Origin of the sequence: Massilia aurea (genome assembly GCF_014200505.1) — a bacterium.
GTDB lineage: Bacteria > Pseudomonadota > Gammaproteobacteria > Burkholderiales > Burkholderiaceae_D > Telluria > Telluria aurea_B.
The window spans coordinates 401,227-516,569 of sequence record NZ_JACHBX010000003.1; the positions used below are offsets into that span (position 1 = coordinate 401,227).

At 63.5% G+C, this 115,343-nt stretch carries 107 protein-coding genes and 1 pseudogene (2 of these 108 only partly in view); 75 read left to right on the forward strand and 33 right to left on the reverse strand.

The features are described 5' to 3' along the window. The 5 genes from HD842_RS15605 to HD842_RS15625 form a co-directional block, all read left to right on the forward strand. Positions 1-828, forward strand: partial view of a serine hydrolase gene (locus HD842_RS15605; protein ID WP_183555644.1) — the 3' portion only. The gene continues 750 nt to the left of window position 1, outside the view; only the last 828 of its 1,578 coding nucleotides appear in the window; its start codon lies off the left edge, out of view; the stop codon is at positions 826-828. After that, entirely contained in the window at positions 825-2,021 is a 1,197-nt protein-coding gene (locus HD842_RS15610; protein WP_183555645.1) for a dipeptidase, read from the forward strand. The genes HD842_RS15605 and HD842_RS15610 overlap by 4 nt, the downstream gene beginning before the upstream one ends. Before the next feature lie 271 nt (positions 2,022-2,292). Beyond that, a complete protein-coding gene (locus HD842_RS24300) occupies positions 2,293-3,969 on the forward strand; it encodes a methyl-accepting chemotaxis protein (RefSeq protein WP_183555646.1) in 1,677 nt (558 codons plus the stop codon). Positions 3,970-4,229: 260 nt separating this feature from the next. Next, positions 4,230-5,885 carry a methyl-accepting chemotaxis protein gene (locus HD842_RS15620; protein WP_183555647.1) on the forward strand — a complete coding sequence of 552 codons (1,656 nt, stop codon included), beginning with the start codon at positions 4,230-4,232 and terminating at the stop codon, positions 5,883-5,885. A gap of 286 nt (positions 5,886-6,171) precedes the next feature. Further along, positions 6,172-7,836, forward strand: a complete 1,665-nt coding sequence (locus HD842_RS15625) for a methyl-accepting chemotaxis protein (protein ID WP_183555648.1) — start codon at positions 6,172-6,174, stop codon at positions 7,834-7,836. Positions 7,837-7,881: 45 nt separating this feature from the next. On the opposite strand, the gene HD842_RS15630 is transcribed toward HD842_RS15625, so the two are convergent. Then, positions 7,882-8,823 (reverse strand): LysR family transcriptional regulator, encoded by a 942-nt coding sequence (locus HD842_RS15630; protein WP_183555649.1) that lies wholly within the window; start codon positions 8,821-8,823, stop codon positions 7,882-7,884. A 129-nt stretch (positions 8,824-8,952) separates the two neighbouring features. Between HD842_RS15630 and HD842_RS15635 the strand changes: the two genes are divergently transcribed. Genes HD842_RS15635 through HD842_RS15650 form a run of 4 tightly spaced genes read left to right on the forward strand, consistent with a single transcriptional unit; the run spans position 8,953 to position 13,090 of the window. Next, entirely contained in the window at positions 8,953-10,278 is a 1,326-nt protein-coding gene (locus tag HD842_RS15635) for a CitMHS family transporter (RefSeq protein WP_183555650.1), read from the forward strand. A gap of 32 nt (positions 10,279-10,310) precedes the next feature. Continuing rightward, entirely contained in the window at positions 10,311-11,648 is a 1,338-nt protein-coding gene (locus tag HD842_RS15640) for an acyclic terpene utilization AtuA family protein (protein ID WP_183555651.1), read from the forward strand. A gap of 1 nt (position 11,649) precedes the next feature. Then, a complete protein-coding gene (locus HD842_RS15645; RefSeq protein ID WP_183555652.1) occupies positions 11,650-11,949 on the forward strand; it encodes an AtuA-related protein in 300 nt (99 codons plus the stop codon). A 52-nt stretch (positions 11,950-12,001) separates the two neighbouring features. Then, positions 12,002-13,090 carry a porin gene (locus HD842_RS15650; protein ID WP_183555653.1) on the forward strand — a complete coding sequence of 363 codons (1,089 nt, stop codon included), beginning with the start codon at positions 12,002-12,004 and terminating at the stop codon, positions 13,088-13,090. A gap of 83 nt (positions 13,091-13,173) precedes the next feature. Here HD842_RS15650 and HD842_RS15655 read toward each other — a convergent pair whose 3' ends face one another. The 4 genes from HD842_RS15655 to edd form a co-directional block, all read right to left on the reverse strand. Beyond that, complete coding sequence (locus HD842_RS15655; protein WP_229424784.1) at positions 13,174-13,848, reverse strand: penicillin-insensitive murein endopeptidase; 675 nt, start codon at positions 13,846-13,848, stop codon at positions 13,174-13,176. Continuing rightward, positions 13,848-14,342 carry a Rhs element Vgr protein gene (locus HD842_RS15660; protein WP_183555655.1) on the reverse strand — a complete coding sequence of 165 codons (495 nt, stop codon included), beginning with the start codon at positions 14,340-14,342 and terminating at the stop codon, positions 13,848-13,850. Before HD842_RS15660 ends, HD842_RS15655 begins: the two co-directional genes overlap by 1 nt. 62 nt (positions 14,343-14,404) lie before the next feature. Further along, entirely contained in the window at positions 14,405-15,028 is a 624-nt protein-coding gene (eda, locus tag HD842_RS15665) for a bifunctional 4-hydroxy-2-oxoglutarate aldolase/2-dehydro-3-deoxy-phosphogluconate aldolase (RefSeq protein WP_183555656.1), read from the reverse strand. Further along, entirely contained in the window at positions 15,025-16,944 is a 1,920-nt protein-coding gene (gene edd, locus HD842_RS15670) for a phosphogluconate dehydratase (protein ID WP_183555657.1), read from the reverse strand. Before edd ends, eda begins: the two co-directional genes overlap by 4 nt. 230 nt (positions 16,945-17,174) lie before the next feature. On the opposite strand from edd, the gene pgi reads away from it, so the two are divergent. Next, positions 17,175-18,818, forward strand: coding sequence for a glucose-6-phosphate isomerase (gene pgi, locus HD842_RS15675; RefSeq protein ID WP_183555658.1), 1,644 nt, complete (start codon positions 17,175-17,177; stop codon positions 18,816-18,818). Between the two features lie 144 nt (positions 18,819-18,962). Next, positions 18,963-19,859, forward strand: coding sequence for an SMP-30/gluconolactonase/LRE family protein (locus HD842_RS15680; protein ID WP_229424785.1), 897 nt, complete (start codon positions 18,963-18,965; stop codon positions 19,857-19,859). A 36-nt stretch (positions 19,860-19,895) separates the two neighbouring features. Here HD842_RS15680 and HD842_RS15685 read toward each other — a convergent pair whose 3' ends face one another. After that, a complete protein-coding gene (locus HD842_RS15685; protein ID WP_183555659.1) occupies positions 19,896-22,304 on the reverse strand; it encodes a TonB-dependent receptor plug domain-containing protein in 2,409 nt (802 codons plus the stop codon). Positions 22,305-22,458: 154 nt separating this feature from the next. Then, positions 22,459-23,889, reverse strand: a complete 1,431-nt coding sequence (locus HD842_RS15690; protein WP_183555660.1) for a methyl-accepting chemotaxis protein — start codon at positions 23,887-23,889, stop codon at positions 22,459-22,461. A gap of 260 nt (positions 23,890-24,149) precedes the next feature. Between HD842_RS15690 and zwf the strand changes: the two genes are divergently transcribed. From zwf to tal, 5 genes are all read left to right on the forward strand, one after another. Then, positions 24,150-25,619, forward strand: a complete 1,470-nt coding sequence (zwf, locus tag HD842_RS15695) for a glucose-6-phosphate dehydrogenase (RefSeq protein WP_183555661.1) — start codon at positions 24,150-24,152, stop codon at positions 25,617-25,619. A 9-nt stretch (positions 25,620-25,628) separates the two neighbouring features. Continuing rightward, positions 25,629-26,483 (forward strand): SIS domain-containing protein, encoded by an 855-nt coding sequence (locus HD842_RS15700; RefSeq protein ID WP_183555662.1) that lies wholly within the window; start codon positions 25,629-25,631, stop codon positions 26,481-26,483. Between the two features lie 84 nt (positions 26,484-26,567). Further along, positions 26,568-28,283, forward strand: coding sequence for a S41 family peptidase (locus tag HD842_RS15705; protein WP_183555663.1), 1,716 nt, complete (start codon positions 26,568-26,570; stop codon positions 28,281-28,283). 76 nt (positions 28,284-28,359) lie between these two features. After that, the gene (locus HD842_RS15710; protein ID WP_183555664.1) at positions 28,360-28,857 is read left to right on the forward strand and encodes a GAF domain-containing protein; all 498 of its coding nucleotides are present in this window, start codon (positions 28,360-28,362) and stop codon (positions 28,855-28,857) included. 19 nt (positions 28,858-28,876) lie between these two features. Further along, positions 28,877-29,806, forward strand: coding sequence for a transaldolase (tal, locus tag HD842_RS15715; protein WP_183555665.1), 930 nt, complete (start codon positions 28,877-28,879; stop codon positions 29,804-29,806). A 191-nt stretch (positions 29,807-29,997) separates the two neighbouring features. On the opposite strand, the gene HD842_RS15720 is transcribed toward tal, so the two are convergent. Together HD842_RS15720 and HD842_RS24540 are read right to left on the reverse strand one after the other, a co-directional pair. After that, entirely contained in the window at positions 29,998-30,489 is a 492-nt protein-coding gene (locus HD842_RS15720) for a TetR family transcriptional regulator C-terminal domain-containing protein (RefSeq protein WP_441899706.1), read from the reverse strand. Then, positions 30,490-30,615, reverse strand: a pseudogene (locus tag HD842_RS24540) (TetR family transcriptional regulator); the annotation flags it as partial. Positions 30,616-30,778: 163 nt separating this feature from the next. Between HD842_RS24540 and HD842_RS15725 the strand changes: the two are divergent. The 3 genes from HD842_RS15725 to HD842_RS15735 are packed head-to-tail and all read left to right on the forward strand — an operon-like array spanning position 30,779 to position 36,759. Next, the gene (locus HD842_RS15725; protein WP_183555667.1) at positions 30,779-32,101 is read left to right on the forward strand and encodes an efflux RND transporter periplasmic adaptor subunit; all 1,323 of its coding nucleotides are present in this window, start codon (positions 30,779-30,781) and stop codon (positions 32,099-32,101) included. A gap of 24 nt (positions 32,102-32,125) precedes the next feature. Beyond that, entirely contained in the window at positions 32,126-35,314 is a 3,189-nt protein-coding gene (locus HD842_RS15730) for an efflux RND transporter permease subunit (RefSeq protein ID WP_183555668.1), read from the forward strand. Further along, entirely contained in the window at positions 35,311-36,759 is a 1,449-nt protein-coding gene (locus tag HD842_RS15735) for an efflux transporter outer membrane subunit (protein ID WP_183555669.1), read from the forward strand. Before HD842_RS15730 ends, HD842_RS15735 begins: the two co-directional genes overlap by 4 nt. A gap of 96 nt (positions 36,760-36,855) precedes the next feature. On the opposite strand, the gene HD842_RS15740 is transcribed toward HD842_RS15735, so the two are convergent. From HD842_RS15740 to HD842_RS15750, 3 genes are all read right to left on the reverse strand, one after another. Further along, the gene (locus tag HD842_RS15740; protein ID WP_183555670.1) at positions 36,856-37,116 is read right to left on the reverse strand and encodes a PAAR domain-containing protein; all 261 of its coding nucleotides are present in this window, start codon (positions 37,114-37,116) and stop codon (positions 36,856-36,858) included. A 150-nt stretch (positions 37,117-37,266) separates the two neighbouring features. Continuing rightward, the gene (locus HD842_RS15745; protein ID WP_183555671.1) at positions 37,267-38,508 is read right to left on the reverse strand and encodes a T6SS immunity protein Tli4 family protein; all 1,242 of its coding nucleotides are present in this window, start codon (positions 38,506-38,508) and stop codon (positions 37,267-37,269) included. A gap of 666 nt (positions 38,509-39,174) precedes the next feature. Further along, positions 39,175-39,525 carry a contractile injection system protein, VgrG/Pvc8 family gene (locus HD842_RS15750; RefSeq protein WP_183555672.1) on the reverse strand — a complete coding sequence of 117 codons (351 nt, stop codon included), beginning with the start codon at positions 39,523-39,525 and terminating at the stop codon, positions 39,175-39,177. 282 nt (positions 39,526-39,807) lie between these two features. On the opposite strand from HD842_RS15750, the gene HD842_RS15755 reads away from it, so the two are divergent. Then, a complete protein-coding gene (locus HD842_RS15755; protein ID WP_183555673.1) occupies positions 39,808-40,599 on the forward strand; it encodes a hypothetical protein in 792 nt (263 codons plus the stop codon). A gap of 13 nt (positions 40,600-40,612) precedes the next feature. On the opposite strand, the gene hemW is transcribed toward HD842_RS15755, so the two are convergent. The 5 genes from hemW to HD842_RS15780 form a co-directional block, all read right to left on the reverse strand. After that, positions 40,613-41,863 carry a radical SAM family heme chaperone HemW gene (gene hemW / locus HD842_RS15760; protein WP_183555674.1) on the reverse strand — a complete coding sequence of 417 codons (1,251 nt, stop codon included), beginning with the start codon at positions 41,861-41,863 and terminating at the stop codon, positions 40,613-40,615. A 1-nt stretch (position 41,864) separates the two neighbouring features. Continuing rightward, the gene (rdgB, locus tag HD842_RS15765; protein ID WP_183555942.1) at positions 41,865-42,455 is read right to left on the reverse strand and encodes an RdgB/HAM1 family non-canonical purine NTP pyrophosphatase; all 591 of its coding nucleotides are present in this window, start codon (positions 42,453-42,455) and stop codon (positions 41,865-41,867) included. Positions 42,456-42,534: 79 nt separating this feature from the next. Further along, positions 42,535-43,266 (reverse strand): ribonuclease PH, encoded by a 732-nt coding sequence (gene rph, locus HD842_RS15770; protein WP_183555675.1) that lies wholly within the window; start codon positions 43,264-43,266, stop codon positions 42,535-42,537. 11 nt (positions 43,267-43,277) lie between these two features. Further along, positions 43,278-44,207, reverse strand: coding sequence for a PP2C family protein-serine/threonine phosphatase (locus HD842_RS15775; RefSeq protein WP_183555676.1), 930 nt, complete (start codon positions 44,205-44,207; stop codon positions 43,278-43,280). Between the two features lie 8 nt (positions 44,208-44,215). Further along, complete coding sequence (locus HD842_RS15780; protein ID WP_183555677.1) at positions 44,216-45,229, reverse strand: serine/threonine-protein kinase; 1,014 nt, start codon at positions 45,227-45,229, stop codon at positions 44,216-44,218. 94 nt (positions 45,230-45,323) lie between these two features. Between HD842_RS15780 and HD842_RS15785 the strand changes: the two genes are divergently transcribed. From HD842_RS15785 to HD842_RS15800, 4 genes are all read left to right on the forward strand, one after another. Next, complete coding sequence (locus HD842_RS15785; RefSeq protein WP_183555678.1) at positions 45,324-46,211, forward strand: YicC/YloC family endoribonuclease; 888 nt, start codon at positions 45,324-45,326, stop codon at positions 46,209-46,211. Positions 46,212-46,380: 169 nt separating this feature from the next. Next, on the forward strand, positions 46,381-47,028 hold the full coding sequence (gene gmk, locus HD842_RS15790) for a guanylate kinase (protein ID WP_183555679.1): 648 nt from the start codon (positions 46,381-46,383) through the stop codon (positions 47,026-47,028). A gap of 78 nt (positions 47,029-47,106) precedes the next feature. Next, a complete protein-coding gene (gene rpoZ, locus HD842_RS15795) occupies positions 47,107-47,310 on the forward strand; it encodes a DNA-directed RNA polymerase subunit omega (RefSeq protein ID WP_019922806.1) in 204 nt (67 codons plus the stop codon). A gap of 78 nt (positions 47,311-47,388) precedes the next feature. Further along, complete coding sequence (locus tag HD842_RS15800; protein WP_183555680.1) at positions 47,389-49,641, forward strand: RelA/SpoT family protein; 2,253 nt, start codon at positions 47,389-47,391, stop codon at positions 49,639-49,641. 135 nt (positions 49,642-49,776) lie between these two features. Here HD842_RS15800 and HD842_RS15805 read toward each other — a convergent pair whose 3' ends face one another. Both HD842_RS15805 and greB read right to left on the reverse strand, forming a co-directional pair. Then, positions 49,777-50,388, reverse strand: a complete 612-nt coding sequence (locus tag HD842_RS15805) for a biliverdin-producing heme oxygenase (protein ID WP_229424786.1) — start codon at positions 50,386-50,388, stop codon at positions 49,777-49,779. 28 nt (positions 50,389-50,416) lie between these two features. Continuing rightward, positions 50,417-50,983 carry a transcription elongation factor GreB gene (gene greB, locus HD842_RS15810; RefSeq protein ID WP_183555681.1) on the reverse strand — a complete coding sequence of 189 codons (567 nt, stop codon included), beginning with the start codon at positions 50,981-50,983 and terminating at the stop codon, positions 50,417-50,419. Positions 50,984-51,030: 47 nt separating this feature from the next. On the opposite strand from greB, the gene HD842_RS15815 reads away from it, so the two are divergent. The 12 genes from HD842_RS15815 to HD842_RS15870 all read left to right on the forward strand — a co-directional run bounded on the left by HD842_RS15815 (position 51,031) and on the right by HD842_RS15870 (position 63,599). Continuing rightward, positions 51,031-51,723 (forward strand): sensor histidine kinase, encoded by a 693-nt coding sequence (locus HD842_RS15815; RefSeq protein ID WP_229424787.1) that lies wholly within the window; start codon positions 51,031-51,033, stop codon positions 51,721-51,723. Then, the gene (locus tag HD842_RS15820; protein ID WP_183555683.1) at positions 51,716-52,363 is read left to right on the forward strand and encodes a response regulator; all 648 of its coding nucleotides are present in this window, start codon (positions 51,716-51,718) and stop codon (positions 52,361-52,363) included. The genes HD842_RS15815 and HD842_RS15820 overlap by 8 nt, the downstream gene beginning before the upstream one ends. Positions 52,364-52,464: 101 nt before the next feature. Next, a complete protein-coding gene (locus tag HD842_RS15825; protein ID WP_183555684.1) occupies positions 52,465-54,063 on the forward strand; it encodes a GGDEF domain-containing protein in 1,599 nt (532 codons plus the stop codon). Between the two features lie 192 nt (positions 54,064-54,255). Continuing rightward, the gene (locus HD842_RS15830; protein WP_183555685.1) at positions 54,256-55,713 is read left to right on the forward strand and encodes a flagellin N-terminal helical domain-containing protein; all 1,458 of its coding nucleotides are present in this window, start codon (positions 54,256-54,258) and stop codon (positions 55,711-55,713) included. A gap of 85 nt (positions 55,714-55,798) precedes the next feature. Further along, a complete protein-coding gene (locus HD842_RS15835; RefSeq protein WP_183555686.1) occupies positions 55,799-56,143 on the forward strand; it encodes a flagellar protein FlaG in 345 nt (114 codons plus the stop codon). 189 nt (positions 56,144-56,332) lie between these two features. Next, positions 56,333-58,957, forward strand: coding sequence for a flagellar filament capping protein FliD (gene fliD / locus HD842_RS15840; protein ID WP_370660844.1), 2,625 nt, complete (start codon positions 56,333-56,335; stop codon positions 58,955-58,957). A gap of 26 nt (positions 58,958-58,983) precedes the next feature. Continuing rightward, entirely contained in the window at positions 58,984-59,436 is a 453-nt protein-coding gene (fliS, locus tag HD842_RS15845; RefSeq protein WP_183555687.1) for a flagellar export chaperone FliS, read from the forward strand. Positions 59,437-59,444: 8 nt separating this feature from the next. Then, positions 59,445-59,780, forward strand: coding sequence for a flagellar protein FliT (locus HD842_RS15850; RefSeq protein WP_370660845.1), 336 nt, complete (start codon positions 59,445-59,447; stop codon positions 59,778-59,780). Positions 59,781-59,802: 22 nt separating this feature from the next. Then, on the forward strand, positions 59,803-60,954 hold the full coding sequence (fliK, locus tag HD842_RS15855; RefSeq protein WP_183555688.1) for a flagellar hook-length control protein FliK: 1,152 nt from the start codon (positions 59,803-59,805) through the stop codon (positions 60,952-60,954). Next, positions 60,947-61,291: an EscU/YscU/HrcU family type III secretion system export apparatus switch protein gene (locus HD842_RS15860; protein ID WP_183555689.1), complete on the forward strand. Its 345-nt coding sequence runs from the start codon at positions 60,947-60,949 to the stop codon at positions 61,289-61,291. Before fliK ends, HD842_RS15860 begins: the two co-directional genes overlap by 8 nt. Before the next feature lie 9 nt (positions 61,292-61,300). Then, complete coding sequence (locus HD842_RS15865) at positions 61,301-62,053, forward strand: flagellar brake protein (protein WP_183555690.1); 753 nt, start codon at positions 61,301-61,303, stop codon at positions 62,051-62,053. A 52-nt stretch (positions 62,054-62,105) separates the two neighbouring features. Continuing rightward, entirely contained in the window at positions 62,106-63,599 is a 1,494-nt protein-coding gene (locus HD842_RS15870; protein WP_183555691.1) for an HD domain-containing phosphohydrolase, read from the forward strand. 83 nt (positions 63,600-63,682) lie between these two features. Here the strand turns inward: HD842_RS15870 and HD842_RS15875 are convergent, their stop codons facing one another. Both HD842_RS15875 and HD842_RS15880 read right to left on the reverse strand, forming a co-directional pair. Continuing rightward, positions 63,683-64,261: a PEP-CTERM sorting domain-containing protein gene (locus tag HD842_RS15875; RefSeq protein WP_221290644.1), complete on the reverse strand. Its 579-nt coding sequence runs from the start codon at positions 64,259-64,261 to the stop codon at positions 63,683-63,685. Positions 64,262-64,296: 35 nt separating this feature from the next. After that, entirely contained in the window at positions 64,297-66,540 is a 2,244-nt protein-coding gene (locus HD842_RS15880; protein ID WP_183555693.1) for a phosphocholine-specific phospholipase C, read from the reverse strand. Positions 66,541-66,839: 299 nt separating this feature from the next. On the opposite strand from HD842_RS15880, the gene HD842_RS15885 reads away from it, so the two are divergent. The 15 genes from HD842_RS15885 to HD842_RS15955 all read left to right on the forward strand — a co-directional run bounded on the left by HD842_RS15885 (position 66,840) and on the right by HD842_RS15955 (position 80,882). Beyond that, the gene (locus tag HD842_RS15885; RefSeq protein ID WP_183555694.1) at positions 66,840-68,669 is read left to right on the forward strand and encodes a PAS domain-containing sensor histidine kinase; all 1,830 of its coding nucleotides are present in this window, start codon (positions 66,840-66,842) and stop codon (positions 68,667-68,669) included. Further along, positions 68,666-69,043 (forward strand): response regulator, encoded by a 378-nt coding sequence (locus HD842_RS15890; protein ID WP_183555695.1) that lies wholly within the window; start codon positions 68,666-68,668, stop codon positions 69,041-69,043. Before HD842_RS15885 ends, HD842_RS15890 begins: the two co-directional genes overlap by 4 nt. Positions 69,044-69,070: 27 nt before the next feature. After that, a complete protein-coding gene (locus tag HD842_RS15895) occupies positions 69,071-70,624 on the forward strand; it encodes an HD domain-containing phosphohydrolase (RefSeq protein WP_183555696.1) in 1,554 nt (517 codons plus the stop codon). Beyond that, a complete protein-coding gene (locus tag HD842_RS15900; protein ID WP_183555697.1) occupies positions 70,621-72,657 on the forward strand; it encodes an ATPase, T2SS/T4P/T4SS family in 2,037 nt (678 codons plus the stop codon). The genes HD842_RS15895 and HD842_RS15900 overlap by 4 nt, the downstream gene beginning before the upstream one ends. Positions 72,658-72,662: 5 nt before the next feature. Beyond that, positions 72,663-73,787 carry a type II secretion system F family protein gene (locus HD842_RS15905; protein ID WP_183555698.1) on the forward strand — a complete coding sequence of 375 codons (1,125 nt, stop codon included), beginning with the start codon at positions 72,663-72,665 and terminating at the stop codon, positions 73,785-73,787. Positions 73,788-73,883: 96 nt separating this feature from the next. After that, positions 73,884-74,486: a type II secretion system protein gene (locus HD842_RS15910; RefSeq protein ID WP_221290646.1), complete on the forward strand. Its 603-nt coding sequence runs from the start codon at positions 73,884-73,886 to the stop codon at positions 74,484-74,486. A 16-nt stretch (positions 74,487-74,502) separates the two neighbouring features. Next, positions 74,503-75,057 carry a prepilin-type N-terminal cleavage/methylation domain-containing protein gene (locus tag HD842_RS15915; protein ID WP_183555699.1) on the forward strand — a complete coding sequence of 185 codons (555 nt, stop codon included), beginning with the start codon at positions 74,503-74,505 and terminating at the stop codon, positions 75,055-75,057. 14 nt (positions 75,058-75,071) lie between these two features. Further along, on the forward strand, positions 75,072-75,518 hold the full coding sequence (locus HD842_RS15920; RefSeq protein ID WP_183555700.1) for a type II secretion system protein: 447 nt from the start codon (positions 75,072-75,074) through the stop codon (positions 75,516-75,518). Continuing rightward, positions 75,515-76,006 carry a PilW family protein gene (locus HD842_RS15925; protein WP_183555701.1) on the forward strand — a complete coding sequence of 164 codons (492 nt, stop codon included), beginning with the start codon at positions 75,515-75,517 and terminating at the stop codon, positions 76,004-76,006. The genes HD842_RS15920 and HD842_RS15925 overlap by 4 nt, the downstream gene beginning before the upstream one ends. Continuing rightward, a complete protein-coding gene (locus HD842_RS15930; protein ID WP_183555702.1) occupies positions 76,003-76,881 on the forward strand; it encodes a DNRLRE domain-containing protein in 879 nt (292 codons plus the stop codon). Before HD842_RS15925 ends, HD842_RS15930 begins: the two co-directional genes overlap by 4 nt. A 19-nt stretch (positions 76,882-76,900) precedes the next feature. Continuing rightward, positions 76,901-78,025: a pilus assembly protein PilM gene (pilM, locus tag HD842_RS15935; RefSeq protein WP_183555703.1), complete on the forward strand. Its 1,125-nt coding sequence runs from the start codon at positions 76,901-76,903 to the stop codon at positions 78,023-78,025. Further along, entirely contained in the window at positions 78,018-78,677 is a 660-nt protein-coding gene (locus HD842_RS15940; RefSeq protein WP_183555704.1) for a PilN domain-containing protein, read from the forward strand. Before pilM ends, HD842_RS15940 begins: the two co-directional genes overlap by 8 nt. Then, positions 78,674-79,207 (forward strand): GspMb/PilO family protein, encoded by a 534-nt coding sequence (locus tag HD842_RS15945; RefSeq protein WP_183555705.1) that lies wholly within the window; start codon positions 78,674-78,676, stop codon positions 79,205-79,207. The genes HD842_RS15940 and HD842_RS15945 overlap by 4 nt, the downstream gene beginning before the upstream one ends. After that, positions 79,204-79,542 (forward strand): hypothetical protein, encoded by a 339-nt coding sequence (locus HD842_RS15950; protein ID WP_183555706.1) that lies wholly within the window; start codon positions 79,204-79,206, stop codon positions 79,540-79,542. Before HD842_RS15945 ends, HD842_RS15950 begins: the two co-directional genes overlap by 4 nt. Then, complete coding sequence (locus HD842_RS15955; protein WP_183555707.1) at positions 79,539-80,882, forward strand: type II secretion system protein GspD; 1,344 nt, start codon at positions 79,539-79,541, stop codon at positions 80,880-80,882. The genes HD842_RS15950 and HD842_RS15955 overlap by 4 nt, the downstream gene beginning before the upstream one ends. Positions 80,883-80,886: 4 nt before the next feature. Here the strand turns inward: HD842_RS15955 and fliE are convergent, their stop codons facing one another. Further along, the gene (fliE, locus tag HD842_RS15960; RefSeq protein ID WP_183555708.1) at positions 80,887-81,261 is read right to left on the reverse strand and encodes a flagellar hook-basal body complex protein FliE; all 375 of its coding nucleotides are present in this window, start codon (positions 81,259-81,261) and stop codon (positions 80,887-80,889) included. A 189-nt stretch (positions 81,262-81,450) separates the two neighbouring features. On the opposite strand from fliE, the gene fliF reads away from it, so the two are divergent. The 20 genes from fliF to HD842_RS16060 all read left to right on the forward strand — a co-directional run bounded on the left by fliF (position 81,451) and on the right by HD842_RS16060 (position 101,096). Further along, positions 81,451-83,151, forward strand: coding sequence for a flagellar basal-body MS-ring/collar protein FliF (fliF, locus tag HD842_RS15965; RefSeq protein ID WP_183555709.1), 1,701 nt, complete (start codon positions 81,451-81,453; stop codon positions 83,149-83,151). Next, on the forward strand, positions 83,144-84,148 hold the full coding sequence (fliG, locus tag HD842_RS15970) for a flagellar motor switch protein FliG (protein ID WP_183555710.1): 1,005 nt from the start codon (positions 83,144-83,146) through the stop codon (positions 84,146-84,148). Before fliF ends, fliG begins: the two co-directional genes overlap by 8 nt. Further along, positions 84,148-84,921 carry a flagellar assembly protein FliH gene (gene fliH / locus HD842_RS15975; protein ID WP_183555711.1) on the forward strand — a complete coding sequence of 258 codons (774 nt, stop codon included), beginning with the start codon at positions 84,148-84,150 and terminating at the stop codon, positions 84,919-84,921. Before fliG ends, fliH begins: the two co-directional genes overlap by 1 nt. A 1-nt stretch (position 84,922) precedes the next feature. After that, a complete protein-coding gene (gene fliI, locus HD842_RS15980) occupies positions 84,923-86,347 on the forward strand; it encodes a flagellar protein export ATPase FliI (protein ID WP_183555712.1) in 1,425 nt (474 codons plus the stop codon). 40 nt (positions 86,348-86,387) lie between these two features. Then, positions 86,388-86,831 carry a flagellar export protein FliJ gene (fliJ, locus tag HD842_RS15985; protein WP_183555713.1) on the forward strand — a complete coding sequence of 148 codons (444 nt, stop codon included), beginning with the start codon at positions 86,388-86,390 and terminating at the stop codon, positions 86,829-86,831. A 25-nt stretch (positions 86,832-86,856) separates the two neighbouring features. Beyond that, entirely contained in the window at positions 86,857-88,158 is a 1,302-nt protein-coding gene (locus HD842_RS15990) for a flagellar hook-length control protein FliK (RefSeq protein WP_183555714.1), read from the forward strand. 199 nt (positions 88,159-88,357) lie between these two features. Next, entirely contained in the window at positions 88,358-88,879 is a 522-nt protein-coding gene (gene fliL / locus HD842_RS15995) for a flagellar basal body-associated protein FliL (RefSeq protein WP_183555715.1), read from the forward strand. Between the two features lie 12 nt (positions 88,880-88,891). Next, positions 88,892-89,875, forward strand: a complete 984-nt coding sequence (gene fliM, locus HD842_RS16000) for a flagellar motor switch protein FliM (protein WP_183555716.1) — start codon at positions 88,892-88,894, stop codon at positions 89,873-89,875. Between the two features lie 47 nt (positions 89,876-89,922). Further along, complete coding sequence (gene fliN, locus HD842_RS16005) at positions 89,923-90,366, forward strand: flagellar motor switch protein FliN (protein WP_183555717.1); 444 nt, start codon at positions 89,923-89,925, stop codon at positions 90,364-90,366. Then, the gene (fliO, locus tag HD842_RS16010) at positions 90,363-91,061 is read left to right on the forward strand and encodes a flagellar biosynthetic protein FliO (protein ID WP_183555718.1); all 699 of its coding nucleotides are present in this window, start codon (positions 90,363-90,365) and stop codon (positions 91,059-91,061) included. The genes fliN and fliO overlap by 4 nt, the downstream gene beginning before the upstream one ends. Continuing rightward, positions 91,051-91,791: a flagellar type III secretion system pore protein FliP gene (gene fliP, locus HD842_RS16015; RefSeq protein WP_183555719.1), complete on the forward strand. Its 741-nt coding sequence runs from the start codon at positions 91,051-91,053 to the stop codon at positions 91,789-91,791. Before fliO ends, fliP begins: the two co-directional genes overlap by 11 nt. Before the next feature lie 13 nt (positions 91,792-91,804). Next, positions 91,805-92,074, forward strand: a complete 270-nt coding sequence (gene fliQ / locus HD842_RS16020; RefSeq protein WP_183555720.1) for a flagellar biosynthesis protein FliQ — start codon at positions 91,805-91,807, stop codon at positions 92,072-92,074. A 30-nt stretch (positions 92,075-92,104) separates the two neighbouring features. After that, complete coding sequence (gene fliR / locus HD842_RS16025) at positions 92,105-92,947, forward strand: flagellar biosynthetic protein FliR (RefSeq protein WP_183555721.1); 843 nt, start codon at positions 92,105-92,107, stop codon at positions 92,945-92,947. Between the two features lie 133 nt (positions 92,948-93,080). After that, the gene (locus tag HD842_RS16030; RefSeq protein ID WP_183555722.1) at positions 93,081-94,112 is read left to right on the forward strand and encodes a DUF6708 domain-containing protein; all 1,032 of its coding nucleotides are present in this window, start codon (positions 93,081-93,083) and stop codon (positions 94,110-94,112) included. Positions 94,113-94,180: 68 nt separating this feature from the next. After that, positions 94,181-95,164 carry a DUF6708 domain-containing protein gene (locus tag HD842_RS16035; RefSeq protein WP_183555723.1) on the forward strand — a complete coding sequence of 328 codons (984 nt, stop codon included), beginning with the start codon at positions 94,181-94,183 and terminating at the stop codon, positions 95,162-95,164. A gap of 28 nt (positions 95,165-95,192) precedes the next feature. Next, complete coding sequence (locus HD842_RS16040; RefSeq protein WP_183555724.1) at positions 95,193-96,215, forward strand: DUF6708 domain-containing protein; 1,023 nt, start codon at positions 95,193-95,195, stop codon at positions 96,213-96,215. A 39-nt stretch (positions 96,216-96,254) separates the two neighbouring features. Further along, on the forward strand, positions 96,255-96,515 hold the full coding sequence (locus HD842_RS16045; RefSeq protein WP_183555725.1) for a hypothetical protein: 261 nt from the start codon (positions 96,255-96,257) through the stop codon (positions 96,513-96,515). 123 nt (positions 96,516-96,638) lie between these two features. After that, entirely contained in the window at positions 96,639-97,613 is a 975-nt protein-coding gene (locus HD842_RS16050) for a DUF6708 domain-containing protein (protein ID WP_183555726.1), read from the forward strand. Between the two features lie 479 nt (positions 97,614-98,092). Next, complete coding sequence (locus HD842_RS16055) at positions 98,093-98,929, forward strand: alpha/beta hydrolase (RefSeq protein WP_229424788.1); 837 nt, start codon at positions 98,093-98,095, stop codon at positions 98,927-98,929. Between the two features lie 139 nt (positions 98,930-99,068). After that, positions 99,069-101,096: an AsmA family protein gene (locus tag HD842_RS16060; protein WP_183555728.1), complete on the forward strand. Its 2,028-nt coding sequence runs from the start codon at positions 99,069-99,071 to the stop codon at positions 101,094-101,096. On the opposite strand, the gene flgL is transcribed toward HD842_RS16060, so the two are convergent. From flgL to flgB, 11 genes are all read right to left on the reverse strand, one after another. Beyond that, entirely contained in the window at positions 101,083-102,306 is a 1,224-nt protein-coding gene (gene flgL / locus HD842_RS16065; RefSeq protein WP_183555729.1) for a flagellar hook-associated protein FlgL, read from the reverse strand. The two genes, HD842_RS16060 and flgL, sit on opposite strands and share 14 nt — an antisense overlap. Positions 102,307-102,323: 17 nt before the next feature. Beyond that, positions 102,324-104,288: a flagellar hook-associated protein FlgK gene (gene flgK / locus HD842_RS16070; protein WP_183555730.1), complete on the reverse strand. Its 1,965-nt coding sequence runs from the start codon at positions 104,286-104,288 to the stop codon at positions 102,324-102,326. A 215-nt stretch (positions 104,289-104,503) separates the two neighbouring features. Continuing rightward, entirely contained in the window at positions 104,504-105,469 is a 966-nt protein-coding gene (gene flgJ / locus HD842_RS16075) for a flagellar assembly peptidoglycan hydrolase FlgJ (protein ID WP_183555731.1), read from the reverse strand. Positions 105,470-105,484: 15 nt separating this feature from the next. After that, positions 105,485-106,597 carry a flagellar basal body P-ring protein FlgI gene (locus HD842_RS16080; RefSeq protein WP_183555732.1) on the reverse strand — a complete coding sequence of 371 codons (1,113 nt, stop codon included), beginning with the start codon at positions 106,595-106,597 and terminating at the stop codon, positions 105,485-105,487. Between the two features lie 12 nt (positions 106,598-106,609). Beyond that, positions 106,610-107,257: a flagellar basal body L-ring protein FlgH gene (locus tag HD842_RS16085; protein WP_183555733.1), complete on the reverse strand. Its 648-nt coding sequence runs from the start codon at positions 107,255-107,257 to the stop codon at positions 106,610-106,612. 15 nt (positions 107,258-107,272) lie between these two features. Then, positions 107,273-108,055: a flagellar basal-body rod protein FlgG gene (flgG, locus tag HD842_RS16090; RefSeq protein WP_183555734.1), complete on the reverse strand. Its 783-nt coding sequence runs from the start codon at positions 108,053-108,055 to the stop codon at positions 107,273-107,275. Between the two features lie 64 nt (positions 108,056-108,119). Continuing rightward, positions 108,120-108,860 (reverse strand): flagellar basal-body rod protein FlgF, encoded by a 741-nt coding sequence (gene flgF, locus HD842_RS16095; RefSeq protein WP_183555735.1) that lies wholly within the window; start codon positions 108,858-108,860, stop codon positions 108,120-108,122. A gap of 160 nt (positions 108,861-109,020) precedes the next feature. Next, complete coding sequence (locus HD842_RS16100; protein ID WP_183555736.1) at positions 109,021-110,574, reverse strand: flagellar hook protein FlgE; 1,554 nt, start codon at positions 110,572-110,574, stop codon at positions 109,021-109,023. A 41-nt stretch (positions 110,575-110,615) separates the two neighbouring features. Beyond that, the gene (locus HD842_RS16105) at positions 110,616-111,332 is read right to left on the reverse strand and encodes a flagellar hook assembly protein FlgD (RefSeq protein ID WP_183555737.1); all 717 of its coding nucleotides are present in this window, start codon (positions 111,330-111,332) and stop codon (positions 110,616-110,618) included. A gap of 20 nt (positions 111,333-111,352) precedes the next feature. Continuing rightward, positions 111,353-111,754, reverse strand: a complete 402-nt coding sequence (gene flgC, locus HD842_RS16110) for a flagellar basal body rod protein FlgC (RefSeq protein ID WP_183555738.1) — start codon at positions 111,752-111,754, stop codon at positions 111,353-111,355. 11 nt (positions 111,755-111,765) lie between these two features. Beyond that, on the reverse strand, positions 111,766-112,182 hold the full coding sequence (gene flgB, locus HD842_RS16115; protein WP_183555739.1) for a flagellar basal body rod protein FlgB: 417 nt from the start codon (positions 112,180-112,182) through the stop codon (positions 111,766-111,768). Between the two features lie 167 nt (positions 112,183-112,349). Between flgB and flgA the strand changes: the two genes are divergently transcribed. The 4 genes from flgA to HD842_RS16135 form a co-directional block, all read left to right on the forward strand. Next, a complete protein-coding gene (gene flgA / locus HD842_RS16120) occupies positions 112,350-113,048 on the forward strand; it encodes a flagellar basal body P-ring formation chaperone FlgA (RefSeq protein ID WP_183555740.1) in 699 nt (232 codons plus the stop codon). A 116-nt stretch (positions 113,049-113,164) separates the two neighbouring features. After that, on the forward strand, positions 113,165-113,479 hold the full coding sequence (gene flgM, locus HD842_RS16125) for a flagellar biosynthesis anti-sigma factor FlgM (protein ID WP_183555741.1): 315 nt from the start codon (positions 113,165-113,167) through the stop codon (positions 113,477-113,479). A 3-nt stretch (positions 113,480-113,482) separates the two neighbouring features. Next, the gene (locus HD842_RS16130; RefSeq protein WP_183555742.1) at positions 113,483-113,953 is read left to right on the forward strand and encodes a flagella synthesis protein FlgN; all 471 of its coding nucleotides are present in this window, start codon (positions 113,483-113,485) and stop codon (positions 113,951-113,953) included. A 173-nt stretch (positions 113,954-114,126) separates the two neighbouring features. Then, positions 114,127-115,343: the 5' portion of a GGDEF domain-containing protein gene (locus HD842_RS16135; protein WP_183555743.1), read on the forward strand. Its footprint extends 19 nt past the window's final position; only the first 1,217 of its 1,236 coding nucleotides appear in the window; the start codon lies at positions 114,127-114,129; its stop codon lies off the right edge, out of view.

The window sequence follows — 115,343 nt, forward strand, 5'->3', positions numbered from 1 at the left end:
GGCCGCAACGCAGCGCCCGCCGGCGGCGTGGCCAGCAGCGCCAACGACCTGGCGGCGTGGCTGCACACGCAGCTGGCCGGCGGCGTCGCGCCGGGTGGCAAGCGTGTCTTCAGCAAGGCCACGCACGCGCAGATGTGGGCACCATCGATGACCGTGCCAATCGACGAGATGCCGCCGGAACTGAAACTCATTGAATCGACGTTCGCCAACTATGGCCTGGGCTGGGACCTGGTGGACTACCGCGGCGCGCGCATGGTCTGGCATGGCGGCGCGGTGCTGGGCTTTGGCACGGCCGTCGTGATGCTGCCCGAGCAGAAGGTGGGCTTTGCGATTGCGATCAACAGCGAAGACGGTGAGCTGGTGCGGGGCCTGATGTACGAGCTGGCCGACCATTACCTGGCCAAGCCGAAGGCCGACTGGCCGGCCGCGTTCGAAGCCTACAAGGCAAAGAAGATCGCGGAAGGCGTCGCGCTGTTCAAAAGCAGCGCTGCCAAACCGGTGCGTTCAACGCCACTGGTGGCGCCAGCGGCGTTGGCGGGAACGTATGCCGACCCGTGGTATGGCAAGATCACCATCGCGGCAGCGAAGAATGGTTTGCGGGTCGACTTCGGCTCGACGCCGCGCATGGCGGGCCCGCTCGTGCACTGGCAATACGATACCTGGATCGCGCGCTTCGACGACGAGACCATTGAGCCTGCGTACCTGAGCTTTGCATTCGACCAGGACGGCAAGGTCGAACGCATCAGCCTCAAGCCCGTCTCGCCCATTGCCGATTTCAGCTGGGATTACGCGGACCTGAATTTCACCCCGATCAAGGCGCCCGAATGAACAAGAACATGACGTCCGTGGCACTGGCCTGCGCACTGCTGGCCGGCTGCGCCACGCCGGCGCCGGCGCCGACGCCGAACCCCGTGGATCCGACACACCGCAAGCTGCTGACGCTCGACGCACACCTCGACACGCCCGTGCATTTCGGCCGCGCCGGCTGGGACTTCGGCGTCCGTCACGATCCGACCACCGAGATCGCGCAACTCGACCTGCCCCGCATGGCCGACGGCAGCCTCGATGGCGGGTTCTTCGTGATCTACACCGAGCAGGGACCGCTGACGGCGGACGGCTTTGCCGCCGCGCGCCGTCACGCGCTGGCACGCTCCGCGCTGATCGATACCACGCTCGCGCGCCATGCGGACCGCATCGGCGTGGCCACCAGCGCGCACGACGCGCGCCGCCTCGATGCGGCCGGCAAGCTGGTGGCATTCAAGAGCATCGAGAACAGCTATCCGCTCGGCGAGAGCGTGACTGCGCTGGCGCAATTCCAGGGCCAGGGCGTGCGCCTGGTGGGCGTGGTGCATAGTCTGAACAACCAGTTTGCCGACTCGTCGACCGACATGCCGCGCTGGAACGGCCTGAGTCCACTGGGGCGCGACTGGGTGGCCGAGATGAACCGGCTCGGGATGATGATCGACGCGAGCCATGCGTCCGACGCTGTCGTCGATCAGTTACTGGACCTGTCGCGCGCTCCGCTGCTGCTGTCGCACACGAGTTCGCGCACGAGCTTCGACCATCCGCGCAACCTGGACGATGCGCGCATCCGCCGCATCGCCGCGGCCGGCGGCGCGGTCTGCGCGTCGACCATCTACCTGGGCGACATGCGCATGAGTCCGCGACGGGGCGAACTGTTCGACCAGATCGACCACATCGGCGCCATGACCCCGGCGCAGCAGACGGCGCTGGGCAAGGAGTGGCTGGCGCTCGAAGCGGCCACGCCGATGTGGAGCACGAGCTTCGACCAATACATGGCCTCGCTGAAGCACCTGATCGACGTTGCCGGCATCGATCACGTGTGCATGGGTGCGGACTTCGACGGGGGCGGCGGTTTCCCGGGGCTGGCCGATGTGTCGCTACTACCGCGCATCACAGCGCGGCTCAAGGGGGGCGGCATGTCGGACGAAGATCTCGGCAAGCTGTGGAGCGGCAATCTGCTGCGTGTACTGGACGCGGCGGCCAAGGCGGCGCAGTGAACAGATCGCCCTGCCATAGCCCCGCGTTATGGCCGGCCCATCCGTCGGCATTGGTGCGCCGACAAGTCAGATATGCAATCGCTATCAGGTGATGCCAAGCACGTATCAAATTGTTTCGCACAAGCAACAATTATCGTTATTGCCGGATTTTTTTATGTCCAATCAGTGTGGCTGCGTTTACGCTTGCCGCTGTGCACCTGCGTTCCCGGCACGATGCACGCCCCGGCTTCACCAGGTTGCCGGGTCATCACTTGCTACCTGAACGGATACTATGAAAATCAACGATCTTAAAATAGGCGTCCGCCTTGGCGGCGCTTTCGCCGCCGTGCTCGCCCTGATGGTCCTGATGCTGGGCGTCGCCTTCTGGCAGCTCGAACGGATCGCCGACGCCAAGCAGACCATGGCGCAAACGTCCCACCGCGCCAAGCTTGCCAAGGAATGGAGCCAGGGCACCGTCACCAACAGCGTCAGCACTGTTGCCAAGTATAAAAGTGTCGATCCGGTCGACGAGAAGTACCACGACGCGCAGATGAAAGTCATCAGCGACAGGGCCGGCAAGCTGCAGAAAGAGCTCGAATCGCTGGTCCAGAGCGCACAGGGCAAGGCGCTGCTGGCAGAAATCGCGACCGAACGCGCCAAGTATTCGGTGATGCGCAACGAGGGCTTCAAGATGAAGAGCGCGCTTGGCGCCGACAGCGCCGAGGTCAAGGCGTTCTTCGAAACCAAGGTCATCCCTGAAATGCGCATTTACGTCGCGACCATTGAAAAACTCGCGACCTACCAGGAACAATTGTTCACCAATGCCGACACCAGCATCGACGCCATCGTCGTGTCGGCAACGCGGATCCTCATCGGCCTGGGCATCGCGGCGCTGGCGATCGGTGCGGCCTGCGGCTGGCTGCTCACGCGCAGCATCACGCGTCCGCTGGCGCATGCAGTGGGCCTGGCGCGCCAGGTGGCCTCGGGCGACCTGACGGCGGATATCCGCGCCGAATCGCGCGACGAAGTGGGCGACCTGGTGCTGGCGCTCAAGACCATGAACGACAACCTGCTCAAGACCGTGACTGAAGTGCGCGCCGGCACCGAGACCATCGTCACCGCATCGCAGCAGATCGCCTCGGGCAATCTCGACCTGTCGTCGCGCACCGAGCAGCAAGCCAGCTCGCTTGAAGAGACGGCGTCGTCGATGGAAGAACTGACCAGCACCGTGCGCCAGAACGCCGACAATGCACGCCAGGCCAATGTGCTGGCCAAGAACGCCTCGCAGATCGCGGCGCATGGCGGTGAAGTCGTGTCGCAGGTGGTGGCCACGATGGCCTCGATCAACGCATCGTCGAAGAAGATCGGCGACATCATCGCCGTCATCGATGGTATCGCGTTCCAGACCAATATCCTGGCCCTGAATGCAGCGGTCGAAGCGGCGCGCGCCGGTGAGCAGGGCCGCGGCTTTGCCGTGGTGGCGAGCGAAGTGCGCAACCTCGCGCAGCGCTCGGCCGCGGCGGCCAAGGAAATCCGCGGCCTGATCAGCGACTCGGTCACGAAGGTCGAGGCCGGTGGTCGTCTGGTGGACGAAGCCGGCGTGACGATGCAGGAAATCGTCCAGGGCATCGGGCGCGTGACCGACATCATGGCGGACATCACGTCAGCCAGCGCCGAGCAGTCGACAGGTATCGAGCAGGTCAACGAAGCGATCACGCAGATGGATGGCGTGACGCAGCAGAATGCGGCGCTGGTGGAAGAAGCGGCAGCGGCGGCCGCATCCCTGCAGGAACAGGCGACGACGCTGGCGCAATTGGTCAGCGTGTTCAATGTCGGTCATGGTGCGCCGGCTGGCGCGCGCCACGCTGCGCCGCCGGCAGTGGCCGGGCGTTCACTGGCTGTACGCCGCGCCGCGCCATCGCGCGCGGATGTGGAGCGGATCGAGGACGAAGAAGACGCCATCGCCTGATGCTGTCTGCCACAACGGGCCGCCCTGGCCCGTTGTGGTACCTGAAATAAGCAACTTTACAACGTTATTATGCGCGTTACCTGCCCAAGGTAATGTTCACATATTATTTCGTTTACTCCCAGCAACACATCCAACGAATTTTTCATTCCAGCTGTCAATACGACTCGATCCGGGATTATTCTGCAACAGGGGTTGCATGTAAGTACGCTTGTCTTCAGGCCCCCACGATCGTCACCCCTATTGTCAGGAATGGAATAGAAATGAACATCAAGGACCTCAAGATTGGCACCCGCTTGGGTGCGACGCTCGCCATTATCGTGGGCCTCATGGCCCTCATGGCAGGCAACGCACTATGGCAACTCTTCCAGATTTCAAATGCGAAGACAGAGATGTCCGAGGCCTCTGAAAAATTCATGCTGGCCACGGAATGGCGCCAGGGTGTGGCGGTCAACCGCGTCAGCACCATCGCCCGCTTCAAGAGCACCTCACCCGATGACGAGACCTACCACGAGAAGGAAATGAAGGCGGTCAGCGCCAATGTGAGCAAGGTACAGGACGAGCTGGAATCGCTGATAAAAAGTGACGAAGGCAAGGCCCTGATTGCCGCCGTGGCAACCCGCCGCACCGCCTACATCGACGCGCGCAACGCGGCTTACAAGCTCAAGCGGGAACTGGGACCCGAGAATCCACAGGTCCAGGCGCATTTTGAAAAAAAAGTGATGCCGGAGATGCTCGCCTACACCGAGAGCGTCAATAAAGTCGCGGACTTCCAGCAGATGCTGTTCAAGAATGCCAATGATCATATCGAGGTTCTCGACAAGGCTGCACGGCGCTCGCTGATCGTATTGGCGGCGGTCGCGCTGGTCGTCAGTATCGTGCTCGGGATGATGCTGGCGCGCAGCATTACAACGCCACTCAAACGTGCCGTGAGCCTGGCGCGTCAGGTTGCCGCCGGCGACCTGACCACAGAAATCCGCACCGAGTCCCGTGATGAGGTCGGTGACCTGCTGGACGCCCTCAAGACAATGAGTGCGAGCCTGCACAAGACCGTGACCGAAGTGCGCGCTGGTACGGAAACCATCGTCACCGCATCGCGCCAGATCGCGTCGGGCAATATGGACCTGTCGTCGCGCACCGAGCAGCAGGCCAGCTCGCTGGAAGAAACGGCGTCGTCGATGGAAGAAATCACCAGCACCGTGCGCCAGAACGCCGACAATGCGCGTCAGGCCAATGTGCTGGCCAAGAACGCGTCGCAGATCGCGCTGCATGGCGGCGACGTGGTGTCGCAGGTGGTGTCCACGATGGCGTCGATCAACGCGTCGTCGAAGAAGATCGGCGACATCATCGCCGTCATCGACGGCATTGCATTCCAGACGAATATCCTGGCGCTGAATGCCGCAGTGGAAGCGGCGCGCGCCGGTGAACAGGGTCGCGGCTTTGCGGTCGTGGCCAGCGAGGTGCGCAACCTTGCGCAGCGCTCGGCCGCTGCGGCGAAGGAAATCCGGGGCCTGATCAGCGACTCGGTCGCGAAGGTCGATGCCGGTGGCCGCCTGGTCGGAGAAGCAGGCACGACGATGCAGGAAATCGTGCAGGGCATCGGGCGCGTGACCGATATCATGGCCGAGATTGCGTCGGCCAGTGCCGAGCAAACGACCGGCATCGAGCAGGTCAACGAAGCCATCACGCAGATGGACGGCGTGACGCAGCAGAATGCGGGGCTGGTCGAGGAAGCGGCAGCTGCTGCGGCGGCGCTGCAGGAGCAGGCGACATCGCTGGCAGAGCTGGTCAGCGTGTTCAATCTGGGACACGGCGATGCGCGCCGCGTTGGCGCCAGCCGCTCACTGGCGCTGCGTGCGCCGGCGCCGGTACGCGCTGGTGCCAGGATGATCAAGGAACATGAAGGCGCCATCGCCTGATGGTGTCTGCCGCGGCAAGCCGCCCTGGCTTGCTGCGGCGATTGTGCGTGGCATTCCCGTGCCTGGCGGTGATCGAGCTATGTATTTTTCGACAACGGCAGCGCCTGCATTGCACCCGAAAGCATAATACTCACACATTGTTTCGTTTACTTACAGCAACAATTCTATCCATTTTTTCCTCCTTCCGGTTCTACGACAAGCACTGAGCCTATCCTGTGACACGGTTACCGCGTATTTACAAAGCGTAGCCAGGATCGTGTCTCCTATTGTCAGGAATGGAATAAAAATGAAAATCAACGATCTCAAGATTTCAACGCGTCTGGGTATTACATTAGCCATCATTGTGAGCCTCATGATCACGATGGCAGGAAATGCAAGCTGGCAACTCGCCCGTATTAAGGATGCCAAAGTCGCCATGGCGGAAGCCTCGCACAAATACATGCTGGCGAAGGACTGGAGCCAGGGCGTTGCGGTCAACCGGGTCAGCACTATTGCCCGCTTCAGGAGCCCTTCTGCCGAAGATGAGAAGTACCACGAGCAGGAAATGAAAGCGGTCAGCGCCAACGTGAGCAAGGTGCAGGAAGAACTGGAATCGCTCGTGAACAGTGCCGAAGGCAAGACACTGATTTCCACCGTCGCAACGCACCGCGCCGCATATCTCGCGGCACGCAACACCGCTTTCAAGTTAAAGCATGAACTGGGTCAGGACAATCCACAGTCCCAGGCGCATTTCGAACAAAAGGTGATGCCGGCCATGCGCGCCTATCTCGACAGCGTATTGAAAGTCGCTGCCTACCAGCAGAGCCTGTTCAAGGCAGCAAATGATCGCATCGATTTGCTTGACAAGTCGGCGCAACGCTTCCTGATTGGACTGGCCCTGGTTGCACTGGTCGTCAGTACCGTGCTGGGCTTTTTGCTGGCGCGAAGCATCACTATTCCGCTCGTTCGCGCCGTGGGGCTGGCGCGCCGGGTTGCGTCCGGCGACCTGACGGCCGATATCCGTGTTGATTCACGCGATGAAATCGGCGACCTGCTGGACGCACTCCGGACGATGAACGGGAGCCTGCACAAGACCGTCACCGAAGTGCGCGCCGGTACTGAAAACATCGTCACCGCATCGCGCCAGATCGCATCCGGCAATATGGACCTGTCTTCCCGTACCGAACAGCAGGCCAGCTCGCTGGAAGAAACCGCGTCCTCGATGGAAGAGCTCACCAGCACCGTGCGCCAGAACGCCGACAATGCGCGCCAGGCCAATGTCTTGGCCAAGAACGCCTCCCAGATCGCCGCGCATGGCGGCGAGGTGGTGTCGCAGGTGGTGTCCACGATGGCGTCGATCAACGCGTCATCAAAGAAGATCGGCGACATCATCGCCGTCATCGACGGCATCGCGTTCCAGACCAATATTCTGGCCCTGAATGCCGCAGTCGAAGCGGCGCGTGCTGGCGAACAGGGTCGTGGCTTTGCGGTGGTGGCAAGCGAAGTGCGCAACCTCGCGCAGCGCTCGGCCGCTGCAGCGAAAGAAATCCGGGGCCTGATCAGCGACTCGGTCACGAAGGTCGAGGCCGGTGGGCACCTGGTGGACGAAGCCGGCGTGACGATGCAGGAAATCGTGCAGGGCATCGGGCGCGTGACCGACATCATGGCCGACATCGCGTCGGCCAGTGCCGAGCAGACCACTGGCATCGAACAGGTCAACGAAGCCATTATGCAGATGGATGGCGTCACGCAGCAGAATGCGGCGCTGGTCGAAGAGGCAGCAGCGGCGGCGGCGGCGTTGCAGGAGCAGGCGACAGCGCTGGCGCAACTGGTCAGCGTGTTCAATGTGGGCCACGGCGAAGCGCCGCGCGCTGGTGGTAGCCGCTCGTTGGTCGTGCGCGCGCCGGCGCCGGCACGCGCAGGTACATGGCAAGCCACGCCAGTCAGGCTGGCAGATGAAGCGCTCGCCTGACAGGCTGCGCGCCTGCCCTGCGGGCGCACGCGTGATGCGGGTTGCCTAGAGTCGCAACCCCGCATCGACCGGCTTCGCACCACGCTGCCTGCCATTGGCCGACAGCCGCGCCTCGATCAATTCGAGCATGCCCTGCGCGGCATGCGATAACGCCCGGTCCTTGCGCTGGACGATCAGGATCGGGCGCACCACGGCCGCCGCATCGAGCGGAATGGCGATCAGGTCCAGGCTGCGGAACTGGAACAGCGTCAGCTCCGGCACCAGGCTCACCCCGAGCCCCTGCCCGATCAAACCCGCCACCGTGGCAAGGTGCTCGACCTCAAGACCGGAATGGCGCACATCCAGACCGCGCGTCAGTTGGTCGACATGCTGGCGCACGCTGGTCGACGGTGCAAGATGAATCAGCTCGCAGCCCACCAGGTCGGGCATCCGGATCTTGCGCTTGCGCGCGAGCGGATGATCGCGCCGGCAGACGAAGAAAAACGGATCGCTGCACAGCGTGCGGGTTGAAAATTCAGCCAGGTTCGCACCGGGCGCCGTCAGCGCCAGATCGACCCTGCCCTGGCGCAGCAGGTGCAGGCATTGGTCCGACAGCGCATCGAACAGCTGCACCGTGATGCCGGGATAGCTGGCCTTGTAGTGCGCGATGACCTCGGGTATGCCGTTGGCCGCCAGCGATGGCAGCACGGCCAGCGCCACCCTGCCCTTGCGCCGCGCGATGAAGTCGCCCATGTCGGTGAAGGCTGCGTCGAGGTCGGCCAGCAAGGCGCGCGCCACTTCCACGAACAGTTCGCCTTCGGTGGTCAGGGTGACGTTGCGCGTGTCGCGCTGGACCAGCTTGGCGCCGACGGTCGCCTCGAGCTTCTGGATCACGGCGCTGAACGCCGACTGCGACAGGTGACAGCGCTCGGCCGCCTGGGTGAAATGCCGGTACTGCTCCAGCGCCAGGAACGCCTGCAACTGCTTGGTGGAGATATTCAGAAGCATCGCGCCTGCCACTTATCGAAAAAGCCGCACAATCAATCGGAAAAATCCATTTTACAACAAAAAGCAAGGCCCCCCAGAATGGGCTCAAGTGCTGCATCGATCAGCACATACAATAAACTGGAGACTTTCATGCTGGCCTTCCTCGGCTTTCTTACTATTTTCGCCCTGCTATTCGTTATCCTTGGCAGGAAGATGTCTGCCCTTGTCGCGCTGATTGCGATCCCGGTGCTCACTGCGCTCATTGGCGGCTTCGGCGCCGAGATTGGCACCTACATCACCAATGGCATCAAGGCCATCGCGCCGATCGCCGGCATGCTGGTATTTGCCATCCTGTTCTTCGGCGTGCTGACCGACGCCGGCATGCTCGATCCGATCGTCAACCGCATCCTGAAGATCGTCGGCAACCACCCGGCCCGCATCACCCTCGGCACCGCCGTGCTGGCGGCGATCGTCCACCTCGACGGTTCCGGCGCCGTGACCTTTCTGGTCGTGGTGCCTGCGATGCTGCCGCTGTACATCAAGCTCAAGATGGACAAGCGCATCCTGGCCTGCGTCGTCGCCATGTCGGCCGGCGTGGCCAATGCGCTGCCGTGGGGCGGCCCGACCCTGCGCGCATCGGCGGCGCTGCATCTGCCGATGTCCGAACTCTACCTGCCGATGGTGCCGGTGCAGATCGCCGGTATGCTGTTCGTCTTTGGCTGCGCCTGGATGATGGGCGTGCGCGAACAGCGGCGCCTGGGCCTGACCGGCGCCATGCTGGCCAGTGCGGGCTCTGGCTCCGGTGCCCCCGACTATCACGTGCAGGAAATCGACGAAGCCCAGCTGAAGTTGCGCCGGCCGGGCCGCTTCATCCCCAACGTGCTGCTCGTGATCGTCGTCCTGGGCACGATGATCTCCAACGTGCTCGATCCGGTGGCCTGCTTCATGTTCGGCACCGTGCTGGCCCTGTTGATCAACTACCCGGACGTCGCCGAACAGCGTAACCGCGTCGATGCGCATGCCAAGGCGGCCCTCATGATGGCGAGCATCCTGTTCGCAGCTGGCGTCTTCACCGGCATCATGAAGGGTACCGGCATGCTCACCGCCATGGCCCAGCTGCTCGCTGCCAGCATCCCGGCCAGCCTGGCCAGCCACCTGCCGTTCGTCACCGGCCTGGTGTCGATGCCACTGAGCCTGATCTTCGATCCGGATTCGTTCTACTTCGGCGTGCTGCCCGTACTGGCCGAAGCCGGCACGGCGCTCGGCGTGCCGCCGGTGCAGCTGGCCCAGGCCGCGCTGATGGGCCAGATGACCACCGGCTTCCCGGTCAGTCCCCTGACGCCGGCCACGTTCCTGCTGGTCGGACTGGTCGGCATCGACCTCGGGGAACACCAGCGCTTCACGATTCCCTACCTGTTCGCCACCACGGTATTCATGACCTGCGTCGCCGCGCTGATCGGGCTGTTCCCGTTCTGACACACCCATTGACCCTTTCGAAAGACTGCACCATGAAAACCCTACGCATCGGCTGCGGCGCCGGCTATTCGGGCGACCGCATCGAACCGGCGCTCGAACTGGCCGAGCATGGCCACCTCGATTACCTCGTGTTCGAATGCCTGGCCGAACGCACCATCGCCCTGGCCCAGCAAGCCCGGATGAAGGATCCGGCGCTCGGTTACGACCCGCTGCTCGAAGCGCGCATGCTGGCCGTGCTGAAGCCCTGCGCCGACAGGGGCATCAGGATCATCACGAACATGGGCGCGGCCAACCCGCTCGCGGCGGCCGCCAAAACCAGGCAGATCGCCGTATCGCTCGGCCTTGGCCACCTGAAGATTGCTGCCATCACGGGCGACGACGTCCTCGAACAGCTGCGCCAGGGCGACTACCTCGACGACACCGGCGAACCGGTGGCAGCATTGGGCAGCCGGCTGCTGTCGGCCAACGCTTACCTGGGCGCGCAGCCGCTGGTCGACGCACTGGCGCAAGGCGCCGACATCGTCATCACCGGCCGTATTGCCGACCCGGCGCTGGTGCTCGCGCCAGCCATCCACGCCTTCGGCTGGGCGATGGACGACTGGCAGCGCCTGGGCCAGGGCACGCTGGCCGGGCACCTGCTCGAATGCGCCGGCCAGGTGTGCGGCGGCTACTTCGCCGACCCCGGCGTCAAGGACGTACCAAGCCTGGCGCGACTGGGTTTCCCGCTCGCCGTGATCGGCGAGGACGGCAGCGTCGAGATCACCAAGGTGGCCGGTTCGGGCGGCTACGTGACCCGCGCCACCTGCACCGAACAGCTGCTGTACGAAATCCACGACCCGGCTGCGTACCAGACGCCGGACGTCGTGGCCGATTTCTCGGCGGTGACGATGACCGAGCGCGCACCGGACCGCATCAGCCTGCACGGCGCCAGCGGCCATGCATGCAGCGGCATGCTGAAAGTATCGATCGGCTACATCGACAGCTACATCGGCGAAGGCCAGATCTCGTACGCCGGACCCGGCGCACTGGCGCGCGCGCGCCTGGCGCAGGCAATCGTCGCCGAACGGTTCGCACTGACGGGCGTCGAGCTGACCGAAGTACGCTATGACCTGATCGGCGTGAATGCGCTGCATGGCGACCGTGACGGGCCGGTTGAGGCCGAACCGCGCGAGGTGCGGCTGCGCGTCATCGGCCGCACCGACAGCCTGCAGCAAGCGATCCGCATCGGCAACGAAGTTGAAACCCTGTACACCTGCGGGCCGGCGGGCGGTGGCGGCGCCACCCGATCGGCGCGCGAAGTGATCGCGATCCGCTCCACGCTGCTGCCTGCCGCGCAGGTCAGCCCAGTGATCCATTTCGAGGAAACCTGACATGAAACTACGCGACATCGCGCATTCGCGCGCCGGCGACAAGGGCGACATTTCCAACCTGTCCCTGATCGCGTTTCACGCGGCCGATTACGCGCTGCTCGAACAGCACGTCACTGCCGAACGGGTACGCCTGCATTTCGCCGGCATCGTCCATGGCGAGGTAACCCGCTACCTGCTGCCGCAACTGGGTGCCATGAACTTCGTCATGCAGCAGGCGCTGGGCGGCGGCGTGACGCGCTCGCTGGCCCTGGACGCCCATGGCAAATCGCTCAGCTCGATGCTGCTCGATATGGAACTGTAACCGGCAAGAAGACCGGCGCTCGACCCACCTACAACAATAGCAGGAGACAAGCATGACAAAACTGACGGCGATTTCGATCGCCATGCTCGCTGTCGCCGGTATCGGCGCCAGCAACGCGTCGCTGGCGCAAACGAATCTGACGGTGTATGGCGTTGCCGACGCCGGCATCGTCAACGAGCGCGGCGGCGCTGCAGGCAACGTTACCAAGGTCAGCAGCGGCGTGGCATCCGCGTCCCGCCTGGGCTTTCGCGGCTCGGAAGATCTTGGTGCAGGCGTGTCGGCACTGTTTGTGCTCGAGGCAGGCATATCGATCGACACCGGTGCGCTGGCCTCATCGAGCCAGGCTTTCAACCGCCAATCCTTCGTGGGCCTGAAAAGCAAGGAAGTCGGCAGCCTCACCATCGGCCGCCAGTACACGCTGACCTACAACGCTCTCGGCCAGGTGGGCGATCCCTTCGGCAGCGGCTTGTCGGGTAGCGCGAAAAACCTGTTCCCGGTGGCAGGCGCCAATCTGCGCGCGAACAATGCGATCATCTATACGACGCCCGTGAAGAACGGCTTCACTGCGGAAGTGCTGTATGCACCAGGCGAAATCAGCGGCAGCAGCAAAGCCGGGCGCCAGTACAACGTCGGCATCAGCTATGCCAAAGGCCCAATCAACGCCCGGCTGGCGCACAACCACCGCAACAACGACAGCGCCAGCGTCAGGGGCCTGGACAACGGCCGCAACACGCTGTTCGTCGCGAATGTCGATTTCAAGGTAATCAAGGTGTTCTTTGCCTACAGCACCGACGAAGGCCTGAACAGCGCACCGCTGAACAACGCCACGCCTTTGCCGTATGGCGAGGTATTTACCCCCAGCCTGAAAGGCGACGACACGCTGATCGGCGCCACCATCCCCGTGGGTCCGGCCGGCACGCTCATGACGTCGTATATTCGCAAGAACGACAAGACCGCGCTGAACCAGGACGCCGCGCAGTATGCGGTCGGGTATGTCCACATGCTGTCCAAGCGGACCAGTGCCTATACGTCGTACGGCATGATCGACAACCGGAATGGGGCTGGTTATACGGTGGGTAACAATGCCGAGGCGGGTTCGGGCGACCGGGCTTTCAATATCGGGTTGCGGCATACGTTTTGAGCGTGCCGGTCACCGAAAGGTCACGCGATTACGCGCTCAAACAGGCCCGGGCTGTTGCGATCGTGCTGCTGACGTGAGGTCCTCTACCTGGCGCACTTGACCGCGAAATCGACATGGTAATGCTCGTCGTGCCGAACCCAGGGCCTGGTCTTCATGAACGGCAGCGATTTGATGTTCTGGCCTGCAGGTGTGGCAAGTACCTTCGGAATGTACTCTGGCGCCAGAATGACACGCGCAATACCGAATCCATGGCGCCGTGCTTCCAGATCCAGCTGCGCCAGATGCGCGGCAATGGCGGCGAAGTCGATGCGCAAGTCGCCAAGCTGGCCTGCACTATCGAATTCCAGATCGTACCCGTAGTGGTTTTGCGCCTTCCGCGGCAACTGCGCTGGCCGGCCATCCTGGCCGCGTACCGGCACCATGAAGTCCACCGATGTCCCGTTCTCGTGCGTGCGATGGGGCGGCATCGGCCCGCCGGTGCGCAGGCCGGTCTCGCCATAGACGTACTGCACGTCCGGCGTGCTGCGAGACAACGTGGAATATGCGCCCAGCACGACGTCACGGACCTGTGCATGAACGTAGGTGCGGCCAAGCTTGAGACCGAGTTCCGAGTAGGCCCCGAAGTTGGCGCCCGCAAGCGGCAGGGCCACCGCGCCCTCGATGCGCCCCGCCCCGCTATTACCAAAGCAGGTGCTGGCCAGCGCGGGTGCGCACAGGACTGTGGCGGCCAGCATCGCGCCTACGGAAAACGGGCGCATCATGCGGCCAGCCAGCGCGCCGGCCCACGCGGCAAACTTGCGCGGCTGGCAGGATCGGCCAAAAACAGCGCCAATACCTTCTCGTACAACGCCAGGCTGTCGCGGTAGCGCTGCTGCCGCATCGCCTCGGGCCGGCGCAAGTGCTTGAGCACGAAGTAATCCGCCAGCAAATCGCCCTGCGCTTCCATATTGAAGTCCTCCAGCGTCGAATCTTCGGTCAGCGTGTAGCCATAGGATAGCCCGATCCGGAACGCGCCGCGCAGGCGCACCGGATACCCGAGCTGATGCTGCCAGACGTGCACCATCTCGTGCATGAACCAGTGGATCGCGGGCGGATCGCCGCGTGCATAGTCGGGGAGAAAACAGGAGTGGTGAAAATACATGCTGCCGTTGGGCGTCATGCAGCAGTTCCGTGGCTGGAACGGCATGTAGCGGCGGTTATGGATCCGCACGCGGGTGACATCGATGGCGTCGCCGAACAGCAGCGATGCCAATCTGATTTCACCTTCGCTCAAGGGGCGAAAGTACGAGCGCACGATGTGTCGCCCGCCGCCGGTCAGCTGGCGCGCAGCGCTGCGGCGGCCTTTGCCAGCGCGGTGATGTGGGCCCAGTCGCCGGCCTCGATCGCGTCCTTTGGCGTGAGCCACGAACCACCGACGCAGGCGACGTTCTTGCAGGCCAGGAAGGCCGGTGCGGTCTCGATCGTGATGCCGCCGGTCGGGCAGAACGTCATGTCCGACAGCGGGCCGCGGATTGCATTGAGCATGCCCACGCCGCCTGCCTGCATGGCCGGGAACAGCTTGACCTGGCGGAAGCCCGCTTCGCGCGCGGCCATCACTTCGGATGGCGTCATCACGCCCGGCAGCAGCGGCAGGCCGCTCGACTTGGCGGCGGCGATCAGCGCTGGCGTCAGGCCCGGCGAGACGCCGAACACGGCGCCGGCGTCGCGCGAAGCGACGAATTCTTCGGGCGACGTCAGGGTGCCGACGCCGACGATGGCGCCTTCGACTTCGCTCATGGCGCGGATCGCGCCCAGGCCGTGCTCAGTGCGCAGCGTGACTTCGAGCACGCGGATGCCGCCGGCGACCAGCGCCTTCGCCAGTGGCACGGCATGCGCTGGATCGTCGATGGCGATGACAGGGATCACGCTCGCCGAGCGCATAATTTCAAGTAAGGTCATTTCTGCGTCCTAAAGAGAAAGTCTTCGTCTGAACCCGGCACGACCTCATTGGCGTCCAGGCCTTCGTGCAGCGGCACGATGGTGGGGATCGGCGACGGCAGCGGGAACGTCGCCGCGCCCTGCTCCGCGGCGCTGATCGAGGCGCGGAACATCGTAAACAGTTCGCGGCCCATGCCGATGTGACTTTTGGTCAGGTCGGTCGTGGCCTGCTTGCGCGCGGCCCATTCTTCGGCCGGCACCAGCGCCTGCAGCGTGCCGGTGGTGGCGTCGACGCGGATGATGTCGCCGTCGCGCACGAGGCCCAGCGGGCCGCCGGCCAGGATTTCAGGCGACACGTGGATCGCGGCCGGCACCTTGCCCGATGCGCCCGACATGCGGCCGTCGGTGACCATCGCCACCTTGAAGCCGGCATCCTGCAGGTTCGACAGGGCTGGCGTCAGGGCGTGCAGTTCCGGCATGCCGTTGGCGCGCGGGCCCTGGAAGCGCACCACCGCCACGAAATCGCGATTGAGCTGGCCGGCCTTGTAGGCGCCCATGAAGTCTTCCTGCGAATCGAACGTGATTGCTGGTGCTTCGATCACGTGGTAGTCGTGCTTGACGGCCGAGATCTTCATCACGGCGCGGCCCAGGTTACCCTGCACCAGCACCATGCCGCCGTTGGGGCTGAACGGGTTCGATGCCGGGCGCAGCACGGTTTCGTCGCCGCTCTGCAGTGGCGTGTCGCGCCAGATGGTCTTGCCATCTTCGCCCAGGAACGGCTCCTTGCAGTGGGCGCGCAGGCCGTGGCCCAGCACCGTGTTGACGTCTTCGTGCGCCAGGCCAGCATCCAGCAGTTCGCGGATGATGAAGCCCGGGCCGCCGGCGGCCTGGAAGTGGTTCACGTCCGCTTCGCCGTTCGGGTAGATGCGGGTGAGCAGCGGCACGACCTTCGACAGCTGGTCGAAGTCGTCCCAGTCGATCACGATGCCGGCTGCGCGCGCGATCGCCACGAGGTGCAGCGTGTGGTTGGTCGAGCCACCCGTCGCGTGCAGCGCGGCGATGGCGTTGACGATGCATTTCTCGTCGACGATGCGGCCGATCGGCATATAGGTGCCGCCCTGCTGCGAGATCGCCACTGCCTGGCGCGCTGCACTTTTGGTCAGCGCATCGCGCAGTTCGGTGCCCGGCGTGATGAACGCTGCGCCCGGCAGGTGCAGGCCCATGACTTCCATCAGCATCTGGTTGCTGTTGGCGGTGCCGTAGAAGGTACAGGTGCCGGCGTCGTGGTACGACGCGGCTTCGCATTCCATCAGTTCTTCGCGCGTGGCCTTGCCCTGCGCGTAGAGCTGGCGCACGCGCGCTTTTTCTTTGTTCGACAGGCCCGACGTCATCGGGCCGCCCGGCACGAAGATGCCCGGAATGTGGCCGAAGTGGAGCGCACCGATCAGGAGGCCCGGTACGATCTTGTCGCAGATGCCCAGGTACAGGCTGGCGTCGAACATATTGTGCGACAGGCCGACGGCGGTGGCCATGGCGATGGTGTCGCGCGAGAACAGCGACAGTTCCATGCCCGGCTGGCCCTGCGTGACGCCATCGCACATGGCGGGCACGCCGCCGGCAAACTGGGCCACGGCGCCGATCTCGCGCACGGCGTCCTTGATGATCTTTGGATAGCCCTCGAACGGCTGGTGCGCCGACAGCATGTCGTTGTAGGAAGAAACGATGGCCACCGATGGCTGCTTGACTTCACGCAGCTTCAGTTTGTCGTTGGCCGGGAACGCGGCGAACCCGTGGGCGAGGTTCGTGCACGACAGCGCGCCGCGCTGCACGCCCTGGATGCGGGCGGCCTCGAGGTGCGCCAGATAGGCTGCGCGCGACGGGCCGCTGCGCTTGATGATGCGGTTGGTAACCTGTTCGACTACGGGGTGGAGCGCCATGTTCGTTCCTTCCTGAATTTAGTATCTGAAATTTTACTACAATTTGGGTCGCTGCGCTCTTCCGCGACTCCCGATGCTGTATGGATGAGCGTCAAGGCGCGTGCCGAAAAGCGCCGGTCGTTGGTATCCTTGCGGCGCACACGCGCTTTTATGTAGTGAATTTACGCGCAGATAATTGTATTATTCGATAATCTGTTAACGACAACATTGTGCCACGCACCCCGGACCCCATGCGCCAGCCATCCTTGACCAGTACCGCCAGCTTCCAGGCCCTCGCCCAGCACGCCGACATCGCCACCACGTGGCAGATGCGTGATCTGTTTGCCGCCGACCCGCAGCGCTTCGAGCGATTCAGTGACGAGGCTGCAGGCCTGTTCCTAGACTATTCAAAAAATCGCCTCGACGGGCGCACGCTTGAACTGCTGATGCAGCTGGCGCGCGAGCGCGGTGTCGAAGCGCGGCGCGACGCGATGTTCCTGGGCGCGCGCATCAACAACACCGAAGGCCGCGCCGTGCTGCACACCGCCCTGCGCGCCCCGCGCGGCGCGTCGCACGTGGTCGATGGCGTGGACATCAATGCCGACATCCACGCCGTGCTCGATCGCATCAAGACCTTTACCGATGCGGTGCGCAGCGGCGAATGGCTCGGTCACACCGGCAAGCCGATCACGGACATCGTCAACATCGGCATCGGCGGCTCGGACCTGGGCCCGAAGATGGTCGTACTGGCCCTGCGCCACTATGCGCATCCACGCCTGCGCATGCACTTCGTCTCGAACGTCGACGGCCACGACATGGACGCCGCCCTCGGTCAGGTCGATCCCGAAACGACGCTCTTCATTGTCGCCTCCAAGACCTTCACCACCACCGAGACGATGATGAACGCGCAGACCGCGCGCCGCTGGTTCCTGGCGCACGCGCCTGAAGAGGCTCTGGCGAAGCACTTCGTCGCCGCATCGACCAACACCGAGGCAATCAAGGCCTTCGGCATCGACCCGGCCAATATGTTCCCGTTCTGGGACTGGGTGGGCGGGCGCTATTCGGTGTGGTCGGCGATCGGCCTGCCGGTCGCGCTGGCCGTGGGCTTCGGCTACTTCAAGGACTTCCTGGCCGGCGCCCACGACATGGATGAACACTTCCGCAGCGCGCCGCTCGAGCAGAACCTGCCGGCGCTCCTGGGCCTGATCGGCTTCTGGAACCGTCAGTTCCTCGAGTGCAGCTCGGTCTCGATCGCGCCGTACCACCAGGACCTGAACCGCTTCCCGGCCTACCTGCAGCAGCTCGACATGGAAAGCAACGGCAAGCGCGTCACGCGCGACGGCCAGCCCGTCGACACGCCAACCTGCCCGGCAATCTGGGGCGAGTGCGGCACCAACGGTCAGCACGCCTACTTCCAGCTGCTGCACCAGGGCACCGACGTGACGCCGATGGATTTCATCGCCGCCCTGCGTCCGGCGCACGAGATGGACCACCACCACACTGCCCTGCTGGCGAACTGCTTCGCGCAGTCGGAAGCCTTCATGAAGGGCAAGACCGCCGACGAAGTGCGCATCGACCTGACGGCGCAAGGCTTGCCGGCAGACGAAGTCGAGCGCCTCACGCCGCACAAGACCTTCCCTGGCAACCGCCCGAGCAACACGATCCTGATGGAGCGCCTGACGCCCACCACGCTGGGCGCCCTGATCGCACTGTACGAGCACAAGACGTTCGTCCAGGGCGTGCTGTGGGACGTGAACAGTTTTGATCAGTGGGGCGTCGAGCTGGGCAAGGTATTGGCCAAGAAGATTGAGGCCGAGCTGGCAGGTGAGCCGGCGCCCAACCTGCACGACAGTTCCACCAACGGCTTGATCGCGCGCGCGAAAGCCGCCGTCTGATCGTAATCCTGTAGGGTGGACGGGTTCCCCGTCCACGCGTTCAACGATCTTTGGTACACCACAAAATCAGCTTGATTTGAACGCGTGGACGGCATAGCCGTCCACCCTACGCCGGCTGAAGCACCTGCGACGCGAAAGAAGACTATGGCAACCGAAAAATTCGAAGTAGTACACGATGCGCCGATGCTGGTGGGCGAATCGGCGATCTGGCACGAAGTCGAATCGGCCCTGTACTGGGTCGATATCGAAGGCCTGACCGTCAACCGCCTGCACGCGGCCAGCGGCAAATTCAGCTCATGGAAGATGGGGTCGAACCCGTCGGCGCTGGCCATCGACGACAATAATTTTCTGGTCGTGGCCACGCGCGAGCGCCTGCTGCGCCTGAACACGACGGACGGTGCGGAAACCCCGATCGCCGATGCGCCCTACGATACGTCGAAGGTGCGCTTCAACGATGGCCGCGTCGACCCGGCAGGCCGGTTCTGGATCGGCACCATGTACGAGCCGCGCGACCAGCCGGCCGCCGAGATGTACGTGCTCGCGCGCGACAACCTGCGCTGCGCCTGGCGCGGCGGCATGACCAACTCGAACGGCCTGGCCTGGAGCCTGGATGGCCGCACGATGTTCCATGCCGATACCACCACGCACCGCATCGACTGCTACGACTTCGATGTGGCCACCGGTGAGCACAGCAACCGCCGTACAATCCTCACCTTCCCGACCGATAAAACGGCCCCGGACTACGGCGGCCGGCCCGATGGCGCAACGATCGACTCTGAAGGCATGTACTGGGTCGCGATGTTCGAAGGCGGCCGCGTGCTGCGCATCTCGCCAAGCGGCGAGATCCTGCGCGAGATCAAACTGCCGGTGCGCTGCCCGACATCGGTCTGCTTCGGCGGACCGGACCTGCGCACGCTGTACATCACCAGCGCCAGCCAGGGCCGCTCAAACGAAGAGATTGCGCAGTATCCGCACACCGGCAAGGTGCTGTCGGTGCGGCTCGATGTGGCGGGCCGCGAAGAGCCCGAATATTCGATCTGAAGCCCGGGCGCAATCTGAACCCGGGCCCGCACCTGCTTACCAGGTGTAGCCGGCCTTCACATAGAAGTAGCGGCCATTGAAGCCGTTCGGCGCCCACACGCTGTACGGCTGGGTGCCGTTCACATTCAGGTTGGCCCGCGACGTGACCTGCGCAGGATAGCGGTTGGTCACGTTGTCGATGCCGGCCGTCAGGCGCCACTGGTTCAGGCGCACGCTCGCTGCCAGATCGAGCACCCACTGCGGGTCGTAGTTCTGGTCCAGCGCCGGATCGTTCTGCGGCACCGTGAATTCGCCGTAACGCGTCACCACGGCGCGGCCATTCCACGCACCCTGCGTGAAGTCACCCGTCAGACCGAGCTTGTCCTTCGGCGAGCCGACCGTCAGGCGGTTGATGCTCTGGCGGTCCACCAGCGACAGTCCCTGCCCCGACAGCACGGCCGGCGACGCCGCCACACCCTGCACTTCGTTGTCGTTATGGTTGTAGGCCAGCGTCAGGTCGGCGCGCGCACCCTGTGCGAAGTTCAGGCGGTACGTGCTGACCACATCCACACCCTTGGTGCGCGTGTCGACCGCGTTGGTGAAGTAGCGCGCCGCGCCGACGAACACGCCCTGGGCCGCCAGTGCTCGTGACAGCGCCGGCGCATTGGCCAGTTGCAGGTTCGACGAGAACACGATGCGATCGTCGATATCGATGCGGTACAAATCGACGGTCGTGGTCCAGTTGCGGGTGGGCTGCCACTGCGCACCGATACTCAGGTTGCGCGCCTTTTCGGCCTTGAGCGGCTGCGCGCCCAGTGCACGGGCGGCGGCGCTGCCGACCGGGAACGTGCCCGTCTCCACCAGCGCGCTGGCGCCGTTCACGAGCAGCGTGTTGGTGGTGGTGATCGTGTAGAACGACTGCGCCAGCGACGGCGCGCGGAAACCGTTCGACGCCGTGCCGCGCAGCGCGAAGGTTGGCGTGAACGCATAGCGCGCCGATGCCTTGGCCGAGTTGGTGCTGCCGAAATCGCTGTAGCGTTCATGGCGCAGCGCCAGGGCCCCCGACAGTGCGCTCGTGATGTCGCCTTCCAGGTTCAGGTACACCGATTTGTTGTTGCGGCTGTTTTCGCCTGCATTCTCAGGGCGGAAGCCCGAATAGCCCTGCGCGCCGGAACCGAAGTACGAACCGGCTTCACCTGCGCCGATTTCGTAGGATTCATGGCGCGCTTCCAGGCCCAGGGCCACCGTCAGCGGACCGCTCATGAACGACACGGGAATCTCGCGCGCCACGTCCAGGTTGGCCAGACTTTGGGTCGAGGTCAGTTCGCCCGCATAGAAGCTGGTCGGGCTGGCGGCGCCCAGGCTGTAGTTGACCGTGTCATTGACGTCGAGCGTGAAGCGGTTGCGGCCATGGTTCAGGCTCGCATCCCAGCGCCAGCCGGCGGCCACGCCGCGCAGGCCCGTGACGATCGAGGCATCGACCGAGGTGCTGCCCAGCAGCGGCTGGAAGCCTTCCGGATACAGGGGCGAGCGCAGCGTGGTGCGGTTGTTGTCGGTGAACGCGGTGCGGAAAGTCGCCGCAGACGAGGTGTCACGCTCGCCGTAGCTCGCAAAGGCGTACCAGTCGATGTCGTCGTTGATGCGCACTTCGCTGTTGACGAACAGCGTACGTGGCCGGCTGTCCGGGTCACCGTAGCGCTGGGTGATCAGGCCCTGGCGTGGACCGGCGGACGGGCGCGGGTCGGCGAACGAGCGGTTGGTGGCGTTACGCTCGGCCGCTTCGACGGCGATGCGCACCCAGCCATCCTGGCCCAGGTTGAAGCCCGCCGAGCCGCGCACGGTGCCCTGCTCGCCGTCGCCCGCGTCGTACTGGCCATACACCACTTCTGCTTCGCCACCCTTGGCGCCGCGCTTCAGGATGATATTGACCACGCCGGCAATGGCGTCCGAGCCGTATTGGGCTGCGGCGCCGTCGCGCAGCACTTCGATGCGCTCGATCGCTGCCAGCGGAATCGCATTCAGGTCGACCGGCGCCGAGCCGCGGCCCAGCGTGCCGTTGACGTTGACGACGGCCGACGTGTGGCGGCGCTTGCCGTTGACCAGCACCAGCGTCTGGTCGGGCGACAGGCCGCGCAGTTGCGCCGGACGCACCGCGTCGCTGGCATCAGCGCCGCTCGGCCGCGGGAAATTCATCGATGGCAGCAGGCGTGAGAGCACGGTGGCCAGCTCGCCCGAGCCGGTGCTGAGCAGTTCCTTGTTACCGATGACGTCGACGGGCGACTCCGAATCGAGCGTGCGGCGGTTCAGTGAACGGGTGCCGGTGACGACGATCGTCTGCACGTCCTGGGCGGCCGGCGCCGGTGACGGCGTCTCCTGGGCCAGCGCGGCGGTCGGGGCCAGGGTCGCGATCAGGCTCAGGATCAGGACCGCGCGATGCGGATTGGCGTGATGGTGCTTGCAGCTCATGGGGGCTTCTCTTCTTCTGGTCGGTGACGGCGGTACCTCGACCGCCGAAGGGACGCGAAGCTTAACAGGCCTCCAATTACGTTGCCAATACCGATTTTGCCTATGCTTATATCGGGAATCTGCAGATAGGAGCAGATGACAGCAGGCGCCCCGCTCAGCCCATCATCCGGGCCGAATCGTAGCCGATGCGCACCGCGCCCCAGTGCTTCCCGTCGAGTACGATCGGCATCGACAGATCGTTGATCACCTCACCGGTATCGCGCAGATAGGTCTGCAGCAGGAACGGCTCGCGGTTCTTCGCCAGCCGGATGCCCACCGGATCGTCGAAGATCCGCTTGTTGCGGCAATACACCAGGTCGTGCTCGCGCTGCCCGTTGGGCGGGCGCGAAAACTTGGTGTTGTGGGTCGGCGCGAAGCCGCGGTTGTCCACGGCGAGCGCGTAGGCGGCGCCCGGCAAATCGGTCAGCACGCGGTCGAACAGGATTTGCAGGTCGCGCTCGACGATGCGGTCGTACGACGTGGTAAAGCGCGGCGGATCGGACTGCGCGATCGGCTGGTAATTCTGGTCGAACACGTTGGCGCCACTCCCGGCATGCCGCTTCAGGCAAGCCAGCACCTCTTCGCGCAGCACGGTGGTCGCATCGACCAGCGCGTCGAACGGCGTGCCGCCGGTGCGAAAACCCGCCAGCACGCCTTGCAGTTCCTCGGTGGCCAGCCGCACCTCGTCGACCCGGCGCGACGCGTCCTGCATCGTTGCCGCCGCCCCGGATGCATTGCTCGCCACCTCGCCGACGCGCGCTCCGATCTGCTGGTTGACACCATCGAGCGACTGCATCGCCAGCGCCATCTGGTCGACGGTTGCGGTCATGCGCTCAAAATCGGCCACGAACGTCGTCAGGTGGCTCGCCGCGCTGCCGGCTTCGCGCGCCGAGACGTTCACGCCGTCGAGGATACTGGCCGTCGCGCTGGAGGTCGATGCCACCAGCCCGCGCATCGCACTGCTGGCGGTCGCGATCTTCACGGCTTCCGTGTTGACGACCTGGGACAGGCGCCGCACTTCGGACGCCACCACGGCAAACCCGCGCCCGGCCGGGCCGGCGCGTGCCGCCTCGATCGCGGCATTGATCGCCAGCAGGTTGGTCTGGTTGGCGACGTTTTCGATGACGGTGCCGAATTCGCCGATCTCGTGCAGGTGCCCGACCAGCTGCGAGACGGTGTCGGAAAACCCGTGCACCTGCGCCTCGATCGTGCGCATGCGCGCTTCGAGGCGTGTCAGTTCATCCATCGACTCGCGCGCCGTGTGCAAATTGCGCTGGGCGGTGTCGGCGATGCGCAGCGTACCCGCATTGACGTCGGCCGACAGCTCGGTGACTTCGCGCGCTGCGGCAGCCAGCGCGCCGGCCGCCTGGTGCTGGCGCGCGGCCTGGGCCTGCGCCTGGTCGACTTCCTTGCGCAGGCGCGCGGCATTGATCGCCGTGCGGATGCTGCCATCGCGGGCCTTGACCACCAGCGCGCGCATGCTGCCGCCAACGGCCCCGCTACTGAACAGCGACAGCATCCGTCCCCAACTTTGCATCCAGCCCATCATGTCTCCCTCGTCCTCAGCTCGAACGGCTGCGGTATTTACGTGTGGAAACTATAGTCCTGATCCCCTGCCCTGTCATGTGCCAATGTCCGGTCGTCGCATTCCCACCACTTGGGGCGCGCCGGTGCGTCCTCAACTATGCCAACATACACTGCAGCAATGGCCTTTCGTAGTAGATTTTCTTGTAACGCGCCAGTTTATGTAGTAAATTTACATACAATCTATCCCTGTTTTCATTCTCTTCACGTACCCAGCTCATCATGGCGATTCCCGATTTCGACCTCGTATTCTTTGGCGGCAGTGGCGACCTTGCGATGCGCAAGCTGTTGCCGGCCATGTTCGCGCGCGACGTGGCGGGCGACCTGCCGGCCAGCGCCCGCATCATCTGCGTAGGGCGCGACGACGCCACGCAGGAAGAATTTCTGCACATGGTCGAGACCAACTCGAAGCCGCACATCAAGGAAGCGCCATCTGGCGCCAACTGGGACAAATTCATCGGCCGCATCACCTATGTGGCGCTGAACGCCACCGATGCGAGCACCTTCGGCGACCTGGTCGCGGCCCTGCGCGCCGACGAGTCGCTCACGCGCGTGTACTACCTCGCTACGCCGCCACAGATCTTCGCCAAGATCTGCGACAACCTGGCCGCCACCGGTCTTGCCACGCCCAATTCGCGCGTGGTGCTCGAAAAACCACTGGGCCGCGACCTGGCCTCGGCCAAGCAGATCAACCTGGATGTCGGCAAGGTCTTCGCCGAATCGCAGATCTACCGCATCGACCACTACCTGGGCAAGGAGACCGTGCAGAACCTGCTGGCCCTGCGCTTCGGGAACATCCTGTTCGAGCCGCTGTGGCGCCGCGAATGGATTTCGGACGTGCAGATCACCATCGCCGAGAAGATCGGCGTGGGCAACCGCATGGGCTACTACGACAACTCGGGCGCGCTGCGCGACATGCTGCAGAACCACCTGCTGCAACTGCTGTGCATCGTGGCGATGGAGCCGCCGGCCTCGATCGCGCCGGACGCCGTGCGCGACGCCAAGCTGCAGGTGCTGCGCTCACTGAAACGCTTCACACCAACCACGCTGACCCACAATATCGTGCGCGGCCAGTACCGCTCGGGCTACATCGACGGCCAGCCGGTACCCGGCTACCGCGACGAACCGGATGCGCCAAAGAGTTCGCGCACCGAGACCTTCGTGGCGATGAAGGCTGAAATCGACACCTGGCGCTGGGCCGGCGTGCCGTTCTATCTGCGCACCGGCAAGCGCATGTCCGACCGCCTGGCCGAAATCGTCGTGCGCTTCAAGCCGATCCCGCATTCGATCTTCAACCAGCCGACGTCGAGCTTCCAGCCCAACAGCCTGGTGATCCGCCTGCAGCCTGACGAAGGCCTGTCGATGAACCTGATGGCCAAGACGCCGGGCGACTCGATGCGCCTGAAACAGGCCGAACTCGAACTCGATTTCCGCGAGCAGTTCACGTCGCCGCGCATGGAAGCGTACGAGCGCCTGCTGCTCGACGTGCTGCGCGGCCAGCTGACGCTGTTCATGCGCGGCGACGAGCTGGAAGCGGCGTGGGAATGGGTCGAGCCGATCCTGGAACACTGGGAACAGGACGACAGCTCGCCCGCCCCGTACACGTCCGGCACCTGGGGGCCGGCTGCGGCCAGTGCCCTGATCGGGCGCGACGGTTTGCAGTGGCGCGAAGAATCGCTGCCCGAAGACTGAGGCCCACCCATGCTGCTCGACTCGATCCGCACCCAGCTCGACACGCTCTCCAAATCGGAGCGCAAGGTGGCGCTCGCGGTGCTGGCCGCGCCATCGGGTACCGTGAGCCAGAACATCACGGCGCTCGCGCGCAACGCGGGCGTGTCGGAACCGACCGTCGTGCGCTTTTGCCGCACGCTCGGTTATGACGGCTGGCACGAGTTCAAGCTGAAGCTGGCGCAAGGCCTGGCGCTGGCCCTGCCCGGCGCGAATGAGGCGCCGCATCAGGACGACCTGGCGTCGGACCTGATCAACAAGATCTGCAGCCGCTCGATCAACACGCTGCTCGACCTGCGCAACAACCTCAAGCCGGAGCTGGTCCAGCAGGCCCTCGAGATCCTCGCGCGCGCCAACAAGATCGAGTTCTACGGCCAGGGCACGTCCGGCTTCGTGGCGGCCGACGCGCAGCACAAGTTCTTTCGCTCGGGCGTGCCGACGGTGGCCTATACCGACCCGGCCATCCACTCGATCGCCGCGGCCCTGCTGCGCGAAGGCGATGCGGTGGTCGCCATTTCGCAGCGCGGCAACAACCCCGCGCTGACCCGGTCGGCCAAGCTGGCCAAGGCGGGCGGCGCACAGGTCATCGTGCTGGCGCCATCGGGCACGCCGCTGGCCGAGATGGCCACGCTCCTGATCCCGATCGACCTGGTATTTGCAACCGACCCGTACACGCCGATCTCGGCGCGCCTGGCCTACCTGGTCGTGATCGACGTGCTGGCAGTGGGCCTGGCGCTGCGGCGCGGGCCGGAGTTTCGCAAGAAGATGCAGAACGCGCAGAAGGCGCTGCAGGAGTTCGACATGCAGTTCGATTCGTTTATTGGCTAAGCGCCCTCTCGTGATAATGGGTGAGCCTTTCACCCCTTTCACCCTTGTAGACTGGCCGGCTCGCCCGCCGTCACAAGGAATCGCATGCCACGTTTGTCCCTCGCCGCCCTGCTATGCGCCTGCCTCGCGCTGCCTGCCGGCGCTGACGACCGCGCCGCACCGTCGCCGGCGCAAGCCGGCTACGACTATGCCCAGACGGTGCGCAACGAAGTAAGCACGCAGCTCAAGGACAAATCGGACCGGGTCGCCCTCGAGCAGGCGGCCCAACGGCTCGAAGGATTGGTCGACTGGCTCGACACGCCGCTGACGCGCGATCTGGGCACCGGCTCGCGCTACCTGTATTTCCGCGGCCTCGATGTCCAGCGCGACCTGGCCGTGGTCTACGCCCGGCTGGGCCAGACCGACAAAGCGCTCGATGCGCTGGAAACCATGGGGCGCTATGGCTGGTTTGGCGACGCCACCGAGCCGATGCTGGCCGATGAGGCGTTTGCGGCCTTGCGGGAAGAACCGCGCTTCCAGGCCATCCGGGCGACATGGTCGACGCCTCTGCGGATGCTGAAGGACTTCGGCGCCGACTCGACCTACCGCGAACGGCTCACGGTCGAAGAACGCATCGCCGGCCTCACCCAATTCTGGGCCGATGCCAGGCAGTACTTCGCCCACTTCGACAATGCGCCCACTCTCGACTGGAACCAGGCTTACCTGGAATTTTTACCCAGGGTGATCGCGGCCAACACCACCGCCGCGTATTACCAGGTGCTGATGCAGTTCGCGCCGCTGCTGCGCGACGGCCACACCAATATCTTCCCGCCCGATCAGTTGAAGGACCGGCTGTACGCGCGTCCGCCGATCATGACGGCGCTGGTGGAGGATGCGGTCCTGGTCACCGCGGTACACGATCCCGCACTGGCTGCGGGCTTGCGCGTCGGCGATGAAATCGTCGCCATCGACGGCATGCCGGTCAAACAGTATGCCGAGCAAAAGGTCGCGCCGTACGTCAGCAGTTCGACCCCGCAGGACCGCGCGCTGCGCATGTATTCCTACCAGCTGCTGACGGGCGACGCTGGGGTGCCGGTGCGTTTGACCCTGCGTGACGGCACCGGACGCCAGCGCGAAGAAACCATCGCGCGCGGCAGCGCAGACGCACCCGGCAAGCGTGAACCGTTCGCGTTTCGCATGCTCGCTGGCGACATCGCTTATCTCTCGCTCGACCACTTCGAAAGCGACGATGGCGTGATCGCGTTTGCGATGCACGCGCCGCAGATCATGCGCGCCAAAGGGCTGATCCTGGACGTGCGTGGCAATGGCGGCGGCTCCACCGCCCATGGCGAATCGATCCTGCAGCGCCTGACCAACCAGCCGATTCCACGCGCGCTCAGTTTCGTGCGCGGCCCCAGCATCGCCAGCACGGAATCTTCACGCACACTGACGTGGGAACCCATGCCGGCGATAGCACCCGCGCGCAACCAGTTCGGCAAGGTCTTCGCCGGCCCCGTCGTCGTGCTGACGAGTGAGCAAACCTTTTCGGCTGCCGAGGACTTCGTCCTTGCCTTTAACGCGCTCGAACGCGGCACGACGATCGGCGCCACGACCGCCGGCAGCACCGGGCAGCCGATCGGGATCAAGTTGCCGGGCGGCGGGTGGGGACGCATTTGCTACAAGCGCGATCTGCTGCCTGACGGGGGGAAGCTAGTGGGCCGCGGCCTGGCGCCGGACATCGAAGCCTTCCCGACCGTGAAATCGGTCCGCGCCGGCACTGATCCGGTGCTTCAACGGGCGCTGGCCACGTTCAGGCGCTGAACCCGGGATGCACGCAACCGCAAGCGAAGCCGTTGGGCTAAAATAGTTCCTTTATTGACCGCCAAATGGCAACGCCATGCACATCAATCCAGAACGCAGCGACTGCCCCGATTACGACCTGCTGGTACGCCAGGTCACGAGCATCCTCGAAGGTGAACGCGACCTGACGGCCAATGCGTCGCAGTTCTCGGCCCTGGTCTACGACACCATCGCCGACCTGAACTGGGCTGGCTTCTACTTCACCGTGCCGTCCAAAAAAGGCGAAGGCAACGATCTGCTGGTCGGCCCGTTCCAGGGCAAGCCCGCCTGCGCGCGCATCCCGTTCGGGCGCGGCGTGTGCGGCGCCACCGCTGTCAAGCGCGAAACCATCGTGGTCGCCGACGTGCATGCGTTCCCGGGCCATATCGCCTGCGATTCGGCGTCGGCCTCCGAGATCGTGATCCCGGTGCTCAAGGACGACCGGCTGATCGGCGTGTTCGATATCGACAGCCCGAAGCTCGAGCGCTTCAGTGACGAAGACCGCGCCGGCCTGGAAGCCATGCTGGCCGCGTTTGTCGCGGGCACCGATTTCTAAGCATATTCAAGAGACCACCATGAACCAACTCGAACAGCTCAAGCAATTCACCACCGTCGTTGCCGATACCGGCGACTTCCAGTCGATCAAGGCGTACACGCCGCAGGACGCGACCACCAACCCGTCGCTGATCCTGAAGGCCGTGCAAAAGCCCGAATACCGTCCGCTGCTCGAAAAAGCCATCGCCAATGCGCCCGACGCGTCGATCGACGGCATCATCGACAGCCTGTTGATCGCCTTTGGCGTGGAAATCCTCAAGTTCGTGCCGGGCCGCGTGTCGACCGAGATCGATGCGGCGCTGTCGTTCGATACCGAGGCCACGGTGGCCAAGGGCCGCGAACTGATCGCGCTGTACGAAGCCGCCGGCGTGTCGCGCGAGCGCGTGCTGATCAAGATCGCCTCGACCTGGGAAGGCATCCGCGCCGCCGAGATCCTGGAAAAAGACGGCATCCACTGCAACCTGACGCTGCTGTTCTCGCTGTGCCAGGCCGTGGCGTGCGCCGAAGCGGGCGTCAAGCTGATTTCGCCATTCGTCGGCCGCATCTACGACTGGTACAAGAAGTCGACCGGCACCGATTACCAGGGCGCCGACGATCCGGGCGTGCAGTCGGTCAAGGGCATCTACCAGTATTACCGCAAGTTCGGCTACGCTACCGAAGTCATGGGCGCGAGCTTCCGCAACACGTCGCAGATCCTCGAGCTGGCCGGTTGCGACCTGCTCACGATCTCGCCCGACCTGCTGCAAAAGCTGGCCGACAGTGACGCGCCATTCGAGCGCAAGCTGGTCAAGGACGACAGCGCCGATATCGAGAAGATCGCGATCGACGAAAAAACGTTCCGCTTCATGCTCAATGAAGATGCGATGGCGACCGAAAAGCTGGCCGAAGGCATCCGCGCGTTCGTGGCCGATTCGATCAAGCTGAAAGTAATGATCGAAGGCATGCGCTAAGCACACCAGTTGCATAAACGACAAACCCGGCCGCGGCCGGGTTTTTTGTTGCTATACGGCAGCATTGTAGGGTGGACGGCTATGCCGTCCACGCGTTCAACGTAACCTGGAATGCCACGATGCGTAGTTGGTTTGAACGCGTGGGCGGGTAACCCGCCCACCCTACGTCGGACTATCTATTTACAGCGCGCTCAGCGTGCGCGCAAGCCTGCCATGTAGGTATCGATCAGCTCCGCGCCCAGGTCCACCAGCTCGAATGCGCCTGGCTCGAAGATCCAGTTGCGGATCAGGCCGTCGAGCATCACCCAGACCGACATCGACGCCTTGCGCGGATCGACCGTGGCCGGCAGCGTGCCGTCGGCCACGGCTTGCGTGAACTGATCCTGCAGCCGGCCGCGCCAGCGCGCTACCGATTCGCGCTTGTGCGCGCGCGCTGAATCGACCTCGTCGGTAAATTCAGTCTTGAGCGTGGCGATCTCGAACACGCGGCGCGCCTTTTCATCGCCCTCCACGATCTGCAGCACCGCCAGCATTTCGTTGCGCAGGCTTTGCAGCGGATCGGTGTCCGCGCGTTCGCCTGCCAGCTTCACGGCAGCATCCATCGGCATCGTGGCGCGTTCCATCATGGCGCTGAACACGGCGCCCTTGTCGACAAAATGCCAATAAATTGCGCCGCGCGTCACGCCCGCTGCGGTAGCAATATGCTGTAAAGTTGTTCTTGAAACGCCATGTTTTGCGAACAAAATTTCTGCTGCGTCAAGGATGCTATCGCGTGTTGCGGCGGCTTCTTCTTTCGTCCTGCGGACCATATTCGGGGGGTACTCCAAAATTACAGGGGGGCAAACATTTTACATACAGTCGTGATAGTATATAAAACTATTTGCAAAAGCCAGTGTTGATATCACCCTTCGCCATGTTTTCCTGAGCGCCGGGTGACGTCGACGCGTTACTAACTAGAAGGAAGCACACGTAATGCGCCCTGCCCAATCCTCGTCCCCGTCCCTGACCCGGGTCGCTGCCGCCACTCTGGCAGCCCTGGTTCTGTTATCCGCCTGCGGCAAGAAAGATGCAGCCCCAGCCGGCGCCGCCCCTGGCGGCCAGCAAGCTCCAGCCGTCCAGGCCGGTATCATCACCACCAAGATCGAAACCGTCGCATTGCAGACCGAGCTGCCAGCCCGCGTCGAGGCAATCCGCACCGCCCAGGTTCGCGCCCGCGTCGATGGCAATGTCCAGAAACGCCTGTTCACCGAGGGCAGCATGGTCAAGCAGGGCCAGGCGCTGTATCAGATCGACGCTGCACCGTACCAGGCGCAGGTTGCTTCCGCCCAGGCTGACCTGGCACGTGCCCAGGCCAATCTGGTCGCGGCCAAGTCGATTGCCGATCGCTACAAGCCGCTGGTCGAAGCCGCTGCTGTCAGCAAACAGGAATTCGACAACGCCGTCGCGGCGCAACGCCAGGGTGAAGCCGAAGTGGCCGCCGCCCGTGCGCAGGTCCGCGTGGCGCAGATCAATCTGGGCTACACCAACGTCAATGCACCGATCTCCGGCCGCATCGGCCGTTCGCTGGTGACCGAAGGTGCGCTGGTCTCGGCGACCCAGTCGACCGAGCTGGCCCTGATCCAGCAGACCGACCGCATGTACCTGAACATCACCCAATCGGCCAACGATCTGCAGCGTCTGCGCAAGCAGGCCGGCGGCAAGATCGATGCCGAGCTGCCAGTCACGGTCGTGCTTGACGACGGTACCGTGCTGCCACGCAAGGGCAAGCTGCTGTTCTCGGACGTGACCGTCGACGAAACGAGCGGTCAGGTCACGCTGCGCGCTGCCATCGACAATCCGGACAACGCCCTGCTGCCAGGCCAGTACGCACGCGTGCGCCTGTCGCAGTCGGAAACGCGCGGCATCCTGGTGCCACAGCAAGCGGTCACCCGTGGCGGCCAGAACGGCGATACCGTGATGGTCATCGGCGCCGACAACAAGCCAGTGTCCCGCACGGTCAAGATCGCGTCGCAGCAAGGCGAGAGCTGGATCGTCATCGACGGCCTGAAAGAAGGCGAAAACGTGATGGTGGATGGCTTCCAGAAGCTGCAGATGCTGCCGCCAGGTACCCCGGTCAAGCCGGTGCCATGGACCCCGGCCGGCACCCAGGCGCCAGCCCAGGCAGGCGCTCCGACGGCTCAGCCGAACGCTGCCGGTGCTCAGGCCGCCGCTGGTGCGAATGCTTCCGGTGCACGCACCCCGAGTTCCGGTTCGCCGGCTGCGGGTGCAACGACCCCGGCCAACAGCAGCCGCTAAGAATAAAACGAACAGGACTTTTCAATGGCACGTTTTTTTATTGACCGCCCAATTTTTGCATGGGTGATCGCGCTGTTCATCATGGTGCTGGGTACTGTTGCGATCAAGCAGTTGCCGATCGCCCAATACCCATCCGTGGCGCCACCCGCGATCGTCGTCAACGTCACCTACCCGGGTGCGTCGGCGCAGACTCTGGAGGATTCCGTCATCTCGATTATCGAACGCGAGATGAACGGTGCCCAGGGCATGATCTACATGGAATCGACCAGCCAGGCCAACGGCACTGGCTCGATTACCATTTCCTTCGAGACCGGCACTGATCCGGAACTGGCCCAGGTTGACGTTCAGAACCGCCTGTCGCGCGCGACCCCGCGTCTGCCGCCGGCGGTGACGCAGCAAGGTGTGCGCGTCGACAAGTCGCGCTCGAACTTCCTGCTGTTTACGATCCTGTCGTCGGATGACCCGAAGATGGACAATATTGCGCTGGGCGACTACGCCTCGCGCAATGTGCTGCCTGAAATCCAGCGTATTACCGGCGTTGGCCAGGCCCAGCTGTTCGGTACCGAGAAGGCCATGCGGATCTGGATCGATCCAACCAAGCTGGTCGGCTTTAACCTGTCGCCCGCTGACGTCACGAGCGCGATCTCGCAGCAGAATGCCCAGGTCGCATCGGGCACGATCGGTGACTTGCCAATTGCGCAAGGCCAGCAGATCAGCGCCACCGTCATCGTGACGGGCCAGCTGTCGAACGTCGAGCAGTTTGGCAACATCGTGCTGCGCGCCAACCAGGACGGCTCGACCGTGCGCCTGAAGGACGTCGCCCGCATCGAAGTCGGCGGCCAGTCGTACAGCACCACGGCGCGCCTGAACGGCAAGCCATCGGCAGGTATCGGCGTGCAGCTGGCGCCATCCGGTAACGCCCTGGAAACCGCGGAACTGATCAAGGCCCGCATGGCAGAGCTGCAGAAGCTCTTCCCGAACGGCATCAAGTACTCGATTCCTTACGACTCCACCACCTTCATCTCGATTTCGATCGAGCAAGTGGTCCACACGCTGATCGAAGCGATCGTGCTGGTGTTCCTGGTGATGTACCTGTTCCTGCAGAACTTCCGCTACACGCTGATCCCAACCATCGTGGTGCCAATCGCACTGCTGGGCTCGTTCGCCTGCCTGCTGGCGATGGGCTTCTCGATCAACGTGCTGACCATGTTCGGCATGGTGCTGGTGATTGGTATCGTCGTCGATGATGCCATTGTGGTGGTCGAGAACGTCGAGCGCATCATGAGCGAAGAAGGCTTGCCGCCGCTGGAAGCCACGCGCAAGGCAATGGGCCAGATTTCGGGCGCCATCATCGGCGTGACCGTGGTCCTGATCGCCGTGTTCGTGCCGCTGGCATTCTTTGCCGGCGCGGTCGGTAACATCTACCGCCAGTTCTCGGTGGTCATGGTCACCTCGATCGCCTTCTCGGCGTTCCTGGCACTGTCGCTGACCCCGGCGCTGTGCGCGCACCTGCTCAAACCCGTCGAAGCCGGTCACCACAATGACAAGAAGGGCTTCTTTGGCTGGTTCAACCGCAAGTTCACCACCGGCGCCAAGAAATATGAAGGCTTCGTTGGCGCCCTGATGAAGCGTGCCGGCCGCTGGATGGTCGTGTTTGCCGTGCTGGTCGTCGTGGTCGGCGTGCTGTTCACGCGCCTGCCGAATTCGTTCCTGCCGAACGAAGACCAGGGCTACGTGATCGCCAACGTCCAGCTGCCGCCAGGCGCGACTGCCGAACGTACCGGCGCCGTCCTGCGTTCGATGGAAGAGTTCGTGATGAAGCAGCCGGAAACGGCCAACATCGTGGCCATTACCGGCTTCTCGTTCTCGGGCCAGGGCCAGAACATGGGTCTGGCGTTCATCCCGATGAAGGCATGGGACGAGCGCAAGGGCGACGGTCAGGACGCGCAATCGTTCGCGGGCCGCATCACCGGTCACATGGGCGCGCTGCGCGACTCGTTCATCTTCGTGGTGAGCCCGCCGCCGATCCCGGAACTGGGTACCGGTACCGGCTTCTCGTTCCGCCTGCAGGATCGTGCCGGCAACGGCCACGCTGCCCTGCTGGCCGCGCGTAACCAGATGCTGGGCATGGCGTCGCAGAGCAAGATCCTGACGGGCATGCGTCCGGAAGGTCTGGAAGATGCACCGCAGCTCAAGCTGAACATCGACCGCGACAAGGCGCAAGCCCTGGGCGTGACCTTCGCTGCGATCAACACGGCGCTGTCGACATCGATGGGTTCGTCGTACGTCAATGACTTCCCGAACGGTGGCCGCCTGCAGCGCGTGATCGTGCAGGCCGATGCGCCCCAGCGTATGCAGCCGGACGACTTGCTGCGCATCAATGCGATGAATACCCAGGGCCAGCCGGTGCCGATGTCGTCGTTCGCGACTACTGAATGGACCACCGGCCCGATGCAGACCAACCGCTACAACGGCTACCCTGCAATGAAGCTGACCGGTGAACCGGCGCCTGGTTACTCGAGCGGCGAAGCGCTGGACGAAATGCAGCGCCTGGCCGAGCGCCTGCCGCCTGGCTTCTCGTATGAGTGGACCGGCCAGTCGCGCGAAGAGCTGCTGTCGGGTTCGACCGTGTTCATCCTGATCGGCTTCGCGCTGCTCGCGGTGTTCCTGGCCCTGGCCGCGCTGTATGAAAGCTGGACCATCCCGGTGGCGGTCATGCTGGTGGTGCCGCTGGGTATTCTCGGCTCGCTGCTGGCAGCCAATATGCGGGGCTTGTCCAACGACGTCTACTTCAAGGTCGGCTTGATTACCATTATTGGTCTGGCGGCGAAGAACGCGATTCTGATCGTCGAATTCGCCAAGGACTTGCAAGCCGAAGGCAAGTCGCCGTTCGACGCGGCGCTTGAAGCGGCCCACCTGCGCTTCCGTCCGATCATCATGACCTCGCTCGCCTTCATCCTGGGCGTGCTGCCACTGGTGATCGCCAGCGGCGCCGGTTCGGCATCGCAGCGTGCCATCGGTACCGGCGTGATGGGCGGTATGATTACGGCAACCGTGCTGGGCGTGATCTTCGTGCCGGTGTTCTTCGTCGTTGTCCGTACGCTCTTCAAGGGCAGCGAGCGCCAGAACAAGATGTATGCCCATGCGCAGGAAAAGCAGCATGAGCTCGAGAAACAGGAACGCCAGGCCGCAGAAGAAGGGAAAAAAGTATGATCAAACACATCAAACTGATTGTCACGCCACTGGCGCTGTCGATGGCACTCGCCGGCTGCATGTCGCTGGCGCCGGACTATGAGCGCCCTGCTGCCCCGGTGGCAAGCGCCTTCCCGGCCGTGCCACAGGCAGCCACGGCATCGACCAGCCCGGTCATCAACCAGGCGCCGGCAGCCGTGGCATGGCAGCAGTTTTTTGCCGATGCGCGCCTGCGTCAGCTGATCGACCAGGCACTGGTCAACAACCGTGACCTGCGCATCGCCATCGCCAACATCGAGCAGGCGCGTGCGCAGTACCGCATCACGCGTGCCGATCGCCTGCCATCGGTGGGCCTGGGTGTCAGCGGCAACCGCCGGACGGTGGGCGAAGACCAGCCGATCGAAAGCACCTATCAGGCAGGCCTGCAGGTGACGTCGTTCGAGCTCGACCTGTTCGGCCGGGTGCGCAACCTGAGCGAAGCCGCGCTGGCGCAATACCTGGCCACCGAAGAAGCGCGCAAGACCACGCAGATCAGCCTGATCGCGTCGGTTGCCAACGCGTATCTGCAACTGCTGGCCGACGAAGAGCTGCTGCGCATCACGCAAGAGACGCTCAAGACGCGCCAGGATTCGGATCGCCTGACGCAGCTGCGTTTCGAGAACGGCGTCGCATCGCGCCTGGATATCCAGCAATCGCGTTCGCTCGTTGAAACGGCCCTGGCCACGCTGGCGCAGCAACAGCGCTTCCGCGCCCAGGACATCAACCTGCTGACGCTGCTGGTCGGCCAGCCGCTGCCGGCAGACGTCTCGAGCGGCGCCACGCTGGCCAAGACCGAGCTGCCCGACCTGCCGGCCGGCCTGCCATCCGACCTGCTGGTCAACCGCCCGGACATCCGTGCGGCCGAGCAAGAGCTGATCGGGGCCAACGCCAATATCGGCGCGGCGCGCGCGAACTTCTTCCCGCGCATCTCGCTGACGGGCAGCGCCGGCAGCGCCAGCACCGAGCTGTCGGGCCTGTTCGAGAGCGGCACCTGGGGCTGGTCGTTCGCACCTCAGGCGATCCTGCCGATCTTCGACTACGGCCGCAACACCGCCACGCTGGGCGCCGCCCGTGCCCAGCGCGACATCGCCGTGGCGCGTTACGAGCAATCGATCCAGACCGCGTTCCGCGAAGTGGCGGACGCCCTGGCCGGCCAGGCGACGTACAGCGAGCAGCTGCGCGCGCAGGCAGCCGTGACCGAAGCCGAAGCCGACCGCTTCAACCTGTCGGACCTTCGCTTCCGCAGCGGCGCCGCAAGCCAGCTCGACCTGCTCGACGCACAGCGCTCGCTGTTCCAGTCGCAGCAGTTGTCGGTGCAGGCCAATCTGCTGCGTTTGCAGAATCAGGTTGCGTTGTATCGCGTGCTGGGTGGCGGTTGGGTGGAACCGGCGGCGCAAGCTGATGGAGCGCCGGTGGCGGCGAGGTAAGTTGCAACGCTGCTGACGCAAATGAGAACCGGGCCCATGTGGCCCGGTTTTTTTACATGTGAAGGTTAGCTTGGCAGATACGACGCGTGGCTCACCCTAGCTGTGGGTGAAGGTTGTGATGGTCGAGATTAAAGTAGCGCCACAGCTGGTCTTGTGGCCTTTATAAGCAACTGGCTTGCCATTTATCTTGTGCATAGGCTCGCCCTCCACAATAGTGCCGTCACCGTGGATCGGGCATGCACATTCGTCGCCAATGCAGGCGACGGCGATGCCACCAACGGTGAACGCCGTAGCAGCGACAGCAGTGACCTTGCCGCCGTGACTGGTGGGATCGTTTAGGCGGATGATGTTAGGCATGGCTATTATCCATTCCATCGCGCTCGTCCCAATTGCAATCAACGTCGCCCGACACTGGAATGGCTTCGTAATCAGAAAATTCCCAATCGACATAGGTAATGCGGTGGGTATCTCCAATAATTCTTCAAAGACTGGTGTAGCTCGTTATGATCAACGGTGGAATCGGTCCGCCCTTCTTGAATAGTCGACGATGAGCGCCGTCGATGCGTTTTTTTCGATGCATTCCCAGTATCCGCTCTGTGGACATATTTCGCCTGATTTGCTGATGGCGCCAAGCGGGGTCCTTGACTTCACTTCTTTTGACGGGCTTGCATCGTTTGGCTGACGCAGGCGAATTGTTGATAACAAACGGTCCCATAAAGCCAGTGCCTCCTCATCGGTGATGCTTGGTTTCACGGCCGCTTTCGCATTGATAGCAACCCCAGTATCTAACCTGATGTCGACACTAGGATGAAAATTATCATTTATTGACCCCATACCGAAGAAACGAAACTCGTGAGCATCTGTTTCGTCCTTGTATGCAGGGCGACGGGTTAGAATCTCCTCACCTTCCCAAATGCCGAACTTCTGGGTGCCCTCGCGAAGTACCTTTATACGCGCAAAAAGACTGCCCAGCCCGAGGTCTTCTGCAGACGCTCTTGCTTCGTCCCGTAGTTTTCGTGGACTACTTCCTTCCGGCAAATACTTCTGATTTTTTCGCATGTCAATGGAAAACCGAACATCTGGAAGCTCTTTAAATATAAGACCGATTTGAATATTCTCGTACTGTGGCTGCAGAGACAGAAATCCTCCTTCAACACAAATGCCTGCGTCGGCTGGTACTTCTTGCTCGGAACGTGCACGTAGATGAGTTGCAACACTGTTTATGATCGGTATCTCATCGTGCTCTGGAGGCACATACGGCGAATAATGGACAAATAGATCTTCTCCGATAGGTATGTATGAGTAAATGGAATACCCAATCGAACTCTTCGCACCAAACACAATTTTTTGCCCCGGAACAACTCCGTCAATTTTTTTACCCAATAAAGGAAAGTTATTTATTTGGTAATCTGGAATGTAGTCTTTTTCTTTTGCTATTTCTTCAAGTTGTCTCGATACTAGAAACTGAATATCTCTAGCTTTGCCACGAAAAAAACTAAGCTCGCCATCTAGCTGGATAGATCCATATATCACACTTGACTCCTCAGGTATATCAATAATAAATCTTCCAAAACAAAATTTTTTAGTTTTCGCAAAAATTTTCTCAACAGCTGTCGAATCGGCCTTCACAAAATTATGGGAGATTATTTGAGTTTTTAAGATGGCTAAAGAAGGCGCCATCATTAATATGATTGCAAATACAAACAAAATAGGCCATTCAGTGTATCTTCGCTTCATGAATTTGATCATTTTATTTCTTTAATGATTTTTAAAAAATATAACGTCGAAGTACATTTGAATCGCTATAGCTTCCTTGATGCTCCGAGCCGACCTGACGGAAAACACCTTTTAATTTTCCCCTCCAGAACTGCGTATCCGCTGAATAGGAGGGTGGATTTTAATCAGACTTAGCAGCTTCGAGTATTTTTACTTTACCTAATGTCCTTGCCACTCCTCCAACCATTGTCGGGTACCCTAGTTGCAACATTGCCTCTTGATCATCGCTGACGATTTCCAGCCCGCCGACGTCAGATAAGGTACGGTAGCAAAATCATCTAACTTCCAAACGAGCATGCATTACACTTTTCTATTGGCATCCGTAGAGTAATGCGAATAGCTCTCATGATATATTTCGAATATTTGCTCGTGAAAATTCCTCGTACCTCGTAGTAGCTTTATTGCATTACTCATGCTCCAACCCTTTAGTGTTTCAGGGTTAATCCAATGCTCTTTGAATAAACTGAACCATTTCCGGTAACCATATAAATCTCTTCCTATTGAAATTTATCGGGCCAACTCTTAAGCAGTCTCATTCCTTGCTTAACTTCGCGCCAATGATTCCCATAGAATCGACATGGAAGTAACTCCAGAACCCTTGGACGTTAGCAAGTACTGCTGTCAAATTTTTTAGAGTTGCTAAGGAAAAATCGCGTCACGGATGATCAGTTGGTAGGTCGCCAGACCGCCATCGCTCTGCCCCTCCGTCGCGCCTCCGACAATCCCGCAGACCGTGCGCAGCGAGCCGGTATCGGTCACGAACTGCAGCTCGACCGGATTGGCAATGAAGTCCTTCAGCGCCAGCCCGGCCCTGAGAGATACGCATTGCAGCGCATATTCGATCCCGCCACACATCGTCTCAACCCCGCTCACATACTTCACCAGCAGCAGGTCGTCGAGGATGCCGTTGGCACCCGCCAGACGAAGACGTATGGCACGTTTCGCATCCGACAACCCCATGACACTCGCAGCAAGTTGATCGAGTTTCATTGTCTTTGCCTCTGGATGACCGCCGCAGAGCACACGGCAACGCCCGATCTTAGCGATGCAAAACTATAGCGAAATTGACGATGCGCAACGTGCCGGCGGACATCCTTCACGCTGTTGCATCCACGCCGCAGTACGTTGTAGCGCGGCATTGCCGTCCCCTGGCGCCGCAGATATTGGCGGGATTGGCTACACTGGCTGCATCGATTGCCGACGACGCGCCGCAAGGCGCCGTGTGACGCCATGAGACATTTCTTCAGATCGCACTGGAAAGTCATCCTCGCGATGTTGCTTGCGATCGTGCTGGCAACGCTGACCGTCGAGACGCGGTCCGATGCCACGCCGTTGGCGGCGCGCCTGCAAGCCCATGCCCGGGCTCTGGTGCCGGACGCGCCAAGCAGCCCCATGCAGTACGTCGACACATCGCTGCGCCGGTATGGCTACGTGCTGCACAGGCAGCGAATTGACAGCGACAGCGACAGCATCAACCATGCCGCCCACAGCATCGAAGCAACGCTTGCAAGCGTGACGCCAGGCGCCATGCCAGAACGCACATTCGTGATCGGCGCCCGCGTCGGGCCGGGCGGTGATGTCGGCGCGGCTGCCGTGCTCGAACTGGCGCGCGCCGTCAAGGATCTGCGGCCCGCACCCGGCACGGAGATCCGCTTCGTGTTCTTCATGGAGGCTGGGGAATCAGGCGCGGAAGACACGGGCGCCGGCAACTTCATCGCGTTCATCGGTACGCCCGATGGGGCGCAGCGCGTGCGCCAGGCGTTTGCAGCACTGCGCAGCGACCCGCAGCTGATGCACCACGGGCTGGCGACCTCGGCCCACGTGATGGGCTTGACGCTCTCGCGCAGTGACAATAGCGATGACGATGGCGATGGCAGCCCCGCCACGACGACCCTCTTGATCACCGGCAGCGACTTTCTCGGCTACCCCTATTTCTACACCGCGCCATTGAATGCCGATGAAACCGACGAGGCGCAGCAGCCCGGCGAATTCGACGGCCTGGCGCGCGTCGTGGCTGGCCTCACACGCACGCTCAGCGCGATGGCAGGCGTCGTGCAGGCCTGAAAAACCGGGACGCTTACTCGGCCAAAAACATTTCCTGCAAATCATTCAGAAAACGCTGGCCCAATTCTGTCGGCTTGATCAGCTTGTGATCGCGGTAGATCAGCCCCTTGGCCTCGGCCTCGTTGAGCGACTTGGTGATCGTGCTGATGCTCATCCCGGTGCGCTCGCCGAACAGGTTCGGATCGAAGCCACCCGTCAGGCGCAGCGTGTTGAGCATGAATTCGAAGCCCATGTCGTTGCGGCCGATCTCGTGCTCTTCCTGCACCGGGTTGCCGCGCTTTGCCGCCTCGATGAACGATGCCGGCTGCTTGTAGCGGGCCTGGCGCAGGATGCGGTGCGGGAACGAGATCTTCGAATGGGCGCCGGCGCCGATGCCCAGGTAATCGCCGAACTGCCAGTAATTCAGGTTGTGGCGCGCGCGCCGGCCAGCGCGGGCATAGGCCGAGACTTCGTAGTGATCGTAGCCGGCGGCGCCCGTCACCTCGGCGATCATGTCCTGCATGTCGGCGCTCAGGTCGTCGTCTGGCAGTGATGGCGGGTACTTGGCGAAGACCGTGTTCGGCTCCATCGTCAGGTGGTACAGCGATAGGTGCGGCGGCGCGAACGCGAGCGCCGTTTCCAGGTCGTGGCGCGCTTCGGCTAGCGTCTGCGACGGCAGCGCGTACATCAGGTCGAGATTAAAGTTGTCGAACGTGTTCTTCGCGATCTCGACTGCGCGCAGCGCTTCGTCGCCGTCATGGATGCGCCCCAGCGCCTTCAGGTGCGCCGGGTTGAAACTCTGGATACCGATCGACAGGCGGTTGATGCCGCTCTCCCGATAACTCTTGAAGCGCTCGGCCTCGAAGGTGCCGGGGTTGGCTTCCATCGTGATTTCGGCGTCCAGTTCCAGCGGCAGCAGGGTGCGCAGGTCGGACATCAGGCGATCCAGCCCCGCGGCCGACATCAGGCTCGGCGTGCCGCCGCCAATGAACACGGTGTGGATCTTGCGGCCCCAGATCAGCGGCAACGACTGTTCCAGGTCCAGGCGCAGCGCGTCCAGGTAATCCTTCTCGGGCAGCTCGCCCTTGCCTTCGTGCGAATTGAAATCGCAGTACGGGCATTTACGCACGCACCACGGCCAGTGCACGTACAGCGACAGCGGCGGCAGCGCCGTCAGGTTCAGCGCGCCCGGCTGCAGGTATTGCAGCGCGGCCGTCGCGGGCGAACGGGGCTCGCCGGCCAACGGTTGCGGTACGTTCTCGCCGACGAATTTAATGGGGATCATGTCAGGTGTTTTTCAGTTTCTCGACCAGCGCGCGCAGCGCCTGGCCACGGTGCGACAGCGCATTCTTTTCGTCGGGCGCCAGTTCGGCCGTGGTCTTGCCCAGCGACGGGATCAAGAAGTACGGGTCGTAGCCGAAGCCGTTTTCGCCGCGCGGCGTGGCGATGATTTCGCCATTCCAGCGGCCGTCGGCAATGATCGGCTGCGGGTCTTCCGGGTGGCGCACGTACACCAGCACGCAGTAGTAATAGGCCGACTTGTCGCTGAGCGTGGCCAGATCGGCAACGAGCTTGCGGCTGTTGTTGGCGTCGGACTTCGGTTCTCCAGCGTAGCGGGCCGAATACACACCGGGCGCACCGCCGAGGGCATTGACGCAGACGCCGGAATCATCAGCCAGCGCCGGCAAGCCGGTCAGGCGCGACGCGTGGCGTGCCTTAGCCAGCGCGTTTTCAACGAAGGTGCCGAATGGCTCTTCTGCTTCCGGGACGTCGAATTCGCCTTGCGGATGCAGGTCGAGCCCGATGGGGCCGAGCAGCTGGGCGAACTCCTTGAGTTTGCCGGCGTTGTTGGAGGCGAGGATCAGGCGCTGAGTCATGGTGGTCACGGTGCTGGTGAGGAAACCGGTCATTTTACCGGCTTCGCGCACCTGCTGCGCAGGAACCGGGCAACCGCAGTCAGTCCACGCGCAGCGCCTGCTTCTGCAAATGGATCAGGTCGGCGATGCCTGCCTGCGCCAGGTCGAGCAAGCGGTCCATGGCAGCGCGGTCGAACGCGGCGCCTTCGGCCGTGCCCTGCACTTCGATGAAATGACCCTGGTCGTTCATCACCACATTCATGTCGGTGTCGCAGTCCGAATCTTCCGGATAGTCCAGGTCGAGCACCGGCACGCCGTTCACCATGCCGACTGACACGGCCGCGACAAAGTGCCGGACCGGCAGCGCCGTGATCGCGCACGAGGACAGCAGCGTGCTGAAGGCGTCGTGCGCGGCCACCATCGCGCCCGTGATGGCGGCAGTGCGGGTGCCGCCGTCGGCCTGGATCACGTCGCAATCCAGATGCAGCGTGCGCTCGCCGAATGCGTGCAGGTTGAACGCGGCGCGCAGCGAGCGGCCGATCAGGCGCTGGATTTCCTGCGTGCGCCCGCTCTGCTTGCCGCGCGCGGCTTCGCGGTCCATGCGCTTGTGGGTCGAGCGCGGCAGCATCCCGTATTCGGCGGTCAGCCAGCCCTGGCCCTTCCCTTTCAGGAAGGCCGGCACCTTGTCCTCGATGCTGGCCGTGCAGATCACTTTGGTGTCACCGAACTCGATCAGCACCGAGCCTTCGGCGTGCCGCGTGTAGTTGCGGGTAATGACGATCGGGCGCAACTGGCCTGGCGCGCGGCCGCTCGGGCGCGGTGGGTAGGTCATGGGGTCGGTCCTTACTTGAGCAGCTGGGAGGATTTTTCGATCGCTTCGCGGATCTCGGCGATGGCTTTTTCGATATCGTCTTCGTCGAACGCATCGCTGCCTTCGGGCAGCGGGTCGCCCGCGACGATGGTGGAACTCACGGCATCCTCGGCCAGCATCTGGGTCGAGATCACGTTGAGCGCGTCGGCATCGATCGTGCCGGCCGCGCCCTGCCAGGCGATCGCCAGCGCGGTCGTGTTGTCAGCCTGCGGCCCGCCAATGGCGGCGGCCATCTGCACCAGTTCGGGCACCGCCTGCACGACGCCGCTCGTGGCCAGACGGTGCACGATTTCGGTTTCGGGCAGCACGGACCACAAACCGTCCGAGCACAGCAGCAGCATGTCGCCATGCTGCAGGCTGTGCTGCTGCGACAGCTCGATCTTCGGGGCACTCGAAGCGCCCAGGCAGTTATAGAGCTTGTTGCGGTCGGGGTGCGTGTTGCGCTCGGACGGGTCGGCGCGCCCGCGTTCGAGCAGATACTCGAAATGCGAGTGGTCGCGCGTGCAGGCCAGCACCTGCTTGCGGCGCACCCAATACAGGCGCGAGTCGCCCACGTGAGCCCAGACGGCGCAGTTATGCTGGATCAGGCACGCGACGACGGTGGTGCGCGGGATTTCGGGCAAGCCGTGGGTGGCAGCGTAGGCCTGGATGTCGTGGTGCGCCTGCAGCAGCGCTTCTTCAAGAAAGCGCTCGGGCTTTTTCACGTACGGTCGCGCCTGCAGGCGAAACATCGCCGACACCGTCTGCAGCGCGATGGTCGCGGCGATCTCGCCGCCCAGGTGCCCGCCCATGCCGTCGGCCAGCAACAGCAGCAAGGCGTCGCGCGTGTAGCAGTAGCCCATCCGGTCCTGGTTGACCTTGCGTCCGCCAATGTGGCTTTGTTGATAGACCGAGAATTGCATGACTTCCTTTAATCGCGCCGGAATGCGCCCAGACGGTCGACCAGGCCGCGCCAGCCGCCGCGTGCTTCATGTGCATCCACCGCCGCGTCTGCGGCGTCGGCTGCCGATGGGACCGTGGCCCGCGCCGGGGGCGGCGCGGCCGGCGCCGCCTGCAACACCTTCTGGATCTCGAACACGCTTTGCGGCCGCATCAATGGATCGAGCGCCAGGCACGCGGCCACCAGTTTGACCAGCTCCGGTGAATAATAGCCTGCCAGGCGCGCCAGATGGCGCGGCACGTGATCGTCCATGCGGCGCGCATCGACCGGCGGCGGCGTCGAGCGGCTCATGCAGGCAAGCATGGCCGCGCCCAGGCTGTAAATATCGGTCCAGGGGCCTAGCGCTGCGCCGCGTGCATACAGATCGGGTGCAGCGAAGCCCGGCGTGTACATCGGGGCGAGCATCGGGGCATCGGTATGCAGCGTCTGGCGCGCGGCGCCGAAGTCGAGCAGCAGCGGCGAGCCGTCGGTACGCAGATAGATGTTGGCCGGTTTGAGGTCGAGGTGCAGCAGCTTGTTGGCGTGGACTTCGCGCAGGCCGCTGCAGACACCATGGAACACCTGGCGCACAAAGTTTTCGCTCAGGCCATTGCCCTTGGCGGCTGCGCGCGCGATGTGTTCCTGCAGCGAGTGGCCGGACTCGTAGGCCATGACCATGTATACAGTCTCATGGGCGCGGAAGAAATTGAGTACGCGCACCACGTTGGGGTGCACGATGCGCGCCAGGGCGCGGCCTTCTTCGAAAAAACACTTCAGGCCGATGCGAAATACCGCCAGGTGCGGCTTGGCCACCACGGGGATCAATTGACCAGGCTGGCGCAGCGCGAGTGCGCTTGGCAGGTACTCCTTGATGGCTACTGCATTGCCCTCGCTGTCATAGGCAAGATAAACAATACTGAACCCGCCGGACGCAATTTTCTTTACAATGCGGTATCCGGCAATTTCGAGTCCTGCGGGCAGAGGAGCGTTATTCTGTGCAGCCATCCAATTGGGTTTCCTTGCTAAACAGCGCGATTGTGTGGATAAATGTCGGCTTTGTAAAGAATAAAAACCGGGGATTTCATTGAGCATTTCAAGCATGACAGGTTATGCGGTCGCCACCAGCGAAGGCGCTGCGGGAACCCTCACGATCGAAATCAAGAGCGTCAACTCGCGCTTCCTCGATTTGCAGTTCCGCATCAATGACGATTTGCGCGCGCTGGAACCCGATCTGCGAACGGCCATCATGGCCGCCATCCAGCGCGGCAAGGTCGAAGTACGTGTCTCGTTCGGCCGCAAGGTCAGCGGCGGCGCGGCGGCGCTCAATCAGGAACTGCTGGCCGACCTGGCCCGCCTGCAAGGCGAAGTGTCGCGTCACTTCGCCCAGGCCGCGCCCATGACCGTGGCAGAACTGCTGCGCTGGCCCGGCGTCATCGAAGAATCGACTATCGGCCAGGAGTCGCTCCAGGCCGACGTCGCCGCGCTTACGGTGACCACCATCGCCGCGTTCGTCGACAGCCGCCGGCGCGAAGGCGCGGCCCTCGAGACGATGCTGCAATCGCGCATCGAATCGATGGAAGCGATCGTCAAGCGCATCACGCCGCTGATCCCGCAAGTCATTTCGCAATTCCAGAACAAGGCCATCGACCGCATGCAGGATGCGCTGGGCCTGGCTGGCCACGGCAATCCGTCGACGCTCACGCGCCAGGAAGTACTGGAGCGGATTCGCCAGGAAGTGACCCTGTACGGCATCCGCATCGACGTGTCCGAAGAATTGTCGCGCCTGTCGGCGCACCTGAATGAAACGCGTCACATCCTCAAAAAGGGTGGTCAGGTCGGCAAGCGCCTCGACTTCATGATGCAGGAGCTCAATCGCGAGGCCAACACGCTGGGCGCCAAGGCGTCGGTGAAGGAACTGGCTGATGCGTCGATGGAGCTCAAGCTGCTTATCGAACAGATGCGTGAACAGGTGCAGAACCTCGAGTAAGCACCAGAATTGAATCGGTAGCGATACCAGCGCCGGTTGAACGCGTGGACGGGAAACCCGTCCACCCTACGTAGGGTGGGCGGCTGTGCCGTCCACGCGTTCGACGTTAACATGAACACCTGCGGCACCCTAACCCGCACACTCACCGTACTGACAAAGGATCCCCGCCATGCTCCCACAAGCCTTTTCCGGCAGCCTGTTCGTCGTCGCCGCGCCATCCGGCGCCGGCAAATCGACCCTGGTCAACGCCCTGCTGGCGAACGAACCTGGCATCAAACTGTCCATCTCCACCACCACCCGCGCACCGCGCCCGGGCGAAGTGGATGGCCGCGAATACCACTTCACGAGCGCCGAGGATTTCGTCACGCGCGCCGACCGGGGCGAGTTTCTCGAATGGGCCGAAGTGCACGGCAATTACTACGGCACGAGCCGCCTGTCGGTCGAGCAGGAGATGAAGAACGGCACGGATATCCTGCTCGAAATCGACTGGCAAGGCGCGCGCCAGGTGCGCAAGCTGTTCCCGGACGCGGCCGGCATTTTCATCCTGCCGCCATCGATCGAAGCGCTCGAAGAACGCCTGCACAAACGTGGTACCGACGAGCCGCACATCATCACCCGGCGCCTGCTGGCGGCGGGCGGCGAGATCGCTCACGCACCCGACTTCGAATATGCTATCATCAACGAAGAGTTTAACGTCGCCCTGGCTGAGCTGCAGGCGATTGTCAAAGCGACACGTTGCCGATTTGCCCAACAAGCTGCCCGCAACGCTACGCTGTTTGCCCAGCTGGGAATCCACGCGAATCAACCACAATCTTGACGAGCGCGCCGTTGCAGGCGCGCCGCACGCGTTGTTTCCTCTCATTGTCACCTTACATTCAGCAACCCAGGAGCACACATGGCCCGCATTACCATCGAAGACTGCCTCAAGAACATCCCGAACCGTTTCCAGCTGACCCTGGCAGCAACGTATCGTGCGCGCCAGCTGCTGCAAGGCCACACCCCGAAGGTCGAAGCCAAGGACAAGCCAACCGTCGTCGCCCTGCGCGAGATCGCCGCTGGTAAAGTCGGCATCGAAATGCTGAAAAAAGTACCGATGTAATCACGTTCGGGGTTGCCTGAATTTGCGTTATCCCGTCTTCTGTTATTCTGATCTCACCGCAGCCAGACGATTAACGTAATGAACCTGTTACCTCCAGATTCTCCCGCTTCACGCAACCCCGCTCCGCGCGAGCGGCGGGCAGACAATCGTCCGCCCGATTTCATCGAGCCCGCCGGCCCTATCGTGCCCGGCGTGGCCTCGGTGACGCAGCTGATCACCAAGCTGTCCGAATACCTCACCCCCGCCGAGCTTAAAAAAGTCAAGGAAGCCTACCGCTTCTCCGACGAGATGCACCTGGGCCAGGTCCGCAAGTCGGGCGAGCCCTATATCTCTCATCCGATTGCCGTCGCCGAAATCTGCGCCGAGTGGAAACTCGATGCGCAAGCCATCATGGCCGCGCTGCTGCATGACGTGATCGAAGACCAGGACGTCAAGAAGGATGAGCTGATCGAGCGCTTCGGCGCACAGGTCGCCAACCTCGTCGACGGCCTGTCCAAGCTCGAGAAAATCGAATTCCAGAGCCAGCTCGAAGCGCAGGCGGAAAACTTCCGCAAGATGCTGCTGGCGATGGCGTCGGACGTGCGCGTCATCCTGATCAAACTGGCCGACCGCCTGCACAATATGCGCACGCTCGGCTTCATGATTCCGGCCAAAAAACGCCGCATCGCTGGCGAGACGATGGAAGTCTATGTGCCGATCGCGCACCGCCTTGGCCTGAACAACATCTACCGCGAGCTGCAGGACCTGTCGTTCTCGCACCTGTATCCGGTGCGCTACCAGACGCTGTCCAAGGCGATCAAGTCGGCCCGCGGCAACCGGCGCGAAGTGGTCAAGAAAATCCTCGAAGCGGTCAAAAACCAGCTCGAGGCCAGCGGCCTGAAAGCCGAAGTGCATGGCCGCGAAAAGACCCTTTATGGCATCTACAAAAAGATGCGCAACAAGCACCTGTCGTTCTCGCAGGTGCTTGACGTGTATGGTTTCCGCGTCGTCGTCGACAGCGTGCCCAATTGCTATGTCGCGCTGGGCACCCTGCACGCGCTGTACAAGCCGATGCCGGGCAAGTTCAAGGACTACATCGCCATCGGCAAGATCAACGGCTACCAGTCACTGCACACGACGCTGATCGGCCCGTACGGCACGCCCGTCGAATTCCAGATCCGCACGCAGGACATGCACCGCACCGCCGAGAGCGGCGTGGCGGCGCACTGGCTGTACAAGACGGGCGAATCGAATATGTCCGACCTGCAGCAGCGCACACATGCGTGGCTGCAGTCGCTGCTCGACATCCAGCAGCAAACGGGCGACTCGGCCGAGTTCCTCGAACACGTCAAGGTCGACCTGTTCCCCGATTCGGTGTATGTGTTTACGCCCAAGTCGAAGATCATCGCCCTGCCCCGCGGCGCGACGGCGCTCGACTTCGCCTACTCGATCCACACCGGCATCGGCGACCATACGGTGGGCGTGAAGATCAACCACGAAGAGCAACCGCTGCGCACCGAGCTGCACAACGGCGACATCGTCGAGATCATCACGCAACCCGATTCGCGCCCGAGCCCTACCTGGCTGACGTTTGTCCGCACCGGCAAGGCGCGCTCGGCGATTCGTCATCACCTGCGCCTGGTTGACGTCAACGAGTCGGCCGAGCTGGGTCTTGAACTGCTGACCCAGGCGCTGGCGGTACGCAACATCAAGCCGGATCTGCCAGCCAGCGTCGTCGAACGCCTGCTGGCCGAGTCGTCGGCCAATTCGATGGAAGAAGTGTATGCCGACGTCGGCATAGGCAAGCGCATGCCAACACTGGTGGCGCGCCAGATTTTCGGCCTGATGGAAGGCGATCCGGATCTGCTGCCGTCGAGCAAACCGCTGCCCGCCAGCGACATCGCACCGGTAACGATCTACGGCAGCGAAGGCGTGGCGGTCCAGCTGGCGCCGTGCTGCATGCCGATCCCGGGCGACCAGATCACGGGCCAGCTGCGCCGCGACCAGGCGCTGGTCGTGCACACCTGCGATTGCCAGACGGCCAAGCGCCTGCTGGCGAAAGAACCCGACCGCTGGATCGCCGTGAAGTGGGGCGACGATCTCAACCGCCGCTTCGACTGCCGTATCCGCCTGCTGATCAACAATGAAAAAGGCATCCTCGCCCGCGTGGCTGCCGAGATCGGCGAGTCCGACGCCAACATCACGTATGTGGGCATGGACGAAGACGACGAAAACATGATGACGCAGCTGCGCTTCACGATCCAGATCGCCGACCGGGTGCATCTGGCGCAACTGATTCGCAATCTGCGCCGCGTGGCCGGGGTGAATCGGGTGGAGCGCGAGCGGACGTAATTTCCGTTTTTCGGGATGTTGCCGATACGCTCTTGATTAGCCGTAGGGTGGACGGCTATGCCGTCCACGCGTTCAAACCGACGTTGATCCGTAAGCGGAAGCGCGTTGAACGCGTGGACGGGAAACCCGTCCACCCTACTTTTTATCCAAGCTCAGTTTCAAAATACTCTCGAACGCCACGCATGCGCCCTCGCAGGCGTCGGCAATCTCATCCTTTGACTTCACGTGCTCTTTCAGCGCCAGCATGAACGCGCGCCAGCGCGGACCCGGACCGGCGTCACTCCCCTTCAGATAGCGCAGCGGATGCGGCGCCAGCGTACCGGCCAGTTTTCCGTACAGCACCTTGCCGCCCAGCTGCGAGCCTTCGATCACATAGCACACGCCCCAACGGTACGCCGCGCTGGCGTCGCGCGGCCACGTGTCCGCGGGTGCGGGGGCACGCAGCGGCGGCATGCCGGGCTCGTTCAGGTCGGCTTCGATCAGCGCCAGGCGTTCGACCGGCGGCAAGACCAGCTGCGGCCCATCCGGAAACGAGTTCAGCCACGGCTGCAATGGCGCCAGCCAGTCGCGCACCATCGTCAGGTGCGCCGCGTAGTCGTTCAAGTCGGGGGCAGGTCCGGACAGCGGCAGGCCGCTGTCGAGCCGTTCGTGTTGGTCGTTGGTGGCGGCGCGCAGTGCCGCCAGGGGGTCGAGGTGGTCTGGCTGCTGGTGCATCGGACTGTGCGCCGCTTCATGAGGTCGGTTCATGCGCACATAGTAGCACCGGGCCGCAAGCTCAGTCGGCGACCGGCTCGGGATAGTCGACCGAGATGATTTCGAGCTCATCCATGCCCAGCGGCGTGTGCAGTTGAGCGACATCGCCTTCGCGGCACTTGGTCAGCGCGCGCGCCACGGGCGAGACCCAGCTGATCTTGCCGTGCAGCGGATCGAGCTCGTCGATGCCGACGATGGTGATGGTGTGCTCTTCGCCGGCCCCATTGACATAGCGGACCGTGGCGCCAAAGAACACCTGGTCGTTGCCATGCTGGATGCTCGGATCGACGACGAACGCCGAATCCATGCGCTTGGTGAGAAAACGGATGCGGCGGTCGATCTCGCGCAGGCGGCGTTTGCCATAGATATAGTCACCGTTCTCGGAGCGGTCGCCGTTCGACGCGGCCCAGTGCACGATGCGCACGACTTCGGGGCGGTCGACATCGATCAGCTGCAGCAGCTCATCCTTGATGCGCTGGTAGCCGGCCGGGGTGATGTAGTTCTTGGCGCCGTCAGGAATTGCCTGCGCCAGCACCAGGGCTTCATCATCGTCGTCGTTGTCCGACTCTTTTACAAATGCCTTGTTCATGGACGCATTGTAGCGAGACTTGCGCGCCCTTGTCGTATCATTCGACCATGTCCCAACCCACCCTGCTCCAGCACGACCGCGACGCCGCCGCCCGCCAGGCCGAGCGCACCCGCATCGCGCGCGAACTGCACGATGACCTGGGCGGCAACCTCATCGCCATCAAGATGGCGCTGGCGCGGCTGGCGGCGCGCGTGCCGGCCGACCAGCCCGGTCTGGCCGGCCAGGCCGGGTACATCGACGAGCTCGTCGATCGCACGATCGAGACAGTCCATCGCATCTCGTTCGGCTTGCGCGCCAGCGCGCTCGACGTGGGCCTTGCGGGCGCGCTCGCATGGCAAGCGAACGAGTTCGCGCGCCAGACCGGCGTCATCGTGATCACGCACTGCACCGACTTGCTGACACCGGAGCCGGCGCCAGAGCACGCCGCCGCCCTGTTTCACATCGCCCAGGAGGCGCTTACCAATGTTGCCAAGCATGCACGCGCGACGCAGGTCACGCTGACGCTGGAACACGACGGCGGCGAGCTCACGCTGGCCATCTGCGACAACGGCTGCGGCATCGACCCGGCCGCGCGCACCCGGCCGCACGCGTTCGGCCTGCGCGGCATGCACGAACGGGCCAGCGCGCTTGGCGGCGTGCTGTCCTTGTCGCCGGCGCCCGGAGGTGGCACGATGTTGACCGTCAAGACCAGGCTGGCGCCGTCCGTGGCCCCGGCACAGAACAAGAAGCAGAATGAGTGAAAAAGTAACCATCCGGGTATGCATCGCCGATGACCATGCCATCGTGCGCGAAGGACTCAAGCAGATCCTCGCCGACGAGCGCGACATCGTTGTCGCCGGCGAGGCCGAGGATGGCCACGATGCCGTGCGCCTGGCGGGCAAGACGCGCTGCCACGTGATGCTGCTCGATATCTCGCTGCCCGACCGCAACGGCATCGACGTGCTCAAGCAGATCAAGAAGGACAAACCCGAGTTGTCGGTGCTGATGCTGTCGATGCACCGCGAAGACCAGTACGCAATCCGCGCGCTCAAGGCCGGCGCCGCCGGCTACATCACCAAGCAGAGCGCGCCGCGCGAACTGGTCACGGCCATCCGGCTGGTGGCGGGCGGCCAGAAATATGTCAGCGCCGCGCTCGCGCAAACGCTGGCCAGCGCGATCGGCGAAGACCATGAAAGCGCCGCCCACGAAGGCCTCTCCGACCGCGAATACCAGACCCTGACGATGATCGCGTCGGGCATGACCGTCACGCAGATCGCGGGCGAACTGTCGCTGTCGGTCAAGACGATCAGCGAATACCGCGCCCGCCTGTTAGTAAAGATGAAACTTCGGAGCAGTGCCGAGCTGACCACGTATGCGATCCGCAACGGCCTGGTCGACTGACGCCCCATCGCATGCCTCGGCGCTGAATATTTATTGATGCGAGGCAAATAAACTGCCTATCATGTCGTCAATCCCGCAAACTCGGCACCGCGCTGCAATCCATGTCCACTCCGTCCACACCCGTCACTGCTGCAGCTGGCCCTGGCGCCACTGCCGCGCCCGCAGCGAATCCGGCCGACATCGCACGCGAGGCGTTCCGCCGCCTGGCCACGCGCCGTATCGCGCCAACGCCGGACGCTTACCGCGCCATCTATGACGAGATCGCCGGCACGCCGCCGCCGCCGCCCGCACCGGCCCCGGATGCCGGCGCGATCGACGTCCTGAACGGGTTCGCGCGCCGCATGCTCGACACGCCGGGCGAGCTGGCCGAGTACGGCCGGCGCATGACGCGCGCCGTCAAGACGGGTGACTGGAGCGGCTACACCCAGGCCCTCGGCCAGTTGAGCGAGCGCCATCTGCGACGCAATACCCCGGTGATGGCGATGGGCGACGAAGAGCCCGAGACGCGCCTGCTGCGCGACATGCTGGGGCGCACGCTGTCGTTCGCCTGCGCTTCACTGCTGAGCGACAACCCGGAACAGGTCAAGGAGGCCGAAGCGCTGGGCGCCCTGGTCAAGACGGCGGTTGGCGAAAGCGAATTGCACGAGATCGAAGCGCGCCTGAAGCAGTTGTGCTTCCAGATCGAGCTGCGCAAGGATGACAGCGCGGGCCAGCAGGAACTGCTGCTGCGGCTGTTCCGCCTGCTGCTCGACAATATCGAAGGATTGCTCGAGGACGACAACTACATGCGCGGCCAGGTCGTGGCGGTGCAGGAACTGATTGCCGGCCCCGTGGACACGCGCGCGCTGGAAGACGCCACGCGCAGCCTGAAAGACGTGATCATCAAGCAAAGTCACCTGAAACATGGCATCGCCGACGTGCGCGCGACGATGAAGAACATGATGATGACGTTTGTCGAGCGCCTGGGCTCGGTGGCCGCCGCGACCGGCGACTACCACGCCAAGCTGGGCGACTTTTCCGAGCGCATCGGTGGCGCGACCGATATCAGCGAACTCGATACCCTCCTGAATGACGTGCTGCGCGAGACGCGTCTTGCGCAGGACGAAGCGCTGGCCTCGCGCGACCGCATGGTGGGCGCGCACCGCGAAGTGCAGGAAGCCGAGCAGCGTATCCGCGAACTCGAAGCCGAACTGCAGCATATGAGCGAGCTGGTGCGCGAAGACCAGCTGACCGGCAGCCTGAACCGCCGCGGCCTGGACGACGTGTTCGAGCGCGAAAGCGCGCGCGCCGACCGCCGCAACACGCCGCTGTGCGTGGCGCTGCTGGACCTCGACAATTTCAAACGCCTGAACGACACCTATGGGCACATGGCGGGCGACGCCGCGCTCAAGCACCTGGTCAAGGTCGTACGCGAAACGCTGCGCGCGATGGACGTGATCGCGCGCTTCGGCGGCGAGGAATTTTTGATCCTGCTGCCCGAGACAACCGTCGACGCGGCGGCGGCGGCCATGGTGCGGGTGCAGCGCGAGCTGACCCGGCACTTCTTCTTGCACGATAACGAGAAGATGCTGATCACCTTCTCGTGCGGGGTCGCGCTGCGGGTGCAGAACGAGGAGCAGGCTTCGCTGATGGCGCGGGCCGATAAAGCGATGTACCAGGCCAAGAGCAGCGGCAAGAACCGGGTAGTCGTGGCGGATTGACAAGTTCTGAAGGGGTGTTTTTCCAGACAGGTAAAAAAAACGATTTATTTTGCGTCCGGCCCTAAACTTTTTCCACAGGGCACCGTTACCAGCAACAACAGCGGTTTGAACGTCACTGAATAACGCGACGGACCAAAGTGAACAGCAGCACGGTCGCTGCACCCCTAGTAAGACCTAGTCTGGAGAATCACCATGGCATCAGTAATCAACACCAACGTCGCATCCCTGAACTCGCAGCGCAACCTGTCGACCTCACAGTCGCAGCTGAATACCTCGATCCAACGCCTGTCGTCGGGTATGCGCATCAACAGCGCGAAGGATGACGCCGCTGGTCTGGCGATTTCGGACCGCATGAATTCGCAAATCAAGGGTATGACGCAAGCTACCCGTAACGCCAACGATGGCGTGTCGATGGCACAAACCGCTGAAGGCGCTCTGTCGAGCTCGGGCGACATCCTGCAACGTGTCCGCGAACTGGCTGTCCAGTCGTCGAACTCGTCGAACTCGGCCAGCGACCGCAAAGCACTGCAAACTGAAGTCACCCAACTGACCTCGGAACTGAACCGTATCGCCAACACCACCGAATTCAACGGCCAGAAGCTGATGGACGGTTCGATGGGCACCGCAAACTTCCAGGTTGGCGCGAACGCCGGCCAGCTGATCTCGATGACCGGCTCGAACTTCACCACGTCGACCTACGGTAACAACCGTCTGGACGCAAGCTCGCTGCAAGCCGCAGCCGGCGCATCGAACGGTGTTGCCACCGGCACCATGACGATCAATGGTTCGTCGGGTTCGAAAGACGTCACCGTTGCCGCAAACGGCACGGCCAAGTCGACCGTTGCCGCCATCAACAAAGTCAGCGGCGACACCGGTGTGACCGCCACGGCAAAAAGCGAAGCCAACCTGGTCGCCACTGCCGGCAAGTCGTTCACCTTCGAAGTCAAGGGTGACAACACCGACGCGGTCAAAGTGTCGTTCTCGATCGGCACCGATGATGCAAACGGCCACGCCGCTGCGATCAGCGCGTTCAATGCGCAATCGGCCAAGACCGGCATCACCGCATCGTACGACGATGCCGGCGGCCTGAAGCTGACCCACGCCGACGGCGCCGACATCAACGTGAAAAACGTGTCGACCGACACGACGGCAACCGCAACGCTCGGCGCCTACGATACGGCCGGCGCTGCCATCGCGACCCCGATCGCTACCGAAACCACTGGCGCTACCGTCGCAGGTCGCATCATCCTGGACTCGGAAAACAGCTTCTCGGTGGCCGATGCAAGTGGCTTCGCGCTGGATGGCGGCACCACCACCGGTTCGTCGGCTCTGAAGTCGGTTGCTGACCTCGACATCAGCACCTTCGAAGGCGCCCAGCTGGCCATCAAGACCGCCGACGCAGCACTGGCATCGGTCAACAGCCAGCGCGCTGAATACGGCGCACTGCAATCGCGCTTCGAATCGGCGATCTCGAACCTGTCGTCGTCGACCGAGAACCTGTCGGCATCGCGCAGCCGTATCGTCGATACCGACTTCGCAGCTGAAACCGCAAAGATGACCCGCGGTCAGATCCTGCAGCAGGCTGGTACGTCGATGCTGGCCCAGGCCAACTCGCTGCCGAACGGTGTTCTGTCGCTCCTGCGTGGCTAATCGCTAACGCGTAGTAACAGCACCACTTGGTAAGCGGTTCCCCGGCTGAAGAAATTTGGCTGGGGAATTTTCGTTAGGATACGCCATGCAAATTCCATCCATTGCAACGTCGCCACTCGCCAAACTGGATGAACGTCCAGCCGTCGCGAGCGGACCGGCTGCCCCGGCACCACGGGCAGCACCGGAGAAAGCTGAAGCCAAGCCAGACCGGGACGAGGTGTCGTCCGCCGTGAAGAAACTCAACGAAGCGCTGCCGCAATCGGCGCAGAGCCTTGAGTTCGAGATCGACGAAGAGAGCAAAGACCTCGTGGTCAAGATCATCGACCGCGATACGAAGGAAGTCGTCCGACAGATGCCGACCAAGGAGGCGCTCGAAATGGCCAAATCGATCGACAAGATGGTCGGACGTCTGCTGAATCAACATGCCTGATTCACCCTGACGCACTCTGCTGCTCACTGAAAGCGCCGCACCCGACCAGGTGCGGCGCTTTTTACATGGCGCTACGACATCATTCCTGAAGATCCGGCCAAAATAAAAAGAGAGCCGGCTTTACCGCTCTTAAGTACGGTTTGTTTCTGCCGATAATGACTTACATTATTGCTTTCACCGGAGAAACAAGTGGCCGTACTCGACATCGAAGGTTATGTGACAAAGCTGATGCAGGCGGAATCCAGGCCGCTCGACAACTACGCCAAGAAAACGGCGGCGTTGCAGCAGAAGAACAGCGCCCTGAACCAGGTCAGCGCCGCCGTGGGTGCCTTCCAGGGCGCCCTGACGTCGCTGAACCAGTCGAACACGTTCCAGGGCCTGAGCGCAACGCCGTCCAACAAGGATGTGTTCTCGGGTTCGGCCACCACCGGCGCCGTGCCGGGCAAGTACAAGGTCAATGTCACCCAGCTGGCCCAGTCGCAAAGCCTCAAGACGAGCGGGATGGCCAGCACCACCAGCACCATCGGCTCGGGTGCCCCTACCAACCTCACGTTCCAGTTCGGCACCGTCAGCGGCGGCACCTTCGGCGCGACCGGTAACGCACTGGGCCTGGCATCGGCTGCAGGCGGCATCGCCAACGGCTCGCTGAGCCTGAACGGCGTCGCGATCAGCACCGGCCCGACCACCCGCAGCGCCCGCGCGCTGGCCGAAGCCATCAATGCGCAGAGCGGCAAGACCGGTGTCGTTGCCACCGCTGGCAGCACCGAGACCGCCGCCGACCTGTTCGCCGGTTTCGGCCAGGTGAGCGTCGATACCGGTTCGAGCTACGCCCTGTCGGTCGGTGGCGTGCAGCTGGCCAACCTGAACACCGGCAGCGCGCCACTGACCGGCGCCGCGCTCGATACGTCCCTGGCCAGCGCCGGCACGCGCAATGCCCTGGCCGCCGCCAACATCACCGTCAGCGGCAGCGCCGCCGACGGCACGCTGCAATTCACCGCAGCCGACGGCAATACCATCGACGTGACCGAGACCGTCACCGGCACCGTGCGCGGCGGTATCAAGCACGCCGACAATGCCGTCAATGCGGGCGCGACCACCACGGCCACTGCCGGCGTTACGCTGCGCTCGAACGACGGCAACCAGATCCTGGTCGCCGGCAACAACCCGGCGGCAGCGGGCTTTACCGCCGGCAGCGTCGGCGCGCACATGGGCTCGGATTTTTCGCTGAATGGCGCGCTCAACAGCAAGACCATCACGCTGGCGGCAGGCGACCAGACGCTGCAAGGGATTCGTGACGCTATCAACAAAGGCGACATGGGCGTGACCGCCACCATCGTCTCGGACGGCAGCAACAAGCCGTATCACCTGGTGCTCACGTCGAACAAGACCGGCGAAGCGACCTCGATGAAGGTCAGTGTGGCAGGCGAGGACGGCGCAGCGGCCGACCCGGCCCTGGCCGCCCTGCTCGGCTACGATCCGGCCGGTACGCAAGGCATGACCCAGACCGCCGGCGCCCAGAGCACGCTGCTGAACATGAACGGCATCGAGATCAAGAGCGACAGCACCACCGTCAAGGATGCGATCCAGGGCGTCACGCTCGAGATCAACGGCCTGGGCAGCAGCACGATGACGGTCTCGAAGGATACTGCCGCGATCAGCACTGCCGTGAACGAGTTCGTCAAGGCCTATAACGCGCTGAACACGACGATGAGCGGCCTGACCAAGTACAACGCGGAGACGAAAAAAGGCGGCGTGCTGCAGGGCGACGCCAGCGTGCGCTCGATCCAGACCCAGATGCGGCGTCAGATCAGCGAAGTCATGGAAGGCACGGGCGGCAAGCTGACATCGCTGAGCCAGATCGGCATCGCGTTCCAGCAGGACGGCAGCCTGAAGCTGGACTCGACCAAACTGAGCAAGGCAATTACCGAGAACGCGGCCGACTTCGGCGGCCTGTTCGCCGCCATGGGTTCGACCACCGACGGCCTGGTCAAGTTCGACAAGTCGACCGCCGCGACCAAGGCCGGCACCTATGGCGTGAACATCACCAGCCTGGCCACGCAGGGCACACTGGCCAGCAGCGCCGCACTGGGCGCGAGCACGACGATCGCCCCGAACACCGTCTGGCGCGTGACGCTGAACCAGACCGAGCCGGCGACCGAAAGCAAGACCCAGGAAGTCAAGCTGCCGGCCGGCACCTATAACAAGGACGATCTGGCCGCGCTGCTGCGTTCGGCGATCAACGGCAATGCGACGTTCGCCGGTGCCGGCGACACGGTCGAATCGAAGATCGGCGACGATGGCCTCTTGACGCTGTCGTCGAGCAAATATGGCGCGGCCTCGAACATTGCGCTGACCAGCATGAGCGGCAGCTCGATCGATTCGATTTTCGGCAGCTCTACGCCCAGCAAGGGCGCCGACGTGGTCGGCACCATCGGCGGCGTGGCCGCCACCGGCAACGGCCAGTCACTGACGGCCGCGGCCGGCTCGAACGCCACCGGCATCCAGGTCTCGATCACGGGCGGCGTGCTCGGGGACCGCGGCACGGTCACGTTCTCGCAGGGCTTCGCCTTCCAGCTCAACAATCTGGCCACCAGCTTCGTCGGCAAGGATAGCCTGATCAAGAGCAAGACCGATGGCCTGAACACATCGATCAAGACCATCGCCGACCAGGCTGCGCGCTTTGAAACGCGCCTGGACAGCATGGAAAAACGTTACCGCGCCCAGTTCGTTGCACTCGACGCCACACTGTCGTCGATGCAGTCGACGTCGGATTACCTTACCCAGCAGTTGGCGTCCCTGGCGGCCAACCGATAAATTTCAGCATCACCGGAGAATCTCATATGTTTGGAACCCCGAAACGCGGCGTCGGCGCCTATGCAACAGTTGGCCTGGAGACCGGCGTCGCTGCCGCGTCGCCACAGAAGCTGGTCGTGATGCTGTACGACGGCGTGATCGTCGCCCTGCTCAGCGCCATCAACCACATCAAGTCGTCGAACGTGGCCGCCAAGGGCGCTTCGATCTCGAAGGCCATCACGATCATCGACAACGGCCTGCGCGCCTCGCTCGACAAGAAAGCGGGCGGCGAGATCGCACAGAACCTCGATGCGTTGTACGATTACATGAGCCGCCGCCTGCTGCAGGCCAATATGAAGAACGATATCGCGATCATCGAAGAAGTCCATAGCCTGATGTCCGACCTGCGCGAAGCCTGGGTCGCGATTGGCGAAAAGAGCGATACGGCCGAGCAGGCCGTGCCGGCCATCCAGCGTGCCCCTACCCTGATGAGCGCATAAGGTTGACGATGACGATGACGATGAATGGACAAGAAGTGGTGACGGTCTACGAAACGATGGTCGGCATCACCGAGCGCATGCTCGACGCGGCCACCGCCAGTGAATGGGATCGCCTGGCCGAACTCGAGCAGGAATGCGCCGCCCATGCGCGTCGCCTCAAGGCCAACGAAGGCGTGGCCCCGCTGGCCGGCCAGGAACGCGTGCGCAAGGTCGATGCGATCCGCCGCATGCTCGACGCCGACCGCCGCATCCGCGACTTGACCAGCCCATGGATGGCGCACCTGTCGTCCCTGATCAACAGCAAGTCGACCGAACGCCGCGTCGCGCGCGCCTACGGCGTCTGATGCGCCCGGCGGGGGTTGACTGATGCTGCCCCGCGATCTTGTTGGCGGCGTCACGCGCATCACGCCGGCCCAGGCCGCCGAGCAGGCCGTCGACCCGCGCCAGCAAGCCTTTGCGCGCGCCGTCGCGCCGTTGCTGGGCAAGGCGATCCACGGCGAAATCCAGGCCAAACTCACTGACGGCACCTTCATCGTCAAGTTCGCCGATACCCAGGCGCGCATGCAACTGCCCCCCGGCGCGCTGGTCGGCGCCGACGTGCCGCTCACGCTGATCGGCCTGCATCCCCGCCCCACCTTCCAGGTCGGCACCCAGACCACTGCCACCGGCTTTGCTGAAGCCGGCCCCGCACCGCAAGCCGACACCGACGCCCCGGGCGCGCCGCTGGGCTACCGCGAAGGCGCCGCCCTCGGCCGCGCCGGCGCCCTGCTGGCCTCCAGCGCCGGACTGGGCGCGCAGGCCTTTGCCGGCGGCACCGAAGCAAAAAATACCACGCTGAGTCCCACCGCCCAGGCCCTGGCCGGCGTGCTGGCGGCCGCTCAGAAAGCCGAGACGGTACTCACCGCCGTCACTGGCAGTGCGCCGCTGGTGGCTACGCCGGACGCCGATCCGGCGGCGCTGGCCGCCGGCCTCAAGCAAGCGTTCGGCAAGAGCGGCCTGTTCTACGAATCGCACGTGGCCGAATGGGCGCAGGGCTCGCGCGCGCTGGCCGAACTGGCAAACGAACCGCAGCAGCAGGCCGCACAGAACGGCGCGCGCCCGAACCCGCAGGATCCTGCCACCGCGCAGTTCATCAGCATGCAGCTGGCGGCGCAGGAACAATCGCAACTGGCGTGGAAAGGCCAGCTCTGGCCCGGCCAGCCGATGGAATGGGATGTGCAGCGCGAAGCCCACGGTGGCGGCAGCGACGATGGCCAGGCGATCTGGAACAGCCGCCTGCGCCTGCGCTTTCCCGAACTGGGCGAACTCGATGTGCAGCTGCGGATGGTGGGCGGCGCCTTGCAGATCGGACTCGCGACCGGCGATGACGCCACCGCCGCCCTGCTGCGCCAGCACGTGCCGAATCTGGCCGGCGCACTCGATTCGGTGGGCACGCCGCTGGCGGGGTTCGATGCGCGCGCGCGCACTGCCGCGGTGGCGCCGAAGCATGATAATGATGATGATGGCGACCATGAATAAGCTCGCCAACCAGCGCATCAAGAGCGCGGTAGCGATGGCCTACAGCGCCGGCGAGAAAGCGCCGACGGTCGTGGCCAAGGGCTCCGGCATGATCGCTGAACAGATCATCCAGCGCGCCCAGGATGCGGGCGTGTTCGTGCACGAATCGAAAGAGTTGGTCTCGCTGCTCATGCAGGTCGACCTGGACCGCGAAATTCCGCCAACGCTGTATCGAGCAATTGCGGAACTGTTGGCATGGCTATATCATATTGAGTCGGCTAAAAAGAACGGTGAGTCACTCCCCACCGCACCTGATCCGACGCCCCACCTCCCCCCGGAACAAGCGTCAAGGACATAAAGCCTAGCGATGGATGAAGCAGAACTGGAAGACTGGCACGACTACGAAGTCGCATCGCGCCGCGAGATCGTCTCGCTGCTGCGCCAGATCGGCGAACACAACCAGCTGATCCGTCTGCTGATCAGGGGCGAGGCCGATGTCTGCGTGACCTCGATCCTGGCCGTGGACGAAGACAGCAACACGATCGTGCTCGATCGCTCGGTCGATCCGGCGCAGAACCAGCGCATGGCGGGCGCGGCGCGCGCGAAATGCGAAACCACGCTCGACAAGATCCGCATCCTGTTCGGCGCCGCCAACCTGGCCCCGACGGTCTGGCGCGGCGAACCGGCACTGCGCGCCGATATTCCCCCCACTCTGATCCGCCTGCAGCGGCGCGAGTACTACCGCATGGCCACGCCCGTGACCAATCCGGTGCGCGCACTGATTCCGGTGCCGATGGAGGATGGCACCGGCGGCATGAGTGTGTTCGCGCTGCATGACATCAGTGTCGGCGGCATTGCCCTTCTCGACAGCAAGCTGCTGCTCGATACCACGGTCGGACGCGTGATCGCCAACTGCCGCATCGAACTGCCCGAGATCGGGCCGATCGCCACATCGCTTGAAATCCGCAACTCGCTCGACCTCACCCTGCTGAACCACAAGACCACGCGCCGCATCGGCTGCCAGTTCGTCGACATCTCGCGCAGCGGACTGGCGGCGGTGCAGCGCTACATCACGAAGCTCGAACGCGAGCGCAACGCGAAGCTGGCCGGGCTGGCCTGACTGTGGCCAGCCCCGCAGATGCGGGGATGGCCTTGGGTATACGATCGGCTTCATGCACACGACCACCCCGGCACCCCGGCCTTCACTCTCGCCCGCCAGCGCCAGCCTGCACGGCCACGACACGGTAACGCTGGCGCAGGCCATGGGGCTGCTCGCGACCGTGGGCGACCTGGCCATGGGCCAGCCCATCGATGCCTCCGCGCGCGCCGCGCGCCTGGCCGCGCGCATCGCATTGGCTGCCGGTGGCGACGCCGCCGCTGCTGCGCACGCCCACATGGCGACCCAATTGCGCTGGTCCGGCAGCACTGCCACGGCCACCGGCTTTGCCACGCTGCTGGGCGACGACATCGGTGGCCGCCACGCGATGCTGACCCGCACGCTCAGCGCGCAGCAAGCCGCGCGCCTCGACCAGGTGAAGCATCACCTCACACCACTGGCCGCCATCCACTGCGAGGTTGCGGGCAACATCGCTGCCCTGCTGGGCTTGCCGGCCCCGGTCGAACACGGCCTGCGCCACCTGTTCGAGCGCGACGATGGCCGCGGCCAGCCGTACGGTCTGGAAGGCAGTGTGGTGCCCGCCGTCGTGCAGCACGTGGCGCTGGCCGGCGACATCGAGATCCTCGCGCGCGCGCATGGGTTCAGCGCGGCGCTGGCGATGGTCACGCGTCTGGGTGGCGTCAGGTATCCGGCAGCGCTGGTCGCGCAGGTGACGCCGCACGCACAGGCGTGGCTCGACGCACCGGGCGCGCTCGAGGAACCGGCGCTGCTCAGCGACTTCCTGCCGCTATCGGTACCGTTGACGCTGGTGGCCGATACCGTCGAACTGAAGCTGCCCTGGCTGGCCGGTCATTCGCGCCGCGTGGCGCTGCTGGTGCACGGGGCCGCGCAAGGCTTGGGGCTGCCGGACGTCGACCAGCGCAGCCTGGCGCGCGCGGCGCTGCTGCACGGAATCGGGCGCGCGGCCGTGTCGAATACCGTCTGGGAACGTAGAAGCAAACCGGGTAGCGCCGACTGGGAAGCCATCCGCCGCGCGCCCTACTGGACGGCGCGCATCGGCAACCGGATCGACGGCGTCGAGGCCGACGCGCAGCTGGCCTCGCAGACCTATGAACGGCTCGATGGCAGCGGCTACTACCGCAGTCTCGATGCCACCACGCTCGGCATGCCGCAACGCCTGCTGGCGGCAGCGACGGTCTACGTGGCTCTGCGTTCGCCACGGCCATGGCGCGCCGCGCACGAACCGGCGTCGACGCTGGCGTTACTCGAAGCACACGTGACGGGTGGACGCCTCGATCGCGCTGCGGTGGACGCCGTGCTGGCGGCCGCCGCGGCGTCAATCGCGCCGCCAACGGGCCAGTTGTTGTCAGCGCGCGAGGTCGACGTGCTGCAGCGCCTCAGCCTGGGCGAGTCAGGCAAGGACGCCGCGCGCGCGATGCGCATCAGTACCGGCGCCGTGCGCACGCATGTCGAGAGCATCCTGGGCAAGCTCGGATGCGCGACCCGCGTTGCAGCCACCTTGCGCGCGCTGACGCTCAGGCTCATTTAACGAAGCACGATCTACGTAGGGTGGACGGCTAGGCCGTCCACGCGTACAGCCACACTTGGCTCAGCAACAAACGAGGGGTGCCGTCAACCCCGGCGCACCCGCAACGCACCAGCCATGCCCAATCCAGCCAGCAGCAGCGCCAGCGAACCCGGTTCCGGCACCTCGGTCACACCGGCAAAGCTGAAGTCGTCCATCGCATACGAACCCTGCGCGCCGCTGGAGACGACCACCGTATCGATCGCGCCATCCCAGCCGGCGTCCAGGAACGCCGCCACGCCGGACAGTTGCAGCGCCGCCGAACTGGCGACCAGCAAGCCCTGGAAATACAGGTCGAAGCGCACGCTGCTGTCCTCGTAGCCCGAGAACCAGGCGCCCTCGAACACGGTGGGCGCCAGGAAGCGGATGGTGCTGGCGACTGGCCCGCCGTCGGTCCAGTCGGTGGTGACGCGGCCCGCGCCGGAATGGGCGGCAAACGGATCCTGCTCGCTCGTGAAGACATTCAGGCCGGCGCCCGACCAGTCGAGGCCACCGTAGTTGGCGGCGACGGCGGCGTAGCCGTCAGGACCGACGATGTCGTCGAAGTCGAGCACGGTCGCCGAGGCGAAGGGTGCGCACAGCGCGAAGGCGACGGCTGCGGCCGCGTTACGAAGCATGGGATGCATGGAATTCCTGTTAATGGTGATGGAAGCGAACATGGTCAGACCAGGCCCAGCGCCGGATCGCTCACCGTGTGGCGGCCGGTTTCAACGCGCCCGGCAAAGCGGCGCAGGTAGTCGGGCTGGCCCGAGACCGTGGCGCTCAGGTCGTACCAATAACCGTTGGCCGCCAGCGCAATGCGCACGAGCAGTTCGGTGCGCGGCGCGAGCGTGTGCAGCTGGCGCAGTTGCGCATAGGCGTTTGCATTCAGGTTGAACGTGCACGGCGCCGCGCCGGTATTCAGCAGGCGCAGTACCAGCTCACCGGTGGCGGCGTCGCAGCGCACATGGACGTCCGGGCGCGCCTGCCCTGCCGCGACGGCGCGCAGCGCGCTGCCGGTGAAATGGCGGTGATAGCCATTCGGACCCAGCACCCACAGATCGTAGGCGCCGCCGACTGCGGGCGTCCAGCTGTCGGCCAGCGATTTGCCTGCCTCGACGGTATAGCGGCGCGGTACGGCAGCCAGGTTCTTGCGGTCGTAGACGTGGAAGACCGCGCCCTGGCGCCCGCTGTTGATGAAATTTAGCGTGACCTGCACGGCGGCCATCGTGGCGCCAGGCTGGACCTGGCAGGTGGTGGCCAGTTCATATGGCAGCGCGCGCGATGGCCGCGTGCCCGGCGCCTGGATCGGCATTTGCGGCGACGCCGGCGGCGCGATCTGCGCCAGGCGCTGCTGCGCGGCGCGCAGGGCGTCGGCCTGGCTGCGATTGGTGCGGCCCTGCAGTGCCGGCAGCGCCTCGTCGTTCGGTGTCGCGAAGTTGAAGGCGCTGGTCAGATCGCCGCAGACGGCGCGGCGGTACGCGCTGATATTCGGCTCGATGACACCGAAGCGCGTTTCCAGGAAGCGCAGTACCGACGTGTGGTCGAATACCTGCGAATTGACCCAGCCGCCGCGGCTCCACGGCGAAATCACGTACATCGGCACGCGTGGGCCGGGCCCGTAGACGCGCCCGTCCGCCGCCGGCTGGCGGGTGCTGCCGGCAGGCCGGGGGTGCGTGTAGTATTCCGGCCCCAGCGCGCCAGGCGACAGCGTCGTCTTGCCGGCGTAGCCGCCCTTGCCGTCCGGCGATGGCGCCGAAGGCGACGGCACGTGGTCGAAGTAGCCATCGTTCTCGTCGAAGTTGACGATCAGGACCGTCTTGCTCCAGACCTCGGGATTGGCCGTCAGCGCGTCCAGCACCTCTTGCAGGAACCAGGCGCCCTGCACCGGGCTCGATGGGCCCGGGTGTTCGCAATAGATCGACGGTGCATTGATCCACGACACCTGCGGCAGCTTGCCTTCGCGGATATCGCGCTTGAAGGCGTCCAGGTACTGCTCGGGCTGGGTCCCCGGCAAGGTGTTGGCGATGCCCTTGTAGAGCGGGTTCTTCGCGTTGTCGGTGGCCGCATCGTAGGCGTGGTACGGCAGCGCCTGGCCCGTGTTGGTGTACGGCTGGCCAGGGGCGCCGCCGCTGGACACCGGATAGCCCGACGCGATATTGGCGCGCCGGAACTGGCGGAACGCGCCCAGCATATTGTCGCCCCATTCGTCGGGCATGTTCTGGTAGCTGATCCAGCTCACGCCTGCCTTCTCCAGGCGCTCCGCATACGTGGTCCAAGTGTAGCCCGTGTTCACGCCGCCGGGCAGGCCGTCGATCGCATCCCACTCATTCGAGACAAAGGCCGTGCCGGTGAGCCCGGCGCCGTTGGTGCCGGTCAGGAAGAACGAACGGTTCGCGTCGGTCCCCGTGTGCATCGCGCAGTGATAGGCGTCGCAGACGGTGAACGCATTGGCCAGCGCAAACGCGAACGGGATCTCGCTTTCCTTGAAGTAGCCCATCGAGATGGGATTCTTGTAGCGCGGCCACTGATCCATGCGGCCGTTGTCCCAGGCCAGCTGGCTGTCGAGCCAATCGTGTGGCGTGCCATTCACGCGCTGGGCGTTGCCGCGGCTCGCATCCAGGTGGAACGGCATGACGACGTTGCCGTTGGCCAGGCGCTGCTGCCAGACGCTGCGCCCTTCGGGCAGCGGGATCGTGAAGCGGTCACCGAAGCCGCGCACGCCCTTGAGGGTGCCGAAGTAATGGTCAAACGCGCGGTTTTCCTGCATCAGGATCACGACGTGCTCGACGTCGCGGATGGTGCCGGTCGCGTTATTGGCCGGGATGGCCAGGGCGCGCTGGATGGCAGGTGGAAAAGCGGCAAACGTGCCGGCTGCGATACCCGCGCGTGCACTATTGCGCAGGAAACTGCGTCGTGAGGTCATAGATTCTATCCAAAGACGTGAGTGTTTAAGCCAGGAAATTTATGTTGCAATATGTTGTCTTGCCGACATGATGCAAGACGGCGCCAGCGTACGCCCGGATCGTGACGACGCCATGACACGGCCACTGGCCTGGCGATAGACGTGAAGACAACGTGAAAACAACAATCGCCGTTGTCACGCAATTATTTTTTCAGAGAAATGTTGCGCACAATTGGAATTTTATTTGCCTGTTTGCAACCACCAACCTATAGTTTCGATCGTTACAGTTCGCTAGATTCCATTTCGCCAAGTCCATCCGCATGAAACTCAACCGCATCGGCATCATCCTCATCGCCTGTGCGCTGGCTGCCATTACCCTCGTCGTCGCCTTGCTCGTGGTCCGGCAGCAGGCCAGCCAGGCTGCGCAGGTGCGCAACAAGGGTGTCGGACTGGTCAAGGCGCTCAGCACGGTCCCGATGACCCTCCTCGCCGACAGCAGTGGCCGCGGCGGCGTGCTCGCGGCAGTGCTTGCCTCGCATGACGGCAGCGACTTCGCCTATGTGACAATTGGCGATGCAAACGGCCGCACACTGGCCGAAATCGCGGGCAGCGGTAGCATCGCGCCCGCCACCCCGCTGCCTGCCGATGCGCAGGCCGGCTTCGGTGAGCGCACGCTGCCGGCAACCGGTGGCAGCGCGCCGCTGCGCGAATTCTATGGCCCGCTGGCCGACGCCAGCGGCGGCAAGGCGTACGTCCGCGTGGGCTTCCATCAGCCCGGCTTTACCGTGCTGGCCCAGGATGTCTCTTTCCTCGCGTTATTGGCGCTGATGATGTTTCTGGTCGTGCCGGTCATGTACGTCGTCATCAAGCGCGAGATGGCGCCGCTGGCGGCGCTCAGCCAGCAACTGCGTGGCCAGCTGCGCCAGCTCGCCGCGCCCGGCAGGCCGGATCAAGCCGGCGCCGACGACATGCGCGAACTGATCACCAATATGCAGCACTACCTCGACCAGGCCGGCGCCCGCATCGTCCAGCTCGAGGAAGGCTCGCTCAACACCACCGCCGACAACCGCCTGCTGCAATACGGCAGCAAGAAGCTCAATGCCGCGCTGCAGTCGCTGCCGGACGGCCTGTTGATGCTCGATCCGGCCGGCGACGTCACGTTCGCGTCCGGCAAGGTCGAGCCCCTGCTGGGCATCCCGATGGACCAGATCCTGGGACAGCCGCTCGATGCCTGGTGCTGCGACCCGGCGCTGCGCACGCTGTTCGGCCGCTACAGCGGCGACCTGCGTGACAACGCCCGCTCGCACAAGATCGACTTCGCGCCGCTGAACGTCGAAGGCCGGCAGCTGAGCGCCACCGCGCAACCGCTCAGCGGCGGGCACGGCACGATGTCGTTCGGCACGCTGGTCGTGCTGCGCGACGTGACCCGCGAATACCTGGCGCGCCAGGCGGGCAACGACTTCGTCGCCCACGTCTCGCACGAACTCAAGTCGCCGCTGAACGTCATCGGCATGTACGCCGAGATGCTGGCCGACAGCGACGACGAAAGCATGCGGGTCGAATCGCTGAACGTGATTCAGGACGAGATCGAGCGCATGAATGCGCTGGTCGGCAACCTGCTCAACGTGAGCAAGCTGGAAACCGGCAGCATGAGCCCCGAACGCAACCGCGTGCGGCTCGACGACATGCTGCGCGACGCGTATGAGCAGGCGCTGCCACGCGCCGAAGGCAAGCAGCTGCGCGTGCTGCTCGACCTGCCGCGCGAACTCGAGGCCGTGGCCATCGACAAGGACCTGTTCCGCATCGCGCTGAACAACTTGCTGACCAATGCCATCAAATACAACCGCCCGGGCGGCAGCGTGACGCTGGCCGCCCGCAATGAGGACAATGAAATCGTGATCAGCGTACGCGACACCGGCATCGGCATCGCGCCGGAAGCCCAGGACCGCATCTTCGAGAAGTTCTACCGCGTCAGCGAAGCGGGCGCTGCCACCCAGCGCGGTGGCCACGGCCTGGGCCTGTACCTGGCGGCCCAGATCGTCGAACTGCACCACGGCCGCCTGGTCGTCGAGAGCGAGCCCGACGTGGGCAGTACCTTCTCGGTCCACCTGAAGATCGTTTCCGCGCCCGCCGGCGCCGCCGTGCTATGAGCGCGCGCCACATCCTGCTCGTCGACGACGAGCCACATGTCCTACGCGTGCTGCGCCTGTCGCTCGAACGCGAAGGCTATATCGTGGCCACGGCCAGCGATGGCAACGCGGCGCTGGCCGCGATGGCGCAGCAGTTGCCCGATGTCCTGATCAGCGATATCCAGATGGACGGGATGGACGGGCGCACGCTGTGCCCGCTGGCCCGCGCCACGTATCCGGACCACCCGTTCCTGATCCTGGTCATGACGTCGATGACCGCGCTCGACGAGCGTGCCTGGGCGCGCGAGCTGGCCAATACCGAATTCCTTGAAAAACCCCTGAGTCCGCGCCAGCTGGTGGCGCGGTTGTCCCGCCATTTTGCGGCACTGGCGTAACGCCGCGCCAGCCACCAAAGCCTGCCCATGTCCCTTGATCTTCTGCCCACCCTCGACTACACCCGCCACGAGCGCTGGCTGCGCCGCAGCACCGGGAGCGATTATTCACTAGCCGTCTGCGACGCCGCTGGCGCGCCCTGCTGGAGCGCGCCCGGTGACAGCACCCTCGCATCGTGGATCACGGCGCTCAATGCCGGCGGCTTCGCCTGGCCATCCACGGGCGACGGCATGCAGCGCCACGATGCGGGCGACGCCACCCTGCTCTACACGCCGATCATCGCCAAGAGCGGCCTGATCGGCTACCTCGCGGTTCGTGCGGATACGGCGGCAACAGCAGCCACCGACGTGCCGTTCGCGTGGGACGCACTGGCCGAAGCGCTCGAAGACATTGCCAGCACAATCGCCGACGACTGCCGCACGCAGGGTGAGCTCGATGCGATGGCGGACGAACTGTCGGACCGCTACGAAGAGCTGCACCTGGTGTATGCGATCGACCGCCAGGTGCAGGACATGACCACGGGCGAAGACCTGTTCGGCGAGCTGCTCGAGAGCTGGGCCAGCCACATGGACGCCGACGTCGCCGCCTTCATCAAGCCGGGCGAGAACCTGTGCGTGTCGGCCACCAACCTGTCGGCGCCGATCCATAACCTGGATCTGGTGCTGGTCGAGATGCGTGGCGACCTGTACCGCTTCTCGCATTCGTCGCGCCAGCCGATCGTCATGAACGAACCCGACGATCCGCGCCGCGCGTACATCTTCACCGACATGCCGTTCAAGATCCTGTGCTGCCCGGTCTTCCAGGACAAGTCGGTCGTGGCGATCCTGGTGCTGCTCAACCATGCGAACAAGGAAGATTTCAGCAACAGCGACCGCAAGCTGGGCGAAGTGCTGGCCAATCACCTGTCGAGCCTGTCACGCATGCACAGCATGCTGGCCGAAACGAGCAAGTTCAACCAGCAGATGGCGGCCGCGCTGATCGAAGCGGTCGAAGCGAAAGACCCGTACACGCGCGGCCACAGCGAGCGCGTGCACCACATCGCCATGGAAATCGGCCGCGCCCTGCGCCTGCCACCGCGTGAACTGGACAACCTGTTCTGGGGCTCGCTGCTGCACGACGTCGGCAAGATCGGCATCCCCGACGCCGTGCTGTGCAAGCCGGGGCGCCTGACGCGCGATGAATTCACCTTCATCATGGTCCATCCCGAGCGCAGCTATGAAATCCTGCGCCACATCGACCGCCTCAAGGGCGCGGTGCCGGGCGCGCGCCACCACCAGGAAAAGTACGACGGCACCGGCTATCCGCATGGCCTGGCCGGCAACGACATTCCGTACAACGCGCGCATCATCGCGGTGGCCGACACGTACGATTCGATCACCAGCTCGCGTGCCTACCGCGCCGGGCGCAGCCATGAAGTGGCGATGGCCGAGATCGCGCGCTGCGCCGGCACCCAGCTCGACCCGGGCGTCGTGGCAATGTTCGAGACGGTGTGCCGCGCCGAGCCGGGCTGGATCGCCGAGTTCCGCATCGCCCGTGATCCGGTGCCGGCGCCGGCCCCAGTGCAGGTCGCCGTCACCGCATGAGCGACACCACCGCCCCCGAGCGGATCACCCGCAGCCGCATCGGCGCCATGACGTACCTGGCGCCGCTGACGGCGCTGGTGGCCGACGAGGCCGTCCAGACGCTGCAAGCGGCGCTGAACGAATGCGTGGCCCAGCACCAGGTGTCGATCGTGGTCGACCTGGGCAAGGTCACGCTGCTGTCCGGGCGGGCGCTGAGCATGATGGCCGACATGGGCGAGCGCCTCGGTGAGCTGGGCGGCTGGCTCAAGCTGGCGTACCCGAATGCCCTGCTGCAGGACATCCTCGCGGCCACGGGCCTGCTGGAGCAATTGCCGCTGTTCGATGCGCGGCCCACCGCGCCGCGCCGCGTGCGCGAACCGGGCAGCAAGCTGGGCGACATCCTGGTCGAGCGTGGCGCGGCCAGCGCCGAGCAGGTCGCCGAAGCGGCGCGCCTGCAGGACCAGACCGGCAAGCGCATGGGCCTCATCATGGTCGAGCGCAAGTGGATCACCGAAGCGGCGCTGTACCAGGCGCTGGCCGACCAGCTGGGCCTGCCGTATGTGCAGCTGCGCACCGGCCTGTACGACCCGGGTGCGCTGGCGCTGCTCGAACGCGATGTCACGCGGCGCCTGAACGTGCTGCCGCTGTTCCAGGTGCAGGGCACGCTGACGGTGGCCAGCGCCGAACCGCAGGCCATCCACAGCATCGACGAACTGCGCGCCCGCACCGGCGTGCGCATCCGCATCGTGGTCGCGCCGCCGGCCGATATCCGGCGTCTGGCCGACGAAGCGTATGGCGGCGCCCTGCCCGATTTCGTGCAGACCGAAGCGAGCGACCTGGAACTGATCGAGTCGACGATCCCCGACGACTACACCCAGATCGACGAAATGGCCGGCGCCAGCCCGGTCATCAATATGGTCAATGCCGTGATCCAGCGCGCGATCCGCGATGGCGCCAGCGACATCCACATCGAGATCTCGCGCAATCGCGCCCGCATCCGGCTGCGCATCGACGGCGTGCTGTACGAAGTCATGTCGCCGCGCGTCGACCAGCACCCGGCCATCGTCTCGCGCCTGAAGGTCATGGCCAACCTCGACATCGCCGAGCGCCGCCTGCCGCAGGACGGCCGCATCCAGGTGGCGACCCAGGGCCGCACCGTGGACCTGCGCTTCTCGTCGCTGCCCGGCATCTACGGCGAAAAGGTCGTGCTGCGGGTGCTCGACAAGAACCAGTCGATCCTCGACGTCGACAAGCTCGGCATGAATGCGCATGCAGTCGGCGCGTTCAAGCGCCTGCTGGGCCGCAGCCATGGCCTGATCCTTGTGACCGGCCCGACCGGCAGCGGCAAGACCACCAGCCTGTACGCGGCGATCAGTCACCTGAAAAGCATCGAAAAGAATATCGTCACGATCGAGGACCCGGTCGAATACCAGCTCGACATCATCAACCAGAACCAGGTCAATGACGCGATCGGTTTGACCTTCCCGAAGATCCTGAAACACGTGCTGCGCCAGGACCCGGACATCATCATGATCGGCGAAGTGCGCGACCGCCAGACCGCCGAGATCGCGGTGCAGGCGGCGCTGACCGGCCACCTGGTGCTCACCACGCTGCACACCAATGACACGCTGGGCGCAGTCTCGCGCCTGGTCGAGATGGGCGTGGAGCCGTACCTGCTGTCGTCCGCCCTGATCGGCGTGATGGCCCAGCGTCTCGTGCGCCGTGTGTGCCAGGGTTGCCGCACCAGCTACCTGGCCACGCCCGAAGCCGCGGCGGCTTACCGCTGGCGCGGCCAGGGCGACCTGCGTCTGATGCGCGGGCGCGGTTGCCCGGCCTGCTATGACTCGGGCTACAAGGGCCGCATGGGCATCTACGAGCTGCTCGAAGTCGGCCCCGACCTGCAGCGCATGATCGTGGCCAACGCCAGCAAGGACCAGCTGGCCGCGCACGTGGCCTCCACTGGCCACCATGACCTTTACGCCGACGGCATGGCGCGCGCTTTTGACGGCCACACGACGCCCGAAGAAATCGCGCGCGTCGTGCATTCCCTGTAACCGCCATGCCGATCGAACTCGACGCTCCCGGCGCCGGCCCCGGCCCGGCCCGCAAGACCGCCCCGTCAGCCGCCTCGTGGTGGACGCTGGGCGCGCGCCCGCCGGGCATGCGCGAACGGGCGCTGTTTACCGAGCGCCTGGCGCTGCTGCTTGAGACAGGCGTGCCGCTGCACACGGCGCTGCAATCGTTGCACGACCAGACCGAACCGGGCCAGCTGCGCACGATGATCGGGACCATCGGCGACGACATCCTGGCCGGTGAACGCTTTTCGTCGGCGCTCGGGCGCCATGCGCTGTTCCCGGGCAGCTACGTCAACCTGATCGCGGCCAGCGAGGCCGGTGGCTTCATGGCCGAGGTGCTGGTGCAACTGGTCGAGCTGGATGAAAAAGAGGATCGCCTGCGCGCGATGCTGGTGTCGGCCCTGTCGTATCCGGTGATCCTGCTGACGTTTTCATTCGGGGTGGTGGTGTTCATCCTGACGTTCGTGTTCCCCAAGTTTGCCGTCATGTTCGCGTCGATCCATGACCAGTTGCCGATCACCACGCGCGTGCTGCTGGTAGTGAGCCAGGTGCTCACCGGCCATGCCGCGATTGTCGCGGCGCTCACGGCCGGCGCTGTCGGCGCGGCCTGGGTGCTGATGCGCCAGCCCGGCGTGCGCGTCGCGATCGACCGCGCCAAGCTGCGCCTGCCGGTCGTGCGCGACGTGTTCGCCAAGATCTACCTGACGCGCCTGCTGCGCGTGATGGGCATTTCACTCGAACACGGTGTGACGATCCTGGCCACGCTCGAGGCCTGCCGCGCGGTGGTGACCAATGCCGACTTCCAGCGCTTCATCCTCGACCTCGAACGCGACGTCACCGAGGGCAAGGGCATTGCCGCCGGCTTCGAGCACAGCAATTTCGTGCCGCTGTCGGTGCGCCAGATGATCGCCACCGGCGAGGCCACCGGCACGCTGGGCCGCGTCATGACCCGCGTGGCCGATTCGTACGACCGCGAATTGACGCGCCTGCTGGCGCGCCTGACGAAGATGGCCGAGCCGGTGATGCTGCTGGTGATGGGCGTCCTGGTCGGCACGATTGTCAGTTCGCTCATTTTGCCGATATTTAAATTGTCACGTGCTGTGCACTAGAGCGTTACTCAAAAACCACACTTTGTCACACGATTGAATAGTTAGTGCCGAATGGAAACATGACCATGTTACCCTTCGGCATTACCTTTTTTAACCATGCAACGTCCTGTAAAGACGCTTGTTCAACTATTTAAATTTTCCATGTCGAGCTCATTCAAGCGCACTGCCGCCGCCGGTTTCACACTGATCGAATTGCTGATTGTCGTGATTATTCTTGCAATTATTTCTGCGATTGCGATTCCGCAATTCTCCTCGGCGACAAAGGATGCGCAAATGTCGGCGCTTGACGCTAACTTGGCCACGATGCGTAATTCGATTGAACAGTATCGCGCACAACATTCGGGGTTTACCTACCCAGGGACGAATGCATCCAGTACCGGCGAAGGTTGTACCGGCGCAAAAGGCACCGGCGCAGCTGGCACCGAGCAGGCCTTGAAGGATCAGATGCAGTTTGCGTCCAATGCAAAGGGCGAGACCTGCACGGTCGCCGACAATACCTATCGATACGGGCCGTACCTGCGTCAGGGCATACCGCTTGAGCCGATCAATAACATTGGCACGATCGTTGTCACGACGACCGGCACCATCGCAGCCCCAGCGGCGGCTGGTACAGGCTGGGCGTACGACACGAAAACAGGCCGATTCATCATGAATAGTGCCGATAAGGATGCTGCCGGCAAAGCGTATTCGGATCATTAATCAGACGGCTATCAGCATGAACGCGCGCCGCTGCGCGGCCTACACGCTGACTGAACTGATATTCGTGGTCGCCATCCTCGCCATCGCCGCCGCCGTCGCCATACCGACGGCGCAACCGGTGGCGGAGTTTCGCGCCGATGCCGCCGCCGGCGAAGTGGTGAATGCGCTGCGCTTTGCCCGCGAAAACGCGCTGCACAGCGGCGAGCAACGGCTGTTTGACTGCGATGCGCCGGCCAATGCGATCGCCGTGTACGCCCTGGTCACTGCCAGGACCACCACCACGGCGTCGAACATGCCCGTCGAACACCCATTCAACCGCGCACCATATCAGCTGACCCTGAACGCTGCCCCCGCCGGAAACAACATGGCCCTCGTGCGCTGCACCTTTACCTTCGAGGACAACTCGACCGCTACTGCCGTCGCATTTGATGGAGCCGGCAAGCTGCTGCGTGGTGCAGGCAACAGTCCGGCGCGCGAGCGCGTGCTGCGTGCGGGCCAGGTCGTGTTGGGCGCCGGCAATGTCGAGCGCACGATCACAGTCGATGCCACCGGTCGCATCACGGTTTCCTGACCATTTTCCCGGCCATGCACGCTCTCCCATCGCGTACCAGGACCGCCGGCATGACGCTGCTCGAGGCGGTGTTCGCCCTGCTGCTGCTGTCGGTCTGCCTGATCCCGGCCGCCAATGCGCTGCGCGGCGCCATCAACGTGCCCGCCGACAGCGCCCTGGCGGCGCGCGAACTCGATTGCGTCAGCACGCTGATGGACACCGTGCTGGCCGAACATTACGCCGACCTGCTCAGCGCCGCCGGTGCGCCCGACGCGCCGTCGGCCTATTCGACCCCTGGTGGCACCCGCGCACCGGCGATGCCGGCCCATTGCCCGGCGCTGACCGTTACCATCACCCGCTACGGCGTCGATAGCACCCGCAGGATCGGCCTTAACGGCACCGGCGAGCATCTGCTGCGCGTGACCGCGGCGCTGGCCGCCCCCGCCGGCCGCTGGCCCATGACCACGCTGGTGGCGCGATGACGATGCCCCGCCCTGCGCACGGCTACACGCTGCTCGAACTGCTGATCGGCCTGACCATCGCGGCGCTCGTAATGCTGCCGCTGAGCGAGATGCTGCGCGCCGGCGCCGACAGCGCGCGCTTCGTGCGCGCTGGCCTGGACCAGAACGCGGACGCCCGCTTCGTCCTCGGCCGCATCGTCGCGCAAGCTGCGGGCGCACCACAGCAAAATGCCAAAAGAACCGGCGACCTTGCAGCCTGGCTCGCGACGCTTCCGTACACACTCACCAATGGCACCCTGGTCGAAACCATTCTGGACGGCAAGACAGCGCGCAATTCGGTGCTCGCCACCGGTGTGCGTGCATTCGACCTGCGCTTGCTAGACGTCGGCGCCGGCCGCCCTGTCATGCGCATCGAGCTCGTGTTCGACCGTCCGGATTGCGACACCAGCCGCGGGCAGGACTGCAGCGTTGCGTATGCGCGCACTGTCCGACTCGGGGCGGCGCCATGATGCCGCGGCGCCAGGAGGGCGCATTGCTGCTGATGGTGTCGCTGCTGCTGGCCACGCTCGCGGCGCTGGCGTTCGGCATCAACCGTGCGGGCAGCGTCGAACTGCGCTCGATCAACGACGACTATGAGGGCCGCGCCGCCGCCTACCTGGCCGAAGCCGGTGTCGCCGCTGCCAGGTGGTCGGGGCAGGTTGGCGCCTGCGTAACGCGACCGGTCGGCCCCATTGCCCTGGGCGGCGGCACCGTGACGATCACGATCAAGAGCGAGGACATCATCGACGTCACGGCTACCGCCACCGTCAATGGGGCCATGCGCACGGTGACGCGCAACGGATTGCAGCTGTACGATTTGCGGCAGACCGAGCGCGTTGACATCTCTGACAAAACAACCGATACCACCATCGTCAACCCAAGCGCAGGGCCGCTGGAGAAAGAGCAGACGCTGCGCCTGGTTTCCGGCAAGTCGCACATCCTGATGAAATGGGATATGGACGAAATCGACGACGACGTGCTGGTCGTGTCGGCCACGCTGAACATGATGCCGACCACCATCAGCGGTGTGGTGCGCCAGGTCGCAGCGCATCGCGTGACGACGGAATGGGACAAGGGCGCCACCTGGATCAAGGCACGTCCGGCGTCGAACTGGAACGGCGGTGCCTACACGGACGCCGTGCTGGCCTCGGCGGGCGTCGGCAGCCTTGCGGTCAACTGGGACCTGACCGGCCTGTTCGATGGCTGGGCCAGCGAGCGCTTGCTCCCCCTTGGCGTGCTGCTGCGCCTGGTCGACGCCGACCAGGCGGTCAACTTCTACAGCCGTGAAGCGCCCCTCTCCGGCATGCGCCCGCTGCTGCGGATCGTGCGTGCCAAGAAGTGCTGATGATCGACATGAGCCCAACATGACATTGCGCCAACTCGTCACGACCATCCAGCACCGGCTGCAGCCATCGGCAGCGCGGCCCATTGGCGCCGACTTCGCGGCCAACCGGCTCAATCTGGTGCAGGCCGACTGGCGCGATGGCGGCTGGCGTTTGCGTGCCGCCAGTTCGCTGCCCTATCCGATGCCGCGTGACGTGCTGCTGGCGTCCCCGAAGGCGCTGGTGCAATTCGTCGATGCTGCGCTGGCGCAGGCGCCGTTCCAGGGCCGCCGCGTGATTTCCGCGCTGCCCCCGGCCGACGTGCGCATCCTGCCGCTCACGGTGCATGTCGCTAGTGGCCAGACCGAGGCGCAGGCGGTGGGCCGCGCGGTGAGCGAGCAACTGGGCGAGCGCGCCGGGCAGCACGTCATCGATTACTACCAGGTGCGCGGCGCCGACATGGACGGCGGCGAGCGGCAGGTGCTGGTCGCTGCTGCGCTCAAGCACCGGGTGCTCGATTACCTGGCGATGCTGGAACACGCACGCCTCGAGCCGGTTGCCCTCGACATCGGCCCGGCTGCCATCGGCCGCCTGCTCGCCACGCTGCACGGCAGCGACGTCGGCCAGTCGGTCGCGCTGCTCAATTTCGGCGCGGCCAAAAGCTACCTGACCGTGATCTGGGGCCGGCGCCTGATGCTCGATCGCGAGATCGCGTTTGGCGAAGACATGCTGGCAGGCGCTGTCGCGGGCGCGCTCGACCTCCAACCCGAGACGGCCGCCAGCCTGCTGCGCCAGCACGGCATCGGCGCGCGCCCCGGCATGGCGGTCGATAGCCCGCACATCGAGCTGCGACGCGCGATCCGCGCCATCCTGCACCCGGCCTGCCAGGCACTGGCCGACGAACTCGCCCATACCCAGGTGTACGTGGCCTCGCGCACGCGCGGCAGTTCGATCAGCCGCCTGTACCTCAATGGCAGCCTGGCGCGCTACCCCGATATCCAGTCCCGGATCGCCGAGCTGATCGACGTGCCGGTGCATCTGCTCGATCCGTTTGGCGCCTTCCCCGAATCGGCCCGGGACACTGCAGGCGATACGGCGGGCGAACCGGCAACGACATCGCTCGCGCTGGCCACCGGCCTGGCGCTGCGCGGAGGCGCCGATGGCTGATATCGACATGATCCCGCGCAGCTACCGCGACGGCGTGCGCGTGCGCCGCACGCTGCGCCGGGCCGGCATGGCGCTGACGGCGATCACGCTGGCCGCGGCGGCCGGCATCGGGGCACTGCGCTGGCAGAGCGCCGCACTGGAGCGCCGCACGGTCACGCTGCAGCAGGCGGCCAGCGCGGCGCAGACCAGCCAGGCGCAGGCGGCCACTGTGCAGGCAGCGCGCGAGCGCCTGCTGGCGCAACAGGGCCTGCTGCGCGCGCTGCGGCGCGAAGGCGAACTGGCCGCACTGGCCGCCGCCATCGACAGCGCCCTGCCCGCGAATGCCTGGCTGACCGCCATCAATCTGCAGCGTGACCTGCAACTGGCCACGGCGCCCCCCGCCACCGCTACGACGCCCGCGCCGGCCCCGGACAGCCGGGCAACGACATTCGCTACCGGCAATGCCGACGGCGGCACGCTGGTCATGGTCAGCAGCGTCGAACTGGCCGGCCAGGCGGCCGATTACAACGGCATCACGGATTTCCTGTCGAACCTGGGACGCATGCCCGGCATGCATGGCGTCGAACTGCTCTCGAGCAGCGCCAATCCATCGACGGCCGCGATTGATTTCCGCGCCGTGGTCGTGCTGATCCCGCCGGCGGAGGCGCCATGAGCCCGAAACTGCGCGACCTGCTCGTCGCCCTACCCGCGCGCCAGCTCAATCTCATCGTTGGTGGGGTGATTGTCATCGCGCTGCTGCTGGCATGGACGCTGGCCCTGCGCGCGCCGCTGGCCGCCTACCGGCAGCACAAGGCAGCGCTGGCCGCACTGGAAGCAGCGGGCACGGCCACACCAGGCGCTGCACCGCCGTCGGCCTCCGCCGCCGCCATCACACCAGCGCCAACGCCACCGGAGCCACTGGCCCTCATCGCGGCGGTCAGCCACAGCGCCGCAGCATCCGACGTGGCTGTGTTGTCGGCAGCGCAAGGCGCGCAGCGCACCGTGGGCGGCGTGCGCCTGCTCACGGTCGAGATCGTCGCCAGCGCCCGCTACACCGCCCTGCTGGACTGGATTGCCGCCATCGAACGACAGCAGCCAACCGTGGGCATCCACCGACTGACCGTGGAAGCCGCCGACGATACCGACGACCGCGCCATCACCCTGCAGCTCGTCATCCACGACACTGGAACACCACCACCATGAAACACACCTTGATGCCGACGCTGGCGCTGGTCCTTGCCGGTCTGGCAGCCAATGTGCTGGCCACGCCGCCCCGCATCGTGCGCGATCCGTTCGTGAGCCGGCTCCCGGCCAGCGCGCCACTGGCCGCTGCGGCGCCTGTGCCCGCCACGCCGCCACGCCTGCGCGCGGTGGTGCTCAACGGCGCGCAGTCGCTGGCCAATCTCGACGGCAGTGTCGTGGCCACCGGCGAGCGTGTCGCCGGCTATACCGTGCTGCGCATCGATGCGCGCGGCGTGCTGCTGGGCCATGCCGGCAGCGAGCACCTGCTGACGATGCAGGACAAGGACGCCCAATGACCCCGCGCTACCTGCTCGTCGCCCTGTGCGCAGCCTGGGCCTGCCTCGCACTGCCCGCATCTGCGAACACTGCCGCGCCGGCCGTGGTGACGAAGAGCACGGCCACCGCGCCGGTACCGTTGGCCCCGGTAACGATGTCGTACACATTCCGCGACACGCCCATCGAAGAGTTGTTCAACATGATTGCGCGCAGCGCGCGCATCAATATCGTGCTGGGCAAGGGGGTCGGCGGCAACGTCTCGATCAACCTGTACGACATGACGGTGCGCGAGGCGATCGAGGCGATCGCCGAAGCCGGCGGCTTTGCGGTGACGGAACGCGCGGGCGGCTTCCTGATTTCGGACCCGAAGACCGCGCTGCCCGAGCGCGGCGCCATCCTGCAGGTGAAAGCGATGAAGGTGCGCTACGCCGACGTGACCAAAGTGGGCGCCATCCTGGCGCGCCAGATCGGCGTGCCCGGCACGGTGACCGTGCTCGACCAGACCAAGACGCTCGTGGTCGAAGCGACAGCGACGGGCCTGGAGCGCGCAGCGCTGGTGCTGCGCGAAATCGACCGCGCGCCGCAGCAGATCCTGATCGAAGCGAAGATCCTGGAGATCACACTCGACCAGAACGAAAACTTCGGCGTCGACTGGTCACGCGTGTTCAGCGGCGACGGCCCCGACACGGTGGGCGCGACGGGTTTTGCCACGCGCGCCGGTCCGCGCTTTTTCCTGAATCTGGTCAACGGAAATATCGAGGCCTACCTGAGCGCCCTGAGCAACAAGGGCCGCGTGCACACGCTGGCCACGCCGCGCCTGCTGGCCCTTGAGGACCAGGAAGCAAGCACGAATGTCGGCGACCAGCTGGGCTACCGCCTGACGACGACGATCAACAACGTCACGTCCGAATCGATCGAATTTCTCGACACCGGCGTGATCCTGCGCGTAACGCCGTCGGTGGACGCCGACGGGCGCATCATGATGAAGATCCGGCCTGAGGTCAGCTCGGGCTCGGTATCGGCCGGCATTCCGTCGAAGAAGACGACTGAAGTGAACACGCAACTGGTGGCCAGCGACGGGCAACCGGTGCTGATCGGCGGCCTGATCAAGCGCAGCCGCACCTACCGGCGTCTGGGCATCCCGCTGCTGTCGGATATTCCGGTGATTGGTGGCGCTTTTGGCAGCACCGACGATGGCGGTGCGGCCACCGAAACAATTGTCGTCATCACGCCGCGCATCGTGCCGTCCAGTGGCCCGGCCATTGACGGCGTTACCGAACGCACGCTCCAGCAGGCCGAGCAGACGATGCGCACGCGCGGCGATATGCTCGACCGCAAGCTCGATACGCTCGACCGTTAGTGCATTACACCTGCATGTTCATGATGTCCTGATAGGCGGAAATCATTTTGTTGCGTACCTGCACAGTCGCCTGGAACGCAATGCTCGATTTTTGCATCGCCACCATCGTGTCCGACAGGCTGACCGTATCGTCGCCCATCGTAAACCGCTTGCTCAGGGCTTGCGCCTCGGCCGAACGGTCGCTCACGCCCTGCAACGTGCTGTGCAGGGCTTCCGCAAAATCGAGCTTGACCGTGGGTTTGCCCCCGATCGCGCTCGCGCCGCCCAGGCCATTGGCCACCTCGGGCGCCGCCGACGCCTTGGTCGCTGCCGCCTTGAGTTGCTCCATCATGGCCTGGATCCGGCTTGTATCAATGCCGCCGATGCCGCCAATACTCATCTTGCCCTCCGCTTGTGTTCGCCTTGCAGAAAACTCTACAAATGCACTCAGGGAAGCAGAATAGCAGCGCAAAAGCGAATTTGACGGGCGAATCAGGCCCGTAAACGCCCGCTATTTCGGGGTTTGAATGTTGCCCGGTGGCTCCATAATGCGTGCTGTCCCCACCCATTTTGACCAGGCCCCTCCACCATGGCAGCAACTGCTGAAAACCTTATCGACACGCCACCAGGCACGCCGGCCCCCGCTACCCCGTCGTTTTTCCAGACGACCATGGGCAAGCGCGTTGCCGTGGGTGGTGGTGTCGCGCTCATTCTGGCGTTGATGATTGCGGTCTGGATGTGGAGCCAGGCGCCGGAATACCGGGTCCTGTTCGCCAACTACAGCGACCGCGATGGCGGCGCCATTACCGCGTCGCTCGACCAGATGGGTGTGCAGTACAAGTTTTCGGAAGGCGGCAACGCGATCCTCGTGCCGGCCGAACATATCCACGATCTGCGCCTCAAACTCGCGGCCCAGGGCTTGCCGAAAGGCGGCAACGTCGGCTTCGAGCTGATGGAAAACCAGAAGCTGGGCGTCTCGCAGTTTCTGGAACAGGTCAATTACCAGCGCTCGCTCGAAGGCGAGCTGGCGCGTTCGATCCAGTCGCTGGGGTCGGTGGCCGCGGCGCGCGTCCACCTGGCGCTGCCAAAACCATCCGTCTTCGTGCGCGACCAGCAAAAGCCGACCGCGTCCGTGCTGCTGAACCTGCAGCCGGGCCGCGCGCTCGATCCGGGCCAGGTCAGCGCCATCGTCCACCTGGTCGCGTCGAGCGTGCCGGAACTGACCACAGGTAACGTCACCGTCGTCGACCAGAACGGCGCGCTGCTGTCCGATACCAGCAACAAGGGCGCGGGCGGCAAGTCGCTCGATCCGACCCAGCTCAAGTACGTCGACCAGGTTCAGCAGAACATCATCAAGCAGGTCGAGTCGATCATCAAGCCGCTCGTCGGCGAAGGCAATGTGCGCGCTGAAGCCACCGCCGAAGTGGACTTCGCCCAGGTCGATACGGCCGCCGAAATGTACAAGCCGAACTCGCCACCGGAGCCGCAGGCGATCCGCAGCACGCAGAGTTCGGAAGTGGTCGGCGCAGGCGGCGCGGCATCCGGCGTACCGGGCGCGCTGTCGAACCAGCCACCGGGTGTGAACACGGCGCCGATCCAGGGCGCACCACCGGCCGAAGCAGCTGCACCGAGCGCCCCGACCAGCAAGAACTCGACCACGAATTACGAAGTCGACAAGACCATCCGCTACGAGCAGCGCCCGATGGGCGGCATCAAGCGCCTGACGGTCGGCGTGGTCGTGAATCACCGCCGCATTGTCGACCCGGCCACCGGCAAGGTCACCGTGCGTCCGCTGGCTGCGGCCGAAGTGGCCCAGATCAACGAGCTGGTCAAGCAGGCGATGGGCTACAACCAGGCCCGCGGCGACACGCTGAACGTGACCAACGCGCCGTTCGACGGCGTGGACAAACCGGCCGAGGCAGTGGTAGAACCGACCTGGTGGAGCGATCCGGCGAACTTCCCGCTGTTCAAGGACCTGGCCCGCTATGCCTTCGTGGCTGCCGTAATCGCGTTCCTGTACTTCCGCTTCCTGCGTCCGCTGCTGCGCCCGGCCATCAAGAAGTTCGACGAAGCCACCGCCGTGCCGGAAGAGCCGAAGGAAGAAGAAAAGGACGAGGACGCCGAAGAAGAAGTCGCCGACACGCCAGCCGAAGAAGCGATCAAGGAAGAAGAAAAGATGCGCCAGGACATGGGCTATCGCGCCAACCTGAAAATGGCGCAAGAGCTGGCAAGCAAAGATCCGCGCATCGTCGCCAACGTGATCAAGGGATGGTTGGGTTCAAATGAGTGATAAAGACAAAGACAATACCAACAAGGCCGCCATCCTGATGCTGGCCCTGGGCGAAGCCGAAGCGGCCGAGGTGATGAAGTTTCTGGGCCCGCGCGAAGTGCTCAAGCTGGGCGCGGCGATGGCGCAGATGAAGGCGGTGCAGCACGAACAGGTGGTCACGGTGCTCGAGGATTTCGTTACCGAAACCAATCTGCACTCGACCGTCGGTCTGGATTCGGACGAGTACATCCGCCAGGTGCTGACCAAGGCGCTGGGCGACGACAAGGCGGCCGTGCTGCTCAACCGTATTCTCGGCGGCAAGGACGCGTCGGGCATCGAGAGCCTGAAGTGGATGGACTCGGTGTCGGTCGCCGAACTCATCCGCAACGAGCACCCGCAGATCATCGCCACGATCCTGGTCCACCTCGAGCGCGACCAGGCCTGTGAAATTCTGGCAAACTTTACGGAACGGTTGCGCAACGACGTGGTGCTGCGCATCGCAACGCTCGACGGCGTGCAGCCAGCGGCGCTGCGCGAACTGAACGACGTGCTGACCAAGCTGTTGTCGGGCAACGAGCACATCAAGAAGTCGTCGCTGGGCGGTGTGCGTACGGCGGCCGAGATCTTGAACTTCATGAGCGGCGAGCAGGAATCGGCCGTGATGGACAACATCAAGAACTACGACAACGACATGGCGCAGAAGATCATGGACGAGATGTTCGTGTTCGACAATATTATCGATATCGACGATCGTGGTATCCAGTTGCTGCTGCGTGAAGTACAGTCCGACATGCTGATCATTGCGCTCAAGGGCGCCTCGCAGGATCTGCGTGAGAAGGTGTTCAAGAATATGTCGCAGCGTGCCAGCGAAATGATGCGCGAAGACCTGGAGTCGAAAGGTCCCGTGCGCTTGTCTGAAGTGGAATCCCAGCAGAAGCAGATTCTGCAGATCGTGCGGCGACTGTCCGATGAAGGCCAGATCGTCCTGGGTGGTAAAGGAGAGGATTCGTTCGTCTGATGGCAATTTCAAAAGAACAGCAGAGCGCCTACCAGCGCTGGGAGATGGCCTCGTTTGGCGACGAGCGCCCCAGCACGCTTGCCCGGCGCGCTGCTGAGCAGCCATCCGCGCCCGCAGCGTCGGCGGGCGTATCGCTGAACAGCCTTGGCCTTGGCCTGCCGCCGAACGTCATGCTGCCCAGCGTCGAAGAACTCGAAGCAATGCGCGAGGCGGCGCGCCAGGAAGGCTTCGCACAGGGCCTGGACGAAGGCCGCGAGCAGGGCCGCGCCGACGGCCACGCCCAAGGCCGCGCCGAAGGGCATGCCGAAGGTTTTGCTGCCGGCAGCGCCGAGGGCGAGCAAGCCGCCAAAGAAGAACTAGAGCAATTGCGCACGGTCGCCGCCAGCTTCGGCAACGCCGTGGCGCAGGCCGACGAAACGATCGCCAAGGATGTGCTCGACCTCGCGCTGCGCCTGGCGCGTGGCATGGTGCGCACTGGCCTGGACGTGCGGCCCGAGCTCATCATGTCAGTGGTGCGCGACGCCATCAACCAGTTGCCGATCCTGCAGCAGCCCGCCCTTCTGATGCTCAATCCGCAGGATGCCGAACTGGTACGCCATGGCATGGCCGAAGAACTGGCCACCGGCGGCTGGCGCATCATCGAGAATGCCACGATCGCGCGCGGCGGCTGCCGCGTCGAGACGGCCAGCAACCAGATCGATGCCCAGGTCGAGGCCCGCTGGCAACGCCTGACCCACGCGCTGGCCGCCAACGTCGACTGGCTGAGCCCGTAACATGGACGACCACACCACCCCGCAACCGCCCCAGGCATCCTCGCACGACCGCCACACGGCGCGCTGGAAAGCGTATATCCGCGATTGCGACACGCTCGTCAGCTTTGCCGAGCCGCTGCAGATTTCGGGGCGCGTCACGCGCGTGGCGGGCCTGGTGATGGAATGCGTCGGCCTGCGCCTGGCCGTGGGCGCAGCCTGCACCATCCCCACTGCCAGCGGCCAGATCGAGGCCGAAGTGGTCGGGTTCGAGGGCGAGCGCCTGTTTTTGATGCCGCAAAGCGACACCGAAGGCGTCGTGCCGGGCTCGCGCGTGTTCCCGGTCGAAAGCGTGCTGCCGCCACCGGGCAGCGTGCCGCACGGGCGGCGCCGGCCGCAAGACCGCGCGCGTCACCTGCCAGTGGGCATCCAGCTGCTGGGCCGCGTCGTCGATGGCGCCGGCCGCCCACTCGATGGCCTGGGGCCGCTCGGCACGTCCGACATGGCGCCGCTGAACGCCCGCCCCGTCAATCCGCTCGACCGCGCGCCGATCAAGGACACGCTCGACGTTGGCGTGCGCGCCATCAATTCGATGCTGACGGTCGGCCGCGGCCAGCGCCTGGGCCTGTTTGCCGGTACCGGTGTCGGTAAATCGGTCTTGCTCGGCATGATCGCGCGCTACACCGAAGCCGAGATCATCGTCGTCGGCCTGATCGGCGAACGGGGCCGCGAGGTCAAGGAATTCATCGACCAGATTCTGGGCCCGGAAGGCCGCGCACGCTCGGCCGTGGTGGCCGCACCGGCCGACTCGCCGCCCCTCTTGCGCCTGCAGGGCGCAGCCTACGCCACCGCCATTGCCGAGTACTTCCGCGACCAGGGCAAGAACGTCATGCTGATCATGGATTCGCTGACCCGCTACGCGATGGCGCAGCGCGAGATCGCGCTGGCCATCGGCGAGCCGCCGGCGACCAAGGGCTATCCGCCATCGGTGTTCGCCAAGCTGCCAGTGCTGGTCGAACGGGCCGGCAACGGCCTCGAAGGCGGCGGCTCGATCACGGCGTTTTATACCGTGCTGTCCGAGGGCGACGACCAGCAGGATCCGATCGCCGATGCCGCGCGCGGTATTCTCGACGGCCACATCGTGCTCAACCGCCACCTGGCCGAAGCGGGCCACTATCCCGCGATCGACATCGAACAATCGATCTCGCGCGCCATGCACTCGATCACGACGCACGAGCACCAGCTGGCGGCGCGCAAGCTCAAGCAGCTGTACTCGCGCTACCAGCGCTCGCGCGACCTGATCAGTGTGGGTGCGTATGCGGCCGGCAGCGATCCGGTGCTTGACATGGCCATTGCCAAGAACACCGAGATCGAGGAATTCCTGTGCCAGGAAATCCACGACAACGCCTCGCTTCCCGAGAGCTTGGGGCGATTGACCACGTTATTCTAGTGATTGCGGGCAACGTCATGCCGGTAGAATGTAATTCACCATGGCACAAGCTTCCGCTCTCGAAACACTGATCGACCTGGCGCAACGCGATTCCGACGCGGCCGCCAAGCGGCTCGGTGCGGCCCTGAAACTGGTCGAGGACGCCGAGCAGAAGCTGGCCATGCTGGTCGGTTACCGCGACGAATACGCGCGCAAGCTCGACACCGCCCAGATGGACGGCATCACCCCTTTCGCGTACCACAACTTCGTTGCCTTCATCGGCAAGCTGGACCACGCATTGAGTGGCCAGCGCGAGGTGCTCAAACATGCGCAGAACAAGGCGACGTTCGAGCGCACGACCTGGCAGGAAAGCGAGCGCAAGCGCCTGTCCTACCGCACGCTGAACGAACGTGCGGCAAGTGAAGCACTCAAGGTCGAGAACAAGCGCGACCAGAAGCAGATGGATGACCATGCAGCCCGTGGCGCCCGTTACAAACAACGCTGAACCAACGTCGATAGTCGAGTCCACCATGACGATGCAGACCAACACCCTCCCGTTCCAGATCACCGGCGCCAACGCCGCGACGCAGCGCCCGGCTACGCCGGATCGCCTGGCCGACGCAGCACGCAGCAGCGGCACTGGCGGATTCAGTGCCACGCTGAACCGTGAAATGGCCACGCGCCAGCCCGCTGCACAGCCACCGCAACCGGCCGCGCAATCAAAACCGGCGCAAGGACCGAAGCCGGCCACCGCCGACAAACCAACCAACCGCGATCCGGTACGTGAAGGCCCGACCCGGTCGACCATCCGCCCGCCGATGCACGATGGCGACGCCAAGTCCACGCAAGCGGCCAGCAGCAGCACGGCGGACGCAGCCAGCGACGCCGAGGACGCTGCGGCAGCAGAAGCGGCCGCGGCGGCAGCGGCAGCCACCACGCCCGTGACCGACATGCTGGCTTTCATGGCCAGCCTGAGCCAGCCGGCCAGCAACGCCGCCACCCTCAGCACGGACGCCGCCGCAGCCGGCGCCGCCACGGAAGGCGACGCCCAACTGACGGCGCTCGAAACGGCGCTCGACAATATGAAAGCCATGACCACCGGCGCCACCGACGACACGGACGCCGCCAGCGGCAAGGGTCAGGCACTCGCCAGCGGCGTGCAGCAGGCACCTGCCGACCTGCGCACGACGCAGGCGCCCGGCGCCGCGCTGCCACAGGGCGAGCAGGACGCCGGCCAGTTCCAGGCCCAGCTGCGCGATACACAGCAACAACAGCAGCAATTGCCGGTGGCCGAAGAAGCGCCGGCCCCGCTGGCCGCACTGCAGGCCCAGGCGGTCAAGGTCGATGCCATGGGCAATCCGGGGATGCCGGGCGACCGCATCCCGGCGCGCCTGGGCACCCAGGCCTGGGACAACCAGGTCAGCCAGCGCATCGTGTACATGGTCGGCAAGGAACAGGCGGCCACGCTGACGCTGAATCCGCCCGACCTGGGCCCCGTGCAGATCGTGCTGAACGTGACCAACGACCAGGCCACCGTGGCCTTCTCGTCCGACCAGCTCGACGTGCGCCAGGCGCTTGAAAACGCCCTGCCCCGCCTGCGCGAAATGATGAGCGAAAGCGGCATTGCGCTCGGCAACGCTACGGTCGACGCCAACGTGCCCGACGGGCGCCAGCAGCAGCAGGACAGTGACCGCCGCGCGCAGGGCGGTCAGCGCGGCGCCGGTGGTCTGACGGGTGACGGCCAGGATGCCGCGCCGGCCGTGAACGAGGTCGCGCCACGCACGCGCACCGTGTCGATCGGCGACCGTGGCATGGTCGATCTGTTCGCCTGATGCCGCACGGATGTCCCGGGGGCGGCCACACGGCCGCCCTTTTCTATTCTGTCATCGCGCCTCAGCAACAATCACACGGATTACCACGGCTTCCCCCCTCTTTTCGAGGCTTGCCGGGACGCATCTTTCCACGACAATGCCATAATGACGAACCCTCACCAACCAGCGGCAAAGACACATCTTGAAAGCGAATCCGAAAATGAAAGCTGATCCGAAAGCGGACACCGCAGCGGCACCTTCCGGCTCGAAGAAAAAGCTGATCATCATGATCCTCGCCGCCGTGCTGGTGCTGGGCGCAGGCGCCGGTGCGGGCTGGTACTTCACGCAGGGCGCCGCCGCCCACGGCGAAGAAGAAGACGCGCCGGCCAAAGAGCACAAGAAAAAGAAAAAGAAGAACCCGGACGCGAAAGCCGAGTACGTGCCGATCGAATCGTTCACCGTGAACCTGCAGCCGGAAAACGGCGAACAGTATTTGCAAGTACAGTTCACGCTGCAAGTGGCGGGCCCCGAGCAGGCCACGCTGGTGAAGGACAATATGGCGATCGTGCGCAACCGCATGCTGCTGCTGCTGTCGAGCAAAAAAGCATCCGAGATCAGCACCGTCGAGGGCAAGCAGCAGCTCGCCACCGAGATCCAGAAAGCAATTACCGAACCCTTCGAGAAAGATGGCGACGAACAGGAAGTGTCCGACGTATTATTCACCTCGTTCATCATCCAGTAAATCCAGACAAACATGGCCGATAATTTCCTCTCCCAGGAAGAAGTCGATGCCCTCTTAAAAGGGGTCAACGGCGATCAGGACGACATCTCGGCGCCTGAAGACACCTCGGGGGTCCGCACCTATAACCTGGCAACGCAGGAGCGCATCGTGCGCGGCCGCATGCCGACGCTCGAGATCATCAACGAGCGCTTCGCCAGGTATTTGCGGATTGGGTTGTTCAACTTCCTGCGCCGCAGCGCCGAAGTGTCGGTCGGCTCGGTGCGGGTGTCGAAATACAGCGAGTTCATCCGCAACCTCGTGGTCCCGACCAACCTGAACCTGGTGCACATGAAGCCGCTGCGCGGCACGGCGCTGATGGTGCTTGATCCGGGCCTCGTGTTCCTGCTGGTGGATAACCTGTTCGGTGGCGACGGGCGCTTCCACACCCGCGTCGAGGGCCGCGATTTTACCCAGACCGAGCAGCGCATCATCATGCGTATTCTCGACATCATCTTCGAGGCGTACGCCAAGTCGTGGGAGCCCGTGTTCCCGGTCGAGTTCGAGTTCATCCGTTCCGAGATGAACACGCAGTTCGCCAACATCGCCACCCCGAACGAAGTGGTCGTGTCGTGCACCTTCACTGTGGAGCTGGGCTCGGTGTCGGGCCAGATCCACTTCTGCATGCCGTATTCGATGATCGAGCCGATCCGCGATGCACTGACCTCGAGCCTGCAGGGCGAAGCGCTCGAAGTCGACAAGCGCTGGGTGCGCCTGATGACGCAGCAGATCCAGGTCGCCGAAGTCGAGCTGGTCGCGGTGCTGGGGCATGGCAAGGCCAACTTCGACGAAATCCTCAACATGAAAATCGGCGACGTGATCCCGATCGTGGTGCCCGAGATGGTGCAGGCCACGGTCGATGGCGTCCCCGTAATGGACTGCAGCTACGGCGTCTTCAGCGGGCAATATGCGCTGAAGGTCGAGAAGCTGCTCGCCAATAGCGACACATTCAACAAGTAATTGGTATATTGGCAAGGCGCATCGCGCTGGCCGCACAGGAGAACACCATGTCCGACAATCAGGAAGACCAGGAACACATCGACGACGATTGGGGCGCCGCCATTGCCGAGCAGGCTGCTGCCGAAGCGGCAGCACTCGAACGCCAGACGTCCTCCGCAGCCGCCGCACCGGTGGCCGCCGCAGCCGTATTCAAGGATTTTTCGAACAAGGGCGCGCGCAACGAAACGCCGAACGATATCGACTTCATCCTCGACATCCCGGTGCAACTGACGGTCGAACTGGGCCGCACCAAGATCGCCATCAAGAACCTGCTGCAACTGGCGCAGGGTTCGGTCGTCGAGCTTGACGGCCTGGCGGGTGAACCGATGGATGTGCTGGTCAATGGCTGCCTGATCGCCCAGGGCGAGGTGGTGGTCGTGAACGACAAGTTCGGCATCCGGCTTACCGATATCATCACGCCATCAGAGCGGATTCGCAAACTCAATAAATGACCGCACGCCGCGCCGCCAGCTATTTCACGACCATTGCGGCGCTGCTGCTGGCGGCGCCGCTCGCGCTGGCGCAGCAGGCGGCGCCAGCCACGGATACCACCACCGGCCGGGCGCCCGCACCTGCCGTGCCGGCGCCGACCACCGTGCCCGCCACGACCGCGCCGCCGGTTGCCGCGCTGCCGGGCGATACTGCGGCACTGCCTGGTGATGCTGCCGTGCCTGCCGCAGCGGAAGTCCCTGCCAGTGCGGCAGTGACGACTGCGCCATCCACCACGACCACCGCCCCTGCCATCACGCCGATGCGCCCGCCGCCGCAAGTCGCGCTGCCGGCCTCCAGCGGCTCGGGCGCGGCCGGCCTGCTGCAAACGATTTTCGCGCTGCTGCTCGTGCTGGGCCTGTTGATCGGCCTGGCCTGGCTGCTCAAGCGCTACGGCCCGAAGCCGGGTGGCGGCCTGGCCAATCTGCGCGTGGTCGGTGCGCTGAATATCGGCGGACGCGAGCGCATCATGGTGGTCGAAGTGGGCGACCAGTGGATCGTCGTCGGCGCCGCTCCGGGCCGCGTGAACGCGCTGCACACGATGCCGCGCCAGGACGTCGATCTGGGCGCAGGCACGGGCGCCGCACAAGGCGGCATCCCGGCCACACGCTTTGCCGACTGGCTCAAGAACACGATGGACAAACGCAATGCGTCATAAACACCTGTGGCTGGCCGCTGGCCTGGCCCTGCTGCCGCTGATCGCGGCTGCGCAGCCCGGCATCCCGGCATTCCAGAGCAGCCCGGCAGCCAACGGCGGCACCGCGTATTCGCTGCCGGTGCAGACGCTGCTGCTGCTCACTTCGCTCACCTTCTTGCCCGCTGCGCTGCTCATGATGACGAGCTTCACGCGCATCATCATCGTGCTCTCGCTGCTGCGCCAGGCGCTCGGCACCCAAACGGCGCCACCGAATCAGGTGATGGTCGGGCTGGCGCTGTTTTTGACCTTTTTCGTGATGGGGCCGACCTTCGATCGCATCTACAGCGAAGCGTATCTGCCGCTGCAGAACAACCAGATCCAGATGACCGAGGCCATGAACCGGGGCGCCGTGCCGCTCAAGGAATTCATGATCAAGCAGACGCGCGAATCCGACCTGGCCCTGTTCGTCAAGATTTCGCGCTCCCCGGCGCTGCAGGGCCCCGAAGACATTCCGCTGCGCGTCCTGATTCCGGCGTTCGTCACCAGTGAACTCAAGACGGCGTTCCAGATCGGCTTTGCGATCTTCATCCCGTTTTTGATCATCGACATGGTGGTCGCGTCGGTCCTAATGGCGATGGGCATGATGATGATGTCCCCGGCCGTCATCGCGCTGCCGTTCAAGCTGATGCTGTTCGTGCTGGTCGACGGCTGGCAACTTCTGCTGGGCTCGCTGGCCCAGAGCTTCTACTAGAGGACGCCGCGCGATGACTCCCGAGAGCGTGATGACGATGGGCCGCACGGCCATGGAAGTGACCCTGATGGTGTCGGCCCCACTGCTGCTGGTGGCGCTGATCGTTGGCCTGATCATCAGTATTTTCCAGGCTGCGACCCAGATCAACGAAGCCACGCTGTCGTTCATCCCGAAACTGGTCGGCGTGTTCGTTACCCTGGTGGTCGCCGGCCCGTGGATGCTGTCGGTGATGCTGGACTATATGCGCCAGGTGTTCACGGGTATTCCCGGCCTGATCGGCTAAGGCCCGCGTGCGCACGCCCGGAAGCGCCCGATGCTGACGCTGACCTCGGTGGAAATGAATGCCTGGATTGCCGGCCTGCTGTGGCCGCTGTCGCGCATTCTCGGCCTGATCGCTGCGGCCCCGCTGTTCGGCAATGCCAGCGTGCCGGTGCGTGCCAAGCTCGCGCTGGGCATCCTGCTGGCGATCGTCATCGCCCCCCTCGTGCCGGCCGTGCCGGCGGCCGACCCGACCTCGTGGGCGGGCCTTCTTATCCTGACCAAGGAAATGATCATCGGCCTGGCGATGGGCTTTGCCATGCGCATCGTGTTTGCCGCCATTGAATATGCCGGTGAAGTCTCGAGTCAGACGATGGGCCTGGGTTTCGCAATGTTCTTCGACCCCAGCACGCGCGGGCGCTCGTCGGCCATCAGCCAGTTCATGGCGCTGGTGGCGACGATGGCCTTCCTGGCCGTGAACGGCCACCTGATCCTGCTCGAGGCGCTGGCCGAAAGCTTCATCACGATGCCCATCACCGACACCCCATTTTCATCGAACACCGCGCTGGAACTGGTGCGCTGGGGCGGGCGCATCTTCTCGGCCGGGCTGCAGATCGCCATGCCGATCATCGCCGCGCTCTTGATCACGCAGGTCGCCCTCGGCATCCTGACCCGCGCCGCGCCCCAGCTGAACATCTTCGGCATCGGCTTTCCGATCACGCTCGGCGTGGGTTTTTTGACGCTGAGCCTGGTGCTGCCATACCTGGGCGCGCCGATCGTCAACCTGTTCAATCAGGGCATTGAAGTGAGCAGATCATTGCCTCGTGCGAGCAATCCGCAACCGGCGGCGGCGGGTGCGCAGCCGCCGGTCAGGCCGGTGGTGCCGGCGCCGGGGTGAGTCTTGCCAAGGCATCGTCCCTTGAAATGATCAAAACGCCACCGACGACTCACGAATACCAATACATCAGCGCCGCCTGGATATGGCAATTAATTAATCACTACCAATAAAAGCGATCAGTTAAAGGAATCATATGGATTTTGCTGGCCAAGTTGGAAGATTCCGAACCAATCGACCATTAACTGAGCAAGAAAAAAACCTGCAGTTGAAGCAAAATATTCGGCTCGATATTGAGCCACATTATCAGCTAAGCATTATTTCAATGAACTCAACCTACCTCGAGTCGGTTGATAAGTGGTACGGGAATAGAGGAACCATTACAGCAGTAATGCTAATAATTATCGGAATGTTATTGGCAATGTTTTTCGGAATGTTGCATGTCGCACTAACGAGAGACTCTCAGTCTGCGATAGGGAAGAATGACCTCACAATCCTTGTCGTAATTGGGCTCATGATTACCCCCTTTGTATTTGCCGCCATATGGGGACTGAAAAAAGATTCATTCTCTTTTACGCATTACCCATTACGCTTTGATCGGAAAATGCAAGTCGTGCATATTTTTCGGCATGATGGCACGGCATTTTCCATTCCCTGGAATGAAATATTTTTCACACTGACACCTGTTGACCAGCTCTACGGGTTCTGGAACATCATGGGCCATGTTCTGGATGCCGACAAATTGACCGTCAGAGAAAGCTTTGCATTAAGTGTCTCGTCTGTAGGAACTCCAGACGGCATGGCAATATTGCGCTCCCACTGGGAGTTTATTCGCCGCTACATGGAAGATGGCCCCGCCGCTATCGCCGGTCAAGTACAATACTGTATGCCAATTGCTGATCGGCGCGAAACATTCTACGTCGCGTTTTATCGGTCTTTGGCAAACAACAGTGGCCCAGCCATATTCATGCCAGCCTTGATATTTAATATTGCCTTCGACCTTTTAATATTGCCATTTCGGCTCTTCGCCATGCGCACCAGCAAACTGCCTCGATGGCCAGCAGAGATCGAAGCCCAATCAATGCTCGAGCGAGGCGATCCTTACGCCATTGCAGGCAGCGAAAAAGGTGACCGCGTCAGTCTTTATCCCGAGGCCGCCGATGCTGCTGGCGTCATGTTCACTGGCCCGCCGGGGAACCCGCTCGCAGCACGCCACGACAGGCGATAAACAGTTCACTGCTACAAAACTATTGCACACGCACAGTTGAAGCAACCATCAAAATAAGACGAGAATGTATGGATTTCGCAGGCCTTGTTAAAAAATTTCCGTCCAGTCGTCCTCTCTCAGATCAAGAAAAAAATTTACAGCTTAAGCAGAAGCAGCCTCTAAATATTAATCCACATCATCAGATGAGCGTTATCGAAATGAACTCAACGTATCTGGAGTCGGTCGATAAGTGGTACGGCGAAAAAGGGACCATCACCGCGCTTATGTTGATACTCGTTTTAATTTTTTCTGTGGGTTCGAGCGCAATGCTTTACGTTGCAGTAAATAGAGATCCGACTGATGGGGGCGGAAATAAGGATCTGGCGATTATGATTTTCGTAGGAATAACAACCCTGCCGCTAATTTCGGCTGCCATATGGGGGTTATTGAAAGAATCTTTTGCGTTTACTCACTACCCAATGAGATTTAACCGTAAAACTCGCATGGTGCATGTTTTTCGGACGAACGGAACAATATTGACGGCACCCTGGGACGATATTTTTTTCACGCTGATGCAAGTCGACCATGGTTACAAATTTTGGAATATTATGGGACACATTATCGCAGATGATAATATTACGGTCACGGAAAGTTTCGCCCTAAGTGTAACTTCTGACGGTTCTTCAGAGGGCATCAAAATATTAAAGTCGCATTGGGAGTTCATACGTCGATATATGGAGTCAGGGCCAGAAGCAGTGACTGGTCAAGTTGAATTTTGTCTTCCCATCAATAATAGACGTGAATCCCTTCGTATCGCAACCCGGCGTTTATTTGGGGAAAGCGATGGTAATGGGATGCGGGCTTTTCCGATAAATATTTTGGGCCTGGTGTTCTACACGATTGTATGGCCGTTTCGGTTCATTGCAATGATTACTAGTAAATTGCCACGTTGGCCAGCAGACATCGAGTCTGCATCAGCCATCGAAATTGGTGATCCGTACGCGATTGTCGGAACGGCGACAGGCCATCGGACCAGTCTGTATCCTGAAGCGGTTGTTGAAGAGCATGATTGAAGCAACCACTTAAATAAGAGAAAAATTCATGGATTTCGCAGGCCTTATTGGACAATTTCGTGTCAACCGCTCCCTGACCGAACAGGAAAGGCAGCTCCAGCTTCATCAAAAGCAGCGTCTTGATATCGAACCGCATTACCAGATGTGCGTTATCGACATGAACGCCACTTATCTCGAATCGGTCGACAAGTGGTATGGCGACAAGGGCACCATTACGGGAGTCACGCTGACAATCATCAGCATGCTCGTGGCCCTTTTTGCGGGCCTGCTGCACAGCTCGCTGACCAGGGAAACAGCAGGCATCAACAGCAACGACATGGGCATCCTGATCTTCGATGCGGTGCTGTCCTGTCCGCTGATGGCGCTTGCGATCTGGAACCTGTCGAAAGATGCGTTCTCGTACACTCACTATCCCCTGCGCTTTGATCGCACACACCGCATGGTGCATGTGTTTCGCAAGAACGGCTCGGTGCTGTCGCTGCCGTGGGACCGGATCGTTTTCACGATGAGCCCGGTCGACCATGTGTACAGGTATTTCAACATCCTGGGCCATGCGATGGCGGACGACAACGTCACCATCCAGGAAAGTTTCGCCTTGAGCGTATCGGAGGTTGGCACGCCCGAAGGCTTGACCGTCTTGCGTTCGCATTGGGAATTCATCCGTCGATTCATGGAAGACGGCCCAGCCGCCGTCATCGGGCAAGTGCAATTCTGCCTGCCCATCAAAGTGCGGCATGAGTCCCCCTGGTTTGGCGTGCAGCGCCTGATGGCAGGCGATGTCGGCACGCCAATGATGTTCCCATTGCTGGTGTTCAACTTGGCGTTCAGCGCGCTTGTCGTACCCTTTCGATGGATTGCCATGCGCACCAGCAAGCTGCCTCACTGGCCAGCCGAGATAGAAGCCGTATCGATGATTGAAGATGGCGACCCATACGCCATCGCCGGGAAGGCAAATGGTGACCGGATCAGCCTGTTCCCCGTAGCGGCTGAGGCGGCCGGCGTCCGGTTCACCGGCCCACCAAAAAATCCGCTGGCACCAAGAACCGAATGAAACGCGATCCAGTACCGCGAGCGCGTGGTGCTGGACGGGATGGACGGCTTTCGCCGGCGCGTTGCTGCCCTGCCGTCGAAACCGTCGGTGATGCTGGCCGTGGGCGAGCTGGAACAACCGTCAATCGCAAACGGCCCATTACAGGGCCGTCACGCCATCGCCGCCGCACGCCACATGGTGGACAACGCGCGCGAACTCGGCGAGGGGCTACAAAAGGCCAGTACATGGGGTATTCTGGAAAATCAACGCTATTTGAATATGACAAAAGAACAATTGCAATTAACATTAGTGCTTGAATAAGGTATGAGCCATGGATTTCGCAGGCTTAGTCGGAAATTTTAAAAAAATCGCCAGTTAACTGAGCAAGAAAAAAGCCACCGACTTCATCAAAGCAAGAAAATCGATATCGAACCACATTATCAAATGAGTGTGATCGAACTGAATTCAGCATATTTTGAATCCGTTGATAAATGGTACGAATCAAAAGGTACCATTACGGCAGTTAGCTTGACAATAATTGCCATGTTCACTGCAGCATTTGCGGGTCTTTTACATGTTGCGCTCACACGTGAAAATTCTTCTGGCATCAGCAGCAAAGATTCAGGCATCTTGATTTTTGCTGCGATAATTTTTCTGCCGATTCTTGCATCAGCAACTTGGTTGTTGTTCAAGGATTCTTTTTCTTTTACACATTACCCATTGCGATTTGATCGAAAAAACCGAATGGTATATGTGTTTCGCAAGGATGGCTCTGCACTATCAATCCCATGGGTTAAAGTGATTTTTACTTTAAGCCAAGTGGATCAAGGATATAAATTTTTCAATATACTGGGGCATGCGATGGCTGACGATGGCGTCACCATCAAGGAGAGTTTCTCACTGAGTGTTTCTTCTACTGGCGATACCGATGGATTGGCAGTATTAATTTCGCACTGGGAATTCGTCAGGCGCTATATGGAAGATGGGCCGGATGCGGTGATAGGACAAGTGAAGTTCTGCCTGCCCATCAAGATGCAGCGAGAATCAGCTTGGTTCGGCGCCCAGCGTCTGATGATCAGAACCGCTGGGGCGCCGGTAATGTTCCCCGTGCTTGTGTTCAATTTGGCGTTCAGTGCGTTGATTATTCCTTTCCGTTGGATCGCGATGCGCACTAGTAAAGTGCCGCACTGGCCAGCCGAGATCGAGGCCAAGTCGATGATGGCGGATGGCGACCCTTACGCCATCACAGGAGCCGGAAACGGTGACCGGATCAGCCTGTTTCCCGCAGCGGCTGACGCCATGGGTGTAAGGTTTACCGGTCCTCCGGGCAATCCGCTTACGCCTGGAGCTTCTCCTTCGTCGGCCGATTCACCACAACGACAGAATGTGCCATCTGCCAGGCCTACCCTAAAGAAGTAGCGGCCATGCTCGAGCAAGTGCCAATGAATAACGCGCTTGTCTGGTGCATGCGGTAGGGCATATTCAGCAAACATGTCGTTGCGCTGCTCGCGCAGCTTGATTGATACTGGTGACGGGCCGACGCAAACAGGCATCCATCGCCAAAAGAGCGCTACACGGCTGCAACGTCATGTCGGCAGGCCGCTCTCGCTGAATCAGCCAATGTGCTCGGCGCTGCGAGGGGGGCAGGACCCAGCCGCCACTATCCCTGCGTTTAGACCGCAAACGGCGAACGGTACTATCGGTTCGCGAGAAAGGCTCTGCTGTCGCCCGGTTCACCGGACCACCAAAAAATCCGCTGGCACCACGGGCCTGACGAAAGGCGTCGTGCGCTATTATGAGAATAATTCTCATTTGAAGCCAGGCGCATGATTGCCCTTCCCCTCCCAGTCAGTTCTCCATCCCGTCGCCGCGTGTTGGGGGCAGCCGCACTTGGCGCCATGACGATGCCATTTGCCCGTGCAGCTAACCTCTGGCAACCCGCCACACTGCAGCAGGCCCGGCAACTCGACATCACCTCACCCATCACCGGCCAGACCTACCGCATCTTCATCAGCATCCCGACCACCCCGCCGCCATCTGCTGGCTACCCGGTCATCTACGCGCTGGATGGCAACGCGACCTTCCCGACACTGGCGGTGATGGCGCGCACGATTCTGCCGCGGGGGGCTGCGCTGCCCGTCGTCGTCGGCATCGGCTATCCGGGCGAGTTCGATTATGGAATGGGGCGCGGGCGCGACTATACGCCGCCTTCGGGCGCGGACGGCCCCGCGAAGGAAGGCGGCGCCGACCTGTTCCTCGACTTTATCGAACGCGAACTGAAACCGCTGATCGCGACGATGGCGCCGCTCGATCCGGCGCGCCAGGCGCTGTATGGCCATTCATATGGCGGCCTGTGCACATTGCACGCGCTGTTCACGCGCCCGGCAATGTTCCAGACCTGGCTGGCGGCCAGTCCATCGATCTGGTACCGCGAGCGGGTGGTACTGGATGGCATCGACGGCTTCAAGCGGCGCGTTGCCGCCCTACCCGCGAAGCCGTCCCTGATGCTGGCGGCGGGCGCGCTGGAACAACCGTCCACCGCGAACGGCCCGCTGCAGGGCCGTGACGCCATCGCCGCCGCACGCCGCATGGTGGACAACGCGCGCGAGCTGGGCGAGCGGCTGCAAAAGACCAATACGCTGGCGCGCGTGCAATTCCACCTGCTGACGCACGAGGACCATGGGTCTGCAACCTTCCCGGCCATGGCGCGTGGTCTTGAATTTTTCCTCACCTGACCTGAAGCGTAAAAAAATACCAATTAATTGTGCAGTAGTGCGACTTAGCCAACCAACAATATTGCCAAGACCCTGCTAGCCTGACGATCCCGGTGCCTCGCTGCGCCAGCCGCCGACCCACTCATGGGCACGATCGACAATGACTCTTTCCAGACCTCTCAAAATTACCGGCTGGATCTTGCTGGCCATCACCGTGGCAGTGATCCTGTTCCTCATGCTGTTCGACTGGAACATGCTGCGTCCCTATATCAACCGCAAGGTGTCGGAAACGACCGGGCGTGAATTCGCGATCCGTGGTGACCTGGACGTCAAGTTCCAGCGTGATCGCAATGGTGAAACGGGCTGGCGGCGCTTCGTGCCGCAGCCGCATATCACGGCCGACAATGTCTACATGAGCAATCCTGCCTGGAGCACGGTCGGCACGCAGATGGCCGCCGCCCAGCGCATCGAAGCCGGCGTGCGCATCCTGCCACTGCTGACCAAAGATGTCGTGATCACCGACCTGCGCCTGGCCAATCCGGACATCGCTGTCCAGCGCCGCGCCGATGGCAGCAATTCGTGGACCTTCAAGGACAACGGCCCCTCCGAATGGAAGGTCGATCTGCAGCGCCTGGCCTTCGACAGCGCCAAGGTGCGCTATGTCGACGAGCCGATGAGCCTGGACCTGCGCGCCACGGCCGACTCGATCAAGGGCGGCGAAACCGCCTCCACGGCCGCAGGCGTGCCGCCGTATGGCCTGGCATTCAAGCTGGCCGGCACCTATAACAAGGCGAAGATCACCGGTGGCGGCAAGGCCGGTGCCGTGCTCTCGCTTACCGGCGACAACACCAGCTTCCCGATCGAAGCCGAAGCCACGGCCGGCGAAAACAAGCTCGGCCTGCGCGGCATCATCCGCGATCCGCGTTCGCTGTCGGGCTTTGCCCTGCAAATGCAACTGGCCGGCGCCAGCATGGCCGACCTGTACGGACTGACCGGCGTGCTGCTGCCGGAAACGCCGCCGTATGCTACCAAGGGCACCTTGCTGGGCAAGAAGGACGGCGACTTCTGGACCTTCACCTATAAAGACTTCACCGGCAAGGTCGGCGCCAGCGATATCGCCGGCACGCTCGCCTACGCCCAGCGCAAGCCGCGGCCGCTGCTGACAGGCGCGCTGACATCCAAGCAACTGCGCCTGGCCGACCTGGGCCCGACCGTGGGCGCCGATACGGGCGAAGGCACCAAGGCCGCGGGCAAGGTCCAGGCGCCCGCGCCGGGCAAGGCCCTGCCTGTGGACCAGTTCAACACGGCCAAATGGGGCGCGCTCGATGCCGAGGTCAAGTTCACCGGCAAGCAGATCCTGCGCACGGCCGACATTCCGCTGCGCGATATCGAAACCACGATCCGCATGAAGGACAAGGTCCTGACGTTGACCCCGCTGAGCTTTGCGCTGGCGGGCGGGCGCATTACGTCGAACATCCGCCTCGACGGGCGCGAGAAGGTGCTGGATGCATCGGCCCGGCTGGCGGCGCGCGGCGTGAAGATCCGCGAACTGTTCCCCAAGCTGCAATCGATGCAGGCAACCTTTGGTGAAATCAATGGCGATGGCGCGCTGGTCGGCAAGGGCAACACCGTGGCCGCCATGCTGGGCACGTCGCAGGGTGAGATCAACGCCGTCGTTACCGAGGGCACGGTCAGCCAGTTCGTCCTCGAACTGGCCGGCCTGAACGTGGCCAACGCCGTCTACGTGAAGATTTTTGGTGACAAGCAAACCATGCTCAATTGCGTGGCGGCGACCACCACGGTGCGCAATGGCCGCGCGAACATCGATCGCTTCGTGCTCGACAGTGAAGATGCGGTGGTGAACGCGACCGGCTATGTCGACCTGGCGACCGAGAAGCTGGACGTGGACGTGCGGCCAAAAACCAAGGGTGCGCGCATCCTGTCGCTGCGCACGCCGCTGTATGCGCGTGGCACGTTCAAGGATCCGAAAGTGGGGCCGCATGCCGGGCCGCTGGCGCTCAAGGCCGGCGCAGCCGTGGCGCTGGCAGCGATCAATCCGCTGGCCGCCCTGCTCCCGTTGATCAACGTCGACAAGGCGCCCGATACGAACTGCGGCGCCGAGATCAGCGCCGCGAAAGAACCACCAAAGGTGAACGGTAAGGTCGCGCCGAAGATCAAAGGTAGTTGAATAGCGACAGGCCCGACATCGTCTTGAACGACATCTGCGCCGCCTGCAGCGTCATTTGCTGCTGCGAGAAGTCCGAGATGGCCTTGACGGTGTCGAGGCCTACCAGGTCGTCGAGCGTGGAGGCGTACTGGATATCCAGGTCGTCGCCGGTGCTGTCGAGGTAGTCAAGTTCTTTCATGTGCGCGCCGACCGATGACTGCACCGTCAGCACGTTCTCGTGCGCGTTCTTGAGGTTATCGAGTGCCGTATTCAGGCCATTGGTCAGCGCCGCTTTGCCGGTCGAGCCTTCGCCCGCCAGTCGCAGCGTGGAGATCAGGTCAGTGACCGTCGTAAACACGGACTGCTTCTGGCTCGGCTCAATGCTGAAAGTATCATCTTGTGCTGGTGCGCCCTTGATGTCAAAGGCCATCCCATCGATCTCGATCTGATTGCCGTCTTTGTACGGCAAACCCTGTTTGTTGGCCACGGGGCCATCCGGGTCCTTGGTATTCACGGAATACGTCGTTACCGGCGGCGTGGTTGCGCTGACGGCGAACTTGATCTCGTATTTCGTGCTGGTCAGTGCATTGCGGTCCACGACCGAACCGGACGAGATCAATGCCGCCCCGGTATTGTTGGCCCCGGCCTGGGTCTGGAACGTCCCATTGCCTGTGGGGATCGCTTCAAAAATGGCGCTGCCCGATGCCGACAGCGGCAGCTTGCGCGAATCGCTGACCTGCAACTGACGCACGCCCTGGTCACCCTGATAGGTGGCGCCGCCTGGAGAGCTTGTGAACGGCTGAGTGGTGGTCTTGTAGCCCGAGAACAGATAGCCGCCCGCACCGTCGGCGGTATTGGCCACGCCCAGCAGGTCGGCCAGCCGGCCTTCGAGTTCGGTGGCCAGCTTCTCGCGATCGCTCGGCAGCATCGTGGCATTACCAGCTGAGACGGCCAGCGTCTGGATGTCCTGCAGCAAGTCACCTGTATTCTGCAGCGTCGATTCCACCTGCGCCAGCGACGACTTCGCGCTGTTGCGGTTAGTGGCGAACTGGGCATTGATTTCCTGCGACTGGCTCACTTCGAGCGCGCGCGCCGAGGCGACCGGATCGTCGGCGGCGGTGAGCAGGCGGCGGTCGGTCGACAGCTGCATCTGCGTGCGCGCGAGCGCGCCTTGCAGCGTGTTGAGCTGGTTGGTCGAAGTTGCATACAGGTTCGCGGTACTGATTCGCATGATGTTCTTTCGCTACGTTAGCGGCTGATCGACAGCAGCGTGTCGAAGATGGTGCCGGCAATCTGCATGACCTTGCTCGACGCCTGATAGGCCTGCTGGTACTTGATGAGATTGGCCGCTTCTTCATCGAGATTCACGCCCGAGACATCGGCCTGGGCGCCGGTGGCCTGCGCCAGCAAGGCATTGCCGGCCTGCGCATTGACCTGCACTTCGCGCGTCTTGTTGCCCACCTGGCTGACCATCTGCGCATACGACGACGTCAACGTGGCGGTGCCGTTGTTGAAGATATTCTTGGTCTGCAATTCGCCTAGCGCAGCGATATTGCGGGTGTCGCCCACGCCACTGCTGTTGCCCTGGATCTTGAACTGGTCGCCGTTTTTAGGTTTTCCGCTCAGCGTGATGCTCACGCCATTGAAGCTGTAGGTCGCACCGTCGACGTAGCTGGCGGCCGGGTCGAAGGTGATCGGTTTGCCAGCGCTGTCCGTCATGGTGACAGTGCTGCCTGCCGGGAAGCCGGTCAGGTTGCCCCCATTGAATTCGAGCGTCACCGGCAGTGCCGGCGGCGCAGTCAGGAAGTCCTTGCTGACTTTGCCTTCGCTGATCTTGGCCGTACCGGTATTGGTCAGCTCCATGCTGGTCATGATTGGGGCCGCAGCGGCGATCTGCGAGACATTATTGGCCAGCACCTTGAAGTTAGCAGCGCCGTCGATGGTCGGGCGCACCAGGAACGTATCCTTTTCGCGTGGATTTTTCTCGAAGGTGAATTCGATGCCGTCAGCTTCTAACGTCGCCGCACCATTGGCACCGGGGGTTACCGGGCCAACTTCCTTGTTGTCGCTCAGACGCATTACACTGTACTTGCCGCCCTTGAACGTGACTTCGTAATCACTGTCCTTGAGCTTGCTCGGATCAGTTACTTTAGCGCTCAGTTCTGCGGCCGGATCGGTGCTGGTGCCTTTGGCGTTGTTAATGCTGGCGCCGACAAAAGCCGGCGCCACGTTGAAGAACGGCTGCCCCTTGTTGCCGTTCTGGTCCAGGCCCAGCTCGTGCTGTGCGTTGAATTCAAAGGCCATGCCAATCGCGATCTTGCCGAGCGCACTTTGAGCCGTGTCGAGCGTCTCGGTACGAAACTCGAGCAGGCCGCCCAGCTTGCCGCCGGAGAGCGCGCCATCGGGCAGCACCGCCACTTTCGAGCCCACCTGGTAACCCACTTCCATACGCGTGAGGTCGGTTGGCGAGACCATCGCCGCCAGCTGGAACGAGTCATTGCCCACCACCAGCGGCTGGCCGTTGCCGATGGAAATCGTCAGGCTGCTGTTGTCGCCCGGCGTGACGCTGGCCTTGACGAATTTGTTCAGTTCGAGCACGACCTGGTCGCGCTGGTCGAGCAGGTCGTTCGGCGGGCGCGTGGCCGACGAGGCGAAATTGGAAATCTGCTCGTTGAGCTTGGCGATCTGCGTGCCGTAGGTGTTGATCGCGGTGACGCTCGCTTCGATTTCGCCATTCACGCCGGTGCGGATTTCGCCCAGGCGCGAATCGAGGTCCTGCAGGCGCGTGGCCAGCGTTTCGGCACTCGACAGCATCGCCTGGCGCGACGGCACCGACGCGCGGTTGGCAGCCATGTCCTGCACGCCCTTGAAGAAGCCCTGCATCGCCGGCGACAGGCCCGACGTGGTGTCGGCCAGCAGGTTGTCGATCTGCTTGATCTGCCCGTAGTACGACTCCAGGCCGCTGGTGCTGGCCTGGGCGTTACGCACCTGCGCATTCAGGAAATTGTCGCTGTAGCGCTTGATCTGTGCGATCTCGGTTCCGGTACCCAGGAAGCCGACACCCGTATCGAGCGCGGCCGACGTGGCCTGCACGACGGTCTGGCGCGAGAAACCCGCCACGTTCGCGTTGGCGATGTTGTGGCTGGTCGTGGCGAGGGCTGCCTGTGCTGCGTACAACCCGGTCTTACCGATGGCGAGGAGGCTACCTGACATAATTTTTTTCTCTCTGTGACAGTACAGTCAACGGCAGGTTTTCAGAAAACTTGACGGTCTCTGGATAACATTAGCGTGTAGCGTGTCGCGTGTCGCGGGTAGGGTGGACGGGTCCCCCGTCCACGCGTTCAACGATCGTTAGTGCACCACAAAATTACGTTAATTTGAACGCGTGGACGGCACAGCCGCCCACCCTACGGGACTGCATGCAAGGCTTACGCCAGCGAGTTTTTGATCAGGCGGGTCAGCTTGGCCGCGTAGTTCGGATCGGTCGCATAACCGGCGCGCTGCAGGCCCTGGGCAAAGGTGGCCGCGTCGCTGCTGCCGATGACTTTTTCGTAACGCGGGTTCTTCGCGATCATGTTCGCGTAATCGCGGAACGAATCGGCCGGGCTGTCGTAGGCGCGGAATTTCTCGACCCGCGTCTGCGGCTTGCCATTCACGTATTCGGTGGTGACGGCGGTGGCGACCTTGCCTTTCCAGCCCGCCCCGGCCTTGATGCCGAACAGGTTGTTGCTGTTGCTGCCATCGGCATTTTTGATCATGCGTTTGCCCCAGCCGGTCTCGAGCGCGGCCTGGCCCAGCATGAACTTGGCCGGCACGCCGGTGGTCTGCTCGGCCGCATGGGCGTGCTCGTGCAGTTTTTCCTGGAACGCGCGCACGTGCGGCGCCTGGATGCGGCCCGTCTCGGTCGTTGCCGGCAGCGGCGGCGCCTTGCTGGCGGTAGCACTTGCTGCAGCACCCGCACCCAGCGCCGCGCCGTTGCCATACATGGCCGCAGCGTTGGTCAGCGACGGCGTCAGGCGGCCAGCGCCAGCGGCGGCATCGCCCCCCATGCCATCGGCGCCGATGGCCAGCGCCTGCTGCCCCATCTGGTTCGCGCTCAGCTGGCGCACCAGCACGTCGGCCAGACCGACACCGCGCTTGGCCAGGTTCTGGCTGGTCTGCTGGTCGAGCATCGTCGTGAAGGTCTTGGTCTGCTGGTTGTCCGTCATGCCTTCCTGGGGCGTGGCATCGCGCATGCTCTTCATCATCATGTTGATGAACATCGCCTCGAACTGGGTCGCCGCTTCTTTCATGGCGGCCGGCGTGCCGGCTTTCGCGCTGTTCTTCAGCCCGTTGAGGCTGTTGGTGTCGAGCGCGAGCTTGCTGGTCTGGTCAAGGTTGGGCGAGGCGATCATGGCGTGTCTCTTGAATTAGATGATTTCGAGCTCGGCGCGCAGCGAACCGGCGGCCTTGAGCGCTTGCAGGATGGCGAGCAAGTCTTGCGGGGTGGTGCCGATCGAGTTCATCGCCTTGACCACTTCGGCCAGCGATGCCCCGCCCTTCACGTTGATCATCTGGCCGGGTTCTTTCTTGATCTCGACCGACTGGTTCTGCGTGACGACGGTCTGGCCGCCGGCCAGGGCGTTCGGCTGGCTCACCTGCGTATCGGAGCCAATCGTGATCGACAGGTTGCCGTGCGAAATCGCGCAGTTGTCGAGCATCACGGCGCGGTTCATCACGACCGACCCGGTGCGCGCGTTCATGATGACCTTGGCCGAGGCCAGCGGCTGATTGACGTCGATCTGTTCCAGCATGCCCAGGAAAGCGACGCGCTGGTCGCTCGACGACGGCGTGCGCACGCGCACCACACGGCCGTCCAGGGCCGTGGCGATGCCAGGCCCGAACTGGTCGTTGACGGCGTCGACGACACGCGCGGCGGTGGCGAAATCGGTCTCTTTCAGCTCCAGGCGAATCTGGTTGTTCTCGCCCAGGTTCGATGCGACGGCGCGCTCGACCGTGGCGCCGGCCGAGATACGACCGACGGCCAGGTGATTGACCTGCACCTGCGCGCCGCCGCCCTGCGCCTGCACGCCCACGCCGCCGACCACCAGGTTGCCCTGGGCCATGGCGTAGACCTGGCCATCGGCGCCATGCAGCGGCGCCATCAACAGCGTGCCGCCGCGAAGGCTTTTGGCGTTACCGATCGACGACACGGTGATGTCGAGCGTCTGGCCCGGCTGGGCAAATGCCGGCAGCGAGGTCGTGACCATGACGGCCGCCACGTTCTTCAGTTGCAGCTGGGTGCCGGCCGGCAGGTTGACGCCCTTCTGTTGCAGCATCGCGCGGATCGACTGCACGGTGAATGGCGTCTGGCTGGTCTGGTCGCCGGTGCCGTCCAGGCCCACGACGATGCCGTAGCCGGACAACTGGTTCTGACGCACGCCGGCGATGGTGGCCAGGTCCTTCAGGCGCTCGGCCTGGGCCAGGGGGGCGATGCCGCCAAAGGCAGCAACCAGCAGGACAACGGAAGCAAATTTACGCATGGGTAGGGCCTTTTAGAACGGCAGCATCGACAGGAAGAACCGCGACAGCATCGACGTCACTTCGGCGCGATCGAGTCGGCTGTTGGTGCGGTATTCGACGCGCGCATCGGCGATCACGTTGGACGAGACCATATTGCCGGCCTGGATCGTGTCGGGGCTGACCATGCCCGAGAAGCGGATGAACTCGGTGCCCTTGTTCATCGCGACCTGCTTTTCGCCAGCCACGATCAGGTTACCGTTCGGCAGCACTTCGGTGACGGTCACCCCGATCGTGCCGGTGAAATTGTTCGACGCGCTCTGGTTGTCGCCATCGGCAAACTTGGTGCCCGATTCCAGCGCCACGCCGGCGCCAATCACGCCAGCCAGCAAGCCCGGGCTGGTGAAGCTCGCGCTGCCGCTCTTGTTGCCCGAACTCGCGCCGGCCTTGGTCGCCGACGTGCGCTCGCTGATATTGACGGTCAAGAGGTCGCCGATATGACGGGCGCGGCGGTCTTCGAACATTGGCCGGTAGCTGTTGACGTTGAAGATCGCGCCATCGGTAGCCGGGGCGCCGTCGACCAGCATCGGACGCGCGCTGGTCGGGCCCTGCACGATGGTGGTGGGGGTGGCGGCGCAACCGGCAAGCAGTACCAGCGCAGCGAACGAAGTCAGGATTTTCATGATGGCTGTAGAAAATTAAAGCTGTGACAGTTTTTGCAGCATCTGGTCGGATGTCGTGATCGCCTTGCTGTTGATCTCGTAGGCGCGCTGGGTCTGGATCATCGCGACCATTTCCTCGACCACGTTGACGTTCGACGATTCGACATAACCCTGCATGATGTTGCCGGCGCCATTGGTGCCCGGCACGTTCAGGTTGGGGTTACCGGAGGCGGTGGTTTCGGTGTACAGGTTCTCGCCGCGCGACTCGAGGCCGGCCGGGTTGATGAAGGTGGCCAGTTGCAAGGCGCCGATCTGGGTGGTACCGGTTTCGCCGGCGACATTGACCGATACGGTGCCGTCACGGCCGACCGTGATCGACTGGGCATTGATTGGCACGGTGATCGGCGGCTGGATGACAAAGCCGCTCGAGGTCACGAGCTGACCGTTCTGGTCTTTCTGGAACGAGCCGTCACGGGTGTAGGCCTGGGTGCCGTCCGGCATCAGGACCGGAAAGTAGCCAGGACCGTTGACCATCACGTCCTTGTCGTTGCCGGTCAGCTGGGGATTACCCTGGGTGTGGATGCGCTCGGTAGCGACGGTGCGCACACCGGTACCGATCTGCAGGCCCGACGGCAGATTGGTCTGCTGGGACGATTGTGCACCTGGCTGGCGCACGTTCTGGTACAGCAAGTCCTCGAACACGGCGCGCGACTTCTTGAAGCCGTTGGTGCTGACGTTGGCGAGGTTGTTCGAGATGACGTCGAGATTGGTCTGCTGGGCTTCCAGGCCGGTCTTGGCGATGTAGAGCGAACGGATCATTGCATTCTCCTATTGGTGGCAGGCGAATGCCTCCACGGACAATAGAATTATGCAGCGGCAACACTTAATTCAAAGCGAGGAGTTGGGTGGCTTTCGCCGCGTTGTTCTCGGCGTTCTTCAGCAGGCTCATTTGCGTGTCAAAAGAACGTGCCAGAGCAATCATGTCGACCATGCAATCGACCGGATTGACGTTGCTGCCCTCGAGCGCTCCGCCTGCGACCTGCACGGTCGGATCGGCCTGAACAGGCGCGCCGTTCTTGACGCGAAACAGCCCATCATCGCCGCGCACCATGTCGCCCTGGGGCGGATTGACCAGCTTCAGGCGGCCGATTACCGCCGGCGCAGCCGGCGTGTCGACGTTCGAGATGGTCGAGATGGTGCCGTCACTGCCGATCATCACCGTGGCGTCGGGCGGGACCGTGATCGGCCCGCCTTCGCCTGCAATCGTCTGGCCACCCGGCGTTTGCAGCACGCCGTTCGGGCTCATCTGGAGCGCACCGTTGCGGGTGTAGGCCTCGGTACCATCCGGCATCTGCAGCGCCAGCCAGCCCTGCCCTTTCACCGCCACATCCAGATCGCGCCCCGTGGCCTGCAGCGGACCGGCGGCGAAGTCGTTGCCGGCGGTCGAGTCGACGACGAACGCGCGCGTCGGCATGCCCGGCCCCTGCACCGGCGCCGCGCGGAACATGTCGATCTGGGCGCGAAAGCCCGTCGTGCTCACGTTGGCCAGGTTGTTGGACGTCGTGGCTTGCTGCTCGAGGATGTGCTTGGCGCCGGAGGCGGCGGTGTAGATCAGGCGGTCCATGGTCTTATTCCTTGTGTGGTGCGGCGGTGCGAATGGTGGTTGGACGCGTGGACGGGAAACCCGTCCACCCTACGTGATCAATGCAAACGTACATTATCGATAACGTAGGGTGGACGGCTCCGCCGTCCACGCGTTCAATCCAACCGTGCATCATCAATCATTAACGCAGGTTCACCAGCGTCTGCAGCACCGAGTCCTGCGTCTTGATCGTTTGCGCATTGGCTTGGTAGACGCGCTGCGCGGTGATCATGTTGACCAGCTCGGCGGTCAGGTCGACGCTCGATGCTTCGGTGGCCGACGCTTGCAGCACGCCCAGGCCACCGGTACCGGCAGTGCCCATCAGCGGAACGCCGGACTGCGACGATTCGGCCCAGGCATTGTTGCCCAGCGGCTGCAGGCCGTTCGGATTGGTGAAGTTGGCAAGCACGACCTGGCCCAGGACCTTGGTCTGGCCATTGCTGTACTGGCCCAGGATGCTGCCGTCTGCGCCGGTGGAGAAGCGCTGCAGCGAACCCGGCTTGTAGCCGTCCTGCGCCAGGAACTTTTCGCTGGTGGTGGTGCCGTACTGGGTGGTGCCGGCAAAGTCGATATCCACTTCCAGAACCAGTTCGGCCCCAGTCGTCGGCACGATCGGAATTTTCACGTCCAGGAACTTGCCTGCGGTGCCCGTGCTGGCCAGGTTCAGCCCGCCATTGGTGTCGAACTTGAGCGTGCCGATCGATTGCGGCGCCATCTTGAGTGCCTTGGCAATCGCGGCGTCGATCTGCACCGGGGTGGCGCCCGGGATCGCTGCGGCGGCATCGGCGGCAGCGCGCACTTCGGCCAGATTGTCAGGCGTGGCAGGGGCATCGGTAGCAGGCGGGACGATGACACTTGCAGCGGCAACCACGGCATCGGCGGCGGCTTTCCCGTAGGCAGCAGCGGTAGTGGCCAGGTTAGCGGCCACTGGCGGCACGACCTTGCTGGCAGTATCCCAGGCGGTGCGGGCAGTGACGGCGGCCGGGTCGGTCTGGGCCTTGCCGATCGCACCGAGGGCGCCGAGCTCGGTGCCATCCTTGGCCGCATAGACATTCCAGGTGCCGTCACCGCTTGGCGACTTGACGTAGAAGGTCGACAGCGTATGGGAGTTGCCCAGCGTGTCATACACGCTCATTGGCACCTGTTTGTTGTAGGTGTTTGGATCGGCCGGATCGAATTCGGTCTTTTTCGGCGTGCTGGCGCGCGAATCGAGCTGGAGCTGGATCTGCATTTCCGACGTGACCTTCGGCGGCTGATCGGCGGTATCGATCTTGAGCGGTACGGCGGTGCCGGCGGCCAGCAGGCCGTTGGCGCCCAGGCCGTAGCCGGTCAGCTTGGCGCCCTGGGCGTTGACGATGAAGCCCTCTTTGTCGAGCGAGAACTGGCCATTGCGCGAGTATTGCGTCACACCGGCCTGCTCGATACGGAAGAAACCGGCGCCGTTGATGGCGATGTCGAGCGGATTGCTCGAGGCTTCGACGTTACCCTGCGTGAACTGCTGGGCGATGGCGGCAGTTTTCACGCCGATACCGGCAGTCATGCCGCCCGCGCCATTGAGCGCATTGGCGTAGACGTCGGCAAACTGGGTGGTCGACCCCTTGAAGCCGACTGTGCTGGCGTTGGCGATGTTGTTACCGATAACGTCCAGTGATTTGGCAGCAGCGTTCAAGCCGCTCAGGCCTTGTTGGAAAGACATGGTAATGCTCCAGTATAAGGTGAGAGAGTAAGCGGCCTGGCTTACAGAACTTGTTTGATGTCGGCGAGGGACACAGCGCCCTTGCCCGGCAGGTTCAGCTTGACGCCGTCCTTGCCATTCGTCGTGACGCTGGCCACGCTGTCGAATGACAGGGTCTTGGCGTCGGTGAGCTGTTCGCCCGCGCGTGTTGCGATCACGCGGAAGGTGTAGTTCCCATCTGGCAGCACGACCGGCTTGCCATTGGCGTCCAGGTTGTTCGGGTCGGGGATACCATCCCACGCAACCGGCACGATCCCGGCTTTCTGCTCGCCCAGATCGATCGCCGCCACATCCTTGCCCGTGGCCTTGTCGACGACCACGACCTGCAGCTTGTCGGCCGGGCTGTCCAGCTCGACGCCCAGGATCGCCTGGCTCTTCGACAGCAGGATGCCATTGCCTTCGACCAGCACGCCGTGGCCGATCAGATTGGTCGCCGACAACGATTCGCTCGACTGGTAGCTGGCCTTCAGCGACTCCAGCGTGGTATTGAGTTTGTTCACGCCGGTGACGGTCTGCAGCTGGGCCAGCTGGCTCGTCATCTGCGCGTTGTCCATCGGATTGAGCGGATCCTGGTTCTTCAACTGGGTCACGAGCAGCGTCATGAACTTGTCGGTGTCGGCCTGGACGCCATCTTCGGCGGTCTTCGCCTTGGCGTTCATGGTTGCCTGCAGGCTGGAAATATCGGACGTTGCGGTCGAGCTGGTAATTGGGCTGGTCATGGTATCGATCTACGGGGCGCTTACTGGCCGATGGTCAGGGTCTTGAGCAGCATGGTCTTGGCTGCATTCATGGTTTCGACGTTGGTCTGGTACGAGCGCGAGGCGGACAGCATATTGACCATCTCGTCGACCACGTTCACGTTCGGCATCGATACATAGCCCTTGTCGTCGGCCATCGGATGCTTGGGGTCGTACACCTGCTTGAGCGGCGACGGATCTTCGACCACTTCGCGCACGCGCACGCCGGTCGCGCCCGAGGCGGTGGGCACCGACTCGAACACGACCGACTTGGCGCGGTAGGCTTCGCCCGACGGCGACGTGGCGCTGTCGGCATTGGCCAGATTGCTGGCCACCGTATTCAGGCGCTGCGCCTGGGCGCTCATGGCCGAACCGGACACATTAAAGATATTGAATAGCGACATGGCGAGTTTCCTTATTGGCCCTGGATTGCGCTCAGGAGGCCCTTGATCTGGCTGTTGATCATATTGATCCCTGCCTCGTAGCGCAGCGCGTTGTCGGCGAACTGATTGCGCTCGACGTCCATGTCGACCGTATTGCCGTCGACGCTGCCCTGCACCACGCCGCGGTACAGCACCGGCGTGCCGTTGGCCAGCGTGTCGCCGGTGGCAACGCCGCGCGCCATGTGGTTGCTATTGGTGGTGTTCATCGCACCGCCCGGCTTGCCGCCTCCCATCGCGCCCTGCAAGGCTGCCGCGAAATCGATGTCGCGCGCCTTGTAGTTCGGGGTGTCGGCATTGGCGATATTGGACGCCAGCAGTTCCTGGCGCTGCGAGCGCAGGGACAATGCCGTTTCATTAAAACGCATGTAGTCGTCGAGTTTGCCGATCATGCCGCCTCCGGGCTGTTCTTTGTTGGGACAGAAGCGATCATACGGTTCGGTTCGCTACACCAATCGACGGAGAAGAGCGGACATTCCCCCCGCTATTCAAAGTTTCACTAGGGAATCATTCGACCTAAGATAGCAGCATTCCCGAATTTCAGCCCGAACTCCAGACCATGACATCACAACTTGTCGCTTTTTCGCTGCTGGCACTTGTATACAGTGGCGCCCAGGCCCAGCAGGGGGCAAACAGCCGCCAGCAACCCGAGGCCGTGCGCGCCGTGGTGGAGCAGTTCCTGGCCACCCAGAGCGCCGGCCTGCCGGGCCAGGTGAGCGTGACGGTCGGCGCGATCGATCAGCGCCTGAGCCTGCCCGCCTGCCCGGCCCCGGAAGCCTTCCAGCAGCCGGGCGCCCGCCCCTGGGGCAAGACGACGGTGGGCGTGCGCTGCACGGCGCCGGCGTGGACGATGTATGTGCAGGCCCAGGTCAGCGTGGTGGCCGAGTATGTCGCCGCCGGCGTGCCCCTGGCGCAGGGCCAGCCGCTGGTGCCGGGTCAGCTGGTGATGGTAAAAGGCGATATCGCCGCCATGCCCAACGGGATCATCACAGATATGGCGCAGGCGCTGGGCCGTGCGCCCACCGTGTCGCTGCCGGCCGGTACCGCGCTGCGGGTGGACGCGCTACGCAGCCAGGCCGTCATCAAGCAGGGCCAGGCGGTGCGCTTGGTATCGCGCGGCTCGAACTTTTCGGTGAGCAGCGAAGCCAAGGCCATCAACAATGCCAGCGATGGCCAGATCGTCCAGGTACGCACGACGGCCGGCCGGATCATCAGCGGCACCGCGCGCGATGGCGGGACCGTGGAAATCGTTTTATAACAATTGCGATCTTCTCTTCGCCAAATCGGTGCTGATTGCTAAAGTTTGTAAAGGCGTGGCCGTTACAATAAGCAGATCCCGGAGCTTGTGCTCCGCGCACCGAGAAGGATGAAGCCGTGAAAATCAACGATACACTCAAGAGCAACCCAGGCCTTCAACCCGCCACCACGCAGACGAACAATGCGCGTGGCGCCGACAAGGCAGCAACGACCGCGCCCCTGACCGGTGCGCAAACCGACAGCGTGCGCCTGTCACCGCAAGGCCAGGCCATGGCAAGCAGCGTCGGTGGCGGCGCAGCCGTATTCGACGCCAAGAAAGTAGAACGTATCAAGATGGCCATCGCCGATGGCCAGTTCCAAGTCAACTCCGAGAAAGTGGCTGACGGCTTGCTAGACACCGTACGCGACTTGCTCCATTCGAGACAACGCTAAACCATGACCACCAGCCCGTTCCAGACCCTCGCCGCCGAATACCATCACCTCACCGCCCTCCTGGCGTTGATGAAGCAAGAGCAGCAATCCCTGGTGTCGCTCGATGCCGACACCCTGGCCGAGCTGACCACGCGCAAGAATGCGATGCTGGCCGATCTGGCCTCGTTGTCGCAACAGCGCCACGCGGCATTGGCCGCGGCGGGCTGCGATGCATCGGAAGCAGGCATGGAACCCTGGCTGGCAGTCAATGACGACGGCGACGTACGGCAACAATGGGAGCGCATGCTCGATGCTGCGCGCGAAGCAAAAGAACTCAACCGCGTCAATGGCATGCTGATCAACAAGCAGCTGGCGCACAACCAGGGCGTGCTCAACGCCCTGCGCACCCCTACCAATGCACCGACCGGCACCATCTACGGCGCCAGTGGCCAGACCATGGGCGTGGGCGTCTCGAAACGCTACGTCATCGGCTGAAGGCCGCCGCGGGCAAGACCGCCCCAGCGGCTTGCCACGTTAATATTAAGTAATTGAACAACGGCGCCAAATAAGCGCCCGGCCTGGATACAACGACGGCATAATACCGGCTCAGTTCGGTTTGTCCCCCCTTGTCCACCACTGCGCATCCCAGTGCGCCAGGCCCGTTCGCCATGCTCGCCACTCAGCAGATCTTCCTGATCGCGTCCCTGCTTTGCTTTCTTGTCTATCTTGCGTTGGTGTCGGCCGGCTCGCAATCCCTGCGCGGCATGCGTGCAATGCGCGCCGCCGCGCTGCTGGGACTGCTTGGCAACCTGCTGTATGCCTTTGGCCGTGAGCTGCCGACCCTGCTGGGCTACGAAATAGCAAACATGGCATATTCCGGCGCCGGCGCGGCCCTTGCCGCCGGTTATCGCCAGCTGTCCGGCCGCCAGGCCCATGTCAGGACGCTGGCGTTGCTGGTCGCTGCGGTCGGCATCCTGACCGTGGTATTTCATGACTGGTTCGATTCGTTCATGCTGCGCAGCGCCGTCGTTTCGCTGTTCCAGGCCGGCATCTGCATCGACATCGCGCACAGCGTGCTCGCCGGGCGCGGCGAGCAGCAGCGCCGCTCGCATGGCCAGGTGCATCTGCAAGGCCCCGGACAGCAGCACGTGCAGCGCTTCGTGCTGCTCATGTGCGTGCTGGTCGCGGGCGGGCACGGGGTGCGCATGCTCTTTCTGCTGATCGCGGCCAATCCACCGACTTCGCTGCTGCAGCCAAGTACGGCCAGCCTGGCGATCCTGACCGTGGCTGCACTGGCATTGCCGGCACTGACCCTCGGCGGCCTGCTCACCCTGCACCGCCACATCGTGTACCAGGCCGAATACATCGCGAACCACGACCACCTGACCGGCGCCTGGTCGCGCAAGGCGTTCTTCGAGATCGCCGAACGCGAGACGACGCGCGCCCGGCACCGGCGCCAGCCACTGGCCCTGATGCTGATCGACCTCGACCACTTCAAGGCCATCAACGACAGCGCCGGCCACGAAGCGGGCGACATCGCCTTGCAACTGGTGGCCACCAGCGCGCGCGAGACGCTGCGCGCCGTCGACTGCATCGCGCGCCTGGGCGGGGATGAATTCGCGGTACTGCTGCCGGGCGCCGACCTGGCGCGCGCGAGTGCGGTGGGCAAGGCACTGGCGGAAGCGCTGCGCGCGGTCACCAGCACGATGCCGGCCGCGCAACGCCGGCTGACGCTGAGTATCGGCGCGACCGTCACGCTGGACGGGGAACCGTTCAAGACGACGCTGGCGCGCGCGGACTCTGCGCTGTACGCCGCCAAGTCGGCGGGCCGCGACCAGGTAATTGCACTGGCCCCGCCACTGCACGTCGTGCGGCCGGCGTCGAA

Bases quoted from the DNA above. Each gene is read 5' to 3' on its own strand.
- HD842_RS15610 (WP_183555645.1), top strand. From the start codon at position 825: ATGAACAAGAACATGACGTCCGTGGCACTGGCCTGCGCACTGCTGGCC.
- HD842_RS24300 (WP_183555646.1), top strand. From the start codon at position 2,293: ATGAAAATCAACGATCTTAAAATAGGCGTCCGCCTTGGCGGCGCTTTC.
- HD842_RS15620 (WP_183555647.1), top strand. From the start codon at position 4,230: ATGAACATCAAGGACCTCAAGATTGGCACCCGCTTGGGTGCGACGCTC.
- HD842_RS15625 (WP_183555648.1), top strand. From the start codon at position 6,172: ATGAAAATCAACGATCTCAAGATTTCAACGCGTCTGGGTATTACATTA.
- HD842_RS15630 (WP_183555649.1), bottom strand. From the start codon at position 8,823: ATGCTTCTGAATATCTCCACCAAGCAGTTGCAGGCGTTCCTGGCGCTG.
- HD842_RS15635 (WP_183555650.1), top strand. From the start codon at position 8,953: ATGCTGGCCTTCCTCGGCTTTCTTACTATTTTCGCCCTGCTATTCGTT.
- HD842_RS15640 (WP_183555651.1), top strand. From the start codon at position 10,311: ATGAAAACCCTACGCATCGGCTGCGGCGCCGGCTATTCGGGCGACCGC.
- HD842_RS15645 (WP_183555652.1), top strand. From the start codon at position 11,650: ATGAAACTACGCGACATCGCGCATTCGCGCGCCGGCGACAAGGGCGAC.
- HD842_RS15650 (WP_183555653.1), top strand. From the start codon at position 12,002: ATGACAAAACTGACGGCGATTTCGATCGCCATGCTCGCTGTCGCCGGT.
- HD842_RS15655 (WP_229424784.1), bottom strand. From the start codon at position 13,848: ATGCGCCCGTTTTCCGTAGGCGCGATGCTGGCCGCCACAGTCCTGTGC.
- eda (WP_183555656.1), bottom strand. From the start codon at position 15,028: ATGACCTTACTTGAAATTATGCGCTCGGCGAGCGTGATCCCTGTCATC.
- edd (WP_183555657.1), bottom strand. From the start codon at position 16,944: ATGGCGCTCCACCCCGTAGTCGAACAGGTTACCAACCGCATCATCAAG.
- pgi (WP_183555658.1), top strand. From the start codon at position 17,175: ATGCGCCAGCCATCCTTGACCAGTACCGCCAGCTTCCAGGCCCTCGCC.
- HD842_RS15680 (WP_229424785.1), top strand. From the start codon at position 18,963: ATGGCAACCGAAAAATTCGAAGTAGTACACGATGCGCCGATGCTGGTG.
- HD842_RS15685 (WP_183555659.1), bottom strand. From the start codon at position 22,304: ATGAGCTGCAAGCACCATCACGCCAATCCGCATCGCGCGGTCCTGATC.
- HD842_RS15690 (WP_183555660.1), bottom strand. From the start codon at position 23,889: ATGGGCTGGATGCAAAGTTGGGGACGGATGCTGTCGCTGTTCAGTAGC.
- zwf (WP_183555661.1), top strand. From the start codon at position 24,150: ATGGCGATTCCCGATTTCGACCTCGTATTCTTTGGCGGCAGTGGCGAC.
- HD842_RS15700 (WP_183555662.1), top strand. From the start codon at position 25,629: ATGCTGCTCGACTCGATCCGCACCCAGCTCGACACGCTCTCCAAATCG.
- HD842_RS15705 (WP_183555663.1), top strand. From the start codon at position 26,568: ATGCCACGTTTGTCCCTCGCCGCCCTGCTATGCGCCTGCCTCGCGCTG.
- HD842_RS15710 (WP_183555664.1), top strand. From the start codon at position 28,360: ATGCACATCAATCCAGAACGCAGCGACTGCCCCGATTACGACCTGCTG.
- tal (WP_183555665.1), top strand. From the start codon at position 28,877: ATGAACCAACTCGAACAGCTCAAGCAATTCACCACCGTCGTTGCCGAT.
- HD842_RS15725 (WP_183555667.1), top strand. From the start codon at position 30,779: ATGCGCCCTGCCCAATCCTCGTCCCCGTCCCTGACCCGGGTCGCTGCC.
- HD842_RS15730 (WP_183555668.1), top strand. From the start codon at position 32,126: ATGGCACGTTTTTTTATTGACCGCCCAATTTTTGCATGGGTGATCGCG.
- HD842_RS15735 (WP_183555669.1), top strand. From the start codon at position 35,311: ATGATCAAACACATCAAACTGATTGTCACGCCACTGGCGCTGTCGATG.
- HD842_RS15740 (WP_183555670.1), bottom strand. From the start codon at position 37,116: ATGCCTAACATCATCCGCCTAAACGATCCCACCAGTCACGGCGGCAAG.
- HD842_RS15745 (WP_183555671.1), bottom strand. From the start codon at position 38,508: ATGATCAAATTCATGAAGCGAAGATACACTGAATGGCCTATTTTGTTT.
- HD842_RS15750 (WP_183555672.1), bottom strand. From the start codon at position 39,525: ATGAAACTCGATCAACTTGCTGCGAGTGTCATGGGGTTGTCGGATGCG.
- HD842_RS15755 (WP_183555673.1), top strand. From the start codon at position 39,808: ATGTTGCTTGCGATCGTGCTGGCAACGCTGACCGTCGAGACGCGGTCC.
- hemW (WP_183555674.1), bottom strand. From the start codon at position 41,863: ATGATCCCCATTAAATTCGTCGGCGAGAACGTACCGCAACCGTTGGCC.
- rdgB (WP_183555942.1), bottom strand. From the start codon at position 42,455: ATGACTCAGCGCCTGATCCTCGCCTCCAACAACGCCGGCAAACTCAAG.
- rph (WP_183555675.1), bottom strand. From the start codon at position 43,266: ATGACCTACCCACCGCGCCCGAGCGGCCGCGCGCCAGGCCAGTTGCGC.
- HD842_RS15775 (WP_183555676.1), bottom strand. From the start codon at position 44,207: ATGCAATTCTCGGTCTATCAACAAAGCCACATTGGCGGACGCAAGGTC.
- HD842_RS15780 (WP_183555677.1), bottom strand. From the start codon at position 45,229: ATGGCTGCACAGAATAACGCTCCTCTGCCCGCAGGACTCGAAATTGCC.
- HD842_RS15785 (WP_183555678.1), top strand. From the start codon at position 45,324: ATGACAGGTTATGCGGTCGCCACCAGCGAAGGCGCTGCGGGAACCCTC.
- gmk (WP_183555679.1), top strand. From the start codon at position 46,381: ATGCTCCCACAAGCCTTTTCCGGCAGCCTGTTCGTCGTCGCCGCGCCA.
- rpoZ (WP_019922806.1), top strand. From the start codon at position 47,107: ATGGCCCGCATTACCATCGAAGACTGCCTCAAGAACATCCCGAACCGT.
- HD842_RS15800 (WP_183555680.1), top strand. From the start codon at position 47,389: ATGAACCTGTTACCTCCAGATTCTCCCGCTTCACGCAACCCCGCTCCG.
- HD842_RS15805 (WP_229424786.1), bottom strand. From the start codon at position 50,388: ATGAACCGACCTCATGAAGCGGCGCACAGTCCGATGCACCAGCAGCCA.
- greB (WP_183555681.1), bottom strand. From the start codon at position 50,983: ATGAACAAGGCATTTGTAAAAGAGTCGGACAACGACGACGATGATGAA.
- HD842_RS15815 (WP_229424787.1), top strand. From the start codon at position 51,031: ATGTCCCAACCCACCCTGCTCCAGCACGACCGCGACGCCGCCGCCCGC.
- HD842_RS15820 (WP_183555683.1), top strand. From the start codon at position 51,716: ATGAGTGAAAAAGTAACCATCCGGGTATGCATCGCCGATGACCATGCC.
- HD842_RS15825 (WP_183555684.1), top strand. From the start codon at position 52,465: ATGTCCACTCCGTCCACACCCGTCACTGCTGCAGCTGGCCCTGGCGCC.
- HD842_RS15830 (WP_183555685.1), top strand. From the start codon at position 54,256: ATGGCATCAGTAATCAACACCAACGTCGCATCCCTGAACTCGCAGCGC.
- HD842_RS15835 (WP_183555686.1), top strand. From the start codon at position 55,799: ATGCAAATTCCATCCATTGCAACGTCGCCACTCGCCAAACTGGATGAA.
- fliS (WP_183555687.1), top strand. From the start codon at position 58,984: ATGTTTGGAACCCCGAAACGCGGCGTCGGCGCCTATGCAACAGTTGGC.
- HD842_RS15850 (WP_370660845.1), top strand. From the start codon at position 59,445: ATGACGATGACGATGAATGGACAAGAAGTGGTGACGGTCTACGAAACG.
- fliK (WP_183555688.1), top strand. From the start codon at position 59,803: ATGCTGCCCCGCGATCTTGTTGGCGGCGTCACGCGCATCACGCCGGCC.
- HD842_RS15860 (WP_183555689.1), top strand. From the start codon at position 60,947: ATGAATAAGCTCGCCAACCAGCGCATCAAGAGCGCGGTAGCGATGGCC.
- HD842_RS15865 (WP_183555690.1), top strand. From the start codon at position 61,301: ATGGATGAAGCAGAACTGGAAGACTGGCACGACTACGAAGTCGCATCG.
- HD842_RS15870 (WP_183555691.1), top strand. From the start codon at position 62,106: ATGCACACGACCACCCCGGCACCCCGGCCTTCACTCTCGCCCGCCAGC.
- HD842_RS15875 (WP_221290644.1), bottom strand. From the start codon at position 64,261: ATGCATCCCATGCTTCGTAACGCGGCCGCAGCCGTCGCCTTCGCGCTG.
- HD842_RS15880 (WP_183555693.1), bottom strand. From the start codon at position 66,540: ATGACCTCACGACGCAGTTTCCTGCGCAATAGTGCACGCGCGGGTATC.
- HD842_RS15885 (WP_183555694.1), top strand. From the start codon at position 66,840: ATGAAACTCAACCGCATCGGCATCATCCTCATCGCCTGTGCGCTGGCT.
- HD842_RS15890 (WP_183555695.1), top strand. From the start codon at position 68,666: ATGAGCGCGCGCCACATCCTGCTCGTCGACGACGAGCCACATGTCCTA.
- HD842_RS15895 (WP_183555696.1), top strand. From the start codon at position 69,071: ATGTCCCTTGATCTTCTGCCCACCCTCGACTACACCCGCCACGAGCGC.
- HD842_RS15900 (WP_183555697.1), top strand. From the start codon at position 70,621: ATGAGCGACACCACCGCCCCCGAGCGGATCACCCGCAGCCGCATCGGC.
- HD842_RS15905 (WP_183555698.1), top strand. From the start codon at position 72,663: ATGCCGATCGAACTCGACGCTCCCGGCGCCGGCCCCGGCCCGGCCCGC.
- HD842_RS15910 (WP_221290646.1), top strand. From the start codon at position 73,884: ATGCAACGTCCTGTAAAGACGCTTGTTCAACTATTTAAATTTTCCATG.
- HD842_RS15915 (WP_183555699.1), top strand. From the start codon at position 74,503: ATGAACGCGCGCCGCTGCGCGGCCTACACGCTGACTGAACTGATATTC.
- HD842_RS15920 (WP_183555700.1), top strand. From the start codon at position 75,072: ATGCACGCTCTCCCATCGCGTACCAGGACCGCCGGCATGACGCTGCTC.
- HD842_RS15925 (WP_183555701.1), top strand. From the start codon at position 75,515: ATGACGATGCCCCGCCCTGCGCACGGCTACACGCTGCTCGAACTGCTG.
- HD842_RS15930 (WP_183555702.1), top strand. From the start codon at position 76,003: ATGATGCCGCGGCGCCAGGAGGGCGCATTGCTGCTGATGGTGTCGCTG.
- pilM (WP_183555703.1), top strand. From the start codon at position 76,901: ATGACATTGCGCCAACTCGTCACGACCATCCAGCACCGGCTGCAGCCA.
- HD842_RS15940 (WP_183555704.1), top strand. From the start codon at position 78,018: ATGGCTGATATCGACATGATCCCGCGCAGCTACCGCGACGGCGTGCGC.
- HD842_RS15945 (WP_183555705.1), top strand. From the start codon at position 78,674: ATGAGCCCGAAACTGCGCGACCTGCTCGTCGCCCTACCCGCGCGCCAG.
- HD842_RS15950 (WP_183555706.1), top strand. From the start codon at position 79,204: ATGAAACACACCTTGATGCCGACGCTGGCGCTGGTCCTTGCCGGTCTG.
- HD842_RS15955 (WP_183555707.1), top strand. From the start codon at position 79,539: ATGACCCCGCGCTACCTGCTCGTCGCCCTGTGCGCAGCCTGGGCCTGC.
- fliE (WP_183555708.1), bottom strand. From the start codon at position 81,261: ATGAGTATTGGCGGCATCGGCGGCATTGATACAAGCCGGATCCAGGCC.
- fliF (WP_183555709.1), top strand. From the start codon at position 81,451: ATGGCAGCAACTGCTGAAAACCTTATCGACACGCCACCAGGCACGCCG.
- fliG (WP_183555710.1), top strand. From the start codon at position 83,144: ATGAGTGATAAAGACAAAGACAATACCAACAAGGCCGCCATCCTGATG.
- fliH (WP_183555711.1), top strand. From the start codon at position 84,148: ATGGCAATTTCAAAAGAACAGCAGAGCGCCTACCAGCGCTGGGAGATG.
- fliI (WP_183555712.1), top strand. From the start codon at position 84,923: ATGGACGACCACACCACCCCGCAACCGCCCCAGGCATCCTCGCACGAC.
- fliJ (WP_183555713.1), top strand. From the start codon at position 86,388: ATGGCACAAGCTTCCGCTCTCGAAACACTGATCGACCTGGCGCAACGC.
- HD842_RS15990 (WP_183555714.1), top strand. From the start codon at position 86,857: ATGACGATGCAGACCAACACCCTCCCGTTCCAGATCACCGGCGCCAAC.
- fliL (WP_183555715.1), top strand. From the start codon at position 88,358: ATGAAAGCTGATCCGAAAGCGGACACCGCAGCGGCACCTTCCGGCTCG.
- fliM (WP_183555716.1), top strand. From the start codon at position 88,892: ATGGCCGATAATTTCCTCTCCCAGGAAGAAGTCGATGCCCTCTTAAAA.
- fliN (WP_183555717.1), top strand. From the start codon at position 89,923: ATGTCCGACAATCAGGAAGACCAGGAACACATCGACGACGATTGGGGC.
- fliO (WP_183555718.1), top strand. From the start codon at position 90,363: ATGACCGCACGCCGCGCCGCCAGCTATTTCACGACCATTGCGGCGCTG.
- fliP (WP_183555719.1), top strand. From the start codon at position 91,051: ATGCGTCATAAACACCTGTGGCTGGCCGCTGGCCTGGCCCTGCTGCCG.
- fliQ (WP_183555720.1), top strand. From the start codon at position 91,805: ATGACTCCCGAGAGCGTGATGACGATGGGCCGCACGGCCATGGAAGTG.
- fliR (WP_183555721.1), top strand. From the start codon at position 92,105: ATGCTGACGCTGACCTCGGTGGAAATGAATGCCTGGATTGCCGGCCTG.
- HD842_RS16030 (WP_183555722.1), top strand. From the start codon at position 93,081: ATGGATTTTGCTGGCCAAGTTGGAAGATTCCGAACCAATCGACCATTA.
- HD842_RS16035 (WP_183555723.1), top strand. From the start codon at position 94,181: ATGGATTTCGCAGGCCTTGTTAAAAAATTTCCGTCCAGTCGTCCTCTC.
- HD842_RS16040 (WP_183555724.1), top strand. From the start codon at position 95,193: ATGGATTTCGCAGGCCTTATTGGACAATTTCGTGTCAACCGCTCCCTG.
- HD842_RS16045 (WP_183555725.1), top strand. From the start codon at position 96,255: ATGGACGGCTTTCGCCGGCGCGTTGCTGCCCTGCCGTCGAAACCGTCG.
- HD842_RS16050 (WP_183555726.1), top strand. From the start codon at position 96,639: ATGAGTGTGATCGAACTGAATTCAGCATATTTTGAATCCGTTGATAAA.
- HD842_RS16055 (WP_229424788.1), top strand. From the start codon at position 98,093: ATGACGATGCCATTTGCCCGTGCAGCTAACCTCTGGCAACCCGCCACA.
- HD842_RS16060 (WP_183555728.1), top strand. From the start codon at position 99,069: ATGACTCTTTCCAGACCTCTCAAAATTACCGGCTGGATCTTGCTGGCC.
- flgL (WP_183555729.1), bottom strand. From the start codon at position 102,306: ATGCGAATCAGTACCGCGAACCTGTATGCAACTTCGACCAACCAGCTC.
- flgK (WP_183555730.1), bottom strand. From the start codon at position 104,288: ATGTCAGGTAGCCTCCTCGCCATCGGTAAGACCGGGTTGTACGCAGCA.
- flgJ (WP_183555731.1), bottom strand. From the start codon at position 105,469: ATGATCGCCTCGCCCAACCTTGACCAGACCAGCAAGCTCGCGCTCGAC.
- HD842_RS16080 (WP_183555732.1), bottom strand. From the start codon at position 106,597: ATGCGTAAATTTGCTTCCGTTGTCCTGCTGGTTGCTGCCTTTGGCGGC.
- HD842_RS16085 (WP_183555733.1), bottom strand. From the start codon at position 107,257: ATGAAAATCCTGACTTCGTTCGCTGCGCTGGTACTGCTTGCCGGTTGC.
- flgG (WP_183555734.1), bottom strand. From the start codon at position 108,055: ATGATCCGTTCGCTCTACATCGCCAAGACCGGCCTGGAAGCCCAGCAG.
- flgF (WP_183555735.1), bottom strand. From the start codon at position 108,860: ATGGACCGCCTGATCTACACCGCCGCCTCCGGCGCCAAGCACATCCTC.
- HD842_RS16100 (WP_183555736.1), bottom strand. From the start codon at position 110,574: ATGTCTTTCCAACAAGGCCTGAGCGGCTTGAACGCTGCTGCCAAATCA.
- HD842_RS16105 (WP_183555737.1), bottom strand. From the start codon at position 111,332: ATGACCAGCCCAATTACCAGCTCGACCGCAACGTCCGATATTTCCAGC.
- flgC (WP_183555738.1), bottom strand. From the start codon at position 111,754: ATGTCGCTATTCAATATCTTTAATGTGTCCGGTTCGGCCATGAGCGCC.
- flgB (WP_183555739.1), bottom strand. From the start codon at position 112,182: ATGATCGGCAAACTCGACGACTACATGCGTTTTAATGAAACGGCATTG.
- flgA (WP_183555740.1), top strand. From the start codon at position 112,350: ATGACATCACAACTTGTCGCTTTTTCGCTGCTGGCACTTGTATACAGT.
- HD842_RS16130 (WP_183555742.1), top strand. From the start codon at position 113,483: ATGACCACCAGCCCGTTCCAGACCCTCGCCGCCGAATACCATCACCTC.